Genomic DNA, 115,343 nt, shown 5'->3' on the forward strand with positions numbered 1-115,343 from the left:
ATAAGGAAAAGGATGCTTAGCCCCGCTAGGCTCCAAAATAAAAAATAGGAAGACTCATGCAAAATGATACACAAAACAGATCCGGCATCGTCGGGCTGTTAAGGTATGTCTGGACAGAATGGATTTCGACTCTAGTCGTGTTGATCTTGCTTCTGCTTACATTGATTATCGGGACAGGGGAGATGATTCATGGTCAGCTTCTGCGTACTGGTGAACGTTTGTATGGTAATGAAAGCATTGGGATGCAGTATTCATTTTTACGTGCAGAACCGACCAAGCCAGATTGTGACCGCCACCCAGATGTAGATAAAATGGTGCAAACGCAAATGAAAGCCAATGCGGCTGACGAATTTGCAGATATTTTTGGTACAGCATCTGAATCTGATGTACGTGCATCAGTCATGGCAGGTGTACAGCAATGTGAAGAAAAATTCCAATTTTATGACAAAGCAAAAGCTTATTTAGATGAGCATCCAAGTATTCGTACTTATCGTGCGATTGAAACGACATTCTTTGGCATCTTTAAATTTGGTTCCGAAAACCGTGTATTGATTCTTTTACTGATGGTCTTGGTGTCTGCCATTACTGCTTCAGTGAAGTTCCATCATATTGGTCTACGTGCGCCAACAACACGCTTGGATTATAAAGTCTATGCTTTATTCATGGCGATTGGGAATGGCCTATTAACCTTCTCGGTATATAGTCAGTTTAATTCAGTCCTAAATTCTGGGGTGAAATCGACCACAGAAACCTTGGCGGTATATTGGTTGTGGTTAGCCTTGTTTGGTATTGTCACGCTCATCAGTATTTATCAGTTCTTTAAACCACCTGCTGCGAAAGAGCCGGGTCCGGGGAATATTGGTTTTGCGCTATTGAGTGTACCGTTGTATGCCTTTATGGCGATTATTACGGGTGTGGCGTTTACCTTCTTTATGGACTATCCAATGGGTCAGGGGATTTACCTTGGACAGTTGGTCGAGTTCTCCGGGATTTTCCTGAACCTTGCACTGTTTATTTGGGCCGGAATGTTATTGACCCAAACGCGCGTGATGGATTTGTTCTTGGGGATTTTACGTCCATGGAACTTAGCACCTGAGACCTTGACGTGGTTAATTCTGATTGCCGCGGCGATTCCAACCGCTTATACCGGCGCTTCCGGGATCTTCGTTGTAGCAGCCGGTGCAATTATTTATAAAGAAGTGTGGAACTCTGGCTCTCGTCGTCAGTTTGCACTCGCTGTATCTGCAATGTCAGGTTCCTTAGGTGTGGTCATCCGTCCATGTCTATTGATTATCCTGATCTCGATGCTTGATAGCCGCCATGTGACGTCAGATGAGCTATTTGATCACGGTATCTATGTGTTCTGGCTCACAGCATTCTTGTTCTTGGGTATTTCACTGTTCTTGGCAGAAACACGTTTCCGTGTGGCATCGCCGAAAGTGGCTATTCCGGGCATGCTGAAAGCGTTCATTCCTGTGATTCCGTATATCGTACTGACCTTGCTTGTCATTGCTTTCTACAAGTACGGTTTAGATACACAAATGGATGAGTTCACCGCGCCTGTGGTTCTACCGATTATTCTGATTGTTTACATTATGTTTGACCGTTGGTTTGCAGATCGTTTTACTTCGCAAACTGTAGATGCACATGAACAACTCAGCTTACAACATGAGCAAAATTCTGAGTTCATGCGTGAACATGGTGGACATGGGGCTAACCGTCGTGGTTTCGGTAGTTCAATTTGGTTTGCTTCTTCAGAAACGGTTGGACACATTGGCGCATTAATTATCTTAATGGCCTTGTCGGCAAGTGTCGGCGGTTTGATTGAACGTACAGAAATCGTTGAATTATTACCAACGCATTTGGGCAATATCTATATTTCATTGGCCTTTATCGCATTGTTGTTGGCGATTATTGGTATGACGACAGATCCATTCGGGGCAGTGATTTTGGTTGCAGCAACGATTGCACCAGTAGCTTATGAAAATGGTATCCATCCGATTCACTTCTGGATGATCGTTTTGGTTGCCTTTGAGCTCGGTTATGTTTCGCCACCTGTAGCGCTGAATCACTTGCTGACACGACTCTCCGTCGGGGATGAAGAGGTGCGGGCAGCGGATGCAGAAGCAAAAGCCCAATACACCAATTTCTATTATCGCTATGAACGTTGGATTTTACCGATCCTTGTATTGTTCCCAGCTTTGGTGATCGTGACTTATGCTCCTTATATTCTGAAACTGTTTGGTTGGTACCAATAAGTTCGCAGTGAGCCATTAAAAAAGCACCTTCGGGTGCTTTTTTTATTGAATAGGGGGCTGTGCGTTTGAAGGTAAATGAATGGATATTTATGACTTTTTAAACTTATTTTGTAGGAACGGACTACATAGCAAAATCGCTAAAAATATAAAAGCAAAACCGAATAGGCTGTAAATATCTGGCAATTCTTGCCACAGGGTAAAGCCCCAAATACCGGCAAAAATAATCGCTATATAGTTGACGGGACCAATTTGACCTGCGGGTGCAAGCTTATAGGCATTGGACATAAAAATTTGACTGATATTGGCCAAAAGTCCCGCTGTAATCAGAAAAGCTAACTCCTTTAAACTATAAGGACGCCAGAGCCAGAGCATCGGGATCATCGATATGAGCGTGCCAAAAAAGCAGAAATAAAACACGATGCGTTCAGGTGGTTCAGTTGCTGTAAGGGCACGGACAGTGACAAATGCCATGGCTGCCAAGAAGCTTGCGGTTAGTCCGATCAGTGATAACTGATTGAACATTCCTGCATCGGGCTTTGCGACGAAGAGCACGCCAATCAAACCAATGACTGCGGCAATGAGCATACTCAGGGTCATTTTTTCTTTTAAAAATAACCATGCAATTAAGGGGATGAAGATCGGCGAGGAATAGGTGAAGACCATGGCATTGGAGAGTTTTAAGTGTGCGATGGCATAAAAAAAGCCATACATTGCCACCAAGCCTACGATTGAACGCCAGGTATGCATCCACAGTTTTTCAGTTCTAAAAAACGTGCTGCCTTTTTGCAAAATCAGGGGTAAAAAGATCAATAAGCCAACCGCATTGCGAAAAAATACGATGGTGGCATTATCTACTGTGTGAGATGCGAAGCGTATACAAACCCCCATGATGGAAAAAAGCAGTGCTGATAGCATGAGAAAGCCAATTGCTTTGGGGATATTTTGTGGTGGTGTAGTAGTGGACATAACAAAAAGGCTAGAAAATCTGATGATATTCTAGCCTATAAGTATGCATGGTGTAGCAGAAGTCGGTTATTTTGCTTGTTGTGCTAACTGGGCTTCGAGTAATTTAATTTGTTCTTCTTTCAGTTTAATCAGCTCATCTGCATCAGAATGCTGCTGTTTTAAACTTTGCTCCTGATCATTCAATTGTTGTTGAATGTCATCTAATTTGGCAATTTCTTCTTTGGCTAAAGAGGCATTTTCAGGTACAGCTGCATCTAAAATGTCTTCTTCGACCAATTTAAGGGTTTCAGTCTCTGCGACAGGGACTGATGCTTCAGTTTCAGATTGGACTGGGACTGCAACAGGCGGTTTAGCCGGTGCAGCGACCAGTTCTTCTTGAAGTGCAGATTTATCTGCTGTACTGCTGCTTAACCATTGATATGCAAAAAAGATAGCAATCAATAACGTTAAGCCCCCAATGATTCCAACTAACAATTTTGGATTATGTCTTTGATCTTCTGTCATTGCTTGACCTTAATTTTTATTTAGGCTGACGTGGCTTAAATTGGATCACACCGATATCGTCTGGCACGGCAGGTTGTTCAGGTTGATCGACATGAGTCGGTCGATTTTCACTGTAACCACAATCAATGCATTCGATCCATTCGTCTTCGCCAGAGGTCAGCATGACAACCCGGTCCATCGCTTGGCATTTTGGACATTTTGCACCTGCAATGAAGCGTCGTTTAATGGTCATCATACTTACCTTGAATCTAACTAAGGTCCCTAGTTTAAGCGTTTTTAGATGCGTTCGTCCAACCTTGATGACGCAGCAAAGCATCTATTTTTGGCTCGCGTCCGCGGAAATTGATAAATGCGTCAAGTGCCGTATCTTTTCCGCCAACTGCTAGAATAAATTGTCTAAACGACTTGCCAGTCGAAGTATTAAAAATTCCTTCATTTTCGAATCGGTCGAAGGCATCACTTGCCAAAACCTCTGCCCATTTGTATGAATAATAACCAGCAGCGTAACCACCTGCAAAGATATGACTGAAACCATGTTGGAAACGGTTGTACGAAGTGGTGGGTGCAACTGCATATTTTTGACGAATATCATCTAGGGGGTGTTGGATGCCTGCAGCGTCCAAAGCAGGGTTGGCCTTATGGATATTTAAGTCAAACATGGCAAATTCAATTTGACGTAACGTTTGCATCCCTGACTGGAAGAAACGCGCATCTTGTAGTGCTTTTAGCAGATCGGCTGGTAAAGTTTGTTTTGATTCGATATGTTCACTGAGTAAATCTAAACTTTCTTGATCCCAAGTCCAAAATTCCATGAATTGACTTGGTAGCTCTACTGCATCCCACGCCACGCCATGTGTACCAGCCACAGCAATATTATCGACTTCAGTGAGCATGTGATGTAAGCCATGACCAAATTCGTGGAACAACGTCGTTACTTCATCATGGGTAAGTAAAGCAGCTTGCTCACCGACAGGTGGGGTAAAGTTGCAGACCATGTAGCAAATTGGTTTTTGCAGACCATTTTCAGTTTGCATGCGTGAACGGAAGCCGCTCATCCATGCGCCGCCACGTTTACCGCTTCGTGCATACAGGTCAAAGTAAAAACCGCCAATCACGCTGCCTTGATCTTCAAGTTCAAAATAACGTGCATCAGGATGCCAAACAGGCGCTTCACGCTCGATTACATTGATGCCATAGAGACGATTTACAATGCTGAACAAGCCTTGAATAATTTTAGGTGCAGGGAAATAGGGCTTCAGGTCTTCTTGTGACAAATTAAACTGTTGAACTTTGAGTTTTTCTGAATAGAAAGTGGCATCCCACGGTTGTAACTCAGTGATACCGTCTTGCGCTGCAATGGCTTTCAGTTCAGCGATTTCTTTCTCTGCTGGTTCACGCGCATGTTCTGCCAATTCAATCAGGAACTGATCTACAGTCGCTACATCGGGTGCCATTTTGCTTGCCAAGGACAATTCGGCGTAGTTGTTAAAACCAAGCAGGCTTGCCATTTCCTGACGTAGCTTCAAGATTTCTTCCATGACCGCTGTATTATCAAATTCAGCAGAGTCTGCCTGATCAGAAGCACGTGTGGTATAGGCTTTATAGAGCGCTTCACGCACTTCGCGGTCTTCTGCATAGGTCATAATGGCAATATAAGACGGGAAGTCGAGTGTGGCTACAGCCTGTTCGAGTTCGCGTTGCTGACCATATTGTTTCAGAAGTTCAATACTGCCTTGAGGTAGTCCTTTGAGCTGCGCTTCAGTTAAAGGTTTGAAGTAGGCTTGGGTGGCATCCAATACGTGATTGGAAAAGTCTGATGATAACTGTGAAAGTCGTGCAGATATTTCTGCATAGCGTTTTTTCGGTTCACCTTCTAAGGCTACGCCTGAAAGTTTAAAATCTCGTAACGCAAGTTTAATCGCGCTTTGCTGTGCTGCAGGAAGCGTGTCAAATACACTGTTGTCATGTACATGCTGATAGGTTTGATACAACGCTGTATGTTGACCTAGCTGTGTATAGTACTCACTCAGACTGGGTAACAAAGCCTGATACAGCTCACGGGTTTCCGCGTTGTTCATCACAGCATTTAAGTGTGATAACACGCCCCAAGCTTCGCTCATATTATTTTCTAGGCGATCAACTTGTTCTAAGGTATTCAGTTGTTGCTGAATCGAATCAGGGACTTCTGTTAATTCATTGAGAAATTGCTGACCTTGTTGAATGGCGCTTTGAATTTTTTCTTTCAGCTGTTCCAATGCGATTTGGTCAAATTGTGGAACAGGTAATGTTGCCTTTTCTAAAGTCATATCCGTCTCAATTATGTAATGTCTTGTGTTAAGTAGTAAGGGCATTGATCAAAAAATCAAGTTTGATAGTATGTTTTCCAAATTATAACTTTTGATTTTGAGACAAATTATTTATGTCAGGGATAATAAAAGATAAACCAGTTCATATTTCTTATAGGACTTACTTATCAAATAGGAAATTAAAAAGTAAAAAAACCAATAAAATCTCTCGACTTGATAAGCAACAAATTGATAGAGGAGAGAGAGTAATTAGACGTATAGTTGATTTAATTAAGATAGAGGAGGTAGAAGAAATATATGGTGAAGTTTTATTAGCTTTATTTGGTACAAAAGATTTAATGAAGTTACAGTCTAAGTTAGGAATATTATTGCCCTTAGAAGAAAGTAAAGTGAAACAAAATTTGAGAAGATTAGGGTTAAGTGAGGAGCAAATAAAGCAATATTATTTGAAAAATTTATGGGTCTTAAAAAAATATCTTCAAAGTCTTAATAAATAAAAGAGCGCCGAAGCGCTCTTGATTTAAACCTTAATCCGCAGATGATTTTGCATTGGATTTTTTCTTTTTCGGTTTGGATTTTTTCTTCACTTTATCTTTAGCCTTCGCTTCAGATTTGCCTGCAGATTTTTTAGCAGGCTTTTTACCGAATGAACTGGGCTTAGATTTCGACTTTTTGCGTCGTATGGGCTGTTCTCCATCTTCAGCAGCGTTGGCTTTACGTTCTGAAAAGACTTCTTCTTTGGCTGTAGGTTTTGCAACACGAGGGGCACGTGCGCGAATAGCGCGACCTGCATGGCTCAATTGTTGAATCAATTCAAAGTCGATTTTGCGCTCTTCTAGATTTACACCAGCGACTTTAATTTTCACTTCATCGCCGAGACTGAAAACTTGGCCTCGAGATTGACCAATGAGGCTCTGACTCGGTTGGTCATAGACAAAGAAGTCATCACCCAATTGGCTGACGTGGATCATGCCATCAACATATAAGTCTTTGAGCGTTACAAAAAGGCCAAATTCAGCAGTTGCACTGATGGTGCCGACAAACTCTTCACCCAAATGCTGCTGCATATAATGGCACTTCAACCACGTAGTGACAGAACGTGAAGCTTCATCTGCACGGCGCTCAGTCGCAGAGAAGTGTTCACCAGCATCATCCAGCGAAGCACCAGAAATTGGGTAAGGTTTTTTCTTTAATTGTGCTTTGATGGCACGGTGAAGTAACAAGTCTGGATAACGACGGATTGGAGATGTGAAATGCGTATACGCTTCATAAGCCAAGCCAAAGTGACCTGCATTGTTCGCGCCATAATAAGCTTGCATCATTGAACGGAGTAAAACGGCATGAATGCTTGGAGCATCAATACGGTCTTTGGTGGCATCGATTACGGCTTGATAGTCAGCTTGAGTCGGCTGTTCAGGGAATGGCAGCCCCAATAACTTCACAAAATCACGAACCTTTTGAATGCGTGAGAACTCAGGTGGCTCATGCACACGGTACAGCATCGGAATTTCATTTTTTAATGCATATTCTGCCGCTGCGACGTTTGCCAACAACATGCATTCTTCAATTAGCTTATGTGCATCATTACGGCTGCGCGGTAGGATTTCGTTAATACCGCCTAGCTCATCAAAGGTCATATAAGTTTCAACGGTTTCAAATTCCATCGCGTGGCGTTCAGCACGTAAGCCTTTCAACACTTGATACAATTGGAATAAGGTATTGACCGATTTACGTACATCACGGTCTTCAGGAATGGCTTGACTATTACCTTCAAAATATTCGGCCACTTGAGTATAGGTCAAACGAGCTTTTGAATGCATTACACCCGGATAGAACTCAAACTTAGTGACACGACCCGCGCGAGATAAGTTTAAATCACAGACCATACATAAACGGTCTACGTGTGGGTTCAAAGAACATAAACCATTCGACAGCGCCTCAGGCAACATCGGCAATACAAAATGAGGGAAGTACACCGATGTACCGCGCTCTTGAGCTTCGTCATCGAGCGGTTTACCCGGACGTACATAATGGCTGACATCGGCAATTGCCACCACAACACGATAACCACCACCCGGACGTTTTTCCGCATACACGGCATCATCGAAGTCGCGGGCATCTTCACCATCAATGGTGACAAGCGCTAAATCACGTAAGTCGACACGATCTTCACGATCTTGTTCTGATGGCTCTTTAAAGCTGTTGGCTTCTTGTTGTACCGCTTCAGGGAATTCGTAAGGTAAACCAAATTCTAAAATGGTTTGCGGAATAATAATTTCAGTGTCTGCTTTATCAGCCATCGACTGAACAATATGACCTGTCGCAAATTCCTCTTTGGTTGGGTAGCTGTCAATCGCAATACGTACAGAGTCACCGAGTTTGACTTTGGCATGCTCGATTAATTCTCTTTCTAACGTAATCGGTTGGTGTGCATTGGGATTTGCCGGCTGAATAAAATATTCACCTTCATACTCAGACACTTTACCGATAATTTCTTTGACACGATGCTGTAGAACTTCAGTAATAAAGCCCCATGCTTTGCCTTTACGGTCTACCGAAGTTTGGCGGACTTTAACACGGTCACCATTAAACACCTGACGTAACTCACGCTCAGGAAGTAAAAGGTCATCTTCACCGCTAATATTGGCTGTGCCTAAACCTTTTGAGTTGATATAAACCGTTGCTTCATGAGTCGGTTGCTCAGCTGCAAGCTGGAACTTAAATCCATCTTTCATCAACTGACCATCTCGAACCATCGCAATCAGACGATGACTCAGTGCATCAATACTTTTTTGATCGGCAATTTCAAAATGTTCTACAAGATCGGCATGCGACATTGCAGTTTTCAGTTGTTCAATCGTCTCTTGAATCAGAGTACGGCTTGGAATTGGATTGTCATAACGTTCGGCTTCAGCTTTTGCTTCAGGGTCGACCCAGTTTTTCATATGTATTTGGCTTCAAATCAGAAGATTAGGATTAGCATAAGTCATGCAAGCAGATACTGCACGCAATTGATTGCAATAAAGTGTTTTATGCCGATATTTTATAATGTTTAAAGCTGAAAAGTAGGGGACAGCAGTGTGTGCTGAACTAATTTTGCACTAATTTTTTGAAAATCGTTTAAAAAATATCTAATTGAGTAAAAAAATGAAAAAAATATAACGACTGTGCTTGCAGTCGTATCATGATCTTTGTATTATGGCGGCACGTTACGGTGAGATGGGTGAGTGGCTGAAACCACATCCCTGCTAAGGATGCATACGGGCAACTGTATCGAGGGTTCGAATCCCTCTCTCACCGCCACGATTTACTTATGTCGCGCTCATAGCTCAGCTGGATAGAGCACTTGGCTACGAACTAAGGGGTCGGGAGTTCGAATCTCTCTGAGCGCACCAATAAGTAAATCTGAAAACGTAGTCTTTTAAGACGACACAAGTTACGCGCTCATAGCTCAGCTGGATAGAGCACTTGGCTACGAACTAAGGGGTCGGGAGTTCGAATCTCTCTGAGCGCACCAACTTGAACAAATTACCGCACATGTTGCGGTTTTTTTGTGCTTGTGATTTATCGCTTTGATATAGCTGTCTTTTGTTTGGATTCTATTAAGCGTTCTATTTCATAAAACTACCCATCAGTAAATTTCAATTTTGCTTATCTTCTATAGATAACCCTTTTTTCAGATATTCATAGTGATGCAATTTTTTTAAATCTAAGTTTAAAAAAGAATTGAGTGAGTTAAAGCAGTGATTCAATGATGGCGATAGATTTGTTATCTATCTTGAGCATTTATACGTGAGTATTGCTAAGTTTAAATTCCAAACTTGTGATGCAAAAGCCATTAAAAAAGTAAATCTAGCTGATTTTTAGCGTGTTTAAAGGGTAATTGTTTATTTGCTGTGCGTTTGGTTAAATTTATATGAAAAAGCTCTTAACAAAAAATAAAAATCACGTATAATGAGCCTCATCAAGACGTCGCGCTCATAGCTCAGCTGGATAGAGCACTTGGCTACGAACTAAGGGGTCGGGAGTTCGAATCTCTCTGAGCGCACCAACTTGATCAAGATTGAAAAAACCGCACATGTTGCGGTTTTTTTGTGTCTGAAATATAGCTAAAACCAATAAATTCAGCTCATCACTCGAGGTTCTAACTTAACTTCTGTTTAACTTTGAGTGCAAAGACCGTATTTCCGCCTAAAGCCGGCAGCATGTCGTGATACGGCATACTGCGCATAGCACGAAGTAAAAAAGGCGCTTTGTCATCAATCTTCATCGCACTGGTCAATTGTAATAACGACCCTTGTTGTAAGGGGCGAATATGCATAGCACCTCGGACAAACTTTAAGTCCCCACCTGTCGCGGTGTATTGATTTTGCAGTAAGTCTGGGTAGTTAAAACGCATTTTAAAATCAAAGGGAATATTGATCACGCCTAAACCCACCGAAATTTTATAGTCGGCATCCATGAGGTGCGGATTAATTTTCTGCACTTGCATATGTTTAACTTGTCTTGGAAATAAGTGCTTGAACGAAGACACATTAATCCAGCGCTGTAAGCTCGAAGGCTCTTGTGCATAATATTGAAAACTGGTGCTAAAGCGCATCAATTCATAATTTTGCCCAAAGGGAACGCGTTGCGCTGTCAAAATAAAGGACACAGGTTCTTTTGAGCTTTGACTTAATTGGGTGACTTTGTCGAGTTGAGAGGCATTTAATTTGAGTTCAGGTAATTGATTTGCAGCGAGAGTTTCGCTGCTAAAGGCTTTAAATCGGCGCTGTAAAGATTCGAGTAAAAAACCATTGGTTCCCGCAGGAATCCCTAATTTGGCATCGGGTAAGGCATTTAATATTTTGCTAAACAAAAAACCTTTAGGCTGATTTAAATCGCCCCATTGGGTCACACTAATCAAGGTGTGTTGAGCATCGATCTCAAACCATTCAATTTTCCCTGCACCAAAGGGCACCGGTGCTTGTAGAACCAAACTATTAATGCTGTTGTGATCAATTTGGTGCTGTATCACCACGGTTTCTTTAAAGTTTAAAACCGGAATAGGTGTCGGGATATGGATGCGGTATTCAACTTGGCTGGTTGAACCTTGCTGTTGCAAAACCTCAGCAGATTTTAGCGTGGGAAATAAGCCAGCATAGTTTGGATAATTACTGAGTAATCTGGACACATTTTTGCTGTTGGTTGGGACAACCACGGCGGCACTTTGAAATTTACCAACGACTTTTTGACCTGCTTTCATCGTGGGCAGACTAATCTGCTGTGAGGGATGTACAAAAATCACGATGTGATCACCGGCAAGATTTGCCAAGGCTTTGGCATTGCCATTAAACAAGTCCAAACTACTAGGGATCTGGGGTTGCCATTGAACGAATTTGGCCCAACTGGTCGATATGCTCAGTCCACTCAGAAACACCAGCATCATGATTATTTTTGTTATCTGCATGTCACATCCTGCGTATGCAATCTTTTATTTGTTGCTGTTTTTAACGTATTTCTAGATGGAAGGGAAGTAGTGATGTGTTACAACCGACCATTAAAAAGCATGAAGCAAGTTTGAATTGTGGTGTAGTATTTAGCGCAATTCATTTTTAAATATTCATACGCTTATGTCTGAAAATCTACCTGCATTATCGCTGCGCTATTTTTTAAATCTAGAAGAATCACAGGATGGTTTTGCACTAGCAACTTTTGGCAAAAAGCAATTTACGCGTTTTTTAACGCCAGCCATTAGCCTTGGGATTATCATCTGGGGTTTTTACTTAGGTGTAAATGGTGTCGGTGCCTACTATGTTGGTCTGGGTGCTTTCTTTTTACTCCTTCAAGGCATCATGCGTTATTGGTTTTTACCGATGATGTTTAAACGCCAGTTTGTAAAATACCAATTAGGCAAAAGTGAACAAGGTATTGATTTATTTCAAGACTATGCAGAAATTCATGCCAATGGTCGTAAGAATGTCTTTCATTATGCTGAAGTGGCAAATTTTGCTGAAGGCAAATTGACCTATATGCTTGAACTGAAAAATAAAACCGTGATTATTGTGCCGAAAAGTGCATTTAAAAATACTGCGGACCAAGCGATTTTTACCAATACTTTTCAGCACTAAGACAATCTATTCATAACAAAAGAGGGAGTAGTATGCAGTCACGTCCATCTAAAATTGTTTGCGTCGGTCGTAGTTATGCAGATCATGCCAAAGAATTAGGCAATGCAATTCCTGACCGTCCTGTACTTTTTATGAAGCCGCCAAGTGCATTAACCGCATTAGACCAAGGCATCTCATGGAATCCTGCATGGGGCAGTTGTCACTATGAATGCGAATTAAGTTTACGTATTGATCGTCCTTTATCGGCTGAAACTGATCCTCTCAAAGCCTTAGAAGCAGTTGGAGCTTTGACTTTGGGCCTAGATCTGACTTTGCGTGATCTACAAGATGACTTAAAGAAAAAAGGTCAGCCGTGGGAACGTGCCAAAGCTTATGATGGTTCTTGTATCCTTGCGGATTGGGTCGATGTCCAAGAGGTGGTTCAAGATTGGAAAAATGTGCATTACACCTTGCATGTCAATGATGAACTGCGTCAGAACGGTGATACTGCATTGCTGATTTTTGATGTGGGTACTTTGTTGGCAGATATTAGCCAAGTGTTTAGTCTTGAAGCGGGTGATGTGGTCATGACAGGTACGCCTGCAGGTGTCGCGGCACTACAGTCAGGTGAGCAGTTGAAAATGACGCTGAAAGGAAAAAATCAGGATTATATCTGGACAACCTTTGTCAAATAATCTGTGGGCTAAATATAAATAAAAGGCTGCTTAATGCAGCCTTTTTTGATTGACCTATTCATGACTGCTTGGCGGTGGTTCATTGGGTTGTAAAGGGCCTGTCTCTTTCCATGCTTCATAGGTCTCGGCCATATACTTTGAGTCGGTGTCTCCCAATGCACCTGCTTTGGCATACCATTGTCGCGCTTTTTCACCATCACGAATGTCATAATGATAATAATGTGCCATTTTCATCGCCGCGTCAGCATCTTGCCCTTGTTCTGCGGCATAGCTTAAATATTCAGCTGCTTTGTCGGGTGTTGACGAAGGATGTTCAGAAAAATAGTGTTGATTTCCCAAGACTTTGATCGCTTCGACATTCTTTTGTTTGGCTGCTTTTTCATACCAAATTTGCGCTTGGTGTTTATCTTGAATTAAGCCTTTTCCAGTGTCGTACATCCAACCAACGGTATATTCAGCAGCAGGATCTTGGGTGTTTTTTGCAAGGTCTAGCACCCAGTGTGCAAGGAAAATATTGCCATCTTGCTGCATCTTTCGAATCACTTGATCTGCATGCGGGTTACCTTGATAAGCTTGGGTCATCAACCATGCGAATGCGTCCGTAGTGCCTTAATCCGCAGCAGCTTTGTACCAATGTACACTTTGTTCGATATTTTGTTCTGTGCCCGTTCCACTGAGGTATAAATCACCCACTTTCATTTGTGCGGTCGCATCACCACTTTGAGCTATTTTGAGCGCGGATTTAAATTCACGCTGTTCTTTGGAACTACAAGCCATTAAAAATACGGCAGATAAACACAGCGCTAAAATGGTTTTTTTATTCATTTGAAATGGAATTATTATCATTTTTCGTAGATTTTTTGATCTTAACGGATTGTTGAATCACTTTATAGAGACACTTATAGCTAAATTTAAACACATTTAGGGCTTTAAAGCGGATTTCCTAAACTGATCTGGGGTGCAAAGCATCCATTTTTTAAACATATTTATAAACGCTGAGGCATTGGCATAGCCAAGTTCTAAGGCAATATTTTCGACGGTTTGGCCTGCGTTGAGCATGGACATGGCTTTCATGACTTTGAGACGTTGTCGCCATTCATGCAGGGACATCCCAAGTTCTTTTTGACAATAACGCGCTAGAGTACGTTCTGTCATGTTTATCTGCTGTGCTAATTGCTCAAGCGCGCTCTGATCCGCAGGATGTTGATGTAAATAATCAAGCAGTTGTTTGAGGGCAGGGTGTTCCGAATGCGGTAAATAGCTACTGACCAATTTGGCTTGATGCAGTTGATCTAAGATCACATGGAGTAAGCGTTGATATTCGGCCGTATTTTCCATGAGATCGGCTTGTTGATGCAACAGACGCAAATGGCTGAATATCGCTGTAACTAAAGGTGAGCTGAGTAAAATCCCTGGTTGTTTCGGTAAGTGAGTACATAGCGATTCATGTACATATAAGGTTCCATGTGAAACCGCTGTACGATTTAAACCACTATGTTCTAAATGTGGGGGAAGCCAGATGCCATAAGGCGGTGGAGTAATATAGTCTATCTGATTGATGTTCACTTCCATCACGCCATTAAAGGCATAGACAAACTCGCCCCAAGCATGCCCATGGACGGGATAAACAGACAGTGCAGGATCGTCACGAAAACTGATCCACAGCGCTGCTTGAATTTCATCGTTGGTGGGAAGTTGTTGCAACTGCGTATGATCTGCACGAGCTTTATGACCCATAAGAAATTTTGCCTGAATAAGAAGATCACTTGTCTATTTTGAAGTATATATTTTATTTCTGACAGTTCTATAGTGTTGCTTGTCGTATTGTCGAGTAAATAGTGTGGAACAGCGTAAGGCGCTAGATGCAAAAGCTTCTGGCCTGATGATTATTTTGTGCATGATTTTAGGGATTCAGCAGGTCATTTTGAAATTGGCCGCGGTTGATATTGCGCCGATCATGCAAATTGCCATTCGATCGGGTTTGGCTGCGCTGTTGGTCTTTCCACTGATTCGTCTCAAGCCGGGAACACATTTATATACACGCGAATACTTGCTGCCGGGTATTTGGTTGGCATTTTTATTTTCAGCCGAATTTATTTTAGTGGCAGAATCCCTGCGCTATACCTCTGCATCACATACCGTTGTCTTGCTCTATACCGCACCGATATTCGTGGCATTAGGTTTACATTGGAAGTTACCTGAAGAAAAACTCACAGTGATCCAATGGGTCGGTATTTTTATTGCCTTTTCAGGAATAGTACTGTCGTTTATGGGACGTGAAAGTAGTACTACAGTCAACACTCAAGCCCTGTTGGGTGATGCGATGGCATTACTTGCTGGGGTGATGTGGGCCTTGACCACCATTTCATTAAGACTCACCAAACTCTCTGATGCACCTCCGACTCAGACCTTGTTTTATCAGTTGGTTGGTGGTTGTGTATTTTTATTACCCGTGGCGTGGCTGACAGGACAAATGACTGTACATTGGACGGTGTTGTCCATCAGCAGTATGATTTTTCATGTGCTCATTATTTCATTTTTTAGCCTGATGCTTTGGTTTTGGCTGTTAAGTAAATATCTGGCCAATGGTCTGGGCGTTTTTTCATTCCTTACCCCAATCTTTGGACTGGTCTTTGGCGTATTGATCTTAAACGAAACGATTGAACTGAACTTTATCTTGGGGACGGCCTTAGTAATGGTCGGGGTGATGACGGTAACCTTGCATCGATGGTTAGCTAAATTGATGGGACGTCAGCGTACAGCGATCTAAGAACATGTATAAATAAAAAAGGAGAGCTACGGCTCTCCTTTTTATGTGCAGTTATTTTTCTTCAAAAATAGTCGCAAGCGGAATCGAGAGTTTGGCCGCAAGATAATCATCCGATTCGACCAGTTGCGGTCCAATTTTTTCCATCCAAACATCATCTGGATCGACGCGACCTAAATCTTGGCGTTTAGGGAGTGGGTAAGGAAGCTTACTGTAAAAACTCCAAAAGTCCACTTGGGTTAAATTACGAACTAAAACATAATGATCATCATCTGTACGTTTAATCAGGTGTTGCTCTTCAAACAATAAAATATAGCTTGGCAGGCGGCCGATTTCGTCACGCCCTAAAACCTCAAGCGCTTCTTTTTCTGTCACGCTCTGACCGAGTTTTTGCTTTTTATAAAATAATTCCAGCAAATCCATCAACATAATCACAGGATGGCGTTTTTGGTCGTTGCCCGAATTGAAAGCGGTCAGTGCATAACTAATTTCTACCCCAATCAGCACGATATTCCATGAAAGGAATATCCAAAGCAGGAAAATTGGCACCGCAGCAAATGCACCATAAACGATTTGATAACTGGTGAAATTTGACATGACAAAGCCAAAGAGGTTTTTGAGCAGTTCAAAGACCACCGCACTAAAGACACCCGCGATCAGCGCGGCCTTAATCGGCACACTACGGTTGGGAATCGTCCAATACAGAATGAAAAAACCTAAAATAGTCAATGAAAAAGACAAGATCCACAGCAGAAAAGCCCCATCCAGTTCATAGCCGGCAAAATTATTGCTGAGGACATTCATAGAGGCCACAGTGGATGACACAACAAATGCACTACCCAGTAAGATTGGGCCTAATGAAATAATGGTCCAATAGCGCATAAAGCCTATAATGCCGCCACGTGTCTCACGCACCCGCCAAATTCGGTTAAATACTGTCTCAATGCTGGTCAGCATCATAACTGTGGTAATGAATAAAAACAGTACACCTATCACGGTCAAGTTACTGGATTTATCGGTGAATGCATTCAGTGCTTTATCGAAAGCAATCGTCGTTTTCGGTAGGAAATTACTATAAATTAATTGTTGAAGCTGTTGACGAGCAGGTTCTAAAGCTTTAATTGAGGAGATGATGACCAAGAATACGGTCAACATGGGTACCACTGCAAACAAGGTGGTATAGGTTAATGATCCTGCTTGTTCACGGCAGCGATCGGCTTCAAAACGTCGAATGACAAATAAAACAAACTGAAACCATTTCTTGTCGTAAAAGGGAAGTTTTTTTAAAAATGCTTCGATCATTCGTTCAAGTCTCGAGTTATTTTAGTCATGTTTATGCAATTTTCATCACTTAGCTTAACCAAAAAATAGGAAAAATACCGTATAGTTTTCTTTTTTCATTGAATTTATAAAAATGACGCAAGCTTATGTACTAGTGCTGTATTACAGCAAATATGGTTCAACACGTGAGATGGCACATTTGATTGCCAATGGAATTGAAGCGTCTGGGATGGCGGTAAAAATACGTACCGTTCCAAATTTATCCACCGTGGTGACTGACGTACAGCCCAGTATTCCTGCCGAAGGCGATATTTACTGTAGCTTAGATGACTTAGCGCATTGTTCAGGTTTAGCCCTTGGTTCACCGACACGTTTTGGCAATATGGCGTCGGAAATGAAATATTTCTGGGATCAAACCACAGCGCTTTGGCTCAATGGCGCATTGCATGGTAAACCTGCCTGTGTGTTTACCAGTTCAGGTTCAATGCATGGCGGACAGGAAAGTACTTTGCTGACCATGCTGCCGCCTTTGTTCCATCATGGAATGATGGTTATGGGTTTAAGTAATGCCCATCCTGCATTATCGAATACCAAAACGGGTGGTACGCCCTATGGTGCAAGCCATGTCAGTGGTCCGCGCCATGATCAGTCATTGAGTCAAGATGAGCGAAACTTATGTGAAGAGCAGGGTAAACGCCTAGGCGAAGTGGTCAAAAAGTTGATTTGATACTTACTTGTTCTAGGAAGTTACGCAGACTTTGTAGCGAACGAGCAAGAAAAGGTTTAAATATTGCACTTTTCTTGCTTTTTTACGTGTGACGTCTTTTTATTTATGACGTTGTATACCGACCAAAATATAAAAATAAATCTGTCGAACTATTCCTGAAATATTAAAAATAAATGATATCAACAATATATTGAAAGTTTTTAAATACAGCCTGCTCAGTGATGGTTTCGAGTCGAATATTGCTCTGTCTTTGGGCGCGTTATTTTTATTTTTTGATTACATGATTTGTATTTAAATTTCCTCTTTGGGGTGTGTGATGTCTATTGTTAATTTTCTAATGACTTTCCTGTGTTCCGTATTGGCTGCATCTTCCTTGTGTACGGCAATGCCAGTTTACACAGTATGGATTTCCCGCAAGAGAAAAAGCCGAAGAAAAAGAATTTTTAGCGAAACAAGATCAAGTTAAAGTGGACTCAAAATCTTTAACTGATGTTTCAAAATAATTGATTCGCCATGGTTTCGAATAGCATTTCAATAGACTAGAAATACATATTAGAAAAACAATAACCTATTAAAAAAGAGCGTAGAAACGCTCTTATTTAATTTAGCAGCAATCAAAATTAGTCTTGATCTTCAGTTTTTGCTGCATCTTCAGGTTGAGATTCAACTTCAAAGCGTTGTTTGCAGGCCTTGCATTGGTAATCTAAAAATATATTTTGATCGACGATCACGCCGGCTTTTTTACCAAAACGGTGTCCGAGAAAACCGCCTGTGATACCGACGCTAATTGCACCAACAAAAGTCCCGATGGTTCCGCCCATAATCACGCCAAGTGGGCCAGCAGTCACGCCACCAATCGCAGCACCAATAGATGCGCCAGATGCCGCACCACCGACAGTCCCTGCAGCAGTTCCTGCACCACTGAGTAAGACCCCACCAATTTTTTGTAAGTTTTGTTCATGGTTACGCTTTTCAATATGGGTTGATCCACATTTTGGACATTTAATTGTCGGTTCCATGTTTTGATCTTCTGTATTCATAACTTTCCATAGCCTTAAAAAATAAAGTGGCCGAATTTATGGTGCAGCATAATGTAATTTGACAGATGAGTAGTTGACCCATTCGATCAAATGTGACGATTTTCCTGAATTTTATCGAGTTTTGCACACCGATGTTTTGTCTGCTTGTAACTAAGGCGTTAAAAAGTGCGCTTTATGTCATCTTAATGGCAAATTTTTAGAAAAAAAAAGAACACCTGATGTGTTCTTTTTTCTTTTGAACGCAAACTAGTCACGAACAAATTCAACTGTACCATTCGCCAGCGATTTCACACGTGCCAATGATTCAACGCGATAACCTTTTTCAAGCAAAATATCACGACCAGGTTGGAATGATTTTTCAATCACGATACCGATACCCAATACTTCAGCACTTGCTTGATGAATAAGATCTGCAAGACCTAAAGCCGCTTGACCATTGGCCAAGAAGTCATCAATCACTAAAACTTTATCTTCAGCATTGATGTGCTTTTTAGAAATCGCGATCGTGCTTTCAGTTTGTTTGGTAAAAGAAAACACTTTTGAGCGATACAAATCATCTTTTAAGGTCAAAGATTGATATTTACGTGCAAAAATCACAGGAACACCAAGTTCAAGACCAGCCATTACTGCAGGTGCAATACCTGATGCTTCAATCGTAATGATTTTTGTGATGCCAGCATCTTTAAAAAGACGGGCAAATTCTTGACCAATTTGCTGCATCATCACAGGGTCAATTTGGTGGTTCAGGAAAGAATCGACTTTCAGAACTTCTTCAGAGAGAACGATACCTTCAGCTAAGATTTTCTGTTCCAGAGCGTGCACGGGAGAATCCTCGAGGGGCAGGTGCTTTTTAAAGCAAAAGCGTATTTTAAAAAGCACCGTGAAAAATGCAAGCGAAATTGATCAAATCAATTAATTTGTTGCACCTTTATAGCCCGTTAACAATAAACCGTAAGAGGTTTTATTGTCTTGGTGGGAAACTTTGACAGGTAGATAATCTAGTTTTGGCGCTAACCAGAAAGTCGTTTGACGGCCTGGTTTGTCATGACGCATCACGACTTTCACGGTGTCAAAAGTTCCATAAGTGGTTTTCACTTTTTCAGTGCCTTGTTTCACGAACTTACGAGCTTCAACCTCTTTGGCATCGGCAATGTAGTAATTCGATTTCAAACCACCATTTTTTAAATCTTCACGAATTTGCAATTCAGCATTGAGTTCATCTAACACACCTGATTTCCACGCAAATGAACGCGCTTTATCATCTTTTTTGGTATTAATGGTTTTTGCGCCAGCATTGAAATTGATGTTCATGGTGTTGTTGTGCACCAAAATTTTGCTGCTGCGGCTAAAGCTGTTCGAGTGAATTTGGCTGCCATTTAAACTAAAACGACTGGTTTCAGTTGCAGAGGCCATCGCACCAGCTTTTGCTGCGAAAACATAGGTCCAGTTATTCCCAGATTGTTTTAGGGTACGTGTTGCAGAACCCAAGTTTTTGCCGTTGTAATTAAACTGGTAGCTTGCTTGGAATGGACTCATGGCAAATGACTGACTTGAGAAACCAGTCAAAAGCAGTGTAGTCGATACCCCAGCAACAAGACCTAAATTTTTCAAAACTGAATGTGCCATAAGTATGGTTTTCCTATTCAATAGAAGTGCGGTGGGCTAAACCACCTGATATGTTTATTATGCGGCTGGATTGTGGAGAATCACGTCACAAATCCGTGCCTAATGTATATATTGTGTAGCGTTTTATAGGCTCAAGATATCTAAGTACAGGATAAGTCTAGCTTTCCTTTTGTTTAATTGGCGTGACTTCATCATCTTTTAAATTTGAATCATCCCAGTCTTCAATCCGTTCTTGCGACATCTTGGTGAACAATGCGGTTAAATTAACATTACCAATCACCACCAATTCGGCCTCACGTAAAACAGCATGGTTGACATGGACTTTGCCCAGTGTGTCGATAATTGATCGACTTTTACCGAGCCAGCGATTCAGGTCTAAATACAGTAAATCATCTTTAACTTTGATCACATTGAGCTTTTCCAAAATCATACCCAATGGATCTTGGTTGAGTACTTTTTGATAGAACCATAACGCCATGCGCACGCCCATCTTATACAGAACATTTGGATACTTCGCTTCAATCACTTGTGTATCACTAATTTGTTCAAATACGATCAATTGGGTTTGTTTGTTGAGTTCCATCTGTACCAGTTTTAAATCGACAGAGAGTGTTATGATCAGCCCGTTATAATCCAATGTGGCATACAGTCGAAGCCAGTCATCATGCAGGTCAGCATGCAAGTCTTTGAGCATTTTCACATTATCGGTCACAAAGCGCTGAAATGTCGCATTTAAAAACACTTGAGACATTGGGAATTCACGCTCATCTTCAATAAATCCTTCAGCTTTTTGGTACACTTGGCGTATACGTTTAGCGATATTGGAAACTAGCGTTTGCATAAGAAGTGCATCCTGACAAATTATGTTTTTTAACGATGTTTATCTTGTCGATTTCTATAAAAACACAAGGTTTTGATCTTGCAGTTTAGCAAAATAAATTGCACCATTTTCATGATTTTAATTGTGCATTATCTATGTGTTGATGGATTTCTCGTTTTCATCAAAAAATGAATACGAGTTTTATTTTATACTGTTTTAAGCAGTTTGGGGAATGCGGCAAATTGTCGGTTTAATGTGATGCTGAAAAAAATAACGTTCATGCCCTTGATGAAAGAGTGGTGGAAAGATCCCATATTTGCAACTGCATTGGCGTTTGCTGCTGTGTTGCATTTGGCTTTTTTAACCATGCAATTTTCCATGCCCCAAGAGGCGGATTATAACACCAAAGAAATTGCAGTTTCTTTACGTTCTACGACGGAAAAAATTGAACATGCAGACTTTTTAGCACAAGCCGATCAGCAGGGCTCAGGGACATTCCGTGAGTCACATCGTATGTCGAGTGACATGCCTGCACCGATGATCGAACAAAAAGCCGGGGAGCAAAAAAGCGAAGCTTTAGAACAACTGCAACAAAAGAAAGAGCTGAGCTTTGAAGACAAAGTGTTGATGACAACCTTGAGTTGGCAAAAACAAGCGGAAGAAAACAGTCGCAAAAAAGCCGTTGAGGAGTTGAATAGTCAGTTTCAGGCCAAGGCTGCGATGGTGGCGAGTATCGAAGCTCAATATTTACAACGCCAACAAAACTTTAGCCGTCAGCAAAAAATTAAAACCATTGATGGTATTCAAGCCAAGCAAGATGTTTCTGCGGCCTATATGGAAAAATTCCGCGAAAAAGTCGAGTTTTATGGCAACCGTTATTATCCTGAAGCGGCAAAACAGCAGCAGCTCCGCGGTGAAGTACGCTTAATGGTTATTTTGAACAGTAATGGCGGGATTCGTGCCATTCGTTTGATCGAAAGTTCAGGTTCAAGCTTATTGGATGAAGCAGCAAAAACCTCTGTGCGTAAGGCGGCACCTTTTGGTTTGTTTGATGCCAAAATGAAAGACATCTCAGAACTTCGTATTGTACGTACTTGGCGCTTCGATCCTGCAGAAGCAGAGTTTGAGGTGCGTTAATCAGTTGTGATTGCGTCGCAAAACTTCGCAGATTTCGACGCTAAAACTCGCATACCATTGGTTTTTCCCCAATTGCTGCGCGACCAGATGTTGTGCATCTTGTTGCCAAGCTCGAATGTCTTCTAATGTATTCCAGTAGGAAAGGGCGATTTCATGCTCACCCTCTGTCAGCGCTTCAAAATGTTGATAGTTAAAGTGTGTCAAGGCTTTGTCTCTAAGCTGCTGTGCAGTCGAAAAATACAGCTCATCAAGCGTACGAATGCGTGCTTTAAAAATCACGACATATTGCATATCTTTCCTTCCTTGTTTTTTATGACGATAAAAAAAGCGAGCCGGAGCTCGCTTTTTTGGTTCTTAATCTCTTTCCAGATAAGGGTTATCAAACCCCAATTTGGCTAAAATCTCGATCTCCAAAGCTTCCATTTCTTCAGCATCTTCATCAGAGGTTTCATGGTCGTAGCCCATGAGGTGCAACGTACCGTGTACCAGCATATGCGTAAAGTGGGTCAGGGGTGCTTTGCTTTGTTCTTGTGCTTCACGAAGAACCACAGGAATACAAATCACCAAGTCGCCAATCGGAAATGAGTCTAAAACTGCAGCCATTTCATCGGGGAGATCGCTCGGAAAAGACAACACATTAGTCGGTTTGTCTTTACCACGATATTCCAAGTTCAATTTGTGGCTTTCGTCATTGTCTACACATGCAATACCGATCTCACAATCACTTTGTGTATCGATATGACGTAAAGCCGTTTCCACGACTTTTTTGATATGCGCACGTTTCACCACCAATTCAGGTGACTGAAAATTTTGCTGCAAAGAGAGATTAAGTTTCAAAATGAATCCTTAAATGTTTTCGTCTTGATGCTGCCCATCAGCTTTAGCATCATTGTCCGCCACCAAGGCTTCCTGACGTGCTTTACGTTCCGCACGTTGTTCAGCTGTGAGGCGATGTTGTTCGCTGTCCCATCCCTCATAGGCTTCAACAATTTTTTGAACCAATTGATGACGTACCACGTCACGAGAGTGGAAGCGAGTAATATGAATTTCTTTAATTTTTTCAATCACACGTAAGGCATGTGCCAAACCAGATTGTTGACCACGAGGTAAATCGACCTGTGTAATGTCGCCCGTGATCACCGCTCGAGAACCAAAGCCTAAACGGGTGAGGAACATTTTCATCTGTTCAGGGGTAGTGTTCTGTGCTTCATCTAAAATCACAAAAGAATGATTTAAGGTACGACCACGCATGTAGGCGAGTGGTGCAACTTCAATCACTTGACGTTCAATCAGTTTTGCGACTTTTTCAAAACCCAGCATTTCATACAAAGCGTCGTAGAGAGGACGTAAGTAAGGGTCAATTTTTTGGCTCAAATCACCGGGTAAAAAACCCAGTTTTTCACCTGCTTCAACCGCAGGGCGAACCAATAAAATACGCTGAATTTCATTACGTTCTAGCATATCTACAGCAGCGGCGACCGCGAGATAAGTTTTACCTGTACCCGCTGGGCCGATACCAAATGAAATATCGCTTTGTAAAATACGCTGTACATAGCGTTTTTGATTGGCACCACGTGGATTGATCCGACCTTTACGGGTTTGTAGATAAACATTGTCTAAACCGGTATGCTCATTTTCAGAAAAATCTTCCTGAATTTCGCGGTCAGTCTGACTGCCTTGAATCATCATGTGTAAAATGTCCGCACTAATCTGTAGATTGGTTTCGGACTCTTCATAAAGACGGTGAAGGAGACTTTCGGCTCTCTCTACCGCATCGATTTCCCCATCAATAAAAAAAGCATCTGCACGATGAGAAATTTTGACATCTAAACGTTGTTCAATTTGTTTGAGATGACCGTTATAGGCACCGAGCATGCTTTGTAAACGGTCAAGTGGAATACCAGCAAAAGTTACAGTACGTCGAATCGCTGCAGTCAAGAGAATTCCTTTAAATTGGTCTGACGATTAAGCTTACATTACGCCACGTCAGGCTCAAGATTCAAGAGTTCACCGTAAACAAACTTCAAAGTTTTAATATCTGTCACTTCAATCTCTGCAAAACGCCCAACCCATGCAGGATCACCGATAAAGCTAACCAAACGTGTATTGTCTGCAGTACCAATCAGCAAGTTCGGATCTTTGTCTGAAACAGACTCAATCAAGACACGTTGAATGGTCCCAAGCATTGCATCAGTTTTATCGATACTGGATTGTTTAATCCATTGTTGAACTTTTGCAAGACGTTCTTTTTTCACATCTTCAGGGGTTGTGTCTTCAAGTTCTGAGGCAGGAGTACCCGGACGTTTTGAGTAGATGAAACTGTATGAATGATCGAAGTCCATATCTTGGATAAATTGATAAGTTTCTTCGAAGTTTTCGTCAGTCTCACCCGGGAAGCCAATAATAAAGTCGCTAGATAAATGCATATCAGGGCGAACTTGACGTAATTTAGCAATTTTATCGATATATACATCAATCGTGTGGTTACGTTTCATGGCTTGTAGAACGTCATTCGAACCACTTTGAACCGGTAGATGCAAGTGAGAAACCATTTGCGGTAAGTCACGGTAGCATTGAATCAAGTCATCGTTAAATTCAAGCGGGTGCGATGTGGTGTAACGAATACGACCAATCCCTGGAATCTCAGCAACTAAACGTAATAAGTCTGCAAAGGTACAGATTTCCCCTTCAAAAGTTTCACCACGGTAGCCATTCACGTTTTGGCCGAGTAATGAAATTTCACGTACGCCTTTTTCAGCTAAAGTGGCAATTTCAGCCAATACATCATCCAGTGGACGTGATACTTCTTCTCCACGTGTGTAAGGAACCACACAGAAAGAACAGTATTTTGAGCAGCCTTCCATAATCGAGACAAAGGCTTTAAACCCTTCTACACGCGGTTCAGGTAAAAAGTCGAATTTTTCAATGTCAGGGAATGAAATATCCACCAACTGAATTTTTTCTTTTTTTGGTTTGACCACTTGCTCAGTATGTTGATCAAGCATTTGCGGTAAACGGTGTAAGGTTTGTGGACCAAACACCATATCTACATACGGTGCGCGTTTTTGAATGTTGTCACCTTCCTGAGAGGCAACACAGCCACCAACACCAATCACCAAGTCAGGATTTTTTTCTTTCAGCTTGCGCCAGCGGCCTAACTCAGAAAATACTTTTTCTTGTGCTTTTTCACGGATAGAGCAGGTATTCATCAGGAGAATATCCGCTTCTTTTGGATCGGTTGTCAGCACATAGCCGTGAGAATCACCTAAAAGGTCGCCCATACGTTGACTGTCATACTCATTCATCTGACACCCTTGCGTTTCGATGTACAGTTTTTTCACTGTTCCATCTTGAGCTGGGGTGTGCTGTGGCTGGGTAACAGTGTTATCTGGGGCAGCTTGGGCACTATTGGGGATGAAGGTTTGAACCGTCATGTAGGCTCCTAAAGGAATTTTATGAAAATCAATAACCATACGTGGCTGACAGACAATTCAATCAATTGAATTGTGCAGCTGCGGAGGTCAAAAAGGGGATTTTAAGAATGGGCAATATTTTAGCAGTAATTTACTAGAAACTTACAGCCTAAAATGACAACTCTGCCATATTGATTTATGAAGCAAAAATGTTTGAAAATTAATATTGGCTAATCATAAGGTTACATAACAGAACACAATGCAGAGTTTAGAATTATTAAACTAATTCCTAAACAAAGTTCGATGTGCTGTAACTGAGCAGAATGACATGAAAGAAGGCAAGTGGATGTTAAAACATAATTTTAAACAGAAAAATTACGCTAAATTACTTGCTTTGAGTGTCGGGCTCTCCGGAATTTCTGCGTTTTCCCAAGCCGCAGATGAGCAGTTTAACGATGCTTTACGTGCTGCGAATGCAGGCAATATTAGCTTATTACAACAATATCAATCATCCATGCAAAATGACGTTTTGGGCTATTATCCAGAATATTGGTTACTGAATAACAATTTGGCTTCACAACCTGCAAGTGCCATTATTAATTTTGCACAGCGCTATCCAAACTCGGCAATGGCAGAAAAATTAGCCGCAGATTATGTTGAAGAAAAAGTCAAACAAGCTGATTTCGCTACAGCACAGCCTGTCTTGCAATATGTGACTAATGCTGACCGTGCTGAAACATGTGCCATGGCTCAAGTCCGCGCAAAGTCGGGCGACCCTCTGGTTTACGCAGAATTTAAAGATGTATGGTTGACCACAAACTCACAACCTGACTCGTGTACGGGCTTGGGCCGTATGATGCTGTCGAGTCCTTTAATGACTCAAGATGACCGCCATCAACGGATGTGGGGACAGTTAAGAGCGGGTCAGTCAGGACAAGCGATTGCGACTGCGCAAACCATTGGCGTGAATATTAATTTATCGCAACTCAACACCATTCAAGCCAATCCACTGAATTATTTATGGTCTGCACCCAAAGCCACAGCTGAAGATCATGCATACCTGATTTATGCGATGGGTCGCTTGGCCGATAGCGACTTAAATGGCGCGATTTCTTCGGTGAAACGTGCAGCAGAAGGCACACCAGCCGATGTACAAAAAGCCCTATACCGTAGTGTCGGGTATATCGGTGGTACAACGGTAATGAAAAATAATTTCAACCGTGAAGTTCTAAATTATCTTGATTTGAGTTATGGACTGCCTTTTAGTGCAGAAGAAGCCGAGATTTATGCGCGACAAGCCATTCGTTTTGGCGCATGGGAAAGTGTCATTCGTGCAATTGATGCGATGAGCGTTTCGCAAAAGCAGGAAGACCGTTGGCAATATTGGTTAGCACGCGCCTCTGAACAACGTGGAGATGCCTCATCTAAACGTGCGGCAAAAGAAATTTATCGCAAGCTTGCCGTTGGCGATGATTACCATAATTTGTTAGCACGTGACAAAATTGGTCAGTCTTATAACAATATTCCGTCAAATGTGCAGCCTTCGTCACAAGATGCGCAGCGTCTCAGTCAGGATATTCACTTCCGTCGTGCCTTTGCATTGCGCAATATTAATGCATCTGACAGCTATATTAACCGTGAATGGAACTGGGCGGTGCGTCAAGCCTATTTAAAGCATGATGATGGCATGATTCTTGCCGCAGCTAAACGTGCAACCGATATGGGGTGGTATGATCGGGCGATTTATGCGGCAGATCGAACCACTAAACAGCACAATTATGCTTTACGTTATGCTATGCCGCATCAAAATTATGTGGTGAGTCATAGTCGTAATGCAGGGATTGACCCTGCATGGGCTTATGGCTTGATGCGTCAAGAAAGTCGGTTTGTCACTAGCGCACGTTCACATGTCGGTGCCGGTGGTTTAATGCAAATTATGCCAGACACCGCAAAATTGGTGGCTCGTCAGATGGGGGAGAGTTATAACCCCGCTGCATTAACGGATATGAATACCAATATCCGTTATGGCACTTTCTATTTATCAATGATTCAACGTCAATTGAGTAATAGTCCAGTATTAGCGACTGCAGGCTACAATGCGGGTCCAAATCGTGCTCGACGCTGGCAGCCTGAGTATCAAGCGATTGCAGCGGACCAATATACGGAATCGATTCCATTAACGGAAACTCGAGACTATGTAAAACATGTGATGACCAATGCAACCCATTACGGCCTTTTATTGGGTCAGGGGCCGCAATCGATTGAAAAACGAATGCAAATGATTCCATTACGGAATGCGCAATAAGCATTAAAGCAATGCGCCTGTTTTAAGGCGCAATATGGGTAAATAATGAATGCCGAATTGAACATTAGACCTGTTTATCGAATACTGACATCACTGCTCATCGGCATTGGTGCAGGCTTTGGTATGTCTGTGCTTTCGGCAGCACCCGTGGTTAATGGCTATGTGATGGATGTACAAATGGTGCCAGCTGTTTGCGCCTATGATCCTTTAAAAAGTAAAAAACGTAAATGTCTGGAAGGGTATTCACTCAATATCACGGGCCTATATCCAGAAACTTCTACCCGTGATTGCACCACCAATAGTTCAGCTAAACTTTCTCCGTTGCAAGCCAAAGTGGTTGCACGGATTATGCCTGATGAAAATGCTCGCGTGGCGCTTTGGCACACTACCGGCGGCTGTGTCCCAATGAATGCCAGCCAGTATTTCAGAACCATTATTAATCATGCAGATAAGCTAAAAATTCCAGATGAATTGACTAGCCAAGAAACCCAATCCATTCAAGCCAATGTCTTGCGTAATAAAATGTTGCGTATGAACAGCGGATTGGTATCCCAAAGTATTGAATTTAACTGTGTTCAAACCCGTGGTGGCAGCTTACTGACTGAGATTAAAATTTGCTATAAAAACAATGGTCAGTATAAAAGTTGCCCTACGACTATTGTCGGAAATTGTCCTGCAACTTTCATAATTAAAGGTTCTTTCTAAGCTTTTTTCGGCATTTTATTTATATTTCCTATCATACTTTTGTTGAAAAGCATTCTCTTTTACATGCAAGCGTCAAAAGATTGGAGTACAATCTTTGCCGTTTATGATTATTAAGATTAGATAGAACAGCTATTTAATCATTATGACCTTCCTCAATTGGAGATAATTACATGAAGCAAGCAGTTCGTGTTGCCGTTACTGGCGCAGCTGGTCAAATCGGTTATAGCTTATTATTCCGTATCGCAAGCGGTGAAATGTTGGGTAAAGACCAACCAGTTATCCTTCAATTATTAGAAATTCCAGTTGAGAAAGCTCAACAAGCGCTTAAAGGCGTAATGATGGAACTTGATGACTGCGCATTCCCTCTTTTAGAAGGTATGATCGGTACTGATGATCCTAAAGTTGCATTCAAAGATGCTGACTACGCTCTTCTTGTAGGTTCACGTCCACGTGGTCCTGGTATGGAACGTGCTGACCTTCTTAAAGTAAACGGTGAAATCTTCATCGGTCAAGGCCAAGCACTTAACGAAGTTGCTAGCCGTGACGTTAAAGTTCTTGTTGTAGGTAATCCTGCAAACACTAACGCTTACATCGCAATGAAATCTGCTCCAGATCTTCCAGCGAAAAACTTCACAGCAATGTTACGTCTTGACCACAACCGTGCGTTAACTCAACTTGCTCAAAAAGCGGGTGTTGCAGTTTCTGACATCGAAAACATGACAGTTTGGGGTAACCACTCTCCAACAATGTATGCTGACTACCGTTTTGCAAATGTAAACGGCGAAAGCTTAAAAGACAAAATCAACGATGCTGCTTGGAATAAAGACGTATTCCTTCCAACTGTTGGTAAACGTGGTGCTGCGATCATCGAAGCGCGTGGTCTTTCTTCTGCTGCTTCTGCTGCAAACGCTGCAATCGACCATATGCGCGATTGGGCTCTTGGCACAAACGGCAAATGGGTAACTATGGGTATTCCTTCTGACGGTTCTTATGGTATTCCTGAAGGCGTAATGTTCGGTTTCCCTGTAACTTGTGAAAATGGCGAATACAAAATCGTTCAAGGTCTTGAAATCGACGAATTCAGCCGTGAACGTATCAACGTCACTCTAAACGAGCTTGAAGAAGAACGTGCAGCAGTTGCTGACATGGTTAAATAATTTAATTTTTTAAATTAAATTATAAAAAAAAGCACTCCATTTGGGGTGCTTTTTTATGGCCTGCGAAAAATACCAAGCTTAAGTTTTGAACAAAAAATAACACGTTGAGATGTAGTTGCAACTGACAAAGTCAATTAAACAGATAACTATGAAGTGGAAGAAATGTTTTTGGCTTGAGGAGAACGGCAATGTTTGATCAACAACCGACGTTGGAACTATTTTTTGAACAATTGGGGTTAGATGCAAGTCCGGAAGGCATTGATCAATTTATCGAAACGCATCAAATCACCATGGATGTTCCATTGCATGAAGCGCCATTTTGGACGAAGTCACAGCGTGACTTCATTATCAGTCATTGGAAAAAAGATGATGACTGGGCCATAGTGGTCGATATTTTAAATGAACAATTGCATACAGAATATAAGCTTTCCGGATCATGCAAAATCTAAATACAATTTGAAACAACAAACCTAGTTTTAACGCTAGGTTTTTTTAGCTTCATCATATAAGTTAATTAAATAATAAATGACAGATTAGTTGATAAGGAGGGCGAGATGCTCAATCAAAATAAACCATCCTTAGCTTTATTGTTTTCTCAATTGGGGTTAGCTAGCAGTCCAGCTGCGATCGAATTATACGTGCGTACGCATCAGCTTGCTGCAAGTGAAAATTTACATGATGCGCCGTTTTGGAATAAAGCGCAGCGTGATTTTCTAATCAGTCATTTAGTACAAGATGATGATTGGGCTATATGGATTGATGAGCTGAATCAACAGTTGCATATGGATGCATATAAGCTGCAGCCGGCATAGATTTCATTTTTCCAGAAATAAAAAAACACCTCCTCAGAGGTGTTTTTTTATTTAGTGCAGTTTGCTTTGGCGTAACTCTGCAAACCAATCTTCTTGGCGATATGGATTAAATGCAGGATGCTCAAGTAATGTGATCAGTTTGAATTCTTGAGATTTGCAGTATTTATTTAACCAGTGGCGGGTTAACGCAGGTTCCTGTTTTACCGCAGAGGCATAGGCCAAGTAGAAGTAAATGTCGCCATGTTCAGCTTTGGACATCGGTTTCATAATCTGCTGGGTAATTAGGGCATAGCGCTGCTCTTGGGTAATTTCAAAAAATATCATATAAGCTTTGGCTAAATGTACAGACAAATTGATGTATAGCTCAATCGGCATTTCTTCAAATTCAATCCGGCTTTGCTCCAGTAGAACAATGGCTTCTTGCAGAAAATACACTTGTTCTTGATGGTTCTTACTTAAATTAACCAATTGCAGGCGTAAGTCTGCACGCTCAAGGGCAAGTTCAGGGCTGTTGCCTTGTAGAAATAATTGATCGGTTTCGCCAATACGCTGAATAATTTTATGACTGTTTTGACGCATCGGGTACATCCTCATCTATGAATGACTCATATATGAGGATAGTTTAAGGGATTTAAAGGAGGAATCTCGAATTACCACATCGAGTTGTCATTACGTAGCCAAGCCGTAATCGATAAACGTTGATGTTTTGCTTCGAGTACCTCGTGTAATAGGTCACTTTGGAATAACGCAATGCGATTCGGTTTAGGTTCTAAAATATGCCAAACATCATTCTTATCTTGTAAGCGCAATTCACCGCCCCAGTCGGCTTGCCAATATTCATGCAGATAATAAACTGCTGAAATGACACGTCCATTTTTGCCTTGAGGATTATCTTTGTGTAGTGCATAAAACTCACCTGCGTTATAACAAGCAAAATGTGCTTCGACTTCGTGAATGTTAGAAAAAAATGCGCGATTAAATTGTTCTGATAAATGTTCTAAGGCTTGAACGTGTTCTTGTGCGACATCTAATGTGTCGTTAATCCATAAAATATGATCACTTCTAATTTTACTGATGACCCCATTTTGTACGGCTGCATCCCTAAATTTATTTAAATTTGACATACATTCTTCAACAAGTGCATGTATATATTCAGCAGGATAAGCGTCATCAATAATGCTAAACCCGTGTTGATCTAAATCATCGAGGATTTGATCAACCGGCCAAGACTTTGGGAGAAAGGCTGTTTCCATATACGATCCATAAAGTTGTGGAAAAAAAGGTGACGTATTCTAGAGCAAGAATAGCATCGGAATGAAACTATTTTTCATGCTAAAATGTCCGTTGATATTAGGAATTAAAGAAACATGAATTACCGTCACCATTTCCATGCAGGCAACTTTGCCGACGTGATGAAGCACGTTTTGCTGCTTCAGTTATTAAGTCGACTGAATGCAAAAGATAAACCTTATCGCTATGTAGATACACATGGTGGTGCAGGTAAATATGATCTTTCGACCTCTGAAGCACAGAAATCAGGTGAGTTTTTAAATGGTATTCATCGTTTAGTTAAGCTCGATGATTCGATTAAACGCAATGCGCCTGAAGGTGTTCAACAATATTTAAAAGTTGTTGAAAAAATGCGTGAAAACTTTGGTAAAGGCGCTTATCCAGGTTCTCCGTGGTTTGCACTTGAAGGCATGCGTGAAACTGATAAAGCCACGATTTTTGAAATGCAGCGCGATGTATTCCAACAATTGCGCCACAATATTTTTGATAAACGTGCAGGCTTGCATGAGCGTGATGCTTACGAAGGTTTACTGGGTGTAATTCCACCAAAAGAAAAACGTGGTTTGGTCATGATTGACCCGCCTTACGAATTAGAACGTAAAGATTTTCCACAGCTTGTAGAATTGTTGGTGGCTGCTTATAAAAAATGGCCGACAGGCGTTTTTGCGGTATGGTATCCAATTAAAGACCGCGCGATGATTGAACGTTTTGAAAAGAAAATGTACAAAACCGGCATTCGTCGTCAGTTGGTTTGCGAAATTTGTGTATGGCCAGATGACACTCCAGTCGGTCTAAATGGTTGTGGTTTATTGGTGATTAACCCACCTTGGAAATTCTCTGAAGATGCGGACGAAGCATTACAATGGTTGTTCCCACATCTTCGTATGAATGAAAATGGTGGTCATGCAGCCGTACGTTGGTTGGTTGGCGAATAATTTTAAACTTGAAAAAGAAAGGTCACAGTTAGGATCGAACAATGACAAATACAAATAAACCTGAGCGGGAAATTTCTTCAAAGGATGAAAATGCATTTGATGGCATTACATTTGAAGTTGAAGAAGAGGAGCATACCCATGAAGGGCATAAAGTGAAACGTCGTGGGATCTATCTGTGGCCAAACTTGATTACAACTGCAGCGTTGTTATCCGGCTTTTATTCAATAATTGCCAGTATGAATGGTGAGTTTCAACAAGCCATTTATGCCATTTTCCTTGCAGCATTATTTGATGGTTTGGATGGACGTGTCGCACGTGCTATCGGCGCACAAAGTCCTTTTGGTGAACAGTTTGACTCCTTATCAGACTTGCTAGCATTTGGTGTTGCACCTGCCATTTTAATGTATAGCTGGAGTCTAAATGACTTAGGCCGTATTGGCCTGGCAGCATGTTTTGTTTACACCGCATGTGCAGCCTTCCGTTTGGCACGTTTTAACGTACAAATTGGGGTTGTCGATAAACGTTATTTTATTGGTGTTGCAAGTCCACTCGCAGCCGTTATGATTATTTCATTGGTATGGGTAGGTATGGATATCCCTGCGGTCTTCGACTTACGCGAAACAGGTATTCAGATTTTTAATGTGGTAGTGATTATTGCAGTGGGTCTATTGATGATCTCAAATGTAAAATACTATTCATTTAAAACTGTGGATCGTCGCCGTGTTCCATTTGCGGTGTTGCCAATCATAGTCTTCATTTTAGCTGCTGTAACGTATAATATTCCAATGGGTATTTTAATTATTTCAGTAATTTATGCATTGTCTGGCTTTGTCACAACCTTAATGGCAAAAAAGGCTGAAGCATGAGTTAAAACATGAAATAAAAATGAAAAGGAGCTTGATATGCAGATATTTCAAGATTTCTTGGATCAATCAAGACGATTGAATCAAGCTCCAGATTTACAACATAAAAAAATAAATCTACATGCGCCGAATACGTCTTATCCTTCAGTCCATTATGGACTTTGTCTACCGAATCTTCCTGCGCCCTTACGTTATCTTAACTTTATGAGTTGGCTTGGGCAGCCTCAGATTCCCGCTTTTCAAAATCCTGCGTCCATTCAACAAGACGAACTCAATACAGCCACAGTATTGACCAGTGTGAGCGGTCATATGGTTGGGCAATTACAATCATATTCCATCAAAGACGACTGTGGTCTGAGTGATACCGTCTTTAAATTTAGAGATAAAGAGCAGATTGGTTGGGATGGAGCGGTATTTCAAATCCATCGAGAAGATACTGAACTCAGTTTAGATTTGTCCGTGCAAACTACCGGTATTTCTTCTTGTTTAATAAAATTAAGATTAGGTCTAGCTGAATATTGGTCGGTGATGTGCCAATGTGAAGGTCAAATCAAATTTCAGGGCCAGATGTATGATGTAAATCAGCTGGCGGTTTTGTCTTATGCACAAATACGCAAGTTCCCATATTTACCTTTAGCGTTTTATACCCATCAGGTGATTAACCTTAGTCGACAACGTCAAATTATCTTTATGCAAACGCGAGACCGTTATAACAATATTTTGAGCTCACGTTTATATCTAAGAGATTTAAATCAGAAGCAAGTGTTCATGGCAGACCAAGGCGTGTTCTTTAAAGTCATGCGCGTTTATCCTGTGGTTAAAACCCCCAATTTGCAAAAAATGTATTTGCCACGTGAATTTGAATGGATTTACCAAAATGACAAAATGAAAATACATGTACAAGCGCAGAGTCGTGGAGATTTTAAATTTGGACTAGGGGCGGGCTATGCAGGAAGCTTTAACTATCAAATCAAAATCAACGACGAAATCGAGTGTGGGGAAGGTGGTTACTGTGAATATGTTGATTGTCGAGCTTTAAAATGGCAAGAAAAGAATGAAAAAGATAAATTAACGGATAAATATGGAAATATTGTCCCTATTATGCTCAAAAAATAGTAAAAAAACTCAATTTAGTAGAATAAATAAACAAACGTAATGAAAAATTAAAAATAAATGGAAAAGGGTGTTGCGTTGGATCAGAAATGCTGTAGAATGCACATCCATCGGCGGTGATGAAGATTAAAACTTCTGATAAAACAATGACTTGGTTGAATTAAGTTAGGTTTTATTTGATAAGTTTAAAAATAATTTGAATTACCGGTTGACTCTTTAGAAATAAAGAGTAACATAGCCGACCTAGCTTGCTGGTGACGAACCAACAAGAAGATCATTAAGAGATTATGAAGAACAACTTGTGTGGATTTTTACTGATTGATCGATCGAAATTATTTTCATTGATTGATGGTAGAAATTACTCGAAGTTTATTTGAGCAAATTTTTGTCAGTAATTGATGAGCCAAGATTGGTACACTATATGTACTATTGATTTTAAACTGAAGAGTTTGATCATGGCTCAGATTGAACGCTGGCGGCAGGCTTAACACATGCAAGTCGAGCGGGAATAGGTAGCTTGCTACCGATTTCTAGCGGCGGACGGGTGAGTAATGCTTAGGAATCTGCCTATTAGTGGGGGACAACATTTCGAAAGGGATGCTAATACCGCATACGTCCTACGGGAGAAAGCAGGGGATCTTCGGACCTTGCGCTAATAGATGAGCCTAAGTCGGATTAGCTAGTTGGTGGGGTAAAGGCCTACCAAGGCGACGATCTGTAGCGGGTCTGAGAGGATGATCCGCCACACTGGGACTGAGACACGGCCCAGACTCCTACGGGAGGCAGCAGTGGGGAATATTGGACAATGGGGGGAACCCTGATCCAGCCATGCCGCGTGTGTGAAGAAGGCCTTTTGGTTGTAAAGCACTTTAAGCGAGGAGGAGGCTACTTTGGTTAATACCTAGAGATAGTGGACGTTACTCGCAGAATAAGCACCGGCTAACTCTGTGCCAGCAGCCGCGGTAATACAGAGGGTGCGAGCGTTAATCGGATTTACTGGGCGTAAAGCGTGCGTAGGCGGCTTTTTAAGTCGGATGTGAAATCCCCGAGCTTAACTTGGGAATTGCATTCGATACTGGGAAGCTAGAGTATGGGAGAGGATGGTAGAATTCCAGGTGTAGCGGTGAAATGCGTAGAGATCTGGAGGAATACCGATGGCGAAGGCAGCCATCTGGCCTAATACTGACGCTGAGGCACGAAAGCATGGGGAGCAAACAGGATTAGATACCCTGGTAGTCCATGCCGTAAACGATGTCTACTAGCCGTTGGGGCCTTTGAGGCTTTAGTGGCGCAGCTAACGCGATAAGTAGACCGCCTGGGGAGTACGGTCGCAAGACTAAAACTCAAATGAATTGACGGGGGCCCGCACAAGCGGTGGAGCATGTGGTTTAATTCGATGCAACGCGAAGAACCTTACCTGGTCTTGACATAGTAAGAACTTTCCAGAGATGGATTGGTGCCTTCGGGAACTTACATACAGGTGCTGCATGGCTGTCGTCAGCTCGTGTCGTGAGATGTTGGGTTAAGTCCCGCAACGAGCGCAACCCTTTTCCTTATTTGCCATCGGGTTAAGCCGGGAACTTTAAGGATACTGCCAGTGACAAACTGGAGGAAGGCGGGGACGACGTCAAGTCATCATGGCCCTTACGACCAGGGCTACACACGTGCTACAATGGTCGGTACAAAGGGTTGCTACTCCGCGAGGAGATGCTAATCTCAAAAAGCCGATCGTAGTCCGGATTGGAGTCTGCAACTCGACTCCATGAAGTCGGAATCGCTAGTAATCGCGGATCAGAATGCCGCGGTGAATACGTTCCCGGGCCTTGTACACACCGCCCGTCACACCATGGGAGTTTGTTGCACCAGAAGTAGGTAGTCTAACCGTAAGGAGGACGCTTACCACGGTGTGGCCGATGACTGGGGTGAAGTCGTAACAAGGTAGCCGTAGGGGAACCTGCGGCTGGATCACCTCCTTAACGAAAGATTGACGATTGGTAAGAATCCACAACAAGTTGTTCTTCATGACGATGTATCTGAGGGTCTGTAGCTCAGTTGGTTAGAGCACACGCTTGATAAGCGTGGGGTCACAAGTTCAAGTCTTGTCAGACCCACCATTCTGACTAACGAAGTATTTGAATAAAATACGGAAGCAAACAGAGAATCAGAAACATTGACTTATTGATAAGCTGGGGACTTAGCTTAGTTGGTAGAGCGCCTGCTTTGCACGCAGGAGGTCAGGAGTTCGACTCTCCTAGTCTCCACCATACATTCCTTCGGAATGTATAAAGAACGAAGCTAAAATAAACAATCAAGCGATTGTTAGCTTAGTCCTTAAGCGATCAAGTGCTTAGGTTATAGAGCTTAGCAACAAAGTGGCGTATGATTCGCTGCATTGTTATTAAGCTCTGTGATTTATCACAGTTTCCTGACCTGACGAAGGCTGGAAAAATCATTAACAGAATATATTTGAGTTGAAATAATTTGTTCATACTCGTTTGATTTAACTTAACAAGCAATTGTGAAAGTTGAATGAAATGAGTTACTAGCGAAATTAACTGAATCAAGCGTTTTGGTATATGAATCTAATTGAAGCTGTACAGTGATTAAATTCACGAAGCTCTAAACTGTAATGTTGGTTGATCTACTTGTAGGATCAAACGACTGTTTGGGGTTGTATAGTCAAGTAATTAAGTGCATGTGGTGGATGCCTTGGCAGTCAGAGGCGATGAAAGACGTAATAGCCTGCGATAAGCTCCGGGGAGGCGGCAAATATCCTGTGATCCGGAGATTTCTGAATGGGGAAACCCACCCGCTATAAGGCGGGTATCATAAACTGAATACATAGGTTTATGAGGCGAACGAGGGGAAGTGAAACATCTCAGTACCCTTAGGAAAAGAAATCAATTGAGATTCCCTCAGTAGCGGCGAGCGAACGGGGAAAAGCCCATTAAGTTATCTAAGCTTTAGTGGAACGCTCTGGGAAGTGCGACCATAGTAGGTGATAGTCCTGTACACGAAAGGGCTTAGATAATGATGTCGAGTAGGGCGAGGCACGTGAAACCTTGTCTGAATATGGGGGGACCATCCTCCAAGGCTAAATACTCCTGACTGACCGATAGTGAACCAGTACCGTGAGGGAAAGGCGAAAAGAACCCCTGTGAGGGGAGTGAAATAGATCCTGAAACCGCATGCATACAAGCAGTGGGAGCCAACTTGTTTGGTGACTGCGTACCTTTTGTATAATGGGTCAGCGACTTACATTCAGTAGCAAGGTTAACCGATTAGGGGAGCCGTAGAGAAATCGAGTCTTAATAGGGCGTTTAGTTGCTGGGTGTAGACCCGAAACCGGGTGATCTATCCATGAGCAGGTTGAAGGTTGGGTAACACTAACTGGAGGACCGAACCCACTGTCGTTGAAAAGCCAGGGGATGACTTGTGGATAGGGGTGAAAGGCTAATCAAACTCGGTGATAGCTGGTTCTCCCCGAAAGCTATTTAGGTAGCGCCTCGGACGAATACCATTGGGGGTAGAGCACTGTTTCGGCTAGGGGGTCATCCCGACTTACCAAACCGATGCAAACTCCGAATACCAATGAGTACTATCCGGGAGACAGACTGCGGGTGCTAACGTCCGTAGTCAAGAGGAAAACAATCCAGACCGCCAGCTAAGGCCCCAAAATTATAGTTAAGTGGGAAACGATGTGGGAAGGCATAGACAGCTAGGAGGTTGGCTTAGAAGCAGCCACCCTTTAAAGAAAGCGTAATAGCTCACTAGTCGAGTCGGCCTGCGCGGAAGATGTAACGGGGCTAAAACTATATGCCGAAGCTGCGGATTTACACATTAGTGTAAGTGGTAGGGGAGCGTTCTGTAAGCCGATGAAGGTGGATTGAGAAGTCTGCTGGAGGTATCAGAAGTGCGAATGCTGACGTGAGTAACGACAAAACGGGTGAAAAACCCGTTCGCTGAAAGACCAAGGGTTCCAGTCCAACGTTAATCGGGGCTGGGTGAGTCGACCCCTAAGGCGAGGCCGAGAGGCGTAGTCGATGGGAAATTGGTTAATATTCCAATACTTCAGTGTAATGCGATGAGAGGACGGAGAAGGTTAAGTCAGCCTGGCGTTGGTTGTCCAGGTGAAAGGAAGTAGGCATGTATCTTAGGCAAATCCGGGGTACTCTATGCTGAGATCTGACAGCAAGCTGTACTTGTACAGTGAAGTGGCTGATACCATACTTCCAGGAAAAGTCTCTAAGCTTCAGTTACACTGGAATCGTACCCGAAACCGACACAGGTGGTCAGGTCGAGTAGACCAAAGCGCTTGAGAGAACTCTGCTGAAGGAACTAGGCAAAATGGTACCGTAACTTCGGGAGAAGGTACGCTGCTTTTGGTGATGGAACTTGCTTCCTGAGCTGAGAGCAGCCACAGAAACCAGGCCCCTGCAACTGTTTATTAAAAACATAGCACTCTGCAAACACGAAAGTGGACGTATAGGGTGTGATGCCTGCCCGGTGCTGGAAGGTTAATTGATGGGGTTAGCGTAAGCGAAGCTCTTGATCGAAGCCCCAGTAAACGGCGGCCGTAACTATAACGGTCCTAAGGTAGCGAAATTCCTTGTCGGGTAAGTTCCGACCTGCACGAATGGCATAATGATGGGGGCGCTGTCTCCAGCAGAGGCTCAGTGAAATCGAAATCGCCGTGAAGATGCGGTGTACCCGCGGCTAGACGGAAAGACCCCGTGAACCTTTACTGCAGCTTGACATTGAACTTTGATCTTACTTGTGTAGGATAGGTGGGAGGCTTTGAAACCGAGACGCTAGTTTCGGTGGAGCCAATCTTGAAATACCACCCTGGTAATATTGAGGTTCTAACTCTGCTCCATTATCTGGAGCGAGGACCATGTCTGGTGGGTAGTTTGACTGGGGCGGTCTCCTCCTAAAGAGTAACGGAGGAGTACGAAGGTGCGCTCAGCGTGGTCGGAAATCACGCGTAGAGTATAAAGGCAAAAGCGCGCTTAACTGCGAGACCCACAAGTCGAGCAGGTACGAAAGTAGGTCTTAGTGATCCGGTGGTTCTGTATGGAAGGGCCATCGCTCAACGGATAAAAGGTACTCTGGGGATAACAGGCTGATACCGCCCAAGAGTTCATATCGACGGCGGTGTTTGGCACCTCGATGTCGGCTCATCTCATCCTGGGGCTGAAGCAGGTCCCAAGGGTATGGCTGTTCGCCATTTAAAGAGGTACGCGAGCTGGGTTTAGAACGTCGTGAGACAGTTCGGTCCCTATCTACCGTGGGCGCTGGAAATTTGAGAGGATCTGCTCCTAGTACGAGAGGACCAGAGTGGACGAACCTCTGGTGTACCGGTTGTGACGCCAGTCGCATCGCCGGGTAGCTATGTTCGGAAGGGATAACCGCTGAAAGCATCTAAGCGGGAAGCCTACCTCAAGATAAGATTTCCCTTGGACTTTATGTCCACTAAAGAGCCGTTGAAGACTACGACGTTGATAGGTTGGATGTGGAAGTGCGGTGACGCATGAAGCTGACCAATACTAATTGCTCGTGAGGCTTGACTATACAACACCCAAACAGTTGTATGTAAAGCATCAATTGATTCGATATTAAGCAAAATAACTTGATTTAGTTAACGCTTAAGAACAAAATACTGCAACTCAGATATGATCTGTTAATAACTCATTTGGTAGAAAACTTAGCACGAAGAGCACTGCTCTGAGATTAGACTAAGCGAGTATCCATAAACAGTTGTGCTGGCGACAATAGCAAGAGTGAACCACCTGATCCCTTCCCGAACTCAGAAGTGAAACCTCTTAGCGCTAATGGTAGTGTGGGGTTACCCATGTGAGAGTAAGTCATCGCCAGCTCATTATTCGAAAACACCCCCTGATATCTCAGGGGGTGTTTTTTTATGTCGGGAAAAAGGGAAAGAAAAAGGGAGCACGAAAATTAAGCGCTGGATATCCAACGCTATTAACATACCTAAAAGATAAAATTATATTAACTGACGTCGTGCATGCTTTAATGCTGTTCTTAACCCTTCTTCTAACGTTGGATGATAGAAAGGCTTATCCAAAATTTCATGTATGCTTAGTTCTTCTGAAATCATCCAAGCTAGCAAATGTGCTAGATGTTCAGCTTCTGCACAGAATAGCTCAGCTCCTAATAGTTTATGGCTAATTGTATCCACATATACTTCGGCAGCCCCTTTATTTTTAGCAGCAACAATCGCACGACCTTGTTTTTCATAAGAAACGTAACCAATGACGAATTCTGTGTTTTTATCTTGTAGATGCTTATAGCTTTGCCCAATGGTTGCCATTTGTGGTGTAGAAAATAAGATGCCTAAAGGAGTTAGCGTCTTGATGGATTTAGTTTGTGGAAAGTTTAAACAGTTTTGTACTGCAAACTTACCTTCATGAGCTGCTTCATGTTGGATAGGGGTACTGGTATGTGCATCGCCGACAATAAAAATAGGATAATCTGCAAGTTGCTTTGTATGTGGGTTAATTGGCAAATTTTTAATATCTTTAAATTCCGTACTTACACGTTCTAAACCTAATGTATTTAATAATGTACGTCTGCCAGTTGCAGCTAAGACATAGTCAACTTGTAGCGACTTTTGTACGTTTTCTTCAGTATAGGTTAAATGAACTAGATCGCTTTCAATAGCATAATGTTCAGGTAAAATTTCAAACTTTAGCTTTAACTCTTTACTTAATTCTTCCTGTGCGAGCTTTTGCAATATAGGGCTACTCAGTGAGCCAATTTTTCGACTACGTGCAAAAACGGTTGTGTTTACATTGAGGCGTGTTAAAGCCTGCGCTAATTCCAAAGCGATGACACCACTTCCAATAACTGCGACTGATTTAGGGAGTTGTTCTAATTCAAATATCTGATCTGATGTAATTAATTTATCGCCTAATATTTGTTTTTGTTCAGCATCTATAGCAGGAGTTGTACCTACAGCAAGGATAAATGACTTGGCTTTAAATGTTTGGTTGTTTACTTGAATGGTATTTGAATCAATAAATTTAGCTTTACCTGAAATTTTATGTTGGCTTGGCCAACTTTCAACATCTTTTAACGTGGCTCTTGTAAAACGATCACGTAAGGTTTGAACATGTTGCATGACGCTAGAGGTATCAATTTCACTTTTGACATCTAGTCCTAAATTATCTGCATGTCTTATTTCGTACATACGGTTGGCAGTAGAGATAAGTATTTTACTTGGCATACAACCAACGCGTGCACAGGTAGTATCCCAAGGCCCATCATTAATGATAAGAAGATTTTGTGTTTTTTTAATTGCTTCTTTATAGGCTGAAATGCCTGCTGTTCCTGAACCGATAATGATGATGTCGTACATTTGGATATGCTTCATTTCATGAGTTTAGATCTAATATATAAAAAAACCCTCAGTATAGAGGGTTTAATTGCATTTTTTTACACTTAAAATTTAATACCAGAAGGTAATGTTAAACTTGTACTTACAGTTCCTGCATTATTAGTAGATGAACCTTTGAATGTTATTCCATTAATAGCATGTTCAAAACTAAGACTACCACTTGTAGCTTGTTTAAATTTCAAAATATTCGTCCCTGTTAATTTAATGCTTCCAGTAAATGTCTGGCTATTTAAACTAGAGGCTTCATTCTCAACTCGAGTCCCATCGATTGTTGTGATGCTAGGTAAAATTAGTTCTTGTTCACCTGAAGCTTTCACACGATAACTTGCTGAACTTGTGGTACCTGGTGTTGAGTTTAATACGAATGAAATTGGTTCTGCAAAAGGAATATTTGGGTTATCGTTAATTAATACATTAAATCCTGATCCAGATTGAATATTGTATAAATCTCCATCGAGAGAAGAGAGATCTTTGTAAATACTGATAGCACCTGTTGTTACTTCACGTTCAATATCATCACCAGTTTCTGGATCCGTAACTATTGCTGTTGTTGTAATTTTATAGTCGCTTGTATTGCCATTTATTAAAACAAACCTTTTTTGTTGAGTTTGTTGTATTCCCCAAGACTGTTGAAATGGATAAGCAAATGCACCAGTAATTGTTACATCATGGAAATTTTTATCTCCATTTTCATTTTCAAATACGTAAATGCGAGTATTGGATTCATATTCTTCTAAGTTTGGTGTCACTTCATCATGTTGTAATTTGATGTTTTTTAGATCATTAGCTGTAATATCGAAATCCCAGTTGTCATAACCCGGTAAGATATTTTTAATATCTTCGCCAATAAAAACATAACATGCTCTATAGTCAGTTTTACTTAAATAGAAACATTTATCTCTGTAGTGATAAGTATTTTTATATGAGTTTAAGTTTATTTTTCTAATATCTAAACTTAATTGTAATGGGCCTTGTGCAAATGTATCCATTGAATGATCAATATAGCCTTTTGCTGTTGATGCATCGTTAGGATCATAATTACCGAATAAATATTGCCCTTCACGTTTTAAAATTTCTAACTGTGCTTTTGCTGTTTCAGCTGGGGTTGTTGTACCACCATTGTTATTGTTTTGATTAGAAGAATCTGTTCCTTCGTTATTAAAATATCCATCACTACCGCCACCACCACAAGCAGTAAGTATCGTTGCTAAAGTAAGTACAAGTGTCCCTTGAACGAATTTCATGAAGTACCCCAAAATAGTTATTTATGTATAGAAAAAGTTATATTGCGTAAAGATACCACACATAAAAAATGGCGCAAATAGCGCCATCTTTATATTCGTCATTTTATAGTGCAGTCCCGACACTTACACCAACGGTTGGACGTACATTCATAGAATTACACCCTGTTAGCAACAACGTTGTAAATAAAACTACAAACACGAATTTAGTCATTGAGCAAACCTTGAGCCTTAGCTTGATTGAAAAGAGATGTCGAACGAGAGCCACTACGACAAATCATCAAAATGGGTTTAGGAAGCTCATTATAATATTTGGCAAATTCTTTCACGTCTGTTTGAGAAATTTTACCGCTTTGCACAGGTTGATACACAACACTCACATGAGACTTTTCCGCAATGCCTCGTAACTGTAAAACAGTCACTTCATTGCCCGCCTCATTATCTGGTCGATTCACAATTACAGATTTAAATTTAAGTTGTTTGAGTAAACTTGAAAACTTATCTGTGGTCATTTGTCCAGAGACACTTAAATTTGCATTTAAGGGCTGACTGTTATTGTCTGCAAATGTAGGTGCTGAAAAAATGCACGTTGCGATCAATAAAGCTTTTTGAATGAAAGCCTTAGTCATCCAAAAGATCCATCTGTTTTGCTAGTTGATATAGATTATTTGAACGGTTACCTGTACGGCAGAACATGAGAACTGGCTTTGGCAATTCATTAAAATGATTAGCAAAGTTACGGACATCTAGCTCAGAAATTTGACCGGCAACGACAGGTTGATGAACATAATCTAAACCAGCGCTACGAGCTGCTTCTTCAATTTGAGCACTGGTTGGTTGCTCAGGACCACCTTCCATGTCAGGGCGGTTATTGATAATCGATTTAAAGCCTTTTTCAACCACTTGCGCTACATGTTCTGGGCCGATTTGACCTGCAAAACCAACATTTTCGCTCATTGAGTCACTCCATAATTTAATTCATAGATTTATGCTTTATGATAGCATTAAGCACAAACTTGAGCAGAATGTTCTTAAATTTTTATAAGCGATTACAACCATAAAATAACGCAATGGAGCGCGTATGCACGCCTATACAGTCGAACCACTGTATGTCAAAAGCGGACAAGATGTTATAGCTGCTGACTTTTATCGTCCAAAATCTGTTGAAAAACCTGCAGTCATTCTCATGGCACATGGTTTAGCGGCATTACGCCAATTTAAATTAGTGCAATATGCAAAGCGCTTTGTACAAGCGGGCTATGCTGTCGTGTTGTTTGATTATCGCTATTGGGGGGGCAGCACAGGGCGTCCGAGAGAGTTGGTGAATCTTAAAGCTCAACTTGAAGATTGGCGGACCATGATTGATCATTTACAGCAGCGTAAATCGATTGATTCGAGACGCATTGTATTATGGGGAACATCGCTGAGTGGTGGCTATGTACTCAGTTTGGCGGCAGAGCTTAAAAATATTAAAGCGCTGATGGTACAAGTTCCATTTGTCGATGGCGCTGAAAGTGCAAAGTTGTATCCCTTACAGCAATTACCCAAAGCGTTAAAATTATCGAGTCAGGACTATATGGGTTCTAAAGTTGGGATGAGCCCAACGACTTTACCTGTAGTTCATCCACATCGATTGTGTTTTTTACAGTCTGAAGATAGTTATGCGGGCTATTTATCGATTGTCAATCCTGACTTTTATTGGAGTGGAGAAATTCCGGCTCGGGCCTTTTTTAAGCTAATCCGTTATCGCCCAATATTGGATGTACGTAAAATTAGCATACCAGTACTTTTTATTGCAGCCAAAGAAGATAGTTTGATTCCCATCGAATCAAGCCGTGAAACTGCGACCAATATTGCACCGTATGTGCAGTATTATGAGTGGGAAATGCAACATTTTGATATTTATCATGGGCAATGGTTTGAAAAAGCCATGGCAACCCAATTAGAATTTTTACATCAACATGTTGGAGTCAGCTAAATGATCGTTGTGTGTCCTGAATGTGGTGCAAAAAACCGTGTACCTGAAGAAAAACTCGAAGTTGGACCTGCATGTGGTCAATGTCACCAAGCATTGATTCCATTAGCGCCCATCGAGTTGAATGAAAAGAACTTTGCAAATTTTATTAGCAATAGTGATTTACCTGTGCTGATCGATTTATGGGCTGAGTGGTGTGGACCATGTAAGATGATGGCGCCACACTTTGCACAAGTTGCAAAATCAAATCCGAAGGTGGTTTTTGCCAAAATTGATACCGAAGCAAACCCTCGATTGAGCGGTGCATTTAATGTTCGGAGTATTCCTACACTGGTTTTGATGAATAAAACCAACGAAATTGCTAGAATAAGCGGTGCAATGCGTGCTGGTGAGTTACAACAATGGCTCAACCAGCAGTTAAATCTACCTCAATAAATGTCAGCGCCAGGAGCTAAAGTGTCAGAAACTCATGTAAAACCTGAAGGAACGCTTTCCCTACAAACCATCGCGATGCCTGCAGACACCAACTGGAGTGGTGATGTTTTCGGTGGTTGGATCGTGTCACAAATGGACTTGGCCGGTGCAATTCACGCAGAGCGTTTCAGTCAAGGACGCTGTGCAACGATTTCAATTAACCAAATGACCTTCCTCGTTCCTGTGAAAGTCGGGGATGTCATCAGTGTATATACCAAAATTTTAAAAGTGGGTAATACCTCTATCCAAATGCAGATTGAAGTTTGGGATAGTCATGACAGTTCACGTGATCCAATTCGCGTAACCGAAGGTGTATTTACATTTGTCGCTGTCGATGTGAAAGGTGCTAAGCGTCAAATTCCTGCGGATGCAAAAGCTAAATTTGCTGCAGATCAAGCTTAATTAAAGTTAGACGCAAAAAAAAAGCCGCTCAATCGAGTGGCTTTTTTATTAATCACGAATTAAAACTTAGAACATTGTATTTGAATTGGCACTGGTTTCAGGAATGCTCTGTTGCACATCCCAATGTTCGACGATCTTGCCATTTTCAACACGGAAGATATCAATAATGGCTTCTCCACGGTCTTGCTTATTCTGCGTAGAGTGCACATGTAAATAGACCAAATCACCTTCGGCAGCGGCACGTTTGATCTGGTTTTTTGCTTCAGGATTCTGTTTAAAATATTGGGTGAAGTAATCGACAAATGGCGCTTTGCCATCAGGTACATGCGGATTATGTTGAATATATTGATTGCCAATATATCGGTCAGCATATGTCTTAACCTGATGTTTAAGAAAGACACCTTCATAAAAATCAATCACGATTTTCTTATTTTCCGCTGCTTGGCTGGTTTGAATATTGCTATCAGCCGCTTGATTTGGAGTCGTTGGCGTTGCAGGAATAGTACTTTGACATGCAGTTAAAAACACCGCCAGGCTGATGAGTGAAAGGGGAATGATTTTTTTCATAAAGTGCTCAATATATTTGTGTCGTGCAAGCATATTGAGCGGAATTACGGCGTATAAATAGTAAAAAACAGTCTTGATTTTGCTGAAATTTGGTAAAACTTATACTTACCTAAAAGTAAGTTTTATTTACATTTATTTATTTTTCAGAGCGGATTTTGCCACCCACGCCCAAAGCATTTCACATTGAATCGGTGCTTCACCAGATTCATCGGTGACGAAGACCTGTACTAAGGTTTCACCTTTTTCTGTACTTTGCATTTGTCGTTGCTGTTCGGGTGTAAGCGTTGCGATGGCTGTCATCCCACCTTGGGTTGGACGCTTAAAATCAACTTTGAAGCTTTTAATCAGGACAATGGCGCTATCAGGGACGTTCATTGCTGTGACAAAACCTGTGGCTGTTTCTGCGATCAGCGCCATGGCACAGGCATGTACTTGCCCGATATGGTTTTGCATCGCCTTATGATTGGCGATGCTCACCTCAACACGCTCAGGGCTGACATGTTTATACTGGATTTTAGCTGTTCCAACCATGGGTACGACACGACCAAAAGCTCGACTGAGCAAACGACTTTGAATACCTTTGGGTAATTTAGAGCTTGCTTTGACCAGTTTATTTAGACGATTTGGACGTGCCATATTGACCTCAATGGCAGTTGTACTGCCTTAATCTTTAAAGTTGTTAAATTGAAGCGGCACACCAAACTGTTGCTCTTTTAAGAACGCCATCACTTGTTGCAAAGTGTCACGCTTCTTGTCAGTCACACGAATTTTGTCGCCTTGAATAGAAGATTGCACTTTAATGCCGCTTTCTTTAATGGCTTTATTGATTTTTTTTGCAGTATCAGAGTCAAGACCGTCTTTTAGTTTGATCACTTGAATGACGTTTTTACCAGAAGCGGTCATTTTTTGTGGATCGAGTGCTTGAATGTCAACTTTACGTTTGAAGAAATGATTTTCGAGCATGGTATACACTTGCTCACATTGGAAATCGCTTTCTGTTGAGATTTTGATTTCCTTATTTTTCTCATTTAACTCAATTGAAACGTCTTGACCACGGAAGTCAAAACGCGTCGCTATTTCTTTTTGCGTGTTTTGAACTGCATGATTTACTTCAAAAACTTCTAATTCGGAAACAATATCAAAAGAAGGCATAGATTAGACCTTTACAAAGGGAAAGAATATCTGAGATGCTAGGGATGTTTTCTTCATTTGCCAAGTGTTGTTTACATCAAAAGGAGTGTGCAATGATCCGTAAACAAGAAATTACAACATTTGAGTTCCCAGAAGACTCGATTATCTGGGATGTTCGCGATGCAAGTGCTTATGCTGAAGCACATGTGAAAGGTGCAGTTAACCGACCGATCAACGCATTGTCATCAGATGCACTGACTCAGGTGTCAACGGATCAACCCATTTACATTTTATGTGGTGGCGGAAGTAAAGCTCCACGTGCAGCAGAGTTGCTAGAGGGTTTTGACAGCTCACGTGAATATGTAATCTTAATGGGCGGCACGCGTGCTGCTCGTGATGCCGGTCTTCCTTTGGAACAAGGGAAATAAGATCGAATCAAAAAAAGCGCCGAAAGGCGCTTTTTTACTGCGCGTTATTTTTCCTGAGGTGGTGCTGAGGGCACCTGACCTTGAAAATAAGGCTTCTTGGTTTTTTGTTTGGCTTTGGCGCGTCGTATAAAACGTGCTGCATGAATTTTATCGAGTAGCTGTGTTGGAATAGGGCAGGCTTCTTTTAAGACCAACGCGGCAATGATTTCACTACAGAGCGGGGCATACAGGAAACCTTTAGAACCGAGTCCACTACAGCTATAAATTTGCTGATCTTCATGGACTGCACCAATTACTGGGAAAAAGTCTTTTGTCTGTGCGCGAATTGCGGCACGTCCTTGCCATTGCTCAATCGGTGCTAAGGTTTTGGCAAAGTCAGGGAATACACTGTAGATAAGTTCATAGTTATGCACATGATCTTCTGTGAGAACGTCGGTGTCATCACGGCCGGGATAAAATGACGCGCCCATAATCATTTGTTCGGCATCCAGTTGCATACAATAGCCCCCATAACTATAGGCTGTATGCATATCCATTTGTTGAGCGGGGTTGTTCAACCAACTGACTTGTCCACGAATGGCACGCAGTTCTGGATAATCTGTTTGTAGCTGCATGCTCTCACGTGCAGCACAGAGAATGACATGCTCGGCAGATGGAAGCTGCTGATCCTGTGTAAATAGCGCAACGCCATTGTGTTGCTGCTCAATGCGTTGAATATCTGCTTGTAACAACTCAATGTGTGAATGCGCCAAGATTTGGTCACGAAGCTGATGTGGACTGACTGCGCCTGCTTGTTTGAGGAGCAGGGTTGGATATGTTGAGGCTAATTGATTTAGCGTGCCTTCTTCAGCAGCTAATACCTCTGAAGGATAAGCTTGAGCTAAATCTAGGTGTTCTGCTTTATTTTTTAAAATAGATTGGTGAATCTGTAAAGGACGAAATGCCTTGAAGTTTTGATAATGCTTGAGTGCATATAACCAGCTCAAGGTCATCAAATGTTCAGCACTTTGTTCAATTGGACAGAGTTTAGGGTTGAGTAGGGCAAGAGGATTACCCGATCCACCGCTGAGTGGTGCTGATTTCTCGTAAATACGCACTTGATGCCCGCGTTGAGCAAATGCCCAAGCACAGCTCAAACCGGCGATGCCAGCGCCAATAATCGCGATTTGATGGGGCTTATGACCTACAGTGATTTCAGAATTTTTTTTTTCGTCTAAAGTGGGACAGTCAGCAACTACGGATTGATCATCTAACTTTTCAGGTGCGAGCCAAAAGGCTTTGAGCATTTCACGCTTATGAGCAAAGCCACGTGGTCGTGTAATGGTAATACCATGCTCACGCAAGCCGCGTTTCAGTACACCTGCCACACTAAATGAGGCGAAGGTCGTCCCAATGTTCGATAGACGTACGATATTTTTGAGTACGTTTTCTTCCCACATGTCAGGATTACAGGCAGGTGCAAAACCGTCCAAGAACCATGCATTGACCGTAGCAGTTTTTGCCATGATCGGAAAAACGTCGTGTGCATCGCCTAACCAAAGATCAATTGAAAAACGTTCTTCTGGAAAATTGAGTCGATGACATCCCGCAATGGGTTCAGGATATTGCGCAATCAGTTGCTGTGCCAAAGGTTGTAATTCAGGCCATGCATTTAATGCACGAATGAGGTCTGCTTTAGATAAAGGGAATTTTTCTACAGAAATGGCATGCAGATGACTGTGATTATCTGGACGAACCTGTTGCCATAATTGCCACAAGGCCAAAATATTTAAGCCTGTACCAAAACCTGTTTCGCCGACACTGAAATATTCAAAATCAGTCAGTGCCGCAAGACGAGTGTCGAGGTCATTCCCTTTTAAAAACACATGACGTGTTTCGAGCAGGCCGTTGTCCTTCGAAAAATACACATCACCAAACTGTTTAGACACTGGAATATCAATGCCATCGATCATTTGCCAATCGAGATCGGAAGTCTGAATTGCACCTGACAAAACTCAAGCAACCTTTAAATTGAAGTAGAAAAATGAATTACCATTGACGACGACGTTTGGTATAGACGTAACTGGCCAACAAGAAACCTAAAATCACGCCAACACCAAGTGTGGTCCCGCCGTATAAAAACATCTGCGCGCTACGTTCACTTTGCAGCACTTGTACTTGTACGCCCAAGCTATCATTTTTAAGTTGTAATTCTTGGTTTTGCGCCAAGGCTTCAAGGTTAGCTTTTTCTAACTGTTGTAAGCGTACTGATTGGTCTTTGACCATCGCTTTGACTTTGGCATCTTGCAGCGCTTTATTTTTTGCCAATTGCTCAATGGTCAATGGATTTGCATCTTGAGGTTGACCATTGGGATTGACGGTTGCCGCCACTTTAATGATGCCCGGTTTATTGGCAGGAATAGTATGAGGCACAGGATTGGGAGGAGGTGTTGCAGTCGTTGCTTGAGCAGCAGGGGCTACAGTAGGTGCAGGTACCGGTTCTTCAGCCCATGCAGTTGAACAAATTAAAGATAAGCCCAGTAAACTAGAAACAACGACGCGCATGAACCTTATCCTTTAGGAAATGCTTTGTTAAATGGTTTGACATCAATTTGGCCATAAACCCCTTCTTTGAGGAAAGGTTCATCTGCCAACCATTGGTCTAAGGCTTCACGACTTTCAAAATCGACAATGATCGTACTGCCATAAAAACCAGCTTGCGGGTTTGCCGGATCTTTAGGCATCGCACCTGCAACAATCAGACGACCTTCATCATCAAGTTTTTGTAGACGTTCAAGATGTTGAGGGCGAACTGCAAGGCGCTTTTCTACTGTACCTTCATTATCTGTACAGCTTACGACGAATAATGGCATGACTTTTCCTGATTTTTGACCGAATGGATTATTCTGAGGTCTTAAAGTATTTACGTAATACAATAAACTGAATAATGATAAAGGAAAACATCACGATCATGTCACCAAAAGCAGTGAATTCACCCCAATATTTTCCGTCTGCAAACAAATAAGCGAAAAAGGTGTGTAAACATGACATCACCACGAACATTGCAGCCCATGCATAGTTCAATCGTTTCCAACCGACAGCGGTTAAATTTAAGACTGGACCAAATAAACGTTCGATGAGTGGTTTCTTATCTTTACTAAACAGTGGAGAAAGTAAAAACGCCCCAGCAAACACTAAGTTCAGTAAAACGGCTTTTAACCGAATATAAAAATCATCGCTTAGCATCAGGGTAATACCACCAAAAATCACGGTCATGAACAACACAATCCATTGTTGTTTATCTAGACGGAATTTTTGCATGACAAACAATGCACCATAAACCACAAGCATGGAAATGATGAGACCTGATGTTGCCACAAGAATGTTATTGTTATCGACACCCCCAGCAGAACCAATTAATTGTAATAATGGGTGCTGCGTATCTTTTGGATCTACAGTTTTATATAAATAAAAGAAAATAATGAGTGGCACAAAGTCTAAAAGTGCTTTCATGTTAGAGTATCTAAATCTGATCAAATAAATGACATAGTATAGAGATGCAAGGCGTAGATTTACATACACACAGTAATATTTCTGATGGTACTTTGTCACCAGAGGCTTTGGTGCAGGCCGCAAGTGCTATTGGAATTCATACGCTGGCTTTGACTGATCACGATACGATGGACGGATTGTTGGCAGCAGAGCAAGTCGCTCATGAATTAAAGCTGCAATTAATCTCTGGCGTGGAGATTTCCAGCCAGTGGTCGAGACCTGCGACCAAAAAAAGTTATGGTGTGCATATCGTCGCTTTAAATATGCAAAATCCTGCGCCCATACAAGCCTTATTGATGGATCAAAAGCGTATTCGAGCGGAACGTGCTCGGCAGATTTGTGACTTACTGATACCGTTAATTGGTCAAGATATTTATAGCGATGTGATTGCCAAGGTCGAACATATTCCAGATCGGGTAACACGTACCCATATTGCCAAAACTTTGGTGGAAAAGGGGGTAGTTTCACGTCCACAACAAGCTTTTGATAAATATATTAAAGAAGGCAAAAAAGCTTTTGTAAAATTTGAAGGTCCAAGTCTTGTTGAGACCATTGAGGTGATTCATGCCAGTGGTGGCTTTGCAGTGTTGGCGCATCCAACGCGTTATGATTTATCTGCGACCAATATTCGTTATTTGATTGAAATCTTTGCTGAAGCGGGCGGTGATGCAGTGGAATTACCACCGGCAATTGAGCCATTATCGACTCGTCAAATGGTGGATCGTATGATTGCTGCCTTTAACTTAAAAGTTTCTGTTGGGAGTGATTTTCATGGTGACAATATGCCATGGATTAAACTCGGCAACATCCCTCGAGTGAAAGAAGGGCAAGTTGGAATCTGGGAGAGCTTTGCTTAAATGCTCTCACTTACATATCTTCGATATACCAAAAAAGTGTACGACAAAGCTATGTAAGCGAGGGTTTAGACTCATTGATCAATTACAGTAAATTATGATCTTTGGCTTGAATCGGTGGTGGGGTGGGTTTTCCTAAAGTTCCAAGAAGTTCAATTTCAATAGTACGCACCATCGAGTCCAATGGAAGGTCATTGCTTTGTGTACCGAAGGGCTCTTCAATCTCTGAACTCAGCGCATCTAAGCCTAAAAAGGTATAGGCTAAAATTCCGACCAAAAGGGGGGTTGCGAGACCTAAAGTAGAGCCCAAGCTAAAGGGTAAGACAAAACAGAAAAAATAAACGGTTCGATTCAGCAAGACCGAATAAGCAAACGGTAATGGCGTGGTGGCAATCCGGTCACAGCCTGTTTGTACGGTGCTGAGTTCCATCACATGCTGATTCATCTGGGTATAAATAATATCTGAAATTTCACCATCTTTAAGCGCCTGCATTAGCTCCCATTGAATCAAACTCAACGTGTACTGCGGTGCATTGGCTTGTTGGTATAACTGAGTGATGGCATTCGCGCTCATGCCGCTGGTTTCAACTAGTTCAGTGGGGTTGGCGGTTTGATGGCGGAGTCGGTCACGCAAAACATTGGCAAACACAATCACATGTTGGATCACACGTTCACGACGGCCTTGACTGAGTAAACGGCAGTCACGGTCAAAATGGCGTGCATTGGCAATCAAAATGCCCCATAAACGCCGAGCTTCCCACCAACGGTCATAGCAGGCTGAGTTTTTAAAGCCTAAGAAAATCGACAGCACGACACCAATTAGGGTAAAGCCGACCAAAGGAAATTCGGTAAAATGAAAGATATCGACATAGGATAAGCCGCCCACAATGGCAGACAGCAACATAACGATCCCGAGCGGCGGTAAAACCTTAGGTAAAATCGTTCCTCGCCAAGAAAATAGCAGTTTAAAAATACTCGGTTGGTCACGGACGATCATGTTCGAATGATAATTTCTAGTTTTAAAAAATTATGATGATCTTCGGGTTTGCTCAAGCACTTGTCAATAACTGTTTCATGCAGATAAGTGTGCTTGGAGCAAGCCATGTTCAGCAAAGGAAAAACTCCCTTCTGTGGAGATAATGCAATGATCGATCAGTTGAATTTCTACCAGCTGACAAGCCTGCTGAATGAGTCGAGTCAATTCCAGATCGGCAGCAGAGGGTTCTGCACGACCGAAAGGATGATTATGTGCAATGACGATACTGCTGGCGTGTTCAGAAATGGCATAACGCAGCAGTTGATTGATGGAAATTTCACAGGTATTGAGGCTGCCATAAAAAAGTTTTTTAAAGTTTATTTTTCTTAAATGCGCATCTAGACAAAGCACGCCAAAGACTTCTTGACGTTCCGATAAAAATTCAAAGCGAAGAAAATTTTGTAATTGTTCAGAATGTTGCAAGTGCAAGGCTTCATTTTGAAAATGCTGACTCACATAGCGTTTTCCGAGTTCTTTTACCGCCATGAGCTGAGCATATTTACTGTTTCCAATGCCATGAAACTGGCGTAAATCCTCAAGTGACGCATCCATTAGCGCTTGCAACTGACCAAAATGTTGAATCAGGACTCGTGCAAGTTCGACAGCAGAGTGCTGCTGGGAACCAGAGCGTAGGAAAATAGCCAGTAGCTCAGCATCGGATAAACTTTGTGCGCCTTGTTGAATCAGGCGCTCACGTGGGCGCTCTTGTTCAGGCCAATTTTTAATTGAATTATTCATTATTCTTAGACTTTTTTATTATCAGTCAATCGGCTTTTTCACAGCAGATTGTTGGGTCAGTGCATATTTAATGCTATTGTGAGCGCCACTGCAACAGATAGGTAGCCTGTTCGTGAGCTTTGATTTAAGTGTAATGCCCACAAAAAATATTCTTTTAGGTGTCACTGGTGGTATCGCAGCCTATAAAAGTGCCATTCTTGTCCGTCGATTAAAAGATGCCGGATTTGATGTGCGCGTGGTGATGACTCAAGGTGCGCAAGCCTTTGTGACCCCGTTAACGTTTCAGGCGCTTTCAGGCAACCCTGTGCATACCGAATTACTCAATCCCGAAGCAGAAGCGGGCATGGGGCATATTGAATTGGCACGTTGGGCTGATTTGGTATTGGTTGCTCCTGCAAGTTGCGACACGCTGGCAAAATTTGCGGCGGGTTTAGCAGATGACCTTCTTTCTACACTTTATCTTGCAACAAAAGCACCCGTTTGGGTTGCCCCTGCGATGAATCAGCAAATGTGGGCAGCCAAAGCGACACAGCGTAATTTAAATACACTGGTTGAAGATGGCGTACATGTGATCATGCCCGATGCCGGTTCTCAAGCCTGTGGTGATGTGGGCTTAGGGCGTATGCCTGAGCCAGAAGATTTAGCGAATCAAGTGACGGCCTATTTTCATCAAGCACAGCGAGCTATTGCTGAAAAATTTGGCATGCTTGCAGGCAAACATGTGGCGATTACAGCTGGTCCTACACGTGAGTCAATAGATCCTGTACGTTATATTTCCAACCACAGCACAGGTAAAATGGGGTTCGCACTGGCAGCGGCTTGTTATGCAGCTGGGGCTAAAGTAACGCTGATCGCAGGACCCGTAAGTTTAGATACACCAAATGGTGTACGACGGATTAATGTGCAGTCTGCAATTAAAATGTTAGAGACCAGTCTGCAAATGCTGGATGAAGGCTGTGATATTTTTATCGCAACAGCAGCCGTTGCGGATTATCGCGTGGCAGAAGTTGCAGAGCATAAAATCAAAAAAGCTGGTGATGAACTCAATGTGGCATTAATTAAAAACCCAGATATCGTTGCAACGATTGCGCAGCAGTCAAAACCTCCATTTATGGTTGGATTTGCTGCCGAGACACGCAATGTCGAGGAGTATGCCGCAGGCAAACTTGTGGCGAAAAAACTCGATATGATCGCGTGCAATGATGTCTCACGTAAAGATATTGGTTTTGCTTCTGATGAAAACGCCATGACCGTGTTCTTCGCAGATCAATATCAAATGGAAAAGCGTGATTTAGAGAAAGCGTCAAAACAAGAAATTGCACAGCAATTGGTGGAAGCTATACATGATGCGCTACATCATGAGCCTGAAACGGATGATGAATAATTTCAGTTGATTCCTCAAAATCCCCGCACTGTTCGGGGATTTTTTATGGCGCATTTAAGATGTTTTATTTCAGGATTTATATTGAATAAATCACAATAGGATCGATTTCATATTGATAATATGAAGGCTAGGAAACCACTACCAAAATGGTCATTTTCAACAAAAATATGTCAGCAAAAGACCAAGGCTGTCAGTGTTTTAAAACAGCAAAAATGCAATTTAAGTGATTGATATCAAAATTAAATATAAAATTGAGAAATCTTGATAATTTGGCTTGTACTGTGTGTTTTATTGGCTATTATGAAGCAAACAATGAGGAATGTTTGGATCGGAATCTGTGATCGGTCTGACTTTTTCATCAAGAATAAATGCATCATGGGGGATGCAATATGTTTCGATGGCTCACCTTTTTTTTACTGTTGAGTTTGGCTGGTTGTAGTTATTTTGTCTCGACAGATGAATTATCTCGGCAGATTGAGCAGCAGATGCAGCACGAGTTTGATCAGAATCCAGATTATCGGCAGTACCATTTACGGATTCAAAATATAAAAGTATTAGAACGTAAGGGATTAAGCTTTAAGGCTCAGGCGACGTTGCAATACGATGGTCAGCCTTATACTGTTTTGGTCGATATTTACAAAGATTTGCAAGGTTATGCATGGAAAATAGATGAAGAACAATTTGCCTTCATTGACGAAGCTGAAATTGCAAAATATCAGGCGCAGTTAGATCAAGAGTTGAATCATTTGGTTGAAGAATTGGAACAACCAACCGAGGAAATTGAGCCTGTTACATCGGCGCCTGAGAGCTATGTGGGTTTACGTGAGGAAGAAGATCCATCAGATTATCAATGGACTGGCTATGATGAGCCTTTTCCCAAGGGGAACATTACGGTCAATAGTCATTGAGTGATGATGTGACTGTTTAGATGATTTAGCTGAGTTGTGACGATGTTGCTAAACACGTACTTTGTGAGGCATGAAAATAAAAAAGCCCGCAAAGTAGTGGGCTTTTACTTTATAGGATTAATCTTCTAAAACGACTTTAGGATGATCACGTAAATAGTCTTCTGTACGTTGCATTGCATCTTTAATATTTTGGATGGCATTTTCCACATCGGCAAAGGTTTTGGCATTGCCACCACTTAAAGCCTGACGCCATTTTCGAGCACCCGGTAGGTTTTGGAATAAACCTAAAATATGACGGGTAATGATAGAAAGTGGCGCACCTTCTTCCATGCGTTTCGCAATATATGGCAGCATCTGATCGATAATATCGAAACGGTTAGGTAATTCGAGATCCCAAAGCTGACCGATCTCAGCCAATAAGTAGGGGTTGTGATAAGCCTCACGACCAATCATCACGCCATCAACATGTTGTAAATGTTGCTGTGTTTCAGCAAAGGTTTTCACCCCACCATTAATTTCGATCAATAAATTTGGACGGTCTCGTTTCAGACGATAAACATCTTCATAACGTAAAGGTGGTACATCACGGTTTTCTTTTGGCGACAAACCTTGCAGCAGGGCAATACGAGCATGCACGATAAAATTGTCACAGCCAGTCTTTGCAACCGTATCAACAAAATGCAGCATTTCTTCATAAGACTGCATGTCATCAATCCCGATGCGGTGTTTCACGGTCACTGGAATATCAACAGCATTTCGCATTTCAGCAATACATTCTGCAACCAAATCAGGCTCTGCCATCAAGCATGCGCCAATTTTATTGTTCTGAACGCGGTCACTCGGACAGCCGACATTGAGGTTCACTTCATCATAGCCCCAGTCCTGTGCCATCTTGGTACAGGTCGCTAAATCTTTAGGATTTGAACCGCCAAGTTGTAACACAATCGGGTGTTCTTCGTTGTTATAGTCCAAATGACGATTGGCACCGCCAAATAAAATCGCACCTGTGGTGACCATCTCGGTGTAGAGAATCACATTGGGGTTAAACAAGCGTGCAAAGAAACGATAGTCACGAGTCGTCCAATCCATCATTGGCGCAACACTGATTCGTGGTTGAAGTTTATTTTCAATGGGTTGGAGATCAGTCATTAAAAAAACACGCCTTAAAAGAACAAGATGGAAGAACGAAATGGAAAATGGTGAAGAAATACCAAAAGCAGTCCGAAATACGATGAAAAAAACCGCATTTCAAGACGCGCGCAATATTAGCATAAATTGTGGTTTGGGACATGGTCTTGCTAGCGTGACGAATTCAAGGTCAGGCTAGAAAGAGTCGGAAGTGTGGCTTAAGTAATTTAAATTTTTATGTGATTAATCTATAATTTTATAAACTTTATTGTATGGTTTCTCAGCAGATTTAACTGCCTGCCTTTATGTCTTTATTTTCCCAATATCTATTGCAACGCCAGTTTTGTATCTCGTTTGAATATCTAACGACGCAAAAAACGCATCTGGTCCCAACGACATTTGCAGGCTTTCCTGTGTGCATGACATTGGCTGACCGAGTACAAAGTGACACGGATATTGCTCCTTTAGAAGCAATGCAAGACTACCCTCAAAGCATTGAAAAAATTCTGCATTATTCGGGGAAAGGTCGAGATATCTCAGATTTTCAAACTTTTCTGAAAGATGCTCAGCAGCACGGGGTAGAGAATTTACTTTTGCTCAGTGGTGATAAACTCAAGCAGCATCAGGATGGGGCAAATGATCCTAGCTTACGGAGCCGTTATTTAGAGTCGGTCAATCAAGTCATGGCAGCCAAAGACTTTGGCGGGTTTTATTTAGGAGTGGCATTTAATCCTTTTAAATATGCAGAAGCAGAAAAGGATGCGCAGTTTTTTAAACTGGATAAAAAAATTCAAGCTGGCGCAGACTATGTGATTACACAGTTGGGCTTTGACATGGATGTGTTGAGCAGTTACCAACACTATATGCAGCAATACTATCCACATGTACCTGTATTGGCGTGTGTCATGCCGCTGACATTTGCCCGTGCCCGTTTTATGGCCAGGCAAAAAGTCGCAGGCATCGTGCTTTCAGCAGATGTATTAAATTTTTTGCAACAAGAACAGCAAACTGATGCCATACAATCTGAACAAAATGTCTATGCTCGCTGCGCTTTACAAATTTTAATGTGTCAGCATCTGGGCTATGCAGGGGTTCATTTATCGGCTTGCCATAAAGCAGAAGAACAAGAGAAGTTGCAAAAAGCAATTCTGCAATTTGCCACATTAACGTTTGAACAATGTTTAGCAAAATGGAAGATGCTTTGGCGCTCTAGTGTCGATGTGAACTTCCACCCGACGGGCGCAAATAACCATAAGGCTCCAGTTGAACAGGTTTTGAAATATAAAAGTATGCATGTCATGCATGAGTTATTTTTTAGTTCAAAACTGGCCAAAGGGGCGGGATCTTATATTTTTTCGGCCAAATTATGGCAAAAACCGAAAGCTGATGCGGCCTTGCTGAAAACAGAATTTATCAGTAAACATGGCATCGTGGGTTGCGAAAGTTGCGGACAATGTCGTTTAGGTGAAACCTTATATATTTGTCCTGAAACCTGTCCTAAAGGATTAGCCAATGGACCTTGTGGTGGTTCCAACCTTGACCGCTGTGAGTTTGAAGACCGTGAGTGTATACACTCGGTCAAAGCGCGGTTGGCGAAAGCCGTCGGTCAAGAAAAAATGCTGAAGCAAGAGCTCATCCCTACCGTTGCAATTGAAACTCGGCACAGTAGTTCTTGGAAAAACTGGTTCGTTCCACCGACATCGCCACCAACAGAACATTAATTCACTTAAAGCATTATTCAGTCTGAAACATTCATAAAGGTGAATCTTTCAAGCGCTAATCATTCTAAAAATCAGACGAATAGTCGTATAAAAAAATGAAAAAGATGAAATAAACAATTAAGATCAACAGCAGATGAAAATCAAAAATTAAAAATAGAAATGTGAAGAATTTGGGGAATACCACATGATGAAAAAGACCTGCTTAGGAATAGCTTTAGTTTTTACATTGTCAGGCACAACAGGCTGTTCAGTTGTCATGGCAAGCAAGCAGCCAAACAAGAAAAATACCGAAATGATTCAACAAGGGCTATCTCGTAACTTGGTGATTGCTGAATTTGGCGCACCAATCACCTCTGAATATAAAAATGGCAAACGACATGAAATTTATACTTTTACCCAAGGTTATTCGACTGCCAGTAAAGTCGGACGTGCATTTTGGCATGGTGCTGCAGATGTGGCGACCGTGGGGTTATGGGAACTTTTAGGAACACCTGCCGAATCCGTTTTTAATGGAAAGAAAATGTCCTATGAATTGATTTTTGATGAAAATGATCTGTTAGAACGTTATACCTATCTCACACAAGATGAAACCAAATAGTTGAATACAGAGATATTTTGATTGCATGCTGGTAAACGATTGCGCTAAGTTCAAATGGTAGAAAAATAAACGAATTATCCATTGGAATTTAGCAGGCATGATGCTACTTGAAGAAATATTCAAAAGTAAAAAGTCGGAACATACCGACCAATTTAATTTACGCATTCATCGAGGTTTAAGTTGGCTGAAAAAGTCGATTGATCTTCAAGATGATCTCGATTTGCAATTTATCAGTTTGTGGGTGTCCTTCAACGCAATATATGCGCAAGACTTACAGATTGCGCAGGACAAGCAAAGCTTAAGGCAGTTTTTATATGTGATTTGCCAAAAGGATGCAGAGCATAAAATCTATAATATTTTATGGGAGCGTTTTAGTCAGCCGATACGGTTGTTTTTAGATAATCCCTATGTTTATCAAGGTTTTTGGGATTATCAAAATCAAAAAATTAGCCATGACGTATACAAAGAGGGCTTGGCGCATGAAAAACAGAAAGTACTGCACGCGCTTAAAGAAAAAGATTCCGTTGATATTTTAATGGTGCTGTTCAATCGCATGTATACGCTACGCAATCAAATGGTTCATGGCGGCGCGACCTATAAAAGTTCGGTCAATCGCAAACAGCTTCAAGACGGCTGCACAATACTGTCGGCACTCTTACCAGTATTTATGGTGATTCTTTTAGAAAATGCAGAAACCTTGGATTTAGGCAAACCCTTTTATCCTGTGGTGCAGGTCAGTTAATTTTCAAAAACATAAAGCCACAGTAATGTGGCTTTAGAGTAATGATCCATACATTTCATTGTGGATATTTTAGTTGACGCGCAGTATAGAGTTGATCGATCAAGACAAAAAATCCAGCAACAATGACTAAGGCAATCCCTGTCATGCAGGTGGTGGTCCAGCCGCCATGATGCCATGCAAATACGCCCAAAGCTGAGCCACATGCACCACCGACAAAATAAAAAGTCATGTAAATTGAATTAATTCGAGATCGTGCAATCGGGTTGAGTTGGAAAATAATATTTTGATTACAGCTATGCACCATTGCCAAACCGAGGTTGATTAGACCATAGCCCAAAATATAAAAGGCGAGGGAGCTTCCACCCATATACAGCAGTCCCCAACTGAGGGCTAAGATGCTGCAACCGAGCCAAGTTAATTTTCTATTGAAACCCAAATCCGCCCAACGCCCGATCCACTGTGTTGATAGGGCACCAAACACACCAACTAAAGTCACGACACCGACCCAAACATCTGCCAAATGAAAAGGTGGCTCAGTCAGTAACATGGCAATGGTGGAAAACAGCATACTCATCGCAGCAAAGACACAGCCCCCAATCAGAGATCGGAAAATTAACCGTGGCTCATGTTTGAGTAATGCGCCCATGGTTTGGAAAACTTGGCTGTAGGGCATCCGTGTGATGCTGACCACGGGCAAACGTTTTTTGAGTAAGACGGCTAATACCAACATCAAGAGAGCACTGAGGATGTAAATCGATTTCCAATGAAACAGATAGGACAATAAGCCAGAGAGACTGGTTGATAACAGAATGCCGACCAATAACCCACTCATTAAAAAGCCAACAACTGCCCCAATTTTTTCAGGTCGAATCGCCACCGTGACCAAAGGGATGAGGACCTGAGCAGCCACTGAAAATAGCCCGGTGATAATGGTTCCTGCCCAAAGCATGTATAGATTGGTTGAAAAAGCACAGAGGGCTAAACCCACAGTCGCTCCAAGCATGAGCAGTGGAATAAATTTGGCTTTATTCACAATATCGCCAATCGGCACAATAAACAGCAGACCCAAAGCATAAGAAATTTGCGCGAAAGTGACGGTTAGCGCCACTTCTGATTGTGAAATTTGAAAGCTTTGTTGGATGGAAGCCACTAAAGGTTGGCAATAATAATTGGCACCCGCACATAAACCACATGCAGCAGCCATAAGCCACAACAGGGTTTTATCATGGCTAATGTCGATCGAGGCTTTCATAAATTGTCCAGATTTTGGGCGGAAGCGTATGCAAAGAATTTGCTGCCACGCTGTTGTGGTCACTATAAGGAAAATCAAACAGGTCTTAAAGTGTTTCTCTGTGAATAGTATCCAAGCTCGCGATTAGGATTTCTTACTGAGACTGATCATCAAGACACCCAGCATATTAAGACCGCAACCGACCCATTGCCATAGGTTTAAATGTTCATTCAACAACGCGACAGCCAGTAAAATCGTTAAAATGGGCCCGATAGAGGCAATCATAGCCGATTGTGCAGCCCCAAGTCGGACGATACTTTGCATCATTAAAATGGTTGGAAGCACGGTAACCAATAGTCCGAGCGCTAAACCATACAGCCAGACTTGACTCGGGAGTTGTTGGAGCAAGGCAATGGGCTGTGGTGTTGCAAATAGAAAATGAATAATCGTCCCAATGCAGGCAATGCTCAGAGCTAGACCGGTAAAGTGTAAAGAACCAAACTTTTGCATGAGGCCTGGCGTGAGTAATAAGTAAATTGCAAATAGCACGGCACTGGCAAAAACCAAACTACATCCGAGCCAAAAGTACTGATCATGTGGTGTGGCATTTTGTTCTTGTAGCATCACTAAAACTGTCCCGCCATAACTTAAAATCAGGGCAAGAATGGTTTTAAAACTTAGTGGCTTTTTGAATAAAACAGCGGAAGCCAGCACGGTTAATGTGGGATATAGGAAAAGTATAATTCGTTCAAGCGAAGCACTGATATACATCAAGCCACGGAAGTCGAGCCAGCTCGAAAAGTAATAGCCGATTAATCCTGAAATGAGCAAGAGCACCCAATCTTTTCGTTGAATCGTTTGATAAGAACGTCGACTCAGCCATGCAATGACCAAGAAAAACGGCAATGCACTCATCATGCGTAAAGCCATGAGGACAGTGGCATCGACAAGAGGAGAAAGTGCATAGGCTTGCTTAATAAAGATCGCTTTGGTACTAAACAAGAAGGCAGCAATCAGCGCAAAAATTGCACCGATGAAGTGCGGACTAAGGTTTCTTGACATAAGTTAAGGTGTGCCTCATGACGACTGAACGAATTCGACAGCATTGATCCGATAAGTTTGAACTATCATTTTGATTATAAAAAATGCATCGTGTGAGTAAAAATGCAAAAAAAGAATAGTACTTATTCCTTTATGCATAAGGGATTGCTAGATCAAACATGAAAAACAGCGGAAGAAATGACCAATTTGTTTTTAAATTTTATAAATCTCAACATGACTCGGTAGGTCAAATATATCAGGCTGAAACATTTAAGGTGAAAATTGCACATAAATGGTGCAATAGTGTTTTTTAGGGATAGAAAGTCAGTAGCGATATCATGATGCTAAATATTCAAAAAATTATTTTTTTAGCTAAAAAAGCAATTCTAAGACTTAAGGCGAAGCATCAGGTGGGGAGGGCAAGATCTCAATAAACCCGAAACGTGCGCAAAAATCCATCGGATATTCAAGCTGACCGATTTGACGAGACTGTGGCAGAAAAAAGTCAGTTTTCAATGCAGGTCAGTATGTCAAAACTGTCAAATGAGTCAACGAGCTGATGCAGTTTGGATGAAAGAGTGGCTTTACCTGACTTAAGTCGATTTTTCACGACACGTTCAGGTCATTCTGTGTTGAATGAAAATGTCACAATGATCAACGCAGTGAAACAATCTGCACTAAAACTAGCGAAATTATTTATGTTTTTGGTCTTAAGTAATATTAAAAAGTTATAAATAGGATAAAAATGAGTAATAAATCGACAAATAAAACTGAATAAATGAAATATCGCACTATTCTTTTCATGAATCATGAGTTCAAAATATGGGTATTTATTAAATAAATATTGGGTAGTATTTTAAAAAAGTTCAATTAGAATCCAAAAATTGTACAAAAACACATCCTGAGGGGAGACATCGCGGATTGCGATGTTTACTTAAGAAAAATTAGCTTGAGGAACGCTCATGCAGATCGGAATTCCAGCCGAAACTGTTGTCGGTGAAAATCGCGTCGCTGCGACGCCTGAAACAGTAAAGAAGTTGATCAGCGCTGGTCATAGCGTCGTTATTGAACGTGGAGCAGGGGTAAACGCTGCTTACATCGATAGTGCCTATGAACAAGTTGGTGCCAAAATTACGGATGATGCCTATACCGGTAGTCAAATGATTTTGAAAGTTCGTGCGCCTAAAGGTGACGAAATTCAAAAACTCACAGCGGGTACCACCGTTGTGGGGATGTTTGACCCTTACCGCAACACCGAACTTGACCAATTTGCGTCACAAAACGTGTCTGCATTTGCATTGGAACTTTTGCCACGAACCCTTTCTCGTGCGCAAAACATGGACGTACTTTCATCTCAAGCCAACCTTTCAGGTTATAAATCTGTGCTTTTGGCTGCGGCTGAATATCAACGTATGTTCCCAATGCTGATGACAGCAGCAGGTACAGTAAAACCTGCACGTGTTGTGATCATGGGCGTAGGTGTTGCAGGATTACAAGCCATTGCAACAGCGAAACGTTTAGGTGCCGTAGTTGAAGCAACTGACTTACGTCCTACAGCACGTGACCAAGTTGAATCTTTGGGTGGTAAATGGTTAGACGTACCAATGTCACCAGAAGAGCAACAAAAAGCAGCTGATGCTGCGAAAAATGGTTATGGCTGGATGCCGGGTGAAGACTACATTCGCGACCAAGCGATTATTGTTGATAAAGCCGTATCGAATGCTGACATCGTGATTACGACTGCATTATTGCCGGGTCGTGACGCACCACGTTTAATCAAAGCAGAAACTGTTGCCAAAATGAAACCAGGCTCAATCATTTTAGATATGGCGGTTGAAACTGGCGGGAACGTTGAAGGTTCTGTCTGCGGCGAAAATGTTGTGACTGCAAATGGCGTGAAAATTCTTGGTATTCCAAATATTCCTTCAACAGTTTCGACTGAAGCGTCGGCACTATACGCACGTAACGTTTTGAATTTCATTGAAACCCTGTTTGATAGCGAAAAGAACTTCGCAATTAACCCTGAAGAAGAAATTCAAAAAGCACTACTTGTCACTCATGGCGGCCAAGTGCTGCTGAAACGTGGTTAAGGAGAATCATCATGGTTGAAACGATTACTATTTTTGTCTTGGCAATCTTTGTTGGTTACTACGTGGTTTGGGGGGTAACACCTGCACTACATACACCATTAATGGCTGTAACCAATGCTTTGTCATCGATCATTATCGTTGGTGCGATGATTCAAACCGTTGGTATCCCAGGTATTGTGGATGCAAGCGTACAGTTCCAAAGCATTAACGTGGTGAGTATTTTAGGTGCGATTGCCGTTTTCCTTGCAAGTATCAACATTTTTGGTGGCTTTGCGGTGACTGCACGTATGCTTGAAATGTTCAAACCTAAGCAAAAGAAAAAAGAGGGTTAATCCATGGAATTCATTAAAGAATATGCGGATTGGTTCTACCTGATTGGTGCCGTTCTTTTTATCTTAACGTTGCGTGGTTTGTCTGGTCCAAAAACTGCGATTCAGGGTAACCGTTACGGTATGATCGCAATGGCGATTGCTGTAATCACCACATTCTTTGTCGCAGATCATCCCGTGATTTGGATGATTGTGGGTGCAATGGTGTTGGGTGCAGTCGTTGGCATTGCACGTGCAAAAACAGTTCCGATGACGCAAATGCCTGAAACTGTGGCACTGATGCACTCATTGGTCGGTTTGGCTGCGGTACTGATTGCGATCGCTGCGATTCTACATAACAACCAATTGACTGCGGCATTCGCGGAAAATGAAGCGGTATTAACAGCAGCGGGTGTAGAACATGCCCACATGAGCAAAGTTCATTTATTTGAATTGTTTGTAGGCTGTTTCGTTGGTGCGATTACATTCACAGCGTCGGTATTTGCTTACGGTAAATTGGCTGCGAAGAAATGGGCAAAAACCATTTCAGGTGGATGGGTAAAACCTGTTCAAGCCTTAGTTTTCCTTGCGATGTTGGCGTGTGGTATCTACTTCTTTACCACAGGCAACATGAATGCTTTCTGGGCAATGACTGTTCTTGCACTTGCATTTGGTTGGGTATGGATTGCACCTGTAGGCGGTGGTGATATGCCAGTGGTGGTATCGCTACTGAACTCATTCTCAGGCTGGGCTGCAGCAGGGATTGGTTTCACGCTTGAAAACAACATGCTGATTGTTGCAGGTTCACTGGTTGGTTCATCGGGTGCAATTCTGTCTTACATCATGTGTAAAGCCATGAACCGTTCAATCATCAACGTTTTGTTTGGTGGTGCAATGGGTGGTACAGCAGTAGCTGCAGCGGATAATGGTGAAAAAGCACAGCGTAATCACCGTTCAGGTTCTGCAGACGATGCTGGCTTCTTGATGTCAAATGCGGACAGCGTGGTGATCGTACCTGGTTATGGTATGGCGCAAGGTCGTGCACAAAATGCCGTGAAAGAATTGTGTGAAATCTTAAAAGAGCAAGGTGTAAAAGTTCGTTTTGCGATTCACCCAGTGGCAGGTCGTATGCCGGGTCACATGAACGTACTTTTAGCTGAAGCTGATGTTGCATATGAAGACATTCTTGAAATGGACGAGATCAACTCAGACTTCCCAGCAACAGATGTAGTACTGGTGATTGGTGCGAATGACGTTGTGAACCCAGCGGCAAAAGACGATCCAAGTTCTCCAATTTACGGCATGCCAATCCTTGAAGCACATAAAGCACGTACCATTATGGTGATCAAACGTTCTATGGCTACAGGCTACGCAGGTCTAGATAATGACTTGTTCTATAACGATAAAACGATGATGATCTTCGGTGATGCGAAGAAAGTTGTGGAAGATATGACAAAAGCCATTAATGGCGGCGGTCATTAATCCATATTGCCAAAGTCTTGCTGTGATAAAGCGGGATTGAGGAAGATTTAAACCACCTTCGGGTGGTTTTTTGTTTTCTTTGTTTTATTTTCTTCGCTTTTGATTAATTGATGTTTCACACTAAAAGTGCATAAATATTTAGCGCATCAGGTGCTTGAATCAAATTGATGCGTGTTTTGAAACAAAGGTGCAGATTGATGCGCTGTTTTGTTTCATTAAATTCAATCTCAGTGATTCAAAATATTGTCGCGAACTTATTTTGTGACGCAATGCATTGAAAAATAATTAATTGTCTGAAATTTGGTATTCTTTTTGCACAGCATGGTTATTCTTGGGGGAATAATCATGAAAAAAACATACTTGATGGCACCATTTCTGAGTGTCCTGACATCGACTGCATGGGCAGTTGACCCGCAAATTGCCAGTAATATTCAAGACATTCGTATTTCGCTCGACAGTATTTGGGTGGTACTGGGCGGCATCTTGGTGTTCTTTATGCAAGCTGGATTTGCCATGATCGAAAGTGGTTCAGTTCGCAGTAAAAATACCGTGAACGTACTCATTAAAAACTACATGGATGCCTGCTTGGGTGGTCTGGTGTTTTGGTTGGTGGGTTTTGGTCTGATGTTTGGGGTAAATACGACGGGCTGGTTTGGCTTAAGTCATTTTGCACCCGATCAACTGGATGATTGGCACTGGAACCTCCTATTTTTCCAAATGATGTTTGCTGCAACGGCAACCACTATTGCCAGTGGTGCAATGGCGGAGCGGATTCATTTTGTGGCTTATGTGGTGAGTGCGGCCGTTGTGTCAGGTCTGATTTATCCTGTCTTTGGTAGTTGGGCATGGGGCAGTTTATTTGGCGGAGACGGTTGGTTAACAGCACTCGGGTTTATCGACTTTGCAGGTTCGACCGTGGTGCATTCGATAGGTGGCTGGGTGGCTTTAGCGGGCATCATCGTACTGGGTCCACGTTTGGGTCGATTTGGACGCAATGGGCAAAGCCATTATTTACCGGGGCATAACTTACCTTTAGTGGCATTAGGCGGTTTTATTTTATGGTTAGCATGGTTTGGTTTTAATGCAGGCTCGACCATTAATGCCAATGTCAGCGTAGGACGTATTGCTTTAAATACGCACCTTGCAGCGTGTGCTGCAGCGGTTGCATATATGTTGCTCTGTCTCATCCGATCTAAAGCCATTTTGATCCGCAGCACGATCAATGCCTCACTGGGTGGTCTAGTTGCCATTACGGCAGGCTGTGCAACGATGTCTCCAATCTATGCAGTCATCACCGGTTTATGTGCAGGTGTTATGGTGACCTTCCTGCCAATGCTCATGGAAAAAATGAAACTGGATGATGTGGTGGATGCGGTGACGGTACATGGTTTCTGTGGCGCATGGGGAACATTGGCGGCAGGGATCTTCCTTGAAAATAATATGTTTAATGGCGATGTCATCGCGATACAAGGGCTTGGGGTGATTGCAGCCTTTTTGTGGGGCTTTGGCGTTGCGTTCATTGTATTTAAGGTCTTGGACAAATTGTTGGGTGGTTTACGGGTGAGTAAGCAACATGAACAACGTGGTTTGGACTATACCGAACATGCTGAATTGTCTTATCCCGAGTTTCAAAAAGATGTGACTTTTGAAACGGATGATATGACCAAGCGTCATTAACAGGAGTAAAGCAATGAGCACCGAACTGTTGAATTTGGCACAACGCCGCGAAGCTTTAGAAAAAGGCTTACAACAATTTATTCATGGGACGTTACTCGACAGTGCGCTACGGCACTGGGAGCAGCAGTACAGCATGAAACCATCATTTGTCTTGAATCGCTTCTTAAATGATATCTGTACCACAGAGGAGCTTCGCTTTTATCGTAAAGATATGCTGAAGCAAGTCTTGTATGAGTTATCTACCTTAGAAAAGCAGGAACTGTTAAGGGTTGAAAAACCGCAGGAGCAGGAGCAGGAGCAAGAAGACGAGCTCATTGCAGAGACCATTAGCGAGGCCTTTTTAGGCTTTATTGAGTCAGTCATGCTGACGGTGAAGTCTAAAGATCAGGCTGATTTCACCCAAGATGTGATTGAGCAATTAGAAGAAATCGGGCTGGCAATTGCGGCAAATGCACAAATAAATACGGCGAGTTTTGTCGAGTTTTTGCCCTTGACCAGTTATGCCAAAGTTTTAACAAGCATTTATGAAGTGTATTGTAACTTTTATGGACCGATGCGTGCGGACCAAGTTTATGCACAAACCAAGCTGAAAATTAAAGCCAACTATCCTGAGGTGGATTTACACCAACTGCTTTAGTGTAGGGGGGTAAAACACCATGAAGCTGATTGTCCGTGTATAAAATCGAGAGAAAAAAAGCGACCTATTTAGGTCGCTTTTTTCTGGAAGCTTAAGCTACAGTTTCTGGAGCTGTACGCCATAAGCTTTCAAGATCATAGAATTTACGTGCTGTAGGTAACATCACATGTACCACTACAAAACCGAGATCAATCAGGATCCATTCTGCATCACGTTCGCCTTCAACACCGATAGGGCGGAATCCAGCTTTACGTGCTTCTTCTGCCACGTTGTCTGCAAGAGACTTAATGTGACGAGTTGAAGTACCGCTCGCAATAACAATCGCATCTGCTACGTTGCTGATTGCTTTGATATCAAGTTCAACAATATCTTTGGCTTTTACATCTTCAAGTGCTTCACGTACAACAGCTAAACAAGCTTGTACATCTTTGATATTTGCGAGATCGTGAGAATTAGAAGCGCTGGGCGATGGTTCTAAATTCATAGAGGGTATGATTTCCTGACAATTTTACATGTTCTAATATAGCGGTTTTGTTGATGAATTTCAAATCAACACGTCATTGACCATTGGCTAAATGAGGGAAGTATTTGTCTTTCCACGCAAAAGAATGTGATGAGTTGCTTCGTGGTCGGTATTCAGCCGCGATGTAACCTGTATATTGGCTTTGATCTAACCATTTAAAAATCTCTGCAAATGGAATCTGCGCCGAGTCAGGTTCATGTCGCCCCGGACAGTCAGCAAACTGTATGTGACCGATATCCTGAATATTTTCTGCCAAAGTACTGAGAATATCTTCACCCATCATCGCCATGTGGTAGCAGTCATATTGCATCTTCAAAGTAGAGTGTTGTACAGCTTCAAGCATTTCCTGAGCTTGGGCAATATTTTGCACCAAAAAGCGCGGCATATCAGTGCCATTAATCATTTCAAATACCGGTTGAATATGATGTTCAGACAACATGTGGCACGCCAGTTTGAGGTTGCTCGACAAGGTATTTAAACATGGGAGCAGGTCAGCATCTTGTGGCTGTTTGCCGGCTAAAATATTGACACTTGGTACATTTAACGCAGTGGCATAGCGAATGCATTGTTCTAAGGCTTGATGAAATTGATTTTCACGCCCCGGAACTCCCGCAAGACCATCACCACCTTGCATCAAATCACCCGCAGGGACATTGATTAAACACAGGCTTAAATCATTGATGGTGAGTTGGGTTTGGATTTGCTCAATACTCAGCTCATACGGAAACTGAATTTCTACATGCTTAAAACCGTGTTCACGAGCCAAAGCAAAACGCTCTAACAACGGCACTTCGGTAAAAATCATGGATAAATTAACCGCGAGCTGTGTCATGTATATCGTCCTTGAAGCAATTTACTTCTAAAGTGAAAGTCGTTAGTTTTGTTCGACATGTTGAATGATGGTGGCTAAATCTTTTTCTGCAAAACCATTGTCCTGATGGGCTTTGAGTTGCGATAAAGCAAGGCTGGCAACAGGGATGCTTAATTCAAACTGGGCAGCCAGTTGGACTGCATTATTCAGGTCTTTAGATAAAGTTTGAACTTTCCATTGCACGGGCTCGAACTGATGCGTTGCCATACGGGGAGTTAAAATCTGAAAAGGCTTTGAATCTGCAAAACCACCGGCAAGTGCTGGTGCTAATAACGTGGTGTCTACACCTGATTTCTCGGCCAGTGCTACAGCTTCTGCGATTAATGTGCTATTGGCAGCGACGATCAGCTGATTACAAATTTTGGTGGCTTGACCTGTACCTGAGTCGCCCATGCGGGTAACACGTTGAGATAAAACATTGTAAATCAGACTCAAATCTTGAATCGTTTGAGCATCACCACCGGCAAAGATGACCAAAGTGCCTTGCTCAGCGCCTGCTGTGCCCCCCGAAACAGGCGAGTCAATCCAAGTAACTTGTTTTAATTTTGCAGCATGAGCCAATTGATGGGTTTGATTCACAGAAAGACTCGAAAAATCGACAATAATTTGTCCTGCCGCTAAATGGGTTTCGATGCTTGCATACACCGCGGCAACAGCAGCATCATCTGCGAGACAAGATAAAACCACAGAATAATGGGCAATCTTGTCCAATTGAAGCGCCGTCGCGCCAATCGCAATCAACTCATCACACGCAGCGGCAGTTCTGTTCCACACCGCAACTTCAAATCCTGCCTGAATGAGACGTGTGGCCATGCGGCTACCCATCAGCCCCATACCTAGAAATGCAATTTTTGTATTACGATCAAACGCCATGTGCTGTACTCAATCTATCCTGTGTGACTATTTTACTTATATTGGCGTGGTAAAAACTGAACCTCTGGGTTCTTGTCTTTTTTACGTGCCAATTGGCTGTTTTTGCCGAGCAGTAATTTTAATTGCCAGATTTTTTCTAAGCGTAAAGATCGTTTTGGACTATGTTCCATGGCATCTAGCACTTGTTTTGCCGCTGCCAAGGCATCTGGAGAACGTTGTGATAATTCTTCGGCTAACTGCTGCGCTTGAAGCAAAGGCTGTTCATTTAAATGCGTCACTAAGCCAATATCCTTGGCATATTCTGCGTCAAAAATACGTGCTGTAAGGGTTAATTCCTTGGCTAAATCCAGTCCAATCACACCTTTGAGCGAGCGGGTTAAACCCATATCAGGGACTAAGCCCCAACGACTTTCCATAATTGACATTTGCGTTTTCGGGTGGGCAATACGGATATCGGCAGCCAAGGCAAGTTGCATGCCTGCACCAAAACAAAAGCCTTCAAGTGCTGCAATTACGGGAACAGGAAGTTGCTGCCAAATCAGAAAGGCTTTTTGAAATAAACTTTGACCGGGCTTTAACAGTTCCCACGCAGCATAGGCACGATTTTTCGGATCATTCAGGTCAGCCAAATCAATGCCAGCACTAAATACATTGGCTTCACCCGTTAAAATGACACAGCGTAAGCTACGATCTTTTTTTAATTTTTCAGCGGTGCTGACCAATTCTTTAAGCAATGCAAAGCTCATTGCATTACGTTTTTCTGGACGATTTAAGTAAACCGTTGCAATGCCATTATTTTTTTCTACACGTAATAAAGCCATGGTAATTACTCTTGTTGTTTCTGCGCCCGAGCATAGCATGCACCCTGATAGGATACATGACAGTGCAGTCACAACAGAAGCTGGACGGCACTGACTTTAGTCGGACTGCGCTTAATTATTTTGTTTGGCTAAGATTTGTTGAGCTGCGTGTTCAACTTGCGCCATGACATTTTTTAACTCATCAAAACGGTTCAGGGTTTCTTGGACAAAAGCGTCATCCGCTTTACGGCGTTCCTTACGTAAAGTCGAAACAAATTGCTCAAATTGACCTGAAACCTCTTGGAGGGTTGGAGCGCCTACATAGCGGGTTGCGCCATAAAGCCGATGTAGTACATGCTCTAATTGTGGAAAATCTTCATCTTCGATGAGTTGAGCCATTTCATGGATTTCTTGCTCAAAGCTATCGACGAGCATTTTCAGTAAATCGACCGCAAGGTCTTCTTTATTCGCGGCCAACTGCAAGCTTTGTTGCCAATCTAAAATACTCGGCTCTAGGGCTTCAATCACTGAACTGCGCTCTAAAACCGGCACTTTCTTAAAGTTATCGGTAGTCCATTGGGTCAAGATTTGAATAATTTGATCCATTTGAATGGGCTTGGTGACATAGTCATCCATACCACTTTGCAGGAGCTTTTGTTTTTCATCGGAGAGCGCATGTGCCGTCAAAGCGATAATTGGAAGGCGCTTATGATTTTCAAAAGTCGACTCAAGTGAACGAATGGCACGCGTGGTATCGACACCTGACATCACTGGCATTTGAATATCCATAAAGATGAGGTCAAAAGCCGTCAAACCTTGCTCTTGGCGAGCTTGAATGATTTCAATGGCTTCTTGTCCACTCAAAGCCTTGGTGGTTTTCACATTCAACTCAGAGAGCAGGGCTTCAAGCACAATCAGGTTTGGCAAATGGTCGTCGACAGCTAAAATGTGCAGACCTTGACCATTAAATTCTTCATGTTGCTCCTGATCAAACCAAGGCTCATTACTCAACAACTGAATCAGCGCTGTACGGCTGAGCGGTTGATGCAATGGACGTGCACGGTACTCGTTCAACATGTTTGGATCGAGCATCATTTGGTAGCCATAAACTGCTAAGTTACCGCTATAACGATGACGAATTTCTTTCAGTAAGGCTTCGGAGTCACCACTGTGATCGACGATCAACCAGGTATTTTCATTGGTTTTTAGCTGATTGAGTCGACTAAATAAATCAAGGATCGACTGCGTTTCAATATGTTCAACATCATAATTTTCTAAGTAATGACGCAGGACATTGGCGGTTGCTGGATGTGCTAAGTAGGAAACGACTTGTAGATTGCTAAATTGTGGATGCACAATTTCAATTTCTTCATCGACCACAAAGCGCGCAGTAAACCAGAAGGTTGAACCTTTTTCCGTTGGGGCACGTTCTTGGTTATCTTCAAAACCAATTTGTCCATGCATCAGGCTGACTAATTGTTTAGAGATGGCAAGACCTAAACCTGTACCACCAAATTGACGGGTAACAGATGCATCACCTTGCGAGAAGGATTCAAACAGTTTCTTACGGTCGGTACCGCTTAGGCCGATACCACTGTCTTGCACACTAAAGTGCAGCAGACATTGACCGATGTCATCATGCTCCATACGGACACGGACAATAATTTCACCATCTGGAGTGAATTTAATTGCATTTGAAATTAAGTTGGTCAAAATTTGCTTGAAGCGTAGGACATCACCAACCACAAATTTCGGCACATTGTCCGCATAGTAGAAGGTCATATCGATGTGTTTTTGTGCTGCCAATGGCGATAACATATCCATCACATCAAAGACGGCTTCTTCTAAGTCGAATTGCGCAGTTTCGAGTTCTAGTTTGCCTGCATCGATTTTCGAGAAATCAAGCACGTCATTAATTAAAGCCAATAAATGCGCAGAAGATTTACGAATCGTTTGTAGATATAAATTTTGTTCATTACTGAGGTTGCCTTGGCGCAGTAAAAGATGAATAAAGCCATCAATACTGTTCAGCGGTGTGCGCAGTTCATGGGAAATATTGGCCAAAAACACCGATTTTGATTGGTTGGCTTGAATTGCTTGGTCACGTGCTTGACGGTAGGTAATATTTTGCACTTCTAAAGTATCAAGCGTGCGTCTTAAGTCATCTTCCGTTTGTTCGGTATGTTCACGTAGCTCTAAGAAACTGAAATGTAAGCGTTTAACCACATTGGCTATATCACGCTGTAATAACCGGAGTTCTCCAGTACTGTTAATGATCATGTGCTGATCTAGAGTGTCGGCATTTAAACGTTGTAACTGCATGCGAATTTCGTACATTGGTGCGATCCAACGACGTGAATAAAAATTCAAACACAGCAAAAGTAATAAGAGCGTCAATAAACCCGTTGCAATCAACACGATTAACACGCGATAGCGGGCAATTTGCAGCGGTTGATTGTCCAGTTCAATGCTTAACCATGCTGGGGTCTGGGTTGAATCTGAAATTTTCAGGGCATAAATATGGTTACCCTGATGTGCAATCGGTCCAATAAAAGATGCTTTACTGTTTAAAGCAGGCCAAATATCTTGATCTTGAAAGCCAATGCTCAGGCGGTTGTTGCCTTTGAGATCTAAAATCGCGGCACGAATCAAATGTTTTTCGTTCAACATGCTTTGCATGGCATTACGAGCTTGATCAAACTGCCAAGGGTAATGATTCAGCAAATCAATCGCAGATTCTGACGTGGGTTGATAGCGTGTCAGAATCGCGACAGCCATTTGTTTTTGTTGTGCTTTGGCTGCATTGGAGGTTTCTGTTATTACCAACATCGCACCGACACAAGCCAAAATGGTGATCGGCACGAAAATAAGTGCAATCAACTGACCATAGGCATGATTTAAGTGTAGGCGTTTAAAAAGCTTTTTGTTGATATTTGACATGGTTTAAGCAGTTTATTCCTTATGCCCCGAATATTAGCATGGATTATTTAAAACTGATTGTGCTTTAATCACTTTCGCGAAAAAGCGAGGCAAATGGGTGCAGGCAAAGGCATTTTTTCATACAATAGGCGCACCTCGATATAGGTGTGAATAATGAGTAATACAACCCCTGATTTTCAAGCAGACGATTTTTTATTAGACCATTACGTCGGCAACACGCCGTTAGTGCGTTTACAGCGTCTGGCAAGTCATACTCAAGCAACAGTATTAGCCAAGTTAGAAGGCAATAACCCAGCGGGTTCGGTCAAAGATCGCCCTGCATATAACATGATTATGCAAGCAGAAATGCGTGGTCAGATTAAACCGGGTGATACGTTGATTGAAGCGACGAGCGGAAATACAGGGATTGCTTTAGCTATGGTTGCAGCAATGCGCGGCTATAAAATGACCTTGATCATGCCTGCAAGTTCTAGCCAAGAGCGTAAAGATGCCATGCGTGCCTACGGTGCTGAACTGATCGAATCTGAAAACATGGAAGAAGCACGTGATCTTGCCCTTCAAATGGAAAAAGACGGCAAAGGTTTAGTCCTAAACCAGTTTGGTAACCCAGACAATGTGGAAGCACATTACCTTACTACTGGGCCTGAAATTTGGAAACAAACAGGCGGTAAAATTACACATTTCGTCAGCTCAATGGGAACCACTGGGACCATTATGGGGATTTCGAAATATTTAAAAGAACAAAATCCAGATATTCAAATTGTCGGTTTACAACCGTCTGAAGGCTCAAATATTGCTGGTATTCGCCGTTGGCCACAAGAATATCTTCCTACGATTTTTGATCCTTCACGCGTTGATCGCATTATGGATATTCCGCAAATTGAAGCGGAAAAAACGGCTCGTCGTTTAGCACGTACAGAAGGTATCAGTGCAGGTACCTCATCGGGTGGTGCGGTATGGGCTTCAGTTAAATTGGCTGAAGAAAATCCGGATGCCGTGATTGTTTGCATCGTATGTGACCGTGGTGACCGATACTTGTCTACTGGTCTATTCTCTGTTGTTGATCCTGAATAATTACAGTGGCCAATTGGCACTGGTGAGTACTTATGCGTTTACCTGTTTTAATTTTTGATATCGAAACACTGACAGATTTGAAGTCAGGTGCGCATTTGTATGGACTGGATCTGCCTGAGGTGGATCTAGATGCTGCGCTGACTAAACTGCGTCGCCAAGAGGCGGGCACGGATTTTCAGCGTTTGGCCTTGCATGAAATTGTCTGTATCTCTGGACTATGGATTGATGAAAAGGGCATGAAGTTGTTTTCATTTAGCCGTGAAGACAATAGCGAAGCTGAAATTTTAAAAAAATTCGTTTCTATTTTTGAAAAGCGTCATCCGACCTTGGTCAGTTGGAACGGTTCACAGTTTGATTTGCCTGTGATTTTGTTCCGTGCCATGTATCATGGACTATCTGCACCAAGTTTGTTCGATCAGGGCGAGATTGATACGCAAAAGCGCTATAATAACTACCAGAATCGTTATCATCATCGTCATGTAGATTTGATGGATGTCATGGCCATGTTCCATGGTCGTCATTTTCAAAAACTTGACGATGCAGCACATTTACTCGGTTTCCCCGGTAAACGTGGTGATGGTGGCTACCATGTGCCTGAATATGTACGCGAACAACAGTGGATGGAACTGACCAGCTACTGTGAAGGTGATGTGCTCAATACATGGTTGATTTATTTACGCTGGCTGTTGCTGAAAGGACAGTTATTGTTAAATGATCATCAGCACCTGATTCAAAGCACGATTCAATATTTACAAACTCAGCCGCAACACGCTGATTTTTTATCGGTATGGCAGCAAACCTCGCAACGTACCGAATTCACCCAATCTGATTTCCCATCTTCCACACATTAGGTACGCATGAAACACAAAGCCAAACCCCAAAAAGCCCAACAACCCATTTATACATTTCAGGTTGAATCGCTTTCACATGAGGGGCGAGGCATAGCGCACTTTGGGACGCATCCAGATCATCCTGCGGAAAAACACGGTAAGAAAGTATTTATTCGTTATGCATTGCCAGGTGAAACGGTGCGTGCGTGTATTACTAATGTCGTTAAGCGTCTCGAAGAAGCAGACAGTCTGGAATTACTGAGTGAAGAGTCTGCTCTACGGGTTAAACCGGCCTGCCCACATTATGGGGTTTGTGGTGGGTGTAGCATGCAGCATATTCATCCCGACGAGCAAATTCGTTTAAAACAAGATGTTTTACAATCACATTTGCAACATTTTGCTGGGATACAACCTGATCAATGGTTAGCTCCGTTACGTTCATTGCGTGAAGATTACCGTCGCAAAGCGCGTATCGGTGTGCGTTACCTACCTGCAAAAGATAAGCTCGTGGTCGGCTTTCGTGAAAGCCAGTCAAATAAACTGACTTCGATTGACCGTTGTATGGTGTTGGATCGTGAGTTTGGCTCAATCACCACACTCAAACAACTGTTACAAGGTTTGCAAGGTAAAGCAGATATTGGGCATATGGAACTGGCCATGGGAGATCAAGAAATTGCTCTCCTGATTCGTCATACGGCGGAACTTTGCGCGGAAGATGTCAACCAATTAGTAAAATTTGCGTTACATAAAGAGTGGCAACTGTACTTACAACCTGAAGGGCCAGACAGCTTACATCGTGTGGATCATCCCGATGCACCGATGCGTCTGCACTATGGTCTAAGTGACTTTGGTGTGGAATTTGGCTTTAATCCTCAGGACTTCACGCAAGTGAATTCCACGATTAATCCGCAAATGGTGAAACTGGCATGTCAATTGCTTCAGTTACAACAAGGTGAGCGAGTTCTAGATCTGTTTTGTGGCTTAGGAAACTTTTCTTTACCACTTGCTCAATGTGTGGGTTCAACGGGTCAAGTCGTTGCAGTTGAAGGGAGTGAAGAAATGGTTCAGCGTGGTGCAGAAAATGCAGAAAACAATGGCCTTTCGCAACTGAAATTTTATTCACAAGATTTAACAAAAGATTTTTCGCATCATTCTTGGGCAAAACAAGGATTTGATGCATTATTGATAGATCCACCACGTTCTGGTGCAGAAGAAATAATGCGTTATGTGCCCAAATTTGGTGCAAAAAGAATCGTTTATGTGTCATGTAATCCTGCAACACTAGCACGCGATGCTGGAATGCTGGTACAACAAGGCTACCGTTTGAAAAAAGCGGGTGTCATGGACATGTTTACCCATACAGGGCATGTCGAATCGATTGCTTTGTTCGAAAAAGAAAATCAGATAAACGATCAAAAGTTATGAAGCGTAGAAAACTAGGAGTAGGGTATGGTCACAGTACGTGAACAATTACCTGGACGTCTCAATGAGTTGTCACAGGAAACGACTGTAGAACATGCCGAGCAAGCACAGCATGATTTAGCTGAATGGCTAGAACGTGTGAGTGGCATGTTTGACGGGGCTCCTCTAAAGCAACTCGAAGAAGTTGCCCATCTGACCTTGCAGAATGAACTTGAAACAACGGTCAACCATCGTTCGAATACCTTTTATACGGGTATTGAAATGGCGGATATTCTTGCTCATCTGTATGCGGATGAAGATACGTTATCAGCAGCCATGCTGTATCGAAGTGTTCGTGAAGGCGTAACCAGTTTAGAAGAAGTCCAAAGCAAATTTGGCGATCAAGTGCATGCTTTGGTGAAAGGCACGCTTGCCATGGGTAAGTTGTCTGACCTGATTGAGCAAAATAAACGTCTAGAAGATCATTTTAATAATAACCAGCGTGAACATTTGACCGGCATTTATAAAATGCTGATTTCGGTGACCGAAGATGTTCGTGTTGTATTAATCAAACTTTCTGAACGTACCTATGCATTACGTGAGTTAGCGCATTCAACCAAAGAGCGCCAAGAGCGTGTCGCACGAGAAATTTTAACCATTTACTCGCCGCTCGCGCACCGTTTAGGGATTGCACAGCTTAAGTGGGAGCTTGAAGATCTTGCTTTCCGTTATCTTGCACCTGAACGCTATAAAGAAATTGCCTCTTTACTGAATGAAAAACGTTTAGAGCGTGAACAATATATTCAGTTCGTGACAGAAAAGTTGCGTAAAGAACTATTAGATCATGGCATTGAGGCTGAGATTAATGGACGGGTGAAACACATTTATTCGATTTATCGAAAAATGAAGAGTAAGAACCTGAGCTTTGATCAGCTTTATGACATTCGAGCAGTTCGCGTTTTGGTGGATAATGTACCTGAGTGTTATCACACACTGGGGATCGTTCATCAGATTTGGCGTCATATTCCGCATCAGTTCGATGATTATATTACTAACCCGAAAGCCAATGGTTATCGCTCACTGCACACGGCCGTGATTGCAGAGAACAAATCTTTAGAAGTGCAAATTCGTACGCATAATATGCACGAAGAAGCTGAGCTCGGGGTGTGTTCGCACTTTAACTATAAAGAAGGTTCTAAAACCACAGATTATTCATTTAATCATCGCTTACATTCTTTACGTGCAGTGCTTGAACATTATCAAGAACGAAATGATGCTAGTGCCCATAAAGAAGATGAGGCTTCTGAAAACTTCGAACAAATCCAAGAGTTTGAAGATTTTGAGAAAATCTATGTGTTCAGTCGTGATGGTGATATCAAAGAATTACCACGCGGTTCGACCGTGCTTGACTTTGCCTATCATGTGCATACTGAAGTGGGCAACAAGTGCTATGCAGCACGGGTGAACCAACGTTATGTACCTTTAACCTATACCCTAAAAACTGGGGAACAGGTCGAGATTTTAACCAAGAAAGATCGTGAGCCTAACCGAGATTGGTTGGTAAACTCGCTGGGTTATATCAAGACGGCTCGTGCACGTGATAAGTTGCGTCATTGGTTCCGTCAGCAAGACCGTAGTAAAAACTTGGAAGTGGGACGTGAGATTCTGAATAAAGAATTGTCACGTTTGGCGATTCACCCGAAAAGTATCGATTTGAATGATTACTGCAATCATTTTAATGTGAAATTGGGTGAAGATATATTGATTGGCTTGGTGAGTGGTGACATTAGCTTGCATGCTTTAATCAATCAGGTTAACCGTCATATGCACCTCGATCAGGATGAGCCTGAACTGGTGTTAAAACCAACCTTGAACCCACGTGCAAGTCATACGCTTTCGGCGCATGGTATTTTGATTGATGGTTTGGACAATGTAGAACTACACATTGCTCAGTGTTGTCAGCCTGTGCATGGTGAATCGATTGCTGGTTATATCACCCTGAATCGTGGCGTAAGTATCCATAAGGTCGCATGTCCGGATTATATCCGTATGATTGGGCAAGAGCCTGAACGTGCGGTTGAAGCGGATTGGGAAATGCAGCCAACTCGTGGTCAAAGTGTGCAAATCGTGGTGGAAGCTTATGACCGTCGTGGTTTGCTTAAAGATCTGACTCAAGTGATTTTCTCAGACCAAATCAATATTCGTCAGGTGAATACCATTTCCGAGAGTGATGGTATTGCCAATATGAAGCTATTGATTGAAGTGAAAGGCTTGGCGCAGTTGTCGAAACTGTTGGCACGTCTAGAGCAACAACCAGGCATTATTAGCGCCCGTCGATTGGTGCAAGGTAGCTAAAAATAAAGCTGTATAAAAAAACCCGCTGTGTGCGGGTTTTTTATTATATTGAGGGAGAGAAATTATAAAATTGAGTGCTTATGCTGCCTTCAGAGCTTTTTGAAAAGCGTCGACAGAATTTAACACGAGCGATTGACCATTGGGTGTCAATTGGCCCTTTTAAAAATGGTAAAGCCGTGTGTGAACATTTTGGCTTATCAGTTCCTTTAATTTCCCAATTATTAAATAGTCATCGGCAGATTGGAGAGAAATTTGCACGTGAGTTAGAGTCACAATTGGGACTCATAAAGGGAAGTTTGGATCATGAAGTTCAATTTATAGAACAAGCCAAAAGTACTACAGAGCAACCAAACTTAGTCCTTTTTGAAATGCAGGTAGTTGAGACACAGGCATTTTCTTTAAAACTGATTTCAAATGATTCATCTCAATATTCAGCATTATTTAAAAACACTCAAGACCTGTATTTGATTCGCATCACAGCATCGTATTATGCACCTGTATTACAAGAGGGTTGGCTTGTGGTCTGTGATGAACGGCGAGGGGTAGAGAGATTGGATCTAGCCTGTGTATATTTGCGAAATGGCTTAAATTTAATTTTAAACGTGATACAGCAAACAGATGATACATGGCAATTTGCAAGTCTAGACCAAAAACGACAGGTGGAATTCCTGCAATCCGATATTGAAAAGTTACATCCTATTATTGCGATTTTGCCTAGCTCATTTATTTAAGGTAGTCGCATAAAAAAACCCATCCGAAGATGGGTTTTGATTTGAACTATAAGTCGAAAAGCTTAAGGAATCTCTTCTTCTTCAAATTCAGGCTTCACTTGTACAATGAAGTCTTGACGGTTCAGGCCACGCCATAGCGCGAAGGCTGTACCAATGTAGATTGATGAATATGTACCCACAAATACACCAACAAACATTGCAACAGAGAACCATTTCAGACCATCACCGCCCAGTACCATCATCGCCACAACAACCAGTAACAGTGTCATAGAGGTGTGAATGGTACGGCGAAGTGTTTCAGTCAAAGCACTGTTCACAACTTCAAGAGGTTCAGCACCGCGAATCTTACGGAAGTTTTCACGAATACGGTCAGATACAACGATGTTATCGTTGAGCGAGAAGCCGATAATCGCGAGTAGCGCAGCCAAAACTGTTAAGTCAAACGGCCACTGCATCATGGCAAAGATACCAATGGTCACCACGATATCGTGGAATAAAGACAATACAGCACCCATTGCAAGTTTGAACTCAAAGCGAATAGTGACATAAACCAGCATGAGCAGTAGGGCAAGACCTACAGCGCCAGCAGAACGCACGTAGAGTTCATTACCGACTTGACCGCCAACTACATCAACTTTATGTACTTCTGCTTTATTGCCTGGCAATTGAGCGGCAGTCGTAATGGCTTTGGTTAGGTCTTCAGCTTCAATGTCTTTTTGAACTGGCATACGAACCATCAGGTCGCGGTCAGATCCTAAGGTTTGTACCACAGGGTCTTTAAAACCAGCTTTTGTCAGCGCTGAGCTCACATCGGTAGATTTTACTGGTTGACTATAGTTCAACTCTGCTGCCACACCGCCAGTAAAGTCCAAACCGAGGTTTAGACCTTTGGTGCAAATAAAAAAGATACTTGCGAGCGTTAAAATAATCGATATCAAGGCTGCCGGTTTGGCAATCTTCATAAACGGAATAATGCGCTCGTTGTCAGGACGGCCGTATTGTTTCGGTTGAGTATTTTCAGTCATCTTAGATCTCCTAAATGCTCAACTTCTTCAGGTTACGTTTTTTACCATAAATGATTTGTACGATTGCACGTGTCACAGTAATTGCTGTGAACATTGAGCAGACAATACCAATCATTAGGGTAACCGCGAAGCCTTTAATTGGGCCTGTACCAATTGCGAACAGAATGAAAGCAACCAAGAATGTGGTTAAGTTGGAGTCAAAGATGGTGTTATACGCACGATCATAACCCGCAACAATCGCCTGTTTCGGCGAGGCACCCCATTTAATTTCCTCTCGTATCCGCTCACAGATCAGTACGTTGGCATCGACCGCCATACCAATGGTAATCACGATACCTGCAATACCCGGAAGGGTGAGGGACGCGCCAATCCAAGACATGATGGTTAAAATCATGGCAAGGTTAACCACGAGAGCAAAGTTGGCAATCAAACCGAACACACGGAAGAAGACCACCATCCAAATCGCAACCAATAAGAAACCGATTTGAGTTGATAATACGCCTTTGTCGATGTTTTCTTGACCGAGACTCGGACCAATCACACGTTCTTCCACGAAGTACATTGGCGCTGCCAATGCACCTGCACGTAGCATCAATGCAAGTTCAGACGCTTCTTGAGGTGAATCCAGACCAGTAATACGGAACTGAGAACCCAATACGGCTTGAATCGTTGCCGCATTGATGACCACAGATTCGGTATAAGGTGTACGAACTTCAGTTTGTGTGCCTGTTGTAGGATCAGCAACATAACTAATTTTTTGTTTGTTCTCGATGAACAGAACAGCCATTCGTTTGCCTACAGCATTACGAGTGGCTTCAGACATCAACTTACCGCCCGCAGTATCCAAAGTAATATTTACTTCAGCACCACCTGTATCTTGGCTAAAGCCTGATGACGCATTTTGTACACGTTCACCTGTTAAGATACGGTTACGGTTAAGCAATAATTGACGACCGCTGTCCAAAGATTCATAAGCAAATGCTTCTGTACCTGGCGGTAATGAGCCTTTTGCTTGACCTGTGTAAGGATCGATATATTGATCGTTTAAATCAGAAACTAAGCGGAACTCAAGGTTTGCAGTACGACCAAGTACACGTTTTGCTTCAGCAGTATCTTGTACACCTGGTAATTCAACCACAATACGGTTGCTACCTTGGGTTTGTACTAATGCTTCCGCTACACCTAACTCGTTAATACGGTTACGTAAAGTTGTTAAGTTTTGGTTGACAGCATAAGACTGAATTTCTTGTTTACGTGTATCTGTGTAGCTTAGACGAAGAGTCGAACCTTCAGTTGTTGCAACCGCTTGTTGAGTATATTCATTGCCGTTACGACGAAGGAAATCCATAGCTGCAGAACGGTCATCATTATTTGCAAATTGCATCGTAATGGTGTTGTTGTTCAAAGATAAGCTATTGAATTTTAATTTATTGTCACGAAGTTGGCGACGTAAGTCAGCCGCAGACGTTTCCATACGTTGTGAAATGGCTTTATCCATATCCACTTCGAGTAGGAAATGTACACCACCACGTAAATCCAGACCCAGCTTCATTGGTTTAGCACCAATTTTTTGTAGCCATTCTGGGGTAGTAGGCGCAAGGTTCAGTGCGACGACATAATTTTCACCGAGCCCACGACGTAGTGCTTCTTTCGCTTTTAATTGTTGTTCGCTCGAATCAACACGTAATAAAGCGGCATTATTGGTGAAGCTATTGTCATGGCTGGCAATATTTTCAGATTTTAAAATCTGCTCTGCTTTTTGTACGATGCTTTGGTCAATCTGGGTACCGGCTTTGGCACCTGAAATTTGAACAGCAGGTTCATCAGGATACAAACTTGGCAGGGCATATAATGTACTGATGACTAGTACCACTAGAATCAGTAGATATTTCCATGCTGGGTAACGCATTCGTTTTCTTCTTAAAATGAAAAAAGCCGTGCGGGTGCACGACTTATTTTTTGATTAAAGGTTATTTAGAGTGCCTTCAGGCAGAACTGAAATCACACTTGCGCGTTGTACTTTTACTTCTACGCCACGGTTCAGTTCAACAACTGCAAAATCACCTTCGATTTTTGTGATTTTACCCATTAAACCGCCCGCAAAAACAACTTCACTACCAACACCTAGGCTTTCAATTAGTGCACGATGTTCTTTTGCACGTTTTGATTGAGGGCGCCAGATCAAGAAGTAGAAGATTGCGACAAATACCGCAATCATCAACAGGTTTGCCATCATGCTTGGTTGCTGTGCAGCTTCACCTGCCGCGTGAGCAGTAGAAATAAAAAGGCTCATTTCATTTTCCTAAACTAAAAAAACTGGTTATCAATACTTTGATAAATAAATTGGACTTGTTCAGCAATTTACCTTGTCTTTTTCTTCAGCGCAAATACTGAAAGAATTAATCTTGAGGACAAGGTGGCACTTCCATGCCGCGACGACGATAAAAGTCTTCAACAAACTCATCAAAAGTGCCATGATCGAGAGCATCACGCATCGCTTCAGTTAGACGTAGGTAATAACGTAAGTTATGAATAGTACCGAGCATCGAACCGAGCATTTCGCCGCATTTCTCAAGATGGAAGAGATAAGATTTGGTGAAATTTGTACAGGTATAACAGTCGCAATGTGGGTCAAGCGGACTTTGATCATGACGATATTTGGCATTGCGAATACGCACTAAACCGTCGGTCACAAAATAATGACCATTACGTGCATTTCGAGTTGGCATTACACAGTCAAACATATCGACACCGCGACGAACCGCTTCTACGATATCTTCTGGTTTACCGACTCCCATCAAGTAACGTGGTTTATCCGCAGGCATTTTCTCTGGAAGATAATCCAATACTTTGATCATTTCTTCTTTAGGTTCGCCAACAGACAAGCCGCCAATGGCATAACCATCAAAATCAATTTCTTTCAGACCATTTAAAGATTCATCACGTAAATCTTCGTACATGCCGCCTTGGATAATACCAAACAGGGCATTACGGTTTTTCAGCACGTCATGATGTTGAGTCTTACAACGTTTCGCCCAACGTAATGAAAGCTGCAATGATTTTTGCGCTTCTTCATGTGTCGCAGGATAAGGCGTACATTCATCAAAAATCATCACGATGTCTGAATTCAGCGTGTGCTGAATATCCATCGAAATTTCAGGAGATAAAAAGACTTTAGAGCCATCAATCGGAGAGCGGAAAGTCACGCCCTCTTCTTTAATTTTGCGCATAGCGCCAAGGCTGAAGACTTGGAAACCACCTGAATCTGTCAAAATCGGGTTATTCCATTTCATGAATTGGTGTAAGCCACCATGTTCACGAATAACATCTAGGCCTGGACGTAGATATAAATGGAAGGTATTGCCCAAAATAACTTGGGATTTAATTTCTTTAATGTCACGTGGGAGCATGCCTTTTACAGTACCGTAAGTACCGACAGGCATGAACATAGGTGTTTCAACAACACCATGTTCAAGGGTTAAACGGCCGCGACGAGCACGGCCCGATTGCGCCAATTTTTCAAACTTCATACAAGGTCCAGATCAAGGCGAAAAAACAGTTCGCTGATGGTAAGAGTGCTAAAAGTGCTCTATTTTCCTTGATTCTGCGGTTAAACGCTAGCTTTGTCGGGTGTTAAGTCTGTAAATTTATAGATCGCTTCTTGTGACAGGGCTTCATCTGAACTCTTGGCATTAAAATAAAACTGGTTAATTCGCTGCAAAATTTCTTCTTTTTCCATCGCAAATGTACCTTTCGGGTCAGATGTCATGGCCACGATACTGTCAATAAGTTTTTGAATATAGGGATTCGTGGTTGCATAGCTTTTTTCTAAGCTTAAAAGATAGACTTCATTGGCTACATGTAAATAGTTATAAGGTTGTATTTCAAGGATTTGAGCCAAATCAATCAGCAGGTCTTTATCATACTGAGACAGCTTCATACGCTTGGGTAAACTGTCGAGCTTGAGGGGTTGTTTGGATTTGAGAAAATCGTCAAGTTGTGTACTTGGAGGATTTAAAACCTGAGCTGAATAAATTTCTATTTCGGGCTGTGTCGGGACCGTGATAAAAAACAGAATATTGTCCAGTTCTATGCCGTAGGACTGAACCAAGTCGAATTTTGTTTGTTGTATAGCATTGAGCAAGATTGAAAGATGGTTAGTTGACTCAGACTTCATTGAGCTTTCGATCGAAGATGGATTGAGGTCTAAAAAACCCACTTCATTTACAGATGTCAGTTTGAACTGCGCCAAGTCTTGACTTAAAGATGGTAGGCTACGATAGCGCCATTTCGACACATTCCATCGATCATGCGTTGTAAGATATTGAGCAGAATCTTCATCTTCGGCAAAAATACTACGTTGCGTAGAGACTGCGATATATTCTATGGATAAATAGGGATTGAACGCCAATGTACATGCGTAAATATGGTCGTCTTGGTGCTGCTCATAGAGTTTGAAAAACTCCTTAATCAGCACATTTTTCAGTGCATTAATTTGATTTTGCATATTTTATTTTTCTTTCAAGTTTTGGAGGTGCTTGATCACCTCATCATTATTTTTTTACTTTAGTACGTTAAAGCCCGAACTTAAAAGTTCGGACGATAATCAAAATTTTGGCTGGCAGCTTGATCGCGGAAAGGGCGAACCGCTTTTTTACTCAGCAATAGCGTATTAATAATATTGTTAGGAAACACTTGAATGTGGTTGTTGAACAACTCAACGTTGCGGTTAAAAATAGTAATCGCCGCACCGACATTTTCGTTTTGTTCTTCAATTTCATTCATCATTTTCAGATAAATATCATTGGCTTTGAGCTCAGGATAGTTTTCAACCACAACATTCAGGCTGCGCATTAGATCTTGATTTAAGGCTTCAATACGCTGTAATTGGCTGACATCGGTACTTTTGACGTTCAAATTCATAATGTTTTGACGGAGTTCAGTGACTTTTGCCAAAGTCCCTTGTTCAAAATTGGAATATTGCTCAACCAAAGGCTGTAATCCATCTAAAATTTTGATTTTTTGACGTTCATAGCTGGCTACATCTGACCATGCACGAATGGTTGCATTGTGATGTCGGACAATGTTGTTGCGAATCATGATTGCGCCAATCACCAATGCAATGATGATTAAAACAAAGATCAAAAGCCCCATAAAATTTTATCCTCAAGATAAAAGGTCGTAATTTAAAGCATTATTGTATGAAATCTATTTTAAAAACTGCGTTAAGTCGTTTTTCAAATTTTCTAAAGCATTTAATTTAAAGGTTCTGAGATGTCCACGCAATGCCGAAACATCCTGAATTCGTTTTGCTTTACTACTGACTTTAAATAAATCTGTAGAGCCAAGATAGCACATTATTCGGTGGCTCGGATGAAATAGCAGATCACCTTCACGGTTTTGAAAAAAATCCGCTAGTCGGAGGACAAAGCCCGGGCTGAGCAATTTAGCGATTTCCATTTGGTTCTCGCCATAAAACTTTAATTTTTGATTGGTTTGAATGTCGCTGCTGTGCCAAGGAAAACTATAGGGATAGCCAAAGTTTTTGCCTGTTGCAGATACGGCAAGTCCATGGATGCCAATATCAAAAACAAATACGCCCCACAGGTCTTTATGAATTTCTTTAACCGTGACTTCATCACCGTCTTTGTCACGTACCTTCAGTTCATTCACATAGTGATAATGAAATACCATGACTTGATGCTGCTGCTGATTTTCGTCTTCCCAAACAGTGCTCGCGAAGGTCTGAATATCATTCGAAAGGCTGCCTTGCTTAAACACGGGGAACATGCGTTTAAGATTGCCAATAAATTGCAGATTATTCAGTGGCATCGAAATGTATTGAGGCTGTCGGTTAAAAGCCAGTTGGTATTTTTTTGCGATGCATTCGGTTTCCAAAAACGCAATAACATCTTCGAGCGGGTCATCTTTTTCATAGCTAATATAAGCCCAGAACACCATGGCCAAGCCCGCTGCAAAGCAGAGCTGTGCCCAGCCATGATCGGGCTGAATCACAATAAATAGCATGAAGCCGATACCCAGCGCAGCTAAAGCTAGGGGGAGTAAATTTTCAAATTTGAGCGTAATGGGTGCATTCCATGGATGCAGTCCATCGAGGAGTTCTTGGTGAGTTTTGGCGTTTCGGCCTATATCCCAGAGCCGAGCGATATTCTGAAAAACCACAGCATTCTTTTTTCGACGAATATGGATGGAGTGCTTTACAGAATCGATCGGCATAGGGATGATTTCGGCGTAATTTTATTTGTGGTTAATATTATCAATTAACATCGCATCACCATAACTAAAGAATCGATATTGGCTTTCGACGGCATGGTGATAGGCATTCAAAATATTATCTCGACTGGACAACGCTGACACTAACATGAGTAAGGTAGATTCAGGTAAATGGAAGTTGGTAATTAAACGATCGACTACTTTGAACTCATAACCTGGGTAGATAAAGATTTGTGTATCACCAGTCCAACCCTTGAGTTCGCCGCCATTGGCTTGAGCGGCACTTTCAGTCGCACGAGTCGCTGTAGTACCGACAGCAATAACTTTATTGCCACGTGCTTTTGTCTCACGGATTAAAGCCATAGATTCTTCTGATACGTCACACCACTCACTGTGCATGATGTGATTTTCAATGTCATTGGTGCGCACGGGTAAAAATGTACCTGCACCCACATGCAAGGTAACAAAGGTTTTATTTACGCCTTTGTCCGCCAATTTTTTGAGTAGCGCTTCATCAAAATGTAAGCTTGCTGTTGGTGCTGCAACTGAAGCCAATTTGGTCGGATCGTTAAAAACAGTTTGGTAACGTTCAGTATCAATCGCTTCTGCTTCACGGTTAAAGTAAGGCGGAATCGGTAAAGCACCGTATAAATCTAAAACTTGTAAAATAGGCTGTGAAAATTCCACAACAAATAAGTTTTCATGACGGCCTTGAACGGTCACTTTAACTTCGTCTGGACCAATAAATAATTCCGCACCTTCTTTAGGCGTATTGCTGGCTTTAATGTGGCAATGTGCGGTTTTTGGGTCAAGAATACGTTCAACCAAGACTTCAACTGCACCACCAGTTGCACGTTTGCCTTTCAAGCGGGCTTTCATCACTTTGGTATCGTTCAGTACCAACAAGTCACCTTCATTGAGCAAGTCTAGAATGTCAGTGAAATGATGGTCGTGATATTCACCATTGAGGTCGAGATGGAGTAGGCGTGATGCACTACGTGTTTCAAGCGGATAACGGGCAATGAGTTCGTCAGGGAGATTGAAGTTAAAGTCAGAAAGTTGCATGTTAAGAAATCTGAAAAGGGGATAATGAAATTTGGCTTAGTATAAGCTTTTTTGGGTTTTAACGCTGAAATTGATGGATTATCCATCTAAAAATTCTTATACGGTTTATTTTTAATCAAATGAGAACATCATGCGTTGACAAGTTTTTGAAACAGTTTATTATACGTTTCAACACCTTCCCGAGGTGGTGAAATTGGTAGACGCGGTGGATTCAAAATCCACTATCAGAGATGATGTGTCGGTTCGAGTCCGACCCTCGGGACCAGATATCTGGAAAAGCCCTCAAGCACTATAAGACTTGAGGGCTTTTTTTATGTCTAGAATTAATAACTTATATCAAATCCCTAGAAAATTTTCAATGATTCCATTAGCTACATATCAGGTAGTTACTTCGTAAAATGAGTACCTGATCTTTGTTTGGGTACTCATGGTGTAATCAGATGCTAAGCTTAAATTATTAGATCAATACAATAATCAAATGTGATTGATCGGGTGTCTTATAGGGGCTTGTAGTATTTAAAAGCTTTATTAACTATCTAAAGCTACTTTGATGACATCTGCGATTGTCTCAGTGTTAACACCTCTTTTTCGAGCATTCTCAGAGTGGAACCAAGTTAGAAAGCTTTTATTTTCTTTATATGTATTACTGCCAACGCAATATGGTGCTAAGTTCGAGGTGGTATCTAAATAATCATTTTATAAACATCTACTTTTAGTCATTTCTAAAAAGGCTTTTACTTTTACCCTATCTTCTATTTTTTCATCTCTAGCATCCCTTAAATTTGCATCTAGCAATATTTCAGAATCAATAAGTTCATTAATAATCAATAACTTCTTCTCCATAAGGGGGCGTGTTGAACAAATTATAGAATCTAATACTCTAGAATTTTTAGTTGATTTGCCTAATTTGACGTTAGCATCAATTCTTTCATTAACATCATTTAACTCATCCAACTTGGTAATTAGGAACATTCCATCATTTATGTCTTTGGTAGCCTGGTCTAAAATTTCTTGACTGTGAGTATGCAATGCAACTGAGTATAGAATAAATAAACTTATGATTTTTTTCATTTTTTACCACTTTAAAACCAAAAAAAATGATGATTGGGATTATGTTTGATAGTCGTTCTCTTTCATATAGGGTGATTAATAGCAGTATGCCCCGTGTGTATTATCACCTATCCAATAATATTCTCCATGAGATCTTCTACATAATACTTCTAGACATCCATATCTTGTAGAGAGAGCATTTATGCTATGGCTTACTAGTAAAAGTTTCTCATTGGATTTAGGTTTTATTTTACCCTTTAATTCCTTTGCTTATTCGCCTAAGATTAAAATATGTAAATATATCATTGGACTGTAGTTGAATGAAAAATCCTAACCTTTGATAACTCACATTCATAAAATTTAGAGCTAAGTATTAAATGAAAGAGTTGGCATAACACTATATAAATTGGGGTATAAAAAAACCAGCGCCGAAGCGCTGGTTTTTTTACATCACTAACTTAGGTTAGTTTTGCATCAACTTATTGAGCAGCTTCAAGAGCAGCATTTAAAGTTGCACTTGGACGCATTACAGCATTTACTTTTGCTGTATCTACAGCGTAGTAACCACCGATGTCCGCAGCTTTACCTTGAACTTCAGCAAGTTCTGCAACGATTTTTTCTTCGTTTTCAGCAAGTGCTTGAGCAAGAGGAGCGAATTTCGCTTTAAGCTCTGCATCTTCGTCTTGCGCAGCAAGTTCTTCAGCCCAGTATTTAGCAAGGTAGAAGTGGCTGCCACGGTTGTCCAGCTCGCCAGTACGACGTGATGGAGATTTGTCGTTATCCAGCAGTTTGCCTGTTGCAGCATCTAAAGTCTTCGCCAGAAGTTTCGCTTTCGCGTTGTCTTCTTTGATGCCCATTTCTTCAAGAGAAACAGCAAGTGCCAAGAACTCACCTAAAGAATCCCAACGTAAGTGGTTTTCTTCTACAAGTTGTTGTACGTGTTTAGGCGCAGAACCACCCGCACCAGTTTCGTACATGCCGCCACCAGCCATTAGAGGCACGATAGAAAGCATTTTCGCAGAAGTACCCAATTCCATAATCGGGAATAAGTCTGTTAGGTAGTCACGTAGGATGTTACCAGTTACAGAAATTGTATCTAGGCCACGAGCAACACGTTCAAGTGTATAACGCATAGCACGTACTTGAGACATGATTTGAATGTCTAAACCAGTAGTGTCGTGCTCTTTCAAGTAAGTTTGAACTTTCTTGATGAGTTCGTTTTCGTGTGGACGGTACGGGTCAAGCCAGAAGATCGCAGGCATGCCTGAGTTGCGTGCACGTGTAACAGCCAGTTTCACCCAGTCGCGGATTGGTGCGTCTTTCACCTGACACATACGCCAGATGTCGCCTTCTTCCACGTTTTGAGACATCAACACTTCACCTGTTTCCAGATCCGTGATGTTGGCAACACCCGCTTCAGGAATTTCGAAAGTCTTGTCGTGTGAACCGTATTCTTCCGCTTTTTGCGCCATCAGACCAACGTTAGGAACTGTACCCATAGTGCGTGGGTCAAAGTTACCATTCCATTTACAGAAATTGATCATTTCTTGGTAGATACGCGCGAAAGTAGATTCAGGCATTACAGCTTTACAGTCGTACTGTTTGCCGTCAGCACCCCACATTTTACCGCCACCACGGATCATTGCAGGCATAGATGCATCTACAATTACGTCATTAGGTGAGTGGAAGTTAGTGATGCCTTTTGCAGAATCAACCATTGCAAGTGCAGGACGGTGTTCTTGGCAAGCATGTAAGTCAGCAATGATTTCTTCACGAAGAGAAGTCGGAAGAGTTTCAATTTTTTCGTAAAGACCAGACATACCATTGTTGATGTTAATACCTAACTCATCAAACAATTTGCCGTGTTTTTCGAATGCATCTTTGTAGTAAATCTTCACACAGTGACCGAAAACGATTGGGTGAGACACCTTCATCATGGTCGCTTTTACGTGTAGAGAGAACAAAATGCCTGCTTCTTTACAATCATCTAATTCTTTTTCATAGAAGTCGCAAAGTGCTTTTTTGCTCATGAACATTGAGTCGATGATTTCGCCGTCTTGAAGCGCAACTTTAGGCTTAAGAACAACAGTTTCACCAGACTTCGTGATCAATTCCATTTTTACATTGCGAGCGCGGTCTAAAGTCATCGACTTTTCGCCGTGATAGAAGTCACCTTCGTCCATGTGAGAAACGTGAGTTTGTGACCACTGTTTCCATTCGCTCATAGAGTGCGGATGTTTCTTCGCATAATTTTTTACTGCAGTAGGCGCACGACGGTCAGAGTTACCTTCACGAAGTACAGGGTTTACAGCAGAACCTAAGCATTTGCTATAACGCGCCTTGATTTCTTTTTCTTCCTCAGTCGCTGGGTTTTCTGGGTAGTTCGGAATTGCAAAACCTTTAGACTGTAATTCTTTAATGCAAGCAGTTAATTGGCCAACTGAAGCACTGATGTTCGGAAGTTTGATAATGTTTGTGCTTGGATCTTGGGTTAATTGTCCAAGCTCTGCCAAGTTATTTGGCACCTTTTGTTCTTCGCTTAGGTAGTCTGAAAATTCAGCGAGTACACGTGCTGCAACTGAGATATCGCGTTTAACGATTTCAACGCCAGCAGGTTTAGTAAAGGTTTCAATGATCGGCAGCAGAGAGTAAGTCGCCAATAATGGCGCCTCGTCGGTCAGTGTGTAGATGATAGTTGACTTTCCACCAGCCATATATAGCCCCTTGCTTTAGATTGTGTCTTTGAGGTTCGAGCTTGTGGCTCGCCTCTATGAACCGATTTGCTTAAATAAAACTATGAAAGTATCGGGGTTCATTGCTTTTCAGTCAACGCAAGATCCTGTGATGTGGTCATTTCGTAGAAAAATGATACAAAAGAAGTGCAGTTTGACGCCCAATTTTAGCGCAAAACCGAAAAGGGAAATATTGAAAGCTTGTTATTCATAGCTTAAAGCTATTGAACAATTAAATTTATATCATTTTTTTGGGACTGATCTGTTCTTTATGGCTCGTTCAAGTTTTAGTTGTAAAGCAAAGCGTTTGATAGGTCAAACCGAATGCCTTAACTTTTAGGTGTAGATTTGGTGCGGAAGTTCGAAAATTAGTCAGGATTGGGGACTTTATTAAAGAACGACGTGAGTTTGATGCTCCGTTTGACTTTGAAGGCTCGCGGAATGCTTATGCGATAACTTATATATCTGATGAATAAGGCATGGCACTTTTTCAGCTTCAGTCATTTGGGTGAATGAGTTCATGTGCATTAGAAGCATGAAACGAATCTTTAGCTCAGTTTAATAAAGTAAAAGCAAGCAAGTATGGTTTAATGCTCAAATGACACACACAACTGATAAAAACTAATAAATTAGTCTAATAGAAAAACTTAAAAATAGATTCATTTAGTGTAGCTGACTGAAACGAGCATCCTGATGAGTAATCCGGTCATAGAATAGTCATAAAACTCACTATTTTTTGTGATGTATTTAAAGAAAATTAAACCCAGTTTTTTAGGTCTTATGTAAATGAATATTTCTTTTGGTCATGTTTTTAGTTTGAATAAAACGCGAAAAGTGCGATTTAGAATAAACAGTCAATAAAATTTAAATTAATTTAAGTTTCTAATTTTATTGTTTTAAATTTTGTTTTACCTTTAATGTTATGTTCTTTATAGATATTTTTATTTTCTAATTGGATGAAAGTTCGATTAAATAGCGTATTCGTAAATGATGTTTGTCTTTTTGTTGGGTTTTGTTATTGAGTGTTTGGGCTATTTTTGCTATTAATCTTGAACATAACAGTTGGTTTTTATCTTTAAGATAAACCCTGAGGAGAGCAACGGGATGGCTTTACGTTTACTGGATATTGGTACACAAACCGAATTATTAACTGCCTGTCGTTTGTCTTTATTGATGGGGGTTTATACGGACGACAACCGCATTGCAGAATTTTTAAAGTTCGCGCGTGGTATTGTGCAAGTCGATAATGCTGTCCTCGCATTTAAAAATGAACCTTATATATGGTATGCGTCAGAGCACATATTTAAGGCCTTTATGGCCGAAGCTGATGATGATCTTCTAGATCAGTTTTTTGCTGAACATTCTCGTATAGACCGAGACGCTGAAAATTACCAAGCTTACTGCGACTATATGCAGGAACTGGGTTTAGGGCATCAGCGTCTAGTCGCTTTCGATTTAAAATATGATCAAGACTCTATTGGTAAAGTGATTTTGTTTGATGATCAAGTCACTGCATTTGAAGCCAAACAATTAAAGATCGTTGAAGAATTTGTACAAAGTCTAGTCAACATCATTCAACTCCGTGTTGAAAATGCCGAATTAAAAGAAGCCTATGAACAGCAGTCGGCACTCAATTTTAGTAAGACTAAATTTTTCCAAATTATTGCGCATGATTTAAGAGCACCTTTTCATGGTCTACTGGGTTTTTCAGAGGTTTTGGCGCAGGAACGCAATACCTTAGATGATTCAAGTGTGCAAAATATTGCAGACTATTTATATGACACCACACAGTCGACGTATAACCTTTTAGAAAGCTTATTAAACTGGGCTATGGCAGAAGGTGGTCGCTTTGTTTATCACCCGATTAATTTTGATTTACATCAGTCTGCAAAAATCGTAAGTGATGTCTTGAATAGCTTGGCTGTGAAGAAAAATATTCGACTGATCAATGCCGTGCCTGAAGGCATTAAGGTCAATGCAGATATCAATATGATCACATCAGTGATGCAAAACTTGGTGTCAAACGCATTGAAATTTACCCATACCGATGGTAGAGGTGTGGTGACGATTTCAGCCGATCGAGATGGAGAACGGGTTGTATTCACTATTCAAGATACGGGATTGGGGATGACCCAAGCTCAGATTGATGATTTATTTCAGCAAAAACTGACAGTTAGTATTAAAGGTACGGCAGGAGAACGTGGTACGGGGTTGGGTTTAGTCCTTTGTAAACGTTTTGTGGACTTAAATCAGGGTGAAATTGTGGTGAATTCGAAAGAAGGTGAAGGCACACAATTTAAAGTTTGGTTGCCACAGGCGACGAGCCTGCATCAAACCCTAAGTACCGAGAGCAGCAGTGCATAGAAAGATGCGACCTTAAGTGAACTTTAATGCGCATCTATTGGTATAAAAGCCTAAAAATACTTTTCCCTAAGCGTTATCAACTGTTATAACTAGAAAAAAATCACGCTAGGGTTTGTGAAATGAATACGGAGCAATTGCAGAAAACATTACGTGCCAGTCAATATGCTGAACAGGTGCTCGGAATCCATCAGGCCAGTTTAGAACAAGACTATGCAATTGATCAGTTTCAAACCTCGCTCAGTACAGTACAAATTCAACATTTTGTCGTAAGCAGCCTTGCCGATATCCAAGATGAAAATAGTTGGATGCGTGCAATTCGTGTGCTGCGCGCACGTATCATGTTTCGTTGGATTTGGCAAGATGCCAATCAACTCACCGATGTCGTCACCTTAACGCGAGAGCTTTCAGACTTTGCCGATGCGTCCATCTGTGCGGCAAAAGATTTTGCGCTGAATCCGTTGATTGCGAAATATGGCGAACCGCTAGGCTATAAGGGGAAAGTTCAAGACCTAATTGTGGTTGCCATGGGAAAACTGGGTGCACAGGAACTTAATCTTTCAAGTGATATTGATCTTATTTTTGCCTTTGATGAACAGGGCGAAACCAATGGGCGAAAATGTATTGATGTACAGCAGTTCTGTATTTTGTGGGGACAAAAATTAATTTACCTGCTTGACCATATTACCGCAGATGGTTTTGTCTTCCGTGTAGATATGCGCCTTCGCCCATGGGGTGATGGTTCTGCCTTGGCAATCAGTCATGCGGCATTAGAAAAATATTTAAGCCAGCATGGACGCGAATGGGAGCGCTATGCCTGGATTAAGGCACGGATCGTCACTGGCGGTAAAGAAGGCGCCGAGTTACTGGAAATGACCCGACCTTTCGTCTTCCGTAAATATGTCGATTACACCGCTTTCGAAGCCATGCGTGAAATGAAAGCCATGATCGAACGTGAAGTGCTACGTCGTAATATCGAAGATGACATTAAACTCGGTGCAGGCGGAATTCGTGAAGTTGAGTTTATTGTTCAAGTCTTTCAGCTCATCTATGGCGGTTCAAAACTCGAGTTGCAAGACCGTCAATGTTTAGTGAGTTTGCATCATTTAGGTGAAGTTGGATTATTAGAAAATACCGCGGTTGCTGATTTAGAAGATGCGTATTTATTTTTACGTCGTATTGAACATGCGATACAAGCGCTCAATGATCAGCAAACCCAATCGTTGCCACATGAGCCTGAACCCCGCCAACGTATTTTAGATACTTTAGGTTTTGCATCTTGGGATGACTTTTTGCATGTACTCAATCAGAAGCGTGCCAAAGTCATTTACCAATTTGAGCATCTTATTAAAGAAAAAGAACCCGATCCTTTATTGGAAAGCTTTAGTCATTTAGAAGCACAGTTAAATGATGTTTTAGATGATGATGCCAAAAATTTAATTCACGAATTTTGGTATGGGCATGCGCTGAAAAAATTACCTGCCAAAGCAGTACAGCGTTTAAAAACTTTTTGGCCACATCTCATTGAAGCGATATTACAGTCAGATAAACCTCAGGTGGCTTTACTACGTCTCATGCCTCTGGTGGAGTCGGTGCTGCGCCGTACGGTCTATTTGGTGATGCTGATTGAGAGCAAAGGGGCATTACAACGATTAGTGAAAATGGCAACAGTCAGTCCTTGGATCTGCGAAGAATTGACGCATTATCCCGTGCTGTTGGATGAGTTTTTATCGATGGATTTTGAGCTGCCAAAGCGTAAAGATTTAGAAGACTCTCTACGTCAACAACTGCTTCGAATTGAAATTGATCAAGTCGAAGACCAAATGCGTGTTCTTCGATTATTTAAAAAATCCAATGTCTTAGCAGTAGCAGCTAGTGATGTTTTGGCTGAAAGCCCATTGATGAAAGTATCGGATGCATTGACCGATATTGCTGAAGTGTCTGTGAATGCAACCTTGCATTTGGCATATCAAATTGTTGCCAAAAAACATGGTTATCCAATCGATGCAGAAGGGCAGCGTTGTTCGATTGATCACACGGCTTTCGCGGTAATTGGCTATGGCAAGGTGGGTGGCATCGAGCTGGGTTATGGTTCGGACTTGGATTTGGTGTTTATTCACTATATGGATGAACAAGCGGATACCGATGGACAGAAACCAATTAGTGGCTTTGAATTTGCCATGCGGGTGGCACAAAAATTTATGTCCTTAATGACCACGCAAACCCTAGATGGTCGAGTGTATGAGGTGGATACACGTTTACGACCTTCGGGAGAGGCGGGTTTATTGGTGACCAGCTTAAAAGCCTTTGAGCAATATCAACATAAAAATGCTTGGGTCTGGGAGCATCAAGCTTTAGTACGTGCCAGAACGATTGCAGGTGAGCACAGTTTACGGATTGAAATTGAAAACTTGCGCTGCAATATTTTGACTCAGCCACGAGATGAGAACAATGTTCGTGCAGAAGTGCTAAAAATGCGCCAAAAAATGAAAGACCATCTAGGTTCTTCTAAAGAGCAGCAAAAAGATGGAATTTTTCATTTAAAACAAGATGCAGGTGGTATCGTTGACATCGAATTTATGGCACAGTATGCAGTATTAGCATGGAGTGGGTCGAATCCCGATCTCGCCCATTACTCTGACAACGTACGAATCCTTGAGGATGCCGCAAGAACGGATTGCTTATCCAGCGCCGATGCGACAGCATTGATTCAAGCTTATCTCCGTGAACGAGCCGAGAGCCACCGTTTAGCACTTGCGAATCAATCCATGCAAGTTTCAGCTGACGATTGGTACGATACCCGAGTGGTCGTTTGCAAGCTATGGCAAAGATTAATTGATCCAACTGCAACGTTTGCATTGGATAAAAATGACTGTGTATAAAAATTTGGAGTGTGTGCCATGAACTTGGCTGATCGTGATGGTTTTATTTGGCAAGATGGACAATTGGTTGACTGGCGTGAGGCGAAAACTCACGTATTAACACATACATTGCATTACAGCATGGGTGTGTTTGAAGGCGTCCGTGCTTATGAAACTCCGAATGGAACGGCTATTTTCCGTTTAAAAGAACACACTAAGCGTTTATTAAATTCTGCAAAAATTTATCAAATGAAAGTCCCATTTGATCATGCAGCATTAGAACAAGCTCAAATTGATGTGGTTCGTGAAAATAAATTGGCTTCTTGCTACCTACGCCCAATTATTTTTATTGGTTCAGAAAAATTAGGTATTGCAGCAACTGACAATACAATTCATGCCGTTGTTGCTGCATGGAGCTGGGGTGCTTACCTTGGTGATGAAGCGATGGCGAAGGGTATCCGTGTTAAAACGTCTTCATTTACGCACCATCATCCAAACGTGACCATGTGTAAAGCAAAAGCATCTGGTAACTATACTTTGTCAATTCTTGCACACCAAGAAGTGGCACATGCTGGCTATGACGAAGCAATGTTACTCGACCCACAAGGTTATGTATGTCAAGGTTCAGGCGAAAACGTATTCTTAGTTCGTGATGGCGTGATTCATACTCCTGACATCGCGGGTGGTGCACTTGATGGTATTACCCGTCAAACCATTATTACGATTGCGAAAGACCTTGGTTTTGAAGTGGTTGAACGTCGTATTACACGTGACGAATTCTATATCGCTGATGAAGCATTCTTCACAGGTACTGCTGCTGAAGTGACGCCAATCCGTGAATATGATGACCGTCAAATTGGTGAAGGTTGTCGTGGTCCAATCACTGAGCAAATCCAAACTGCATTCTTTAATGCGGTTCAGGGTAAAGACCCTAAATATGCGCACTGGTTAACTTACGTAAAATAAGCTGATCGGTTAAGATGAAAAGGCGAAACTAAGTTTCGCCTTTTTTATTGGCTTGAAGACATTGAATTTTTGGGAAAGTGACTATGCATATTGTTTATGTCAGTGATGGTAAAGCAGGACATCGCTCACAAGCTTTGGGTTTATTTAAAGCCATGCAGCGCCAATCTCAGGAAGCAGTCACATTTCAAGAAATTTCAATTGATGATTTGCCTATAGTGACACTTATTTCTGCGCTATTTAGCCATCAGCTTCATGCCGTAGAACACGAGCCAACTTATATTTTTGGCGTCGGCAGCCATACACATTTTCGAGTATGGCTGTTAGGCAAAGTGTATAACAAAGCCAAAACTATTATTTTAATGAAGCCAAGCTTGCCGTTTGCATGCTTTGATTATGCAGTAATTCCACAGCACGATGGTATTCAGGCATCAAATAAAGTACTGACCACACAGGGTGCGTTAAATCCTATTGTGAATGAGGAGCGGCATCAGCATGGTCGAATCCTGATCGCTTTGGGTGGCTCGTCAAAACGCCATCAGTGGAATGCAGCTAAAGTACTTCATGCAATTGAACAGATAGTCGAGCAGAATCCAAATTCAGAAATCATTTTGACCACTTCACGGCGCACACCAAAAGCATTTTTAGCAGAACTAACGCAGTTGAAAAATATTGAAAAAGTACAGATTTTCCCTGTTGAGGATACGCCGCAAGGTTGGATTTTTGAAGAAATGCAAAAAGCTGAAGCAGTTTGGGTGACTGAAGATAGTGTTTCAATGATTTACGAGGCTCTCACCGCGGGTTGTAAAGTCGGGGTGATTGAAGTGGATCGGCTGAAGGAAGACCGGATTACCAAGTCGGTAGATGAAATTTTAAAACAAGGCTTGGTGTCGTTACAGACCACTTTAACTGATTTGAAACTCGCTACCGAATTTAAAGAAACTGACCGTATCGCTAAAAAGATTGTACTCGGTCCCTAAAGTATAGATAATACCCGACGAAAAATTTCTACCAACATTTCAGTTTATCTTGGAAATGTTTGAATAATATTACAGGGTTGTCAGGTCAATGCTAAAAACCTATTTGTTTCCGTTTTTGCTTTCAATCGGGTTTTGTGTTGGCTTAGGTTTTTGGGACTATTTATCTGAAATCAAAGATGCTCCTTTATTCATTGTTTTGGTTCTTTCAAGTACGTTTTTTTTCATTGCAGTAAAACAACTACATAGTCGTATTTTTAAGTACATTTTCCTTGCGCTGTTTTTTGTCATTAGCCTGTATATTGCAAGTGGGACGGGGTTCTTACAAGGACACATGTCTTTGGGTATCGTGGCATCGATGTTTCAAAGTAATACCAATGAAGCCTTTGAATTTTTATCTGTAGTCGATCCAAAATATATTCTCTTTGCCTTTATTATTTTTTTAAGTCTCTGTTTTTATATTTTATTTTTTAATCCAACCCGTCAGGGAAATTATCGCAAGCTGATTTTGGCACTTATCTTTATTGCAAACGGCGTCAGTGTATTTGGTGTTCAAACTGCACTGGCGACAGTTAAATATAAACAAGAAGAGGCCAAGCTCCTTGAAGATAATGTGCAAGATGTCGATTGGGAAATTCAGCAGGTGAATACTAGCTATGATAATCAAGTGATTATCATTGGTGAGAGTGTTCAGCGAGACCATTTATCACTCTACGGTGCGAAAGACGATACCACGCCTTTTTTAAATCAGATGCCACTAGATGTTGTAGATCATTACATCGCGACAGCACCAAATACGGTAACCAGTCTGACTCGAACGCTGACTTTGGTCGATCAAAACCGTGAACCTCAAATTGCAAAAAATGTGGTGACGCTTGCAAAACAAGCTGGCTATAACACCATGTGGATTTCAAATCAGGGGTTTATGGGGAAAAATGATACGGCGATTTCTAAGATTGCCATTCATGCCGATCATCAGTTCTTCCTGAAAAGTGGTAACTATATGTCGAGTAATATCGACGATGACAAAATGGTCGAAATCTTACAGGCTCAGTTAAAGAAATATGCCAATCAAAAAAATGTAATTTTTATTCATATGATGGGCTCACATCCGGATGCTTGTGAACGTCTGTTTAAGGCACCACGTATGTATGCGAATAAGTCTGAAACCATTAATTGTTATTTATCTTCGATCAATAAGTTGGATCACTTTATAGAGCAGATTTATAAGTCTTTAAAGGCTGATCAGCGTAGTTTCACTGTAACGTATTTTTCTGATCATGGTATGACCGTAGATGAAGATTCATATCATGTAGATAATGAATTTAAAGATAATTATCAGGTTCCATTTTTTGTATTACGTAGCGATGCACAGGCCAAAAACCACTATAACAAGACTGTGAGTGCCTACGATTATATGCATATTTATGCAGATTTATTGGGGGTGAAAACACCTTTATTAGATCCTAAAAAATCGTTGGTGAATATCGAAGACAATCAAAATGTCACCGTTTTTGATTGGGATGATTATGTGCCATATAAAAAATTAAATGAAAGCGAAGCGCAATGATTTACAGCAAAAAATAAAAATGAATTGATTTTTTTTGTTTTATTTGTAAGTCTTAGCAGAATTGATAAATCACTTTTAATTTGTTGTTAGAGGTTATTTATAATTGAATTACCCAGGTAAGATTAAGAAAGAAATTTTAATTATGTTAAAATATGATTGCAGAGTTAACTTATGAAAATATTACATATCAATAATTTTGCTTTTAAAAAATCTGGGGCTGAATTTTATAATACAGACAGAAAAATTTCGGCAGGTTTGATTTTAAATGGTCATCATGTTTATGACTTCTCTTTTCATGATATGGCTTATTATGGCACCATTTGGCGCACTAAAAAAGTTGGTAAAAAATGGGCAAATCAAGAAGTATTAAAAGTTGTAAAAAATTTTGAACCAGATTTAATCCTAATAGGCCATTCATCATTATTGAGTACGGAAACGTTAAAACAAGTTAAAGCACAATATCCCAAAACGAAAGTAGCATTTTGGTATGTTGATTGGATTTGCGTAGATAAGAAAGCGAATTTTATTAAAGAATGGTCGCCTTATTTAGATTGTATTTTTGTCACTACAAGTGGTGAGTTATTAAAGACTTTAGGAAATGGCAATAAAGTGGCTTATATGCCAAATATGAGTCTGGATGCTGTTGATAGTCTAAAAAATTTTGAAAAAAATGAATTTGTGAATGAATTGGTCTTTTGTGGTTCATCTTCTGATGTGGAACGTACTCAATTTATTCGTAGTTTGCAACAAAAAATTAAACATATTCCTACACGTTATTGCGGTTTTGATGAAGATCCAAAAGTTTTTGGTGCGGAATATTTTAAAGTTTTAAGTCAATCCCGTATGGGCTTAAACTATTCACGTGCGAATTCATTAGATTTATATACATCAGATCGTATTACACAACTGACAGGTAATGGGTTATTGACCTTCACACCTCATATTCCTGGATTTGAGACGTTATTTTCAGATAAAGAAGTGGTGTATTTTAGTGATGTTGATGATTTAGCAAATAAGGTTCAATATTATGTGAATCATCCCGAGGAAGCAAAAGTGATTGCTGAAGCTGGTTGGAACAGAACGCATTCTAGCTATAGTTCAAAACGTGTCACAAAGTTCATGTTAGAGACTATTTTCTCACAGCCTTATACCGAAGACTATGAATGGAAGGATCATGTTTTCAGTTGCTAAGTTAGAGTCAGCAGAGTATTTGGGGGCGGGAGCAAATCGTTATTGCGTGATTTCACCTTCCGATCCTCAGGTGTGTTTAAAAATAGATTTACCTCCAGAACAACGTCAAATTAAGAATTTTCGCCAAAAAATCCAACGCTTTTTAAGCGCTCATTTTTATCGGTTTAATGAAAATTACATTGAATGGAGTGCATATCAGCGTTTAAAAAGACGTATTGATGAGCATGAATTACATCAATTTATTGCCTCTTGTTTGAAGTTAGAAGTTGTTCATGCACAACTTATTCTTAGTTGTGAGTTAATTCGGGATGAGCAAGGTGAGGTATCGCTTAGTCTTCATCATTATCTCAAGCATCAAATACCATTGAATATAGAGGCTGTATGTCACTCGATTGATCAGTTAACGGATTGGCTAATTCAACATAATATTCCACTATTTGATTTAAACTCGGGTAATTTAGTTGTTCAACATCATCGAGGTGGACTTAGATTAAAATGTATTGATGTTAAATCAACATTAAAGAGTAAGGAGATTATTCCATGGTCTTATTGGTCTGATTTCTTAATGCATAAAAAACTTCGTCGCCGTGCAGAGCGTCTCAAGCAGTTGATACAAAAAAATATGAAGTCGGAGTAATCATGAAAATTTTACAAGTCATGGCAACGAATGGTGGTATGGGGGGGTTGGAAAAACATACATTAGATTTATGTCGTGGCTTGGCGCAAAGTCATGAAGTTCATTTAATTGCAGATCGTTCCTATCAACAAAAACTAAGTGGTCATATCACACTACATCCATTTGATTTTTCTAGAAGTCGCTGGAATCCGTTTCTCATTTATGCGTTAGTTAAACAAATAAAGCAACTTCAACCAGACGTTTTACATGTTCAGGCAAGTAAAGCAGCAAGTATTTTAGCACCGTGGTTAAAGCAGTTTTCTTGTAAAAAGATTGTCACCGTACATGGGATGAAAAGTAATTTAAAACCATTCATGGCGTTTGATGACATCATTGCTGTGAGTGGGAAAATTAAAGCAAAATTTCCGATTTCAAAATCAGTTCATGTGATTTGGAATGGTGTAGATCAAGATATTAATCAAATTAATAATAAAGTGAAATGTGAAAATCAGCCTACCATTGCCTTGGCGATTGGTAGATTGGAAACAGTGAAAGGCTTTCATATCCTGATTGATGCTTGGAAAAATATCAATGCTGAATTATGGATTGTAGGGGATGGGACTCAGTACCAATCGCTGAAAACTCAGATCGACCAACTTAACTTAAATGATCGTGTAAAACTATTGGGTTTTCGGTCAGATATTTCTGATTTACTTGCTCAGGTAGATTGCTTCGTAATTTCTTCTTTAAAAGAAGGTGGTCCTATTACTTTGGCTGAAGCTCTATTGAGTCACGTACCAACTCTATCGACTGATGTTGGGATGGTGCCTGACTTTATTGATGGGCAGTTTATCTGTGAACCGAATTCGAGTGAACAGATGGCGAACTTGATATCGAGGGAATTAAAACCTAGAGCTGAAATGCTCCCTCTATTCGAAGCAGCATTTATAAAAGCAGAGCAAAACCTAAAATTTGAATCAATGTTGCAGCAAACTGAAAATTTGTATCAAAATTAAGTTAAAGTTTTTTAGGGGTTTCACGAATTGCGTCTATCACAATATGTTGGTTAAAAATATTAAAGGTATGACAGCCATTATCATTCGGGTGCCACTCACTATCTAATTTCATCCAAAATTTCTCTTCGTAGTGTTCTGGAGAAAGTTTTGTAACTTCATTGAGGTCTAAGCTGCCACCATAGCGTTTCAGAGAGTCCTGTGATGGGCGGACTAATTTATTGTTGATCATGCTCAAGTGACCACCTGGGCGATATTGCACAATGCCTTTTTTAACTGGGTTTTGAGGATGTGGTTGCCAATCACTACTCAGTAGATTCTCACTGTAAAAAATATGGAGTTCATTACCATATTTTTTTGATTTTTGATTTTTAATCGCGGTAAATAGATACCACATTCCATTTTGATAATACGGTGTAGTATCTGCAGCATTTATATGACTTATTAATGTACGATCAAATTCCCAAGAATATGGAAAATTTGTACATTTCCATAACTCGATACTTTGGTTGGCTGCACTTTCAGGAATCATGTACCAAATATCTTCATGTTTGAATATACAAGGATAAGAAAGGTGATAAGAGCACTGAATAATAGCTTTGGGTTCAGTGTATGTACCATCTTCAAATACTTCCATTACTGACAAAAAACCAACAGGATGATCTGGTGCCACTTCTTCAATAAAAATATAAGTATGTCCATTTTCTTCTACGATAAATGGATCAGCGTAGACATGTCCCTCAGGCGCATAAATTTCATGTAATGACGGAATGAGACTGGCTTCAAAACTGGATTCTAATTTACCGAAGCGAAGATACCAACGCGACCTAAACTCTTTATCTCTCTTTTTTTCTTGGGATTTATAGTATTTTTTTGCAAGACGTCGAAATAAAGACATAGTAAACTCGGATAAAAGTATATAATCTTTATTATATTAGATATTTATTCAAATTTATTGTTTTGTTATCCTTGATGTGAAACCGTGATGTAGTATAAAGAATGAGTATTTTTTCTCGGAAAAAAAAGCCTTTAGGATTTGAAAATCAGGCATGTTTAACAATTAATAAAGATGGATTGATCAATGCTAAACCACCTATATTTGCATATTGGTGGGATGTTAATCAAAACTTTGGCGATTGGATTGGCCCATGGTTAATTGGCTTAATGACTGATCGTGTTGTAATTAATACTAGAGACCAACGCGTTAATGAGAGTTTATTTAGTGTAGGCTCTATTTTGGGCCATATCACGGAAGATCAAGGAGTTGTTGATATTTGGGGGAGTGGGCTTATTGCTCCTTTGGAACAAAAGAAGATATTAAAGCGTTTAAAAAGCTCTTTTATTCCCCAAATACATGCGGTGAGAGGAACGCTAACTCAACAAGAAATTCAAAATAAATTGAACTGGAAAGTGCCTAATGTTTACGGTGATCCAGCTTTGCTTATTTCAGATTATTATCAACCACATTCATTGGATATAAAAATCGCAATTTGCCCACATCATATACATTATCAGGAAGTTAAGAATAAATTGGCAGGTTGTGATGATATACATGTCGTGGATGTAATGCAGTCACCAGAAAAAGTGATTGATGAAATTGCGAGTGCTGATGTTTGTTTATCAAGTTCCTTGCATGGATTAATCATTGCCCAAGCCTATGAAGTTCCATGGAAATGGTTGCGGTTTTCTGAGGACCAATTGGTCGGTGATAAATTTAAGTTTTATGACTTTTTTTCGATTTTTGAAAATGGAGAAAAAATTCTACCCATAGATGTGAGTTATGAGCATCTTGATCAGGCTTTTATTCGACTACAAGCGAATACTGGAAGTTTGGGGAAAATGAATATTTCTTTAAATGATTTAAAAAATAGTTTTCCTTTATGAATATAAAGACTGATATTTAACAGTCTTTATAATTTTATCTGAGATAAAAGTGGAAGAGGATTATTCCTTTTCCGCATTACCTTTCAACACCATATAAATCAAACCGACAAAAATTAATAATGCACCTGCAAGGCTGCTGACACAGAATAGAACAATGCGGTTATAGGTGGTTAAGTTGAATAATTCATTGGCTAAAATGTAGCGCATGAACAACCATTGTACGACAGAAAAAACAATCAACACGATTGCACGACGACGGACTTCAGGACGCATAGCCATAGGAGAATCACTTAAAGTGGAAATTGAGGCTATTATGCCACTGTCGATAATCGATCTCAATTCAATAAGATTAATTCAAGCCTGTGGAACACAACTCTAAAGGTTGAGATGTTCTTAGATCACCTTTATTTGCGGTACATATTGATATTGCCAAAGCAGACCCGAAAGCGTTTATAAGACCAGATATACTGTTCTGGTGCTTGGTTAATGATGTCTTGCATCGCGATGTTCAGCGCGTCGACAGATGATTGTAAATCTTTAGAGGAAATCGCTTCTGCTAAGGTTTGGCAATGCACATCAAAGTGCCTTAAGTTGGGTTGTCGGATACAACTTAAGCCGATGACATTACATTGGGTTTTTGCAGCAAGCTTTGAAACTAGCGTGATCGATAAAGTATTTTGCCCAAAAAAATTGGAATATATGCCGCCTGAAGGCTTTGGTAAATGGTCTGGTAAAATCACCGTTAGGCCACCTTGTTTCAAATGTTTAAAAATAGCACGGATCCCTGTTTCATCTGTCGGGACTAAGGTTGCATTAAACTTCGTTCGTGCTTCTAATAGATACCGATTAATCCCTTTATTTTTATTTGGTTTATACATAATCATCGGTTCTGTATACAAATTTAGCCATGCATTGAGTAGTTCCCAGCAGCCAAAATGCGGAACCACAACAATGACACCTTTTTTATTCGCAAGTGCTTCCGTGAGGATATTTTCACCATAAATGTTTTTCAATAAGCTCAGGCTATAACTCGGCGGCATCCCCCAACATTTAATAAATTCAATATAGGTCAGGCATTGGCTGCGGATACTTTGACTGACGAGCTGTCTCTGCGCAGTCTCTGACAAATCTGGGTAGGCCAGTTGAATGTTGATGCTAGTGATACGTTTGATTGATGAGTTAAACAGGTCAAGAATAAACGCGATCATCAAGGCCAAGTTTTGTAACAGCCAAAGTGGCAATAGCGCGATGATTTTGAATATAAAGTACATGAATCACAAGGTCTCAAAATTGACAGCATGGAATAAAATAAATTTTGCCAAGAGACCGGACTTATTCAGTGAAAAGTACAAAAAGATCTGAATCTAAAAACAAAATAATTGGAAGTGGAAAATTGAGCTGTCCATTGCTCAAACGAAGTGGTGCATCATCATAACGTACTTGAAGCGTTTTGATATTAGCAAAGTACATCAAATCTTTAATTTATGTTTTGTAGGTTTTCTACCACCTTTTGTAGGTTGACATAAAAAACCCTGCATAGCGCAGGGTTTTTTTGAAACTTAAAATCTAAATCTTAAAATGTAAGATTATTTAGATTCTTCAGCTTTTGGTTTTTCACGTAAGCGAATACCTAAGTCACGTAATTGGTTCGCTTCAACTGGCGCAGGCGCTTGAGTTAAAGGACATTCCGCAGTCTTAGTTTTCGGGAATGCAATCACGTCACGGATAGAAGATGCACCAGTCATCAACATCACTAAACGGTCAAGACCGAATGCTAAACCACCGTGAGGAGGCGCACCGAATTTCAAGGCGTTAAGCAAGAAGCTGAATTTCTCTTCTGCTTCTTCTTCAGAAATACCAAGCGCTTCAAAGATCGCTTTTTGCATTTCTAGGTTGAAGATACGTAATGAACCACCACCGATTTCAGTACCGTTCAATACCATATCGTAAGCAACAGAAAGTGCAGCACCTGGGTTGTTCTTCACTTCTTCAACGCTTGATTTTGGCAGCGTGAATGGGTGATGAACAGACGTCCATTTACCGTCATCAGTTTCTTCGAACATTGGGAAGTCAACAACCCAAAGTGGCGCCCACTCGCAAGTTGCAAGTTTCATGTCGTGACCGACTTTAATACGTAAAGCACCCATCGCATCATTTACGATTTTCGCTTTGTCCGCACCAAAGAATACGATGTCGCCATTTTCAGCACCAACGCGTTTCAATAGATCAAGCACGATTGGCTCGATAAATTTAACGATTGGAGATTGAAGACCTTCAATACCTTTTTCAAGTTCGTTGACTTTGATGTAAGCCAAGCCTTTCGCGCCATAAATGCCAACGAATTTAGTGTATTCGTCAATTTGGCTACGTGGAAGCGCGCCAGCACCTGGTACGCGAAGCGCAACAATACGGCCTTTAGGATCTTTTGCAGGACCTGCGAATACTTTGAACTCAACGTCTTGCATCATGTCTGCAACATCAACAAGTTTCAAAGGAATACGTAAGTCAGGTTTATCAGATGCATAGTCACGCATTGCGTCTGCATAAGTCATGCGAGGGAATTTGTCGAATTCAACGTTTAGAAGTTCTTTGAACATCTTAACCGTTAAACGTTCCATTAAATCCATGATGTCATCGTCACTCATGAACGATGTTTCAACGTCGATTTGTGTGAATTCAGGCTGACGGTCAGCACGTAAGTCTTCATCACGGAAACATTTCGCGATTTGGTAGTAACGATCAATACCACCCACCATCAACAACTGTTTGAACAATTGTGGAGATTGTGGAAGTGCGTAGAAGCTACCGTTAGAAACACGACTTGGTACTAAATAGTCACGCGCACCTTCAGGAGTCGCACGAGTCAAAATCGGTGTTTCCACGTCTAAGAAACCATTTTCTTCGAAGTAGTTACGAATTAGGTTAGTCAATTTAGAACGGAAACGAAGACGATCTAACATTTCTGGACGACGGATATCCAAGAAACGATATTTCAAACGTACTTCTTCAGAAATATTTGTGTTGTCGTCATTCAATGGGAATGGCGGAGTTTCTGAACCAGCAAGCACTTCGATTTCTTTACCAAGAACTTCGATTTGACCGCTAGTCATATTCGCGTTTTCAGTACCTGCGTAACGACGACGTACACGGCCTGTAATTTTTAATACGAATTCTGAACGTGCTTTGTCCGCAGTTGCGAATGCTTCAGGAGTATCTGGGTCAATAACCACTTGAACAAGACCATCACGGTCACGCATGTCAAGGAAGATTACACCACCGTGGTCACGGCGACGGTGAACCCAACCGCATAATGTAACGGTTTGGTCAATTTGAGCTTCGGTTAAAGAACCGCAGTAATGAGTTCGCATCATAGCGTTAGAAATCCAACTATATGGGTTAAGGTCAGCGAATACGTAAACAGCGTACCGCTTTTATTCGAATAGGGGATTATGCCTCTTTTTGGCTGTTTTGTCACAAGGACTTATTGCTAAAACAGCCAAATTTACAGCAAATTTTCGGTCAATGAAGGGCTTAAGCCGATGACGTAGAAAAAATGTTAGTGCTCTTGCTTAAGATCAGAAATATCAGACTACCGAGGCTAAACGTGGCTAAAAATGCACGGAAAAAATAATTAATAGCCTTGCCGACATAGGCATACAGGTCATGCACAAATGCATCTGAATAAATACTGTCAGCAAAATAAAAATAACTAGCGATTCCCGCAGCTAAAGACAGGGCCGCTAAACCATATACATAGACTTTGATGGTTGTGGGGACGTTTACAGTACTTCGATAGTAAAGATGATGACGATAAATCATCCATGCTAAAACGGGGAGAGCCAATCCAGATAATCCAATTTGCAACACACGATGTAAGGGATATGAATGACCGAAAAATTGAATCGGTAGACTCAATAGATCCTTAAATGCAAAGGTACGAAAGTCAACATGGGTCAAGCCATCCCAAACAATATGCGTCGAAGTTCCAATGATGAGTGCGAGGATGAGACTGAGCATAAACCCACAGCATTGATTGAAATTCTGTAGATTCAGCGGCTTATTTAAACCAAAAAAAGCAAATAACATCGGGCGATAGAGCACATACCACAGCACACAAAACAGCAAACCAAGGATTAAGTTTGGAACAATTAACCCCGACCATTGATGTGAACCTGCATAGTCAGCATTAGTAAATAAACGGAATAAATCTGGCACCATGCTACCAATTGCGAGTGCTGCAATAGGCAGGCGATTTCCGCTTAACTTGGAAATAGGCGGTGCGAGTACAGCATGGGATATGGTAAAAGGCATTGAATTCGAATAAATTTATCAATAAATACAAGGTTATGTATAGCGCAGTGTAACTGATTTGAAGATGTTCAATTGTTTTTTATTGCAAAAGTAATGAAATGTTATATTATAACATTATTCAAAATTAGCCAGATTTGAGTCTCTCCAAATGTCCTTTCATAAGAATTTAATCACAATCTCAATTTTTGCAGTGATTGCACCCAATATTTATGCTGATGATCAGCAACAACAGGTACAAACTTTAGAGGCGATTAATGTTCAGGTTCATCCTTTAAATCAAAGTGCAGCAGATTTTGCGGTTGCAGATAATATTATTAAGCATAAAGATTTGGCACAAGGTGGAGTCACTATTGGTGATGCGTTAGCCGGACAGCCGGGTGTATATTCAAATCAGTTTGGTGCAGGCTCAAGTCGACCTGTAATACGTGGGCAAGATGGGCCACGTGTCAAAGTTTTGGAGCATGCATCTGAAACAGCAGATGTTTCAACTTTATCCCCTGATCATGCGGTTACGGTTGATCCAATTTTGGCAAAACAAATTGAAGTCATCCGTGGGCCATCAACACTGTTATACGCGGCAGGCACAGTTGGCGGTTTGGTCAATGTGACGGATCAAAAAATTCCAACGCAGATGCCTGAAAATGGTTTAGAGGGGCAGGTTGGGCTACGTTATAACTCAGGTAGTGACGAAAAATTAGCGAGTGCAGGTATCACTGCTGCGCTAGGAGAAAATTTTGCACTGCGAGTTGAGGGATCAAAGCGTAAAGCCAATGACTATATTGCACCCAGTTATTTTCATGATCATGATGGTGAATTAGAAAAAGAACGCCGAGTCGGTAATACTTTTGCAGAAGGGCAAAATGTCAGTGTAGGTGCGTCATGGATTCATGATCGTGGTTTTGCTGGACTGTCTTATAGCAACCGACAAGACCAATATGGCCTGCCGGGGCATAGTCATGAATATGAAAGCTGTCATCCACATGATGATCATTTGCATTGTGACGGGCATGATAATCATGATCACAGCGATGAGCATGACCATTCTGCCCATGACGAGCATGATCACGATCATGATGCCGCAGGCCCATGGGTTGATTTAAAGTCAGAACGCTATGATTTCCGTACCGAACTTGCGAATCCGTTTGCGGGCTTCCAAAAAATCCGTGCACATGCAAGTTATACCGATTATCAACATGATGAAATTGAAGGTGATACAGCGGCAACGACCTTTAAAAGTAAAGGTTACGATGGTCGTTTAGAGTTAGTGCATAACCCGATTGCGGATTGGGAAGGTGTGATTGGCGCACAATACAATCAGCAAAAGCTCAATATCAGTGGTGAAGAATCATTGATGAACCCAAATAAAACCCAAAAATGGAGTGTGTTTGGTTTAGAGCATAAACAATTTGGTGATTTCCATGTCGAGCTGGGCGCACGTGTCGATCAGCAGAAAATTCAGATCGATTCTGCACAAAAAGATTATGACGATTATGGTATTTCCTACTCAGGTGCTGTGAACTGGGCGTTTGCACCCAATTATAAATTATCCTTGGTGGGTTCTCATCAAGAGCGTTTGCCATTGGCGCAAGAGCTCTATGCAGATGGTAAGCATTTTGCGACCAATACCTATGAACGCGGAAATGAAAATCTAGATGTTGAAAAATCTAATAATCTAGAATTAGGTTTCCATTATGAAAAAGACCAATTGGACTACCATGTACATGTGTATCACAACTGGTACGATAACTATATTTATGCTGCAACCAAAGATAATTTTGAAAACTTCCGCTTAGTTGATTACACCCAAGACAAAGCCAAGTTCTATGGTGCGGAAGCTCAAGTGGGTTATGCAGTAAATGACATGTATAAACTCAGTGTCTTTGGTGATTATGTTCGCGGCAAAATTGATGGTGAAAATGCGCCACGTGTGCCTGCAGGGCGCTTAGGAACTAAGGTCGATGTTGACTTTGCCGATGGTTGGTCAGGTCTTGCAGAATATTCACATGTATTCAAACAAGACAAAATCACTGCATTTGAGCGTGAAACAGATGGCTACAATATGGTGAATTTGGGTGTGGCCTATAGTGGTCAATTGAAAGATCAAAATGATTATCGAGTCTATTTCAAAGCCAATAATTTATTGGATGAAGATGTTTATTCTCACACGTCATTCCTTGCCAATATTCCACAAGTCGGTCGTAATTTTACAGTTGGTCTTGAAATTGGATTCTAATTGAATTTGCACAGACTTTTCTAAGTAAGTCTAGGTAAAGTCACAGTAATCCTCTTGAAAAATCAATGAATAAAACCTAGTCTGAGCGCATTAGACTAGGTTTTTTCTTATGCGCATCATTCAACGAATACATCACAAGCTCAATTGGTCACGTCGTCGCTATGTGGGCGTGGTCATTGGTTTATTGGTTTTAGGTTATTTGGCATCGGCAACTTATCACACGCTAAAGCCACTCCCAGAAGGGTTGAACTACACGGGAAAACTTCGCCATGCTGAAGTGAACTTTTTAGTGGATGAAACCTATATCGATGCGCAAGGAAAGCAGCAACAGGAACATCGCATTTTTAAAGAAATGCTGAAAATGATTGAGGAAGCACAGTCGACCATTGTGTTGGATATGTTTCTCTTTAATCCGCAAGTTGGTGACTCTCAATTAAAACATGAACAATTAACACAGGAGTTGACCGATGCGCTGATTTTGAAGCGTCGACTATCTCCTCAAGTGGAAATTTTTGTGATTACTGACCCCGTCAATTCGGTCTATGGCGGCATTCAACCCGAGCATTATCGTCAATTACGACAAGGGGGCATTGAGTTGATGGAAACCAATTTGGTACCGCTTCGTGCTTCCAATCCTGCATGGTCAGGCTTTTGGTATATCTGCTGTCAAGATATTGGCAATAATCCTGAACAAGGCTGGTTACCGAACCCATTGGGAACCGATAAAGTGACGATTCGTAGTTATATGGATCTGTTTAACTTTAAAGCGAATCACCGAAAAACCTTGGTGGTCGATACCGTTGACGGTTGGAAAGGTTTGGTCACCTCTATGAATCCACATGATGGTAGCTCACGACATTCTAATGTGGCCTTAACCGTCAAAGGCATGACCGCGATTGATCTGCTAAAGACCGAGCAAGCCGTAGGCATGATGTCTAAAGCTAATATTCCATTTGTAGTGATTAAAGATGTTGAAGCCGCGAAAACTCAGCCACAGGTTCAAGTGCTGACTGAAAAAGCCATTTATGATGCCACACTCGACTTAATTGATAGTGCGAAGAAAGCTGGAACTGAAATTGATATCGCGATGTTCTACTTGTCAGAACGTAAAATTATCAAAGCACTCATTGCTGCACATGAACGTGGCGTGAAAGTTCGTGTATTACTCGATCCGAATAAGGATGCTTTTGGACGTACCAAAAATGGCATTCCAAATCGACCTGTAGCATCCGAATTACATGAGGCGGGTATTGATGTACGTTGGTGTAATACCCAAGGTGAGCAGTGCCATAGCAAGATGATTTTAAAA

Annotated in this window: 102 protein-coding genes, 7 tRNA genes and 3 rRNA genes (1 of these 112 only partly in view); 56 read left to right on the plus strand and 56 right to left on the minus strand. The window is 41.4% G+C overall.

The window, feature by feature from the left end; all coding sequences use genetic code 11:
• Positions 1-56: 56 nt before the first annotated feature.
• Positions 57-2,258 (plus strand): TRAP transporter large permease subunit, encoded by a 2,202-nt coding sequence (locus MST18_RS02270; RefSeq protein WP_180133477.1) that lies wholly within the window; start codon positions 57-59, stop codon positions 2,256-2,258.
• 87 nt (positions 2,259-2,345) lie between these two features.
• Here the strand turns inward: MST18_RS02270 and MST18_RS02275 are convergent, their stop codons facing one another.
• The 4 genes from MST18_RS02275 to MST18_RS02290 all read right to left on the minus strand — a co-directional run bounded on the left by MST18_RS02275 (position 2,346) and on the right by MST18_RS02290 (position 6,034).
• Positions 2,346-3,224 carry a DMT family transporter gene (locus MST18_RS02275; protein WP_180133478.1) on the minus strand — a complete coding sequence of 293 codons (879 nt, stop codon included), beginning with the start codon at positions 3,222-3,224 and terminating at the stop codon, positions 2,346-2,348.
• 66 nt (positions 3,225-3,290) lie between these two features.
• Positions 3,291-3,728, minus strand: a complete 438-nt coding sequence (locus tag MST18_RS02280; protein ID WP_180133479.1) for a hypothetical protein — start codon at positions 3,726-3,728, stop codon at positions 3,291-3,293.
• A 16-nt stretch (positions 3,729-3,744) separates the two neighbouring features.
• The gene (locus tag MST18_RS02285; RefSeq protein ID WP_171256675.1) at positions 3,745-3,954 is read right to left on the minus strand and encodes a YheV family putative zinc ribbon protein; all 210 of its coding nucleotides are present in this window, start codon (positions 3,952-3,954) and stop codon (positions 3,745-3,747) included.
• A 40-nt stretch (positions 3,955-3,994) separates the two neighbouring features.
• The gene (locus MST18_RS02290; RefSeq protein ID WP_180133480.1) at positions 3,995-6,034 is read right to left on the minus strand and encodes a M3 family metallopeptidase; all 2,040 of its coding nucleotides are present in this window, start codon (positions 6,032-6,034) and stop codon (positions 3,995-3,997) included.
• Positions 6,035-6,147: 113 nt separating this feature from the next.
• Here MST18_RS02290 and MST18_RS02295 point away from each other — a divergent pair, with 113 nt between their 5' ends.
• Positions 6,148-6,531: a hypothetical protein gene (locus tag MST18_RS02295; RefSeq protein ID WP_180133481.1), complete on the plus strand. Its 384-nt coding sequence runs from the start codon at positions 6,148-6,150 to the stop codon at positions 6,529-6,531.
• Positions 6,532-6,561: 30 nt separating this feature from the next.
• Here the strand turns inward: MST18_RS02295 and rnr are convergent, their stop codons facing one another.
• Positions 6,562-8,979, minus strand: coding sequence for a ribonuclease R (rnr, locus tag MST18_RS02300; RefSeq protein WP_180133482.1), 2,418 nt, complete (start codon positions 8,977-8,979; stop codon positions 6,562-6,564).
• 268 nt (positions 8,980-9,247) lie between these two features.
• Here rnr and MST18_RS02305 point away from each other — a divergent pair.
• The 4 genes from MST18_RS02305 (at position 9,248) to MST18_RS02320 (ending at position 10,085) form a co-directional block, all read left to right on the plus strand.
• Positions 9,248-9,337: transfer RNA gene (locus MST18_RS02305), tRNA-Ser, on the plus strand.
• A gap of 15 nt (positions 9,338-9,352) precedes the next feature.
• Positions 9,353-9,429 (plus strand) — tRNA-Arg (locus MST18_RS02310).
• 45 nt (positions 9,430-9,474) lie between these two features.
• A tRNA-Arg gene (locus tag MST18_RS02315) sits at positions 9,475-9,551 on the plus strand.
• Between the two features lie 457 nt (positions 9,552-10,008).
• A tRNA-Arg gene (locus tag MST18_RS02320) sits at positions 10,009-10,085 on the plus strand.
• 93 nt (positions 10,086-10,178) lie between these two features.
• Here MST18_RS02320 and MST18_RS02325 read toward each other — a convergent pair.
• Complete coding sequence (locus tag MST18_RS02325; RefSeq protein WP_373686673.1) at positions 10,179-11,462, minus strand: SRPBCC family protein; 1,284 nt, start codon at positions 11,460-11,462, stop codon at positions 10,179-10,181.
• A 184-nt stretch (positions 11,463-11,646) separates the two neighbouring features.
• On the opposite strand from MST18_RS02325, the gene MST18_RS02330 reads away from it, so the two are divergent.
• On the plus strand, positions 11,647-12,144 hold the full coding sequence (locus MST18_RS02330) for a YcxB family protein (RefSeq protein WP_111885932.1): 498 nt from the start codon (positions 11,647-11,649) through the stop codon (positions 12,142-12,144).
• Between the two features lie 32 nt (positions 12,145-12,176).
• Positions 12,177-12,818, plus strand: coding sequence for a fumarylacetoacetate hydrolase family protein (locus MST18_RS02335; RefSeq protein WP_180055992.1), 642 nt, complete (start codon positions 12,177-12,179; stop codon positions 12,816-12,818).
• A 54-nt stretch (positions 12,819-12,872) separates the two neighbouring features.
• On the opposite strand, the gene MST18_RS02340 is transcribed toward MST18_RS02335, so the two are convergent.
• The 3 genes from MST18_RS02340 to MST18_RS02350 form a co-directional block, all read right to left on the minus strand.
• Positions 12,873-13,400, minus strand: coding sequence for a tetratricopeptide repeat protein (locus MST18_RS02340; RefSeq protein WP_180133484.1), 528 nt, complete (start codon positions 13,398-13,400; stop codon positions 12,873-12,875).
• Between the two features lie 27 nt (positions 13,401-13,427).
• A complete protein-coding gene (locus MST18_RS02345) occupies positions 13,428-13,643 on the minus strand; it encodes an SEL1-like repeat protein (protein WP_180133485.1) in 216 nt (71 codons plus the stop codon).
• 96 nt (positions 13,644-13,739) lie between these two features.
• The gene (locus MST18_RS02350; RefSeq protein WP_180133486.1) at positions 13,740-14,555 is read right to left on the minus strand and encodes a helix-turn-helix domain-containing protein; all 816 of its coding nucleotides are present in this window, start codon (positions 14,553-14,555) and stop codon (positions 13,740-13,742) included.
• Between the two features lie 103 nt (positions 14,556-14,658).
• On the opposite strand from MST18_RS02350, the gene MST18_RS02355 reads away from it, so the two are divergent.
• Entirely contained in the window at positions 14,659-15,588 is a 930-nt protein-coding gene (locus tag MST18_RS02355) for a DMT family transporter (protein WP_257250196.1), read from the plus strand.
• Positions 15,589-15,639: 51 nt separating this feature from the next.
• Here the strand turns inward: MST18_RS02355 and MST18_RS02360 are convergent, their stop codons facing one another.
• Complete coding sequence (locus MST18_RS02360) at positions 15,640-16,887, minus strand: YihY family inner membrane protein (RefSeq protein ID WP_180131864.1); 1,248 nt, start codon at positions 16,885-16,887, stop codon at positions 15,640-15,642.
• A 112-nt stretch (positions 16,888-16,999) separates the two neighbouring features.
• Here MST18_RS02360 and wrbA point away from each other — a divergent pair, with 112 nt between their 5' ends.
• Positions 17,000-17,593, plus strand: coding sequence for an NAD(P)H:quinone oxidoreductase (gene wrbA, locus MST18_RS02365; RefSeq protein WP_078192437.1), 594 nt, complete (start codon positions 17,000-17,002; stop codon positions 17,591-17,593).
• Positions 17,594-18,213: 620 nt separating this feature from the next.
• Here the strand turns inward: wrbA and MST18_RS02370 are convergent.
• From MST18_RS02370 to MST18_RS02385, 4 genes are all read right to left on the minus strand, one after another.
• The gene (locus MST18_RS02370; protein WP_180010554.1) at positions 18,214-18,612 is read right to left on the minus strand and encodes a hypothetical protein; all 399 of its coding nucleotides are present in this window, start codon (positions 18,610-18,612) and stop codon (positions 18,214-18,216) included.
• A gap of 267 nt (positions 18,613-18,879) precedes the next feature.
• The gene (locus MST18_RS02375) at positions 18,880-19,455 is read right to left on the minus strand and encodes a xanthine phosphoribosyltransferase (protein WP_078189246.1); all 576 of its coding nucleotides are present in this window, start codon (positions 19,453-19,455) and stop codon (positions 18,880-18,882) included.
• A 90-nt stretch (positions 19,456-19,545) separates the two neighbouring features.
• Positions 19,546-20,259: a DUF3108 domain-containing protein gene (locus MST18_RS02380; protein WP_180010540.1), complete on the minus strand. Its 714-nt coding sequence runs from the start codon at positions 20,257-20,259 to the stop codon at positions 19,546-19,548.
• Positions 20,260-20,416: 157 nt separating this feature from the next.
• Positions 20,417-21,100, minus strand: coding sequence for a hypothetical protein (locus MST18_RS02385; protein ID WP_078192433.1), 684 nt, complete (start codon positions 21,098-21,100; stop codon positions 20,417-20,419).
• Between the two features lie 258 nt (positions 21,101-21,358).
• On the opposite strand from MST18_RS02385, the gene MST18_RS02390 reads away from it, so the two are divergent.
• On the plus strand, positions 21,359-22,216 hold the full coding sequence (locus MST18_RS02390; protein WP_213032932.1) for an energy transducer TonB: 858 nt from the start codon (positions 21,359-21,361) through the stop codon (positions 22,214-22,216).
• Here MST18_RS02390 and MST18_RS02395 read toward each other — a convergent pair whose 3' ends face one another.
• The 4 genes from MST18_RS02395 to miaB all read right to left on the minus strand — a co-directional run bounded on the left by MST18_RS02395 (position 22,217) and on the right by miaB (position 25,650).
• The gene (locus MST18_RS02395) at positions 22,217-22,507 is read right to left on the minus strand and encodes an antibiotic biosynthesis monooxygenase (RefSeq protein WP_180133487.1); all 291 of its coding nucleotides are present in this window, start codon (positions 22,505-22,507) and stop codon (positions 22,217-22,219) included. It lies immediately after the preceding gene.
• 63 nt (positions 22,508-22,570) lie between these two features.
• The gene (gene ybeY, locus MST18_RS02400) at positions 22,571-23,053 is read right to left on the minus strand and encodes an rRNA maturation RNase YbeY (RefSeq protein WP_078192431.1); all 483 of its coding nucleotides are present in this window, start codon (positions 23,051-23,053) and stop codon (positions 22,571-22,573) included.
• A gap of 9 nt (positions 23,054-23,062) precedes the next feature.
• Entirely contained in the window at positions 23,063-24,154 is a 1,092-nt protein-coding gene (locus tag MST18_RS02405; RefSeq protein ID WP_180103026.1) for a PhoH family protein, read from the minus strand.
• Positions 24,155-24,192: 38 nt separating this feature from the next.
• On the minus strand, positions 24,193-25,650 hold the full coding sequence (gene miaB / locus MST18_RS02410; protein ID WP_180106954.1) for a tRNA (N6-isopentenyl adenosine(37)-C2)-methylthiotransferase MiaB: 1,458 nt from the start codon (positions 25,648-25,650) through the stop codon (positions 24,193-24,195).
• A 307-nt stretch (positions 25,651-25,957) separates the two neighbouring features.
• On the opposite strand from miaB, the gene MST18_RS02415 reads away from it, so the two are divergent.
• The 5 genes from MST18_RS02415 to MST18_RS02435 all read left to right on the plus strand — a co-directional run bounded on the left by MST18_RS02415 (position 25,958) and on the right by MST18_RS02435 (position 30,608).
• Positions 25,958-27,934 carry a lytic transglycosylase domain-containing protein gene (locus MST18_RS02415; protein ID WP_180106956.1) on the plus strand — a complete coding sequence of 659 codons (1,977 nt, stop codon included), beginning with the start codon at positions 25,958-25,960 and terminating at the stop codon, positions 27,932-27,934.
• A gap of 123 nt (positions 27,935-28,057) precedes the next feature.
• Positions 28,058-28,639 carry a ribonuclease I gene (locus MST18_RS02420; protein WP_257227529.1) on the plus strand — a complete coding sequence of 194 codons (582 nt, stop codon included), beginning with the start codon at positions 28,058-28,060 and terminating at the stop codon, positions 28,637-28,639.
• Positions 28,640-28,809: 170 nt separating this feature from the next.
• Positions 28,810-29,796, plus strand: a complete 987-nt coding sequence (locus MST18_RS02425) for a malate dehydrogenase (RefSeq protein ID WP_078192426.1) — start codon at positions 28,810-28,812, stop codon at positions 29,794-29,796.
• A 188-nt stretch (positions 29,797-29,984) separates the two neighbouring features.
• On the plus strand, positions 29,985-30,245 hold the full coding sequence (locus MST18_RS02430) for a DUF2789 domain-containing protein (RefSeq protein ID WP_180126787.1): 261 nt from the start codon (positions 29,985-29,987) through the stop codon (positions 30,243-30,245).
• 105 nt (positions 30,246-30,350) lie between these two features.
• Positions 30,351-30,608, plus strand: coding sequence for a DUF2789 family protein (locus MST18_RS02435; protein WP_078189234.1), 258 nt, complete (start codon positions 30,351-30,353; stop codon positions 30,606-30,608).
• A gap of 51 nt (positions 30,609-30,659) precedes the next feature.
• Here the strand turns inward: MST18_RS02435 and MST18_RS02440 are convergent, their stop codons facing one another.
• A complete protein-coding gene (locus MST18_RS02440) occupies positions 30,660-31,187 on the minus strand; it encodes a hypothetical protein (protein ID WP_180133489.1) in 528 nt (175 codons plus the stop codon).
• Between the two features lie 71 nt (positions 31,188-31,258).
• Positions 31,259-31,861, minus strand: coding sequence for a 2OG-Fe(II) oxygenase (locus MST18_RS02445; RefSeq protein WP_111885952.1), 603 nt, complete (start codon positions 31,859-31,861; stop codon positions 31,259-31,261).
• A 114-nt stretch (positions 31,862-31,975) separates the two neighbouring features.
• On the opposite strand from MST18_RS02445, the gene MST18_RS02450 reads away from it, so the two are divergent.
• The 8 genes from MST18_RS02450 to rrf all read left to right on the plus strand — a co-directional run bounded on the left by MST18_RS02450 (position 31,976) and on the right by rrf (position 40,685).
• The gene (locus MST18_RS02450; RefSeq protein WP_078189232.1) at positions 31,976-32,833 is read left to right on the plus strand and encodes a 23S rRNA (adenine(2030)-N(6))-methyltransferase RlmJ; all 858 of its coding nucleotides are present in this window, start codon (positions 31,976-31,978) and stop codon (positions 32,831-32,833) included.
• 41 nt (positions 32,834-32,874) lie between these two features.
• On the plus strand, positions 32,875-33,699 hold the full coding sequence (pssA, locus tag MST18_RS02455; protein ID WP_180133490.1) for a CDP-diacylglycerol--serine O-phosphatidyltransferase: 825 nt from the start codon (positions 32,875-32,877) through the stop codon (positions 33,697-33,699).
• 36 nt (positions 33,700-33,735) lie between these two features.
• The gene (locus MST18_RS02460) at positions 33,736-34,812 is read left to right on the plus strand and encodes a DUF6670 family protein (RefSeq protein WP_180133491.1); all 1,077 of its coding nucleotides are present in this window, start codon (positions 33,736-33,738) and stop codon (positions 34,810-34,812) included.
• 434 nt (positions 34,813-35,246) lie between these two features.
• Positions 35,247-36,785, plus strand: a 16S ribosomal RNA gene (locus tag MST18_RS02465).
• Between the two features lie 61 nt (positions 36,786-36,846).
• Positions 36,847-36,923: transfer RNA gene (locus MST18_RS02470), tRNA-Ile, on the plus strand.
• Positions 36,924-36,997: 74 nt separating this feature from the next.
• Positions 36,998-37,073: transfer RNA gene (locus MST18_RS02475), tRNA-Ala, on the plus strand.
• A 413-nt stretch (positions 37,074-37,486) separates the two neighbouring features.
• Positions 37,487-40,380: ribosomal RNA gene (locus MST18_RS02480) — 23S ribosomal RNA — on the plus strand.
• Positions 40,381-40,570: 190 nt separating this feature from the next.
• Positions 40,571-40,685: ribosomal RNA gene (gene rrf / locus MST18_RS02485) — 5S ribosomal RNA — on the plus strand.
• Together the 16S, 23S and 5S rRNA genes with 2 tRNA genes alongside form the textbook arrangement of a ribosomal RNA operon.
• 128 nt (positions 40,686-40,813) lie before the next feature.
• On the opposite strand, the gene MST18_RS02490 is transcribed toward rrf, so the two are convergent.
• The 4 genes from MST18_RS02490 to MST18_RS02505 all read right to left on the minus strand — a co-directional run bounded on the left by MST18_RS02490 (position 40,814) and on the right by MST18_RS02505 (position 44,424).
• Positions 40,814-42,187 carry a dihydrolipoyl dehydrogenase gene (locus tag MST18_RS02490; protein WP_180133607.1) on the minus strand — a complete coding sequence of 458 codons (1,374 nt, stop codon included), beginning with the start codon at positions 42,185-42,187 and terminating at the stop codon, positions 40,814-40,816.
• 83 nt (positions 42,188-42,270) lie between these two features.
• Positions 42,271-43,470: a hypothetical protein gene (locus tag MST18_RS02495; RefSeq protein WP_180128658.1), complete on the minus strand. Its 1,200-nt coding sequence runs from the start codon at positions 43,468-43,470 to the stop codon at positions 42,271-42,273.
• 203 nt (positions 43,471-43,673) lie between these two features.
• Entirely contained in the window at positions 43,674-44,096 is a 423-nt protein-coding gene (locus MST18_RS02500) for a beta-lactamase hydrolase domain-containing protein (protein ID WP_180024585.1), read from the minus strand.
• Positions 44,089-44,424: a TIGR01244 family sulfur transferase gene (locus MST18_RS02505; protein ID WP_078191321.1), complete on the minus strand. Its 336-nt coding sequence runs from the start codon at positions 44,422-44,424 to the stop codon at positions 44,089-44,091. The genes MST18_RS02500 and MST18_RS02505 overlap by 8 nt, the downstream gene beginning before the upstream one ends.
• Before the next feature lie 124 nt (positions 44,425-44,548).
• Here MST18_RS02505 and MST18_RS02510 point away from each other — a divergent pair, with 124 nt between their 5' ends.
• From MST18_RS02510 to MST18_RS02520, 3 genes are read left to right on the plus strand one after another with little or no spacing between them, the layout of a single operon-like run.
• Complete coding sequence (locus MST18_RS02510; protein ID WP_180008975.1) at positions 44,549-45,445, plus strand: alpha/beta hydrolase; 897 nt, start codon at positions 44,549-44,551, stop codon at positions 45,443-45,445.
• Entirely contained in the window at positions 45,446-45,877 is a 432-nt protein-coding gene (trxC, locus tag MST18_RS02515) for a thioredoxin TrxC (protein WP_078191319.1), read from the plus strand.
• Positions 45,878-45,898: 21 nt separating this feature from the next.
• The gene (locus MST18_RS02520; RefSeq protein ID WP_078191328.1) at positions 45,899-46,318 is read left to right on the plus strand and encodes an acyl-CoA thioesterase; all 420 of its coding nucleotides are present in this window, start codon (positions 45,899-45,901) and stop codon (positions 46,316-46,318) included.
• A 66-nt stretch (positions 46,319-46,384) separates the two neighbouring features.
• Here the strand turns inward: MST18_RS02520 and MST18_RS02525 are convergent, their stop codons facing one another.
• The 3 genes from MST18_RS02525 to MST18_RS02535 form a co-directional block, all read right to left on the minus strand.
• Entirely contained in the window at positions 46,385-46,885 is a 501-nt protein-coding gene (locus tag MST18_RS02525) for an ester cyclase (protein ID WP_180133606.1), read from the minus strand.
• Positions 46,886-47,017: 132 nt separating this feature from the next.
• Positions 47,018-47,521, minus strand: coding sequence for a DUF4442 domain-containing protein (locus tag MST18_RS02530; protein ID WP_180133605.1), 504 nt, complete (start codon positions 47,519-47,521; stop codon positions 47,018-47,020).
• A gap of 27 nt (positions 47,522-47,548) precedes the next feature.
• A complete protein-coding gene (locus MST18_RS02535; RefSeq protein WP_078194203.1) occupies positions 47,549-48,037 on the minus strand; it encodes a YajQ family cyclic di-GMP-binding protein in 489 nt (162 codons plus the stop codon).
• A 92-nt stretch (positions 48,038-48,129) separates the two neighbouring features.
• Here MST18_RS02535 and MST18_RS02540 point away from each other — a divergent pair, with 92 nt between their 5' ends.
• Positions 48,130-48,444, plus strand: coding sequence for a rhodanese-like domain-containing protein (locus MST18_RS02540; RefSeq protein ID WP_078194202.1), 315 nt, complete (start codon positions 48,130-48,132; stop codon positions 48,442-48,444).
• Between the two features lie 44 nt (positions 48,445-48,488).
• Here the strand turns inward: MST18_RS02540 and mnmC are convergent, their stop codons facing one another.
• From mnmC to MST18_RS02560, 4 genes are read right to left on the minus strand one after another with little or no spacing between them, the layout of a single operon-like run.
• Positions 48,489-50,435, minus strand: coding sequence for an FAD-dependent 5-carboxymethylaminomethyl-2-thiouridine(34) oxidoreductase MnmC (mnmC, locus tag MST18_RS02545; protein WP_180133604.1), 1,947 nt, complete (start codon positions 50,433-50,435; stop codon positions 48,489-48,491).
• Positions 50,436-50,472: 37 nt separating this feature from the next.
• Positions 50,473-50,988, minus strand: coding sequence for a hypothetical protein (locus tag MST18_RS02550; protein ID WP_180133603.1), 516 nt, complete (start codon positions 50,986-50,988; stop codon positions 50,473-50,475).
• Between the two features lie 5 nt (positions 50,989-50,993).
• Complete coding sequence (locus tag MST18_RS02555) at positions 50,994-51,296, minus strand: YciI family protein (protein WP_180133602.1); 303 nt, start codon at positions 51,294-51,296, stop codon at positions 50,994-50,996.
• A gap of 28 nt (positions 51,297-51,324) precedes the next feature.
• Positions 51,325-51,936, minus strand: coding sequence for an inner membrane-spanning protein YciB (locus MST18_RS02560; RefSeq protein WP_078191311.1), 612 nt, complete (start codon positions 51,934-51,936; stop codon positions 51,325-51,327).
• 44 nt (positions 51,937-51,980) lie between these two features.
• Here MST18_RS02560 and MST18_RS02565 point away from each other — a divergent pair, with 44 nt between their 5' ends.
• The gene (locus tag MST18_RS02565; protein WP_180133601.1) at positions 51,981-52,832 is read left to right on the plus strand and encodes a PHP domain-containing protein; all 852 of its coding nucleotides are present in this window, start codon (positions 51,981-51,983) and stop codon (positions 52,830-52,832) included.
• Positions 52,833-52,914: 82 nt separating this feature from the next.
• Here MST18_RS02565 and MST18_RS02570 read toward each other — a convergent pair whose 3' ends face one another.
• Positions 52,915-53,826, minus strand: coding sequence for a bestrophin family protein (locus tag MST18_RS02570; RefSeq protein ID WP_078191309.1), 912 nt, complete (start codon positions 53,824-53,826; stop codon positions 52,915-52,917).
• A 75-nt stretch (positions 53,827-53,901) separates the two neighbouring features.
• Positions 53,902-54,603 (minus strand): DNA repair protein RadC, encoded by a 702-nt coding sequence (radC, locus tag MST18_RS02575; RefSeq protein WP_180133600.1) that lies wholly within the window; start codon positions 54,601-54,603, stop codon positions 53,902-53,904.
• A gap of 112 nt (positions 54,604-54,715) precedes the next feature.
• On the opposite strand from radC, the gene coaBC reads away from it, so the two are divergent.
• Both coaBC and MST18_RS02585 read left to right on the plus strand, forming a co-directional pair.
• Positions 54,716-55,987, plus strand: coding sequence for a bifunctional phosphopantothenoylcysteine decarboxylase/phosphopantothenate--cysteine ligase CoaBC (gene coaBC, locus MST18_RS02580; protein ID WP_180133599.1), 1,272 nt, complete (start codon positions 54,716-54,718; stop codon positions 55,985-55,987).
• 389 nt (positions 55,988-56,376) lie between these two features.
• A complete protein-coding gene (locus MST18_RS02585) occupies positions 56,377-56,895 on the plus strand; it encodes an Asp-tRNA(Asn)/Glu-tRNA(Gln) amidotransferase subunit GatC (RefSeq protein ID WP_180133598.1) in 519 nt (172 codons plus the stop codon).
• Positions 56,896-57,012: 117 nt separating this feature from the next.
• Here the strand turns inward: MST18_RS02585 and dusA are convergent, their stop codons facing one another.
• Positions 57,013-58,044 (minus strand): tRNA dihydrouridine(20/20a) synthase DusA, encoded by a 1,032-nt coding sequence (dusA, locus tag MST18_RS02590; RefSeq protein ID WP_180133597.1) that lies wholly within the window; start codon positions 58,042-58,044, stop codon positions 57,013-57,015.
• A 284-nt stretch (positions 58,045-58,328) separates the two neighbouring features.
• Here dusA and MST18_RS02595 point away from each other — a divergent pair, with 284 nt between their 5' ends.
• The 3 genes from MST18_RS02595 (at position 58,329) to MST18_RS02605 (ending at position 61,084) form a co-directional block, all read left to right on the plus strand.
• The gene (locus tag MST18_RS02595) at positions 58,329-59,744 is read left to right on the plus strand and encodes a methylenetetrahydrofolate reductase C-terminal domain-containing protein (protein ID WP_180133596.1); all 1,416 of its coding nucleotides are present in this window, start codon (positions 58,329-58,331) and stop codon (positions 59,742-59,744) included.
• A 187-nt stretch (positions 59,745-59,931) separates the two neighbouring features.
• The gene (locus MST18_RS02600) at positions 59,932-60,342 is read left to right on the plus strand and encodes a hypothetical protein (RefSeq protein ID WP_180085598.1); all 411 of its coding nucleotides are present in this window, start codon (positions 59,932-59,934) and stop codon (positions 60,340-60,342) included.
• Positions 60,343-60,439: 97 nt separating this feature from the next.
• Positions 60,440-61,084 carry a HEPN domain-containing protein gene (locus MST18_RS02605; RefSeq protein WP_180133595.1) on the plus strand — a complete coding sequence of 215 codons (645 nt, stop codon included), beginning with the start codon at positions 60,440-60,442 and terminating at the stop codon, positions 61,082-61,084.
• 55 nt (positions 61,085-61,139) lie between these two features.
• Here MST18_RS02605 and MST18_RS02610 read toward each other — a convergent pair whose 3' ends face one another.
• Both MST18_RS02610 and MST18_RS02615 read right to left on the minus strand, forming a co-directional pair.
• Positions 61,140-62,336, minus strand: a complete 1,197-nt coding sequence (locus MST18_RS02610; protein WP_180133594.1) for an MFS transporter — start codon at positions 62,334-62,336, stop codon at positions 61,140-61,142.
• A gap of 123 nt (positions 62,337-62,459) precedes the next feature.
• A complete protein-coding gene (locus MST18_RS02615; RefSeq protein WP_180133593.1) occupies positions 62,460-63,377 on the minus strand; it encodes a DMT family transporter in 918 nt (305 codons plus the stop codon).
• Positions 63,378-64,318: 941 nt separating this feature from the next.
• On the opposite strand from MST18_RS02615, the gene MST18_RS02620 reads away from it, so the two are divergent.
• The 5 genes from MST18_RS02620 (at position 64,319) to MST18_RS02640 (ending at position 69,550) form a co-directional block, all read left to right on the plus strand.
• Positions 64,319-65,446 (plus strand): Re/Si-specific NAD(P)(+) transhydrogenase subunit alpha, encoded by a 1,128-nt coding sequence (locus MST18_RS02620; protein ID WP_111885447.1) that lies wholly within the window; start codon positions 64,319-64,321, stop codon positions 65,444-65,446.
• A gap of 11 nt (positions 65,447-65,457) precedes the next feature.
• Entirely contained in the window at positions 65,458-65,778 is a 321-nt protein-coding gene (locus MST18_RS02625) for a proton-translocating transhydrogenase family protein (RefSeq protein WP_078191287.1), read from the plus strand.
• Between the two features lie 3 nt (positions 65,779-65,781).
• Positions 65,782-67,236: an NAD(P)(+) transhydrogenase (Re/Si-specific) subunit beta gene (locus MST18_RS02630; RefSeq protein ID WP_180004608.1), complete on the plus strand. Its 1,455-nt coding sequence runs from the start codon at positions 65,782-65,784 to the stop codon at positions 67,234-67,236.
• 363 nt (positions 67,237-67,599) lie between these two features.
• Positions 67,600-68,913, plus strand: a complete 1,314-nt coding sequence (locus MST18_RS02635; RefSeq protein WP_373686676.1) for an ammonium transporter — start codon at positions 67,600-67,602, stop codon at positions 68,911-68,913.
• 13 nt (positions 68,914-68,926) lie between these two features.
• A complete protein-coding gene (locus MST18_RS02640; protein WP_180133591.1) occupies positions 68,927-69,550 on the plus strand; it encodes a hypothetical protein in 624 nt (207 codons plus the stop codon).
• Between the two features lie 91 nt (positions 69,551-69,641).
• Here MST18_RS02640 and rsfS read toward each other — a convergent pair whose 3' ends face one another.
• The 5 genes from rsfS to MST18_RS02665 form a co-directional block, all read right to left on the minus strand.
• Entirely contained in the window at positions 69,642-70,034 is a 393-nt protein-coding gene (rsfS, locus tag MST18_RS02645) for a ribosome silencing factor (protein ID WP_086178424.1), read from the minus strand.
• Between the two features lie 73 nt (positions 70,035-70,107).
• The gene (locus MST18_RS02650) at positions 70,108-70,905 is read right to left on the minus strand and encodes a hydroxypyruvate isomerase family protein (protein WP_078191282.1); all 798 of its coding nucleotides are present in this window, start codon (positions 70,903-70,905) and stop codon (positions 70,108-70,110) included.
• A 42-nt stretch (positions 70,906-70,947) separates the two neighbouring features.
• Positions 70,948-71,817 carry an NAD(P)-dependent oxidoreductase gene (locus MST18_RS02655; protein WP_180133590.1) on the minus strand — a complete coding sequence of 290 codons (870 nt, stop codon included), beginning with the start codon at positions 71,815-71,817 and terminating at the stop codon, positions 70,948-70,950.
• A gap of 32 nt (positions 71,818-71,849) precedes the next feature.
• Positions 71,850-72,638 (minus strand): crotonase/enoyl-CoA hydratase family protein, encoded by a 789-nt coding sequence (locus MST18_RS02660; RefSeq protein WP_180085557.1) that lies wholly within the window; start codon positions 72,636-72,638, stop codon positions 71,850-71,852.
• A 111-nt stretch (positions 72,639-72,749) separates the two neighbouring features.
• Entirely contained in the window at positions 72,750-75,557 is a 2,808-nt protein-coding gene (locus MST18_RS02665; protein WP_180085555.1) for an ATP-binding protein, read from the minus strand.
• 153 nt (positions 75,558-75,710) lie between these two features.
• Here MST18_RS02665 and cysM point away from each other — a divergent pair, with 153 nt between their 5' ends.
• The 5 genes from cysM to MST18_RS02690 all read left to right on the plus strand — a co-directional run bounded on the left by cysM (position 75,711) and on the right by MST18_RS02690 (position 81,948).
• Positions 75,711-76,631 carry a cysteine synthase CysM gene (gene cysM / locus MST18_RS02670; RefSeq protein WP_180035968.1) on the plus strand — a complete coding sequence of 307 codons (921 nt, stop codon included), beginning with the start codon at positions 75,711-75,713 and terminating at the stop codon, positions 76,629-76,631.
• Positions 76,632-76,663: 32 nt separating this feature from the next.
• Positions 76,664-77,482 carry a 3'-5' exonuclease gene (locus tag MST18_RS02675; protein ID WP_180004601.1) on the plus strand — a complete coding sequence of 273 codons (819 nt, stop codon included), beginning with the start codon at positions 76,664-76,666 and terminating at the stop codon, positions 77,480-77,482.
• 6 nt (positions 77,483-77,488) lie between these two features.
• Entirely contained in the window at positions 77,489-78,886 is a 1,398-nt protein-coding gene (gene rlmD / locus MST18_RS02680) for a 23S rRNA (uracil(1939)-C(5))-methyltransferase RlmD (RefSeq protein ID WP_180133589.1), read from the plus strand.
• A gap of 24 nt (positions 78,887-78,910) precedes the next feature.
• On the plus strand, positions 78,911-81,217 hold the full coding sequence (locus MST18_RS02685; RefSeq protein ID WP_078194183.1) for a bifunctional (p)ppGpp synthetase/guanosine-3',5'-bis(diphosphate) 3'-pyrophosphohydrolase: 2,307 nt from the start codon (positions 78,911-78,913) through the stop codon (positions 81,215-81,217).
• Between the two features lie 80 nt (positions 81,218-81,297).
• Positions 81,298-81,948 carry a hypothetical protein gene (locus tag MST18_RS02690; RefSeq protein WP_180133588.1) on the plus strand — a complete coding sequence of 217 codons (651 nt, stop codon included), beginning with the start codon at positions 81,298-81,300 and terminating at the stop codon, positions 81,946-81,948.
• Positions 81,949-82,010: 62 nt separating this feature from the next.
• Here the strand turns inward: MST18_RS02690 and secF are convergent, their stop codons facing one another.
• From secF to queA, 8 genes are all read right to left on the minus strand, one after another.
• Positions 82,011-82,973 (minus strand): protein translocase subunit SecF, encoded by a 963-nt coding sequence (gene secF / locus MST18_RS02695; RefSeq protein ID WP_111885820.1) that lies wholly within the window; start codon positions 82,971-82,973, stop codon positions 82,011-82,013.
• A gap of 10 nt (positions 82,974-82,983) precedes the next feature.
• Entirely contained in the window at positions 82,984-84,882 is a 1,899-nt protein-coding gene (secD, locus tag MST18_RS02700; protein WP_078194180.1) for a protein translocase subunit SecD, read from the minus strand.
• Positions 84,883-84,936: 54 nt separating this feature from the next.
• Entirely contained in the window at positions 84,937-85,266 is a 330-nt protein-coding gene (gene yajC, locus MST18_RS02705) for a preprotein translocase subunit YajC (protein ID WP_078191271.1), read from the minus strand.
• A gap of 106 nt (positions 85,267-85,372) precedes the next feature.
• Positions 85,373-86,503, minus strand: coding sequence for a tRNA guanosine(34) transglycosylase Tgt (gene tgt / locus MST18_RS02710; RefSeq protein WP_078194179.1), 1,131 nt, complete (start codon positions 86,501-86,503; stop codon positions 85,373-85,375).
• A gap of 80 nt (positions 86,504-86,583) precedes the next feature.
• Positions 86,584-87,480 carry a DUF4303 domain-containing protein gene (locus MST18_RS02715; protein ID WP_180133587.1) on the minus strand — a complete coding sequence of 299 codons (897 nt, stop codon included), beginning with the start codon at positions 87,478-87,480 and terminating at the stop codon, positions 86,584-86,586.
• Between the two features lie 80 nt (positions 87,481-87,560).
• Positions 87,561-88,127 (minus strand): LemA family protein, encoded by a 567-nt coding sequence (locus MST18_RS02720; protein ID WP_078194177.1) that lies wholly within the window; start codon positions 88,125-88,127, stop codon positions 87,561-87,563.
• Positions 88,128-88,181: 54 nt separating this feature from the next.
• Positions 88,182-89,210: a hypothetical protein gene (locus MST18_RS02725; protein ID WP_078194176.1), complete on the minus strand. Its 1,029-nt coding sequence runs from the start codon at positions 89,208-89,210 to the stop codon at positions 88,182-88,184.
• 21 nt (positions 89,211-89,231) lie between these two features.
• Positions 89,232-90,272: a tRNA preQ1(34) S-adenosylmethionine ribosyltransferase-isomerase QueA gene (queA, locus tag MST18_RS02730; RefSeq protein ID WP_180024560.1), complete on the minus strand. Its 1,041-nt coding sequence runs from the start codon at positions 90,270-90,272 to the stop codon at positions 89,232-89,234.
• Positions 90,273-90,450: 178 nt separating this feature from the next.
• Here queA and MST18_RS02735 point away from each other — a divergent pair.
• A tRNA-Leu gene (locus MST18_RS02735) sits at positions 90,451-90,537 on the plus strand.
• Between the two features lie 431 nt (positions 90,538-90,968).
• On the opposite strand, the gene MST18_RS02740 is transcribed toward MST18_RS02735, so the two are convergent.
• Positions 90,969-91,343 (minus strand): hypothetical protein, encoded by a 375-nt coding sequence (locus tag MST18_RS02740; RefSeq protein WP_180050014.1) that lies wholly within the window; start codon positions 91,341-91,343, stop codon positions 90,969-90,971.
• 458 nt (positions 91,344-91,801) lie between these two features.
• The gene (locus tag MST18_RS02745) at positions 91,802-94,036 is read right to left on the minus strand and encodes an NADP-dependent isocitrate dehydrogenase (protein WP_180133586.1); all 2,235 of its coding nucleotides are present in this window, start codon (positions 94,034-94,036) and stop codon (positions 91,802-91,804) included.
• A 1,122-nt stretch (positions 94,037-95,158) separates the two neighbouring features.
• Here MST18_RS02745 and MST18_RS02750 point away from each other — a divergent pair.
• The 8 genes from MST18_RS02750 to MST18_RS02785 all read left to right on the plus strand — a co-directional run bounded on the left by MST18_RS02750 (position 95,159) and on the right by MST18_RS02785 (position 105,609).
• Positions 95,159-96,418 (plus strand): sensor histidine kinase KdpD, encoded by a 1,260-nt coding sequence (locus MST18_RS02750; protein WP_180133585.1) that lies wholly within the window; start codon positions 95,159-95,161, stop codon positions 96,416-96,418.
• Positions 96,419-96,537: 119 nt separating this feature from the next.
• The gene (gene glnE, locus MST18_RS02755) at positions 96,538-99,297 is read left to right on the plus strand and encodes a bifunctional [glutamate--ammonia ligase]-adenylyl-L-tyrosine phosphorylase/[glutamate--ammonia-ligase] adenylyltransferase (RefSeq protein ID WP_180133584.1); all 2,760 of its coding nucleotides are present in this window, start codon (positions 96,538-96,540) and stop codon (positions 99,295-99,297) included.
• Positions 99,298-99,315: 18 nt separating this feature from the next.
• Positions 99,316-100,242 (plus strand): branched-chain amino acid transaminase, encoded by a 927-nt coding sequence (locus MST18_RS02760; RefSeq protein ID WP_078191262.1) that lies wholly within the window; start codon positions 99,316-99,318, stop codon positions 100,240-100,242.
• A gap of 83 nt (positions 100,243-100,325) precedes the next feature.
• The gene (locus tag MST18_RS02765) at positions 100,326-101,219 is read left to right on the plus strand and encodes a mitochondrial fission ELM1 family protein (RefSeq protein WP_180133583.1); all 894 of its coding nucleotides are present in this window, start codon (positions 100,326-100,328) and stop codon (positions 101,217-101,219) included.
• A gap of 88 nt (positions 101,220-101,307) precedes the next feature.
• The gene (locus tag MST18_RS02770) at positions 101,308-102,786 is read left to right on the plus strand and encodes a phosphoethanolamine transferase (RefSeq protein ID WP_180133582.1); all 1,479 of its coding nucleotides are present in this window, start codon (positions 101,308-101,310) and stop codon (positions 102,784-102,786) included.
• A 171-nt stretch (positions 102,787-102,957) separates the two neighbouring features.
• Complete coding sequence (locus MST18_RS02775) at positions 102,958-103,977, plus strand: glycosyltransferase (protein ID WP_168378742.1); 1,020 nt, start codon at positions 102,958-102,960, stop codon at positions 103,975-103,977.
• Entirely contained in the window at positions 103,961-104,614 is a 654-nt protein-coding gene (locus MST18_RS02780; RefSeq protein WP_168378743.1) for a YrbL family protein, read from the plus strand. Before MST18_RS02775 ends, MST18_RS02780 begins: the two co-directional genes overlap by 17 nt.
• 2 nt (positions 104,615-104,616) lie before the next feature.
• Positions 104,617-105,609 (plus strand): glycosyltransferase, encoded by a 993-nt coding sequence (locus MST18_RS02785; RefSeq protein WP_180133581.1) that lies wholly within the window; start codon positions 104,617-104,619, stop codon positions 105,607-105,609.
• Between the two features lies 1 nt (position 105,610).
• Here MST18_RS02785 and MST18_RS02790 read toward each other — a convergent pair whose 3' ends face one another.
• Positions 105,611-106,504: a hypothetical protein gene (locus tag MST18_RS02790; RefSeq protein WP_168378745.1), complete on the minus strand. Its 894-nt coding sequence runs from the start codon at positions 106,502-106,504 to the stop codon at positions 105,611-105,613.
• Between the two features lie 101 nt (positions 106,505-106,605).
• Here MST18_RS02790 and MST18_RS02795 point away from each other — a divergent pair, with 101 nt between their 5' ends.
• A complete protein-coding gene (locus MST18_RS02795) occupies positions 106,606-107,490 on the plus strand; it encodes a polysaccharide pyruvyl transferase family protein (RefSeq protein WP_180133580.1) in 885 nt (294 codons plus the stop codon).
• A 60-nt stretch (positions 107,491-107,550) separates the two neighbouring features.
• On the opposite strand, the gene MST18_RS02800 is transcribed toward MST18_RS02795, so the two are convergent.
• The 4 genes from MST18_RS02800 to MST18_RS02815 all read right to left on the minus strand — a co-directional run bounded on the left by MST18_RS02800 (position 107,551) and on the right by MST18_RS02815 (position 111,801).
• A complete protein-coding gene (locus tag MST18_RS02800) occupies positions 107,551-107,769 on the minus strand; it encodes a hypothetical protein (RefSeq protein ID WP_168378747.1) in 219 nt (72 codons plus the stop codon).
• A gap of 125 nt (positions 107,770-107,894) precedes the next feature.
• Entirely contained in the window at positions 107,895-108,761 is an 867-nt protein-coding gene (locus MST18_RS02805; protein WP_180133579.1) for a lysophospholipid acyltransferase family protein, read from the minus strand.
• Between the two features lie 315 nt (positions 108,762-109,076).
• A complete protein-coding gene (aspS, locus tag MST18_RS02810) occupies positions 109,077-110,861 on the minus strand; it encodes an aspartate--tRNA ligase (protein WP_180108150.1) in 1,785 nt (594 codons plus the stop codon).
• Positions 110,862-111,021: 160 nt separating this feature from the next.
• Entirely contained in the window at positions 111,022-111,801 is a 780-nt protein-coding gene (locus MST18_RS02815; RefSeq protein WP_180133578.1) for a DUF4184 family protein, read from the minus strand.
• A 148-nt stretch (positions 111,802-111,949) separates the two neighbouring features.
• On the opposite strand from MST18_RS02815, the gene znuD reads away from it, so the two are divergent.
• Together znuD and MST18_RS02825 are read left to right on the plus strand one after the other, a co-directional pair.
• Positions 111,950-114,034 (plus strand): zinc piracy TonB-dependent receptor ZnuD, encoded by a 2,085-nt coding sequence (gene znuD, locus MST18_RS02820; protein WP_180133577.1) that lies wholly within the window; start codon positions 111,950-111,952, stop codon positions 114,032-114,034.
• A gap of 109 nt (positions 114,035-114,143) precedes the next feature.
• On the plus strand, positions 114,144-115,343 hold the 5' portion of the coding sequence (locus MST18_RS02825) for a phospholipase D family protein (RefSeq protein ID WP_180133576.1). 267 nt of this gene lie beyond the right edge of the window; only the first 1,200 of its 1,467 coding nucleotides appear in the window; the start codon lies at positions 114,144-114,146; its stop codon lies off the right edge, out of view.

Origin of the sequence: Acinetobacter sp. YH12068_T (genome assembly GCF_024606005.1) — a bacterium.
Taxonomy (GTDB): Bacteria; Pseudomonadota; Gammaproteobacteria; order Pseudomonadales; family Moraxellaceae; genus Acinetobacter; species Acinetobacter amyesii.

Excerpts from the sequence above, each read along its gene's own strand:
- wrbA (WP_078192437.1), top strand. The coding sequence starts at position 17,000 with ATGACGCAAGCTTATGTACTAGTGCTGTATTACAGCAAATATGGTTCA.
- MST18_RS02560 (WP_078191311.1), bottom strand. The coding sequence starts at position 51,936 with ATGAAAGCACTTTTAGACTTTGTGCCACTCATTATTTTCTTTTATTTA.
- MST18_RS02675 (WP_180004601.1), top strand. The coding sequence starts at position 76,664 with ATGCGTTTACCTGTTTTAATTTTTGATATCGAAACACTGACAGATTTG.
- MST18_RS02345 (WP_180133485.1), bottom strand. The coding sequence starts at position 13,643 with ATGAATAAAAAAACCATTTTAGCGCTGTGTTTATCTGCCGTATTTTTA.
- MST18_RS02760 (WP_078191262.1), top strand. The coding sequence starts at position 99,316 with ATGAACTTGGCTGATCGTGATGGTTTTATTTGGCAAGATGGACAATTG.
- yajC (WP_078191271.1), bottom strand. The coding sequence starts at position 85,266 with ATGAGCCTTTTTATTTCTACTGCTCACGCGGCAGGTGAAGCTGCACAG.
- MST18_RS02630 (WP_180004608.1), top strand. The coding sequence starts at position 65,782 with ATGGAATTCATTAAAGAATATGCGGATTGGTTCTACCTGATTGGTGCC.
- MST18_RS02660 (WP_180085557.1), bottom strand. The coding sequence starts at position 72,638 with ATGGCTTTATTACGTGTAGAAAAAAATAATGGCATTGCAACGGTTTAC.
- MST18_RS02380 (WP_180010540.1), bottom strand. The coding sequence starts at position 20,259 with ATGGCACATTCAGTTTTGAAAAATTTAGGTCTTGTTGCTGGGGTATCG.
- MST18_RS02690 (WP_180133588.1), top strand. The coding sequence starts at position 81,298 with ATGCTGCCTTCAGAGCTTTTTGAAAAGCGTCGACAGAATTTAACACGA.
- MST18_RS02745 (WP_180133586.1), bottom strand. The coding sequence starts at position 94,036 with ATGGCTGGTGGAAAGTCAACTATCATCTACACACTGACCGACGAGGCG.
- aspS (WP_180108150.1), bottom strand. The coding sequence starts at position 110,861 with ATGATGCGAACTCATTACTGCGGTTCTTTAACCGAAGCTCAAATTGAC.
- MST18_RS02800 (WP_168378747.1), bottom strand. The coding sequence starts at position 107,769 with ATGGCTATGCGTCCTGAAGTCCGTCGTCGTGCAATCGTGTTGATTGTT.
- MST18_RS02610 (WP_180133594.1), bottom strand. The coding sequence starts at position 62,336 with ATGAAAGCCTCGATCGACATTAGCCATGATAAAACCCTGTTGTGGCTT.
- rsfS (WP_086178424.1), bottom strand. The coding sequence starts at position 70,034 with ATGAATTTAGAACCATCGCCCAGCGCTTCTAATTCTCACGATCTCGCA.
- MST18_RS02765 (WP_180133583.1), top strand. The coding sequence starts at position 100,326 with ATGCATATTGTTTATGTCAGTGATGGTAAAGCAGGACATCGCTCACAA.
- tgt (WP_078194179.1), bottom strand. The coding sequence starts at position 86,503 with ATGAAGTTTGAAAAATTGGCGCAATCGGGCCGTGCTCGTCGCGGCCGT.
- MST18_RS02565 (WP_180133601.1), top strand. The coding sequence starts at position 51,981 with ATGCAAGGCGTAGATTTACATACACACAGTAATATTTCTGATGGTACT.
- MST18_RS02440 (WP_180133489.1), bottom strand. The coding sequence starts at position 31,187 with ATGCGTCAAAACAGTCATAAAATTATTCAGCGTATTGGCGAAACCGAT.
- MST18_RS02385 (WP_078192433.1), bottom strand. The coding sequence starts at position 21,100 with ATGCAAACGCTAGTTTCCAATATCGCTAAACGTATACGCCAAGTGTAC.
- MST18_RS02290 (WP_180133480.1), bottom strand. The coding sequence starts at position 6,034 with ATGACTTTAGAAAAGGCAACATTACCTGTTCCACAATTTGACCAAATC.
- miaB (WP_180106954.1), bottom strand. The coding sequence starts at position 25,650 with ATGACGGTTCAAACCTTCATCCCCAATAGTGCCCAAGCTGCCCCAGAT.
- MST18_RS02360 (WP_180131864.1), bottom strand. The coding sequence starts at position 16,887 with ATGATCGAAGCATTTTTAAAAAAACTTCCCTTTTACGACAAGAAATGG.
- MST18_RS02435 (WP_078189234.1), top strand. The coding sequence starts at position 30,351 with ATGCTCAATCAAAATAAACCATCCTTAGCTTTATTGTTTTCTCAATTG.
- MST18_RS02635 (WP_373686676.1), top strand. The coding sequence starts at position 67,600 with ATGGCACCATTTCTGAGTGTCCTGACATCGACTGCATGGGCAGTTGAC.
- MST18_RS02450 (WP_078189232.1), top strand. The coding sequence starts at position 31,976 with ATGAATTACCGTCACCATTTCCATGCAGGCAACTTTGCCGACGTGATG.
- MST18_RS02330 (WP_111885932.1), top strand. The coding sequence starts at position 11,647 with ATGTCTGAAAATCTACCTGCATTATCGCTGCGCTATTTTTTAAATCTA.
- MST18_RS02415 (WP_180106956.1), top strand. The coding sequence starts at position 25,958 with ATGAAAGAAGGCAAGTGGATGTTAAAACATAATTTTAAACAGAAAAAT.
- MST18_RS02430 (WP_180126787.1), top strand. The coding sequence starts at position 29,985 with ATGTTTGATCAACAACCGACGTTGGAACTATTTTTTGAACAATTGGGG.
- MST18_RS02815 (WP_180133578.1), bottom strand. The coding sequence starts at position 111,801 with ATGCCTTTTACCATATCCCATGCTGTACTCGCACCGCCTATTTCCAAG.
- MST18_RS02420 (WP_257227529.1), top strand. The coding sequence starts at position 28,058 with ATGTCTGTGCTTTCGGCAGCACCCGTGGTTAATGGCTATGTGATGGAT.
- trxC (WP_078191319.1), top strand. The coding sequence starts at position 45,446 with ATGATCGTTGTGTGTCCTGAATGTGGTGCAAAAAACCGTGTACCTGAA.
- rlmD (WP_180133589.1), top strand. The coding sequence starts at position 77,489 with ATGAAACACAAAGCCAAACCCCAAAAAGCCCAACAACCCATTTATACA.
- MST18_RS02655 (WP_180133590.1), bottom strand. The coding sequence starts at position 71,817 with ATGGCGTTTGATCGTAATACAAAAATTGCATTTCTAGGTATGGGGCTG.
- queA (WP_180024560.1), bottom strand. The coding sequence starts at position 90,272 with ATGCAACTTTCTGACTTTAACTTCAATCTCCCTGACGAACTCATTGCC.
- glnE (WP_180133584.1), top strand. The coding sequence starts at position 96,538 with ATGAATACGGAGCAATTGCAGAAAACATTACGTGCCAGTCAATATGCT.
- MST18_RS02595 (WP_180133596.1), top strand. The coding sequence starts at position 58,329 with ATGTCTTTATTTTCCCAATATCTATTGCAACGCCAGTTTTGTATCTCG.
- MST18_RS02500 (WP_180024585.1), bottom strand. The coding sequence starts at position 44,096 with ATGACTAAGGCTTTCATTCAAAAAGCTTTATTGATCGCAACGTGCATT.
- dusA (WP_180133597.1), bottom strand. The coding sequence starts at position 58,044 with ATGACTGATCTCCAACCCATTGAAAATAAACTTCAACCACGAATCAGT.
- MST18_RS02425 (WP_078192426.1), top strand. The coding sequence starts at position 28,810 with ATGAAGCAAGCAGTTCGTGTTGCCGTTACTGGCGCAGCTGGTCAAATC.
- MST18_RS02495 (WP_180128658.1), bottom strand. The coding sequence starts at position 43,470 with ATGAAATTCGTTCAAGGGACACTTGTACTTACTTTAGCAACGATACTT.
- radC (WP_180133600.1), bottom strand. The coding sequence starts at position 54,603 with ATGAATAATTCAATTAAAAATTGGCCTGAACAAGAGCGCCCACGTGAG.
- MST18_RS02805 (WP_180133579.1), bottom strand. The coding sequence starts at position 108,761 with ATGTACTTTATATTCAAAATCATCGCGCTATTGCCACTTTGGCTGTTA.
- MST18_RS02795 (WP_180133580.1), top strand. The coding sequence starts at position 106,606 with ATGAGTATTTTTTCTCGGAAAAAAAAGCCTTTAGGATTTGAAAATCAG.
- MST18_RS02650 (WP_078191282.1), bottom strand. The coding sequence starts at position 70,905 with ATGACACAGCTCGCGGTTAATTTATCCATGATTTTTACCGAAGTGCCG.
- MST18_RS02295 (WP_180133481.1), top strand. The coding sequence starts at position 6,148 with ATGTCAGGGATAATAAAAGATAAACCAGTTCATATTTCTTATAGGACT.
- MST18_RS02585 (WP_180133598.1), top strand. The coding sequence starts at position 56,377 with ATGTTTCGATGGCTCACCTTTTTTTTACTGTTGAGTTTGGCTGGTTGT.
- MST18_RS02615 (WP_180133593.1), bottom strand. The coding sequence starts at position 63,377 with ATGTCAAGAAACCTTAGTCCGCACTTCATCGGTGCAATTTTTGCGCTG.
- MST18_RS02510 (WP_180008975.1), top strand. The coding sequence starts at position 44,549 with ATGCACGCCTATACAGTCGAACCACTGTATGTCAAAAGCGGACAAGAT.
- MST18_RS02770 (WP_180133582.1), top strand. The coding sequence starts at position 101,308 with ATGCTAAAAACCTATTTGTTTCCGTTTTTGCTTTCAATCGGGTTTTGT.
- MST18_RS02685 (WP_078194183.1), top strand. The coding sequence starts at position 78,911 with ATGGTCACAGTACGTGAACAATTACCTGGACGTCTCAATGAGTTGTCA.
- MST18_RS02775 (WP_168378742.1), top strand. The coding sequence starts at position 102,958 with ATGAAAATATTACATATCAATAATTTTGCTTTTAAAAAATCTGGGGCT.
- MST18_RS02530 (WP_180133605.1), bottom strand. The coding sequence starts at position 47,521 with ATGGCACGTCCAAATCGTCTAAATAAACTGGTCAAAGCAAGCTCTAAA.
- MST18_RS02280 (WP_180133479.1), bottom strand. The coding sequence starts at position 3,728 with ATGACAGAAGATCAAAGACATAATCCAAAATTGTTAGTTGGAATCATT.
- MST18_RS02750 (WP_180133585.1), top strand. The coding sequence starts at position 95,159 with ATGGCTTTACGTTTACTGGATATTGGTACACAAACCGAATTATTAACT.
- MST18_RS02505 (WP_078191321.1), bottom strand. The coding sequence starts at position 44,424 with ATGAGCGAAAATGTTGGTTTTGCAGGTCAAATCGGCCCAGAACATGTA.
- MST18_RS02270 (WP_180133477.1), top strand. The coding sequence starts at position 57 with ATGCAAAATGATACACAAAACAGATCCGGCATCGTCGGGCTGTTAAGG.
- MST18_RS02395 (WP_180133487.1), bottom strand. The coding sequence starts at position 22,507 with ATGCAATATGTCGTGATTTTTAAAGCACGCATTCGTACGCTTGATGAG.
- MST18_RS02540 (WP_078194202.1), top strand. The coding sequence starts at position 48,130 with ATGATCCGTAAACAAGAAATTACAACATTTGAGTTCCCAGAAGACTCG.
- MST18_RS02550 (WP_180133603.1), bottom strand. The coding sequence starts at position 50,988 with ATGCGCGTCGTTGTTTCTAGTTTACTGGGCTTATCTTTAATTTGTTCA.
- MST18_RS02665 (WP_180085555.1), bottom strand. The coding sequence starts at position 75,557 with ATGTCAAATATCAACAAAAAGCTTTTTAAACGCCTACACTTAAATCAT.
- MST18_RS02625 (WP_078191287.1), top strand. The coding sequence starts at position 65,458 with ATGGTTGAAACGATTACTATTTTTGTCTTGGCAATCTTTGTTGGTTAC.
- MST18_RS02335 (WP_180055992.1), top strand. The coding sequence starts at position 12,177 with ATGCAGTCACGTCCATCTAAAATTGTTTGCGTCGGTCGTAGTTATGCA.
- MST18_RS02460 (WP_180133491.1), top strand. The coding sequence starts at position 33,736 with ATGCAGATATTTCAAGATTTCTTGGATCAATCAAGACGATTGAATCAA.
- pssA (WP_180133490.1), top strand. The coding sequence starts at position 32,875 with ATGACAAATACAAATAAACCTGAGCGGGAAATTTCTTCAAAGGATGAA.
- MST18_RS02790 (WP_168378745.1), bottom strand. The coding sequence starts at position 106,504 with ATGTCTTTATTTCGACGTCTTGCAAAAAAATACTATAAATCCCAAGAA.
- MST18_RS02740 (WP_180050014.1), bottom strand. The coding sequence starts at position 91,343 with ATGAAAAAAATCATAAGTTTATTTATTCTATACTCAGTTGCATTGCAT.
- MST18_RS02390 (WP_213032932.1), top strand. The coding sequence starts at position 21,359 with ATGCCCTTGATGAAAGAGTGGTGGAAAGATCCCATATTTGCAACTGCA.
- MST18_RS02340 (WP_180133484.1), bottom strand. The coding sequence starts at position 13,400 with ATGACCCAAGCTTATCAAGGTAACCCGCATGCAGATCAAGTGATTCGA.
- MST18_RS02555 (WP_180133602.1), bottom strand. The coding sequence starts at position 51,296 with ATGCCATTATTCGTCGTAAGCTGTACAGATAATGAAGGTACAGTAGAA.
- MST18_RS02535 (WP_078194203.1), bottom strand. The coding sequence starts at position 48,037 with ATGCCTTCTTTTGATATTGTTTCCGAATTAGAAGTTTTTGAAGTAAAT.
- MST18_RS02605 (WP_180133595.1), top strand. The coding sequence starts at position 60,440 with ATGATGCTACTTGAAGAAATATTCAAAAGTAAAAAGTCGGAACATACC.
- MST18_RS02640 (WP_180133591.1), top strand. The coding sequence starts at position 68,927 with ATGAGCACCGAACTGTTGAATTTGGCACAACGCCGCGAAGCTTTAGAA.
- MST18_RS02525 (WP_180133606.1), bottom strand. The coding sequence starts at position 46,885 with ATGAAAAAAATCATTCCCCTTTCACTCATCAGCCTGGCGGTGTTTTTA.
- rnr (WP_180133482.1), bottom strand. The coding sequence starts at position 8,979 with ATGAAAAACTGGGTCGACCCTGAAGCAAAAGCTGAAGCCGAACGTTAT.
- MST18_RS02275 (WP_180133478.1), bottom strand. The coding sequence starts at position 3,224 with ATGTCCACTACTACACCACCACAAAATATCCCCAAAGCAATTGGCTTT.
- MST18_RS02715 (WP_180133587.1), bottom strand. The coding sequence starts at position 87,480 with ATGCAAAATCAAATTAATGCACTGAAAAATGTGCTGATTAAGGAGTTT.
- cysM (WP_180035968.1), top strand. The coding sequence starts at position 75,711 with ATGAGTAATACAACCCCTGATTTTCAAGCAGACGATTTTTTATTAGAC.
- MST18_RS02785 (WP_180133581.1), top strand. The coding sequence starts at position 104,617 with ATGAAAATTTTACAAGTCATGGCAACGAATGGTGGTATGGGGGGGTTG.
- MST18_RS02570 (WP_078191309.1), bottom strand. The coding sequence starts at position 53,826 with ATGATCGTCCGTGACCAACCGAGTATTTTTAAACTGCTATTTTCTTGG.
- secF (WP_111885820.1), bottom strand. The coding sequence starts at position 82,973 with ATGACTGAAAATACTCAACCGAAACAATACGGCCGTCCTGACAACGAG.
- MST18_RS02445 (WP_111885952.1), bottom strand. The coding sequence starts at position 31,861 with ATGGAAACAGCCTTTCTCCCAAAGTCTTGGCCGGTTGATCAAATCCTC.
- znuD (WP_180133577.1), top strand. The coding sequence starts at position 111,950 with ATGTCCTTTCATAAGAATTTAATCACAATCTCAATTTTTGCAGTGATT.
- MST18_RS02600 (WP_180085598.1), top strand. The coding sequence starts at position 59,932 with ATGAAAAAGACCTGCTTAGGAATAGCTTTAGTTTTTACATTGTCAGGC.
- MST18_RS02725 (WP_078194176.1), bottom strand. The coding sequence starts at position 89,210 with ATGCCGATCGATTCTGTAAAGCACTCCATCCATATTCGTCGAAAAAAG.
- secD (WP_078194180.1), bottom strand. The coding sequence starts at position 84,882 with ATGCGTTACCCAGCATGGAAATATCTACTGATTCTAGTGGTACTAGTC.
- MST18_RS02370 (WP_180010554.1), bottom strand. The coding sequence starts at position 18,612 with ATGGAACCGACAATTAAATGTCCAAAATGTGGATCAACCCATATTGAA.
- MST18_RS02325 (WP_373686673.1), bottom strand. The coding sequence starts at position 11,462 with ATGATGCTGGTGTTTCTGAGTGGACTGAGCATATCGACCAGTTGGGCC.
- MST18_RS02350 (WP_180133486.1), bottom strand. The coding sequence starts at position 14,555 with ATGGGTCATAAAGCTCGTGCAGATCATACGCAGTTGCAACAACTTCCC.
- MST18_RS02620 (WP_111885447.1), top strand. The coding sequence starts at position 64,319 with ATGCAGATCGGAATTCCAGCCGAAACTGTTGTCGGTGAAAATCGCGTC.
- MST18_RS02720 (WP_078194177.1), bottom strand. The coding sequence starts at position 88,127 with ATGGGGCTTTTGATCTTTGTTTTAATCATCATTGCATTGGTGATTGGC.
- MST18_RS02780 (WP_168378743.1), top strand. The coding sequence starts at position 103,961 with ATGTTTTCAGTTGCTAAGTTAGAGTCAGCAGAGTATTTGGGGGCGGGA.
- MST18_RS02490 (WP_180133607.1), bottom strand. The coding sequence starts at position 42,187 with ATGTACGACATCATCATTATCGGTTCAGGAACAGCAGGCATTTCAGCC.